Origin of the sequence: Maribacter algarum (ex Zhang et al. 2020) (assembly GCF_005885635.1) — a bacterium.
Classification (GTDB): domain Bacteria; phylum Bacteroidota; class Bacteroidia; order Flavobacteriales; family Flavobacteriaceae; genus Maribacter_C; species Maribacter_C algarum.
Map to the genome: position 1 here is coordinate 980,413 of NZ_VATY01000002.1, position 115,343 is coordinate 1,095,755.

Below are 115,343 nucleotides of genomic sequence, written 5' to 3' on the forward strand. Positions count from 1 at the left end.
CTCCTGCATGTCCCATTGTTCTTCCAGCGGGTGCAGTTTCACCGGCAATGAAACCAACTACAGGCTTCTTGCTTCCACTCGCCTTATACCATTTTGCTGCATCTGCTTCTAATTGTCCACCTATTTCACCTATCATAACCACACATTCGGTCTCTGGGTCGTTAATCAATAGTTCAACAGCTTCTTTCGTTGTAGTTCCAATTATAGGATCTCCACCAATACCAATGGCAGTGGTAATACCTAATCCTTGACGAACTACTTGGTCAGCTGCCTCATAGGTAAGAGTACCTGATTTTGACACGATACCTACGTTCCCTTTTTTGAAAACAAATCCAGGCATAATGCCTACTTTAGCCTCTCCTGGAGTAATAACTCCTGGGCAATTAGGACCAACCAATCGGCAGTTTCTATCCTTAATATAATTTGAGGCTTTTACCATATCAGCTACGGGTATGCCTTCTGTAATAGTTATAATAACTTTTATTCCAGCATCTGCAGCTTCCATAATCGCGTCAGCAGCAAAAGCCGGTGGAACAAAAATAATAGTAGTATCAGCATCTACATTTTCAACAGCTTCCTCAACTGTGTTAAAAACAGGTTTCCCTAAATGCTCTTGACCACCTTTTCCTGGAGTGACGCCACCTACTACCTGGGTACCGTATTCAATCATTTGCTCGGCATGAAAAGTTCCTTCACTACCTGTAAAACCCTGAACTATTATTTTCGAATCCTTATTAACTAAAACGCTCATGTATAAATCGGTTTATTTTTTGCTGCAAAAATATAGGTTTGCTAACGAAAAGGAAAGCAATACCTTGCATATTATTTTATTCTTCTAATTTCTTTAAAATGGAGGGAATCTTTTTGACATAAGCCAGTTGTTTCAATTTTTCCCTAGATTCCTCAATCGGAGTTCCAAAATAGCTTTTACCGCCAGCTACCGACTTGGTAACGCCTGTCTGCCCCATAATTACGGCACCCTTGCCTATGGTAATGCCGGAATTGGTCCCCACTTGTCCCCAAATGGTAACTTCATCTTCAATAACAACACATCCAGCAATTCCCGTTTGGGAAGCTATTAAACATTTTTCTCCAATCATGGTATCATGGCCAACATGCACTTGGTTGTCAAGTTTGCTTCCTTTTTTGATGGTTGTGTCCCCTGTTACACCTTTGTCTATAGTACATAGCGCGCCAATCTCTACATTGTCTTCTAGCACTACTCGACCTCCCGAAATCAATTTATCAAATCCCTCTGGCCGATTCTTGTAATAAAAAGCGTCTGAACCTAAAACACAGCCCGCCTGTAGAATGACATTATTGCCTATAACGCAATTATCATATATGGATACATTGGAATGAATCAAACAATTATCACCTACACTAACATTATTTCCAATGAAAACATTCGGCTGAATAATCGTGTTCTTGCCAATTTTAGCAGAATCGGCAATCGAATTATTTGCCTTTTCAAATGGTTTGAAAAATTTGGTGAGTTTATTAAAATCCCTAAAAGGGTCATTTGAAATCAATAAGGCTTTTCCTTTTGGACAGTTAACTTCTTTATTGATGAGTACCACAGATGCATCACAATTCAAAGCTTTATCATAGTACTTCGGATGGTCGACAAAAACAATCTCACCTTTTTTAACGACATGGATTTCATTCATCCCTAAAACAGAGAAATCATCATCTCCAACGTATTTAGAGTCAATGATTTCTGAAATCTGTTTTAAAGTATAAGTTATAGGGAATCTCACTTAGTGAAAATATTTCTGATTATTCCTTTACACGTTCCATATACGTGCCTTTTTCGGTATCTACTTTAATTTTATCGCCTTCATTTATGAAGAGTGGCACATTTACTTCCGCCCCTGTTTCAACTTTCGCTGGTTTAGTTGCATTGGTGGCCGTATTTCCTTTTACACCTGGCTCCGTGTAGGTGATTTCTAAAATGACACTCGCCGGCATGTCTACCGATAAGGGCATACTATCTTCTGTATTGAACATTATCTTGACCACTTCACCTTCTTTCAGAAGACCTGGAGCATCTAAACTACTTTCTTCAAGGGTAATCTGATTATAATCATCTGTATTCATGAAGTGATAGGTCTCACCTTCAGCATACAAATACTGATACGAGCGGGTTTCTACCCGTACATCCTCAATTTTATGTCCTGCAGAAAAAGTATTATCAATAACCTTTCCTGTGGTTACACTTTTTAGTTTTGTTCTAACAAATGCAGGGCCTTTCCCCGGTTTTACATGTAAAAACTCTATAATTTTAAAAATATCATTGTTGTACCGAATGCACAATCCTTTTCTTATATCTGATGTAGACGCCATTTTATATGTGATCTAAGGTTGTTATTAATTGTTACTAAAGTAGCCTTTCATAATTCCGCGCTGAGAATCTCTAATAAATTGCAAAATTTCATCTCTTTCTGGGGTTGCCTCCATTTCTGCTTCGATGATTTGTACGGCCTGGCTGTTGTTATAATTCTTCTGGTAAAGAATACGATAGATATTCTGTATCTCCCGAATTTTTTCTGATTCAAATCCTCTTCTACGCAACCCTACGGAGTTGATTCCAACGTAGGATAGTGGTTCTCGAGCCGCTTTCACGAATGGAGGAACATCTTTTCGTACCAAAGAACCTCCGGTAACAAATGCATGTTGACCAACGGATACAAATTGATGCACCGCAACCAATCCCGCAAGAATGACATTATCTCCAATGGTTACGTGACCTGCAAGGGTCGAGTTATTGGAAAAAATGCAATTGTTGCCGACTAAACAATCATGAGCTACATGACAATAGGCCATGATAAGACAATTCTTGCCAATCACGGTTTTATTTCTATCCGAAGTACCTTTATGAATTGTAGCGCATTCACGAATGGTTGTTCCATTACCTATGGTTACGGTAGTATCCTCGCCATCGTATTTTAAATCTTGTGGAGGGGCAGAAATTACGGCTCCTGGAAAAATATTACAGTTTTTACCGATTCTTGCACCTTCCATAATAGTGACATTCGAACCAATCCAAGTACCATCACCGATGGTAACATTATTATGTATTGTGGTGAATGGCTCTACTACTACGTTTTTGGCAATCTTAGCGCCAGGGTGAATGTAAGCTAGGGGTTGATTCATTTTAGTTTCCTTTTACTTTAGCAATTTGAGCCATAATTTCTGCTTCGGAAACCAATCTTCCATTCGCATAAGCTTTCGCATGCATTTGACAAATACCTCGACGAATCGGCGACATTAAATCCAATTTAAATATTAGAGTATCTCCAGGAACCACCTGTTGCTTGTATCGAACATTATCAATTTTAAGCAAATACGTCAAATAATTTTCTGGATCAGGAACCGTACTCAACACCAAAATACCACCCGTTTGCGCCATGGCTTCCAATTGTAAAACACCAGGCATAACCGGTGCCCCAGGAAAGTGCCCAACGAAAAAGGGTTCGTTCATGGTCACGTTTTTCATGCCGATTACATGTGACTCGGATAACTCAAGTATTTTGTCAACCAACAAAAATGGCGGTCTATGGGGCAACATTTCCATTATTTGCGTGACATCCATCAATGGGGGTTTATGCAAATCCACCAAAGGAACATTGTTTCGTTTCTCTGTCTTTATGATTTTCGAAAGCTTTTTTGCAAATTGTGTGTTTACAAAATGTCCCGGTTTATTTGCAATTACTTTCCCTCGAATTCTTGTTCCCGCTAAAGCTAAATCACCAATAACATCTAATAATTTATGCCTCGCGGCCTCATTGGGTTGATGAAGGGTTAGGTTATCGAGTATTCCATTCGGTTTTACAGAAAGCTTTTCCTTGTCAAAAGCTTTCTCCAGCTTTTTCATGGTATCTGGCGATATTTCTTTATCCACATAAACAATAGCATTGTTTAAATCACCCCCTTTGATAAGGCCATGCTCTAAAAGCGCTTCCAGTTCATGTAAAAAACTGAAGGTACGGGCATCGGCAATCTCTGTTTTGAATTCAGATAGATTTTCCAAAGTGGCATTTTGCGTGCCTAGAACTTTAGTTCCGAAGTCAACCATGGTTGTTACCTGATATGTATCAGAAGGGATAACGGTAATCTCACTCCCAGTAGAATCGTCCTTATATGATATCACATCTTTGACCACATATTCTTGGCGATCCGCATCTTGCTCCTGCACCCCAACAATTTCAAGGGCCTCAACGAAATATTTGGAGGAACCATCCATAATTGGTGGTTCTGGTGCATCAAGTTCAATTAGGATATTGTCTATTTCCATTCCGACCAAAGCCGCCAAAACATGCTCTGAGGTTTGAATTTTAACGCCATGCTTTTCTAGGTTTGTACCGCGTTGAGTATTTACAACGTAGTTTGCATCGGCTTCTATGATTGGTTCACCTTCCAAATCCACTCTTTTAAAAGCGTAACCGTGATTCTCTGGAGCGGGAACGAATTTCATAGTTACATTTTCTCCAGTATGTAGTCCAACTCCCTTTAGAATAACCTCTTTGGCAATTGTTCTTTGTTTGTTACTTGTCGTTATCACCGTCATTTACTTTTTTATCCAGTTCATTAATTTGGTTTACAATTTTGGGGAAATTCTTAAAGTGAACGTATGACTTATTAAAGTCCCCATAATTCCATGCGGGGGTACCTTGTAATATTTCACCATCTTTTACACTTCGACTTATACCTGATTGAGCTTGTATACGAACATCATCACCAATGGTAATATGGCCAACAATGCCTACCTGACCTCCAATCATGCAGCGTTTTCCAATTTTGGTTGACCCTGCAACACCGGTTTGCGCAGCAATTACAGTATGCTCACCAATCTCAACATTATGAGCAATTTGTATTTGATTGTCAAGCTTGACTCCTCTTCTTAAAATAGTCGAACCCATGGTAGCCCTATCAATAGTAGTACCTGCGCCGACATCCACATCATCCTCTAAAATCACATTGCCAGTTTGGGGAATCTTACTGAACGTACCATTCTTACTTGGGGCGAATCCAAAACCATCCGAACCGATAATGGCACCACTTTGTATGACACAGTTTTTACCGATTATGGTTTCTGAATAGACCTTTGCTCCCGCAAAAACAATAACATTATCATCTAGCGTAACGTTGTCACCAACATATGCGTTTGGATATATCTTCACATTTTTTCCCATCTTCACATTCTCACCAACATAAGAAAAAGCTCCTAAGTATAAACCCTCTTCATAGGAAGCACTTTCTGAAATATAAACGGGATTCTCTATACCCGTTTTCGTATTCTTAACTTGATTGTAGTATTCCAACAATTTGGAAAATGATTCATAAGCGTCCTCGACTTTAATCAAGGTAGTCGCCAAATTCTGCTCAGGGGTAAAATCTTTGTTTACAATGGTAATCGAAGCTTTTGTAGTGTAGATATAGGGCGTGTATTTCGGATTCGATAAGAAAGTCAACGAACCCTTCTCGCCTTCCTCGATTTTGGCTAGTTTATGAACGGCTATCTCAGGATTTCCTTCTACTTCTCCCTCTAATATACCCGCAATCTGACTTGCTGTAAAAACCATGAACACAAAAGTAAGAAAAATAGTTAGAGGCTGTTTGGATTTTTATTATCGGAATATTTGGGGAAACACATATAGTACTTGGTAACCGTTTTAGAGAGCGTCTTTAAGTTAAGGTGATCAGATGCCTTGGCCACGTCGGTAACCTTACCATTCTTTCGTAAGATATTGATATTCTGCTTATCAGAGTTGTAAGCGCGATTTTCAATATTACCTTTAAACACAAAATACCCCGCTTCTTCATCGGACAATTTGTATTCTAATTTTATTCGGTTCAAATGTTTCTCAAATAGGTCTTCTGAAATTGGTTTGTTCTTCAATTTAATTTTAAGTAGTTGCCTATTGATAACCATTTGACAAAGTTTAGAAAGCACAAAATCGTCATGGTCTTGCCACAGCTTTATAGCAGAAAGAATATCGACATCATCCAATTTTGAAAATTTATCCAAAACGGCAACCTCGAAATTCGCCTCTCCGATTTTATGGGTCATGAAAAATAGCAAAGCCTCACTGCAGCTCACTTGAACGCCTTTTTTCAAGAGTTGCTTAGCTCTTTTTAGTATTCGAATCAGTAACTGTTCTGCTACTATACCTGCTTTGTGCAAGTATACCTGCCAATACATAAAGCGTCGGGCCATAAGGAACTTTTCGACGGAGTATGTCCCCTTCTCCTCTACCATTAACTCTCCATCAACAACGGTTAGCATGGTGAGCAAACGCTCAGAGTTGATATTTCCTTCCGCTACTCCGGTATAAAAACTATCTCGCTTGAGATAATCCATTCGGTCCATGTCCAATTGACTAGAAACCAATTGATTCAAAAATTTCTTGTGATGTCTTCCTTCGAAAATTTCAATGGCGAGCGTTAAACTTCCGTTAAACCTTCGATTGAGTTCCTGCATAAATAACAAGGAAATATGTTCATGGTGAACGCCTTCTACAATACTATTTTCCATGGCATGGGAAAACGGACCATGCCCGATATCGTGCAATAAAATTGCGCACAGTAAACCCTCCTCCTCTTCTTTCGAAATTTCAACATCCTTAAAACGAAGTACTTGTATGGCCTGCTGCATTAAATACATACTGCCCAAGGCATGGTGAAATCTGGTATGGTGTGCTCCGGGATAAACCAAATAGGAAAGTCCCATTTGCGAGATTCTCCGCAACCTTTGAAAATACGGATGGGCGATAAGGTCAAAAATCAGCGTATTGGGAATTCGAATAAATCCGTAAATTGGATCATTGAAAATTTTAAGCTTGTTCGATTCTGTCAAAATAAATTGATTAACGAATCAAAGTTATACAAATGAAACGATATCTTGGCATGCTTCATGAGGTCTTAGACATATCGAAATTGATGCAATTTTAAACTTGAAATACCAATTCTACTAAATGAATAAAATAACAATTCTCTGGGCGGACGATGAGATTGATCTTTTAAAGCCACATATTCTTTTTTTAGAAGGAAAAAACTATAATGTAATTACCTGCAAAAGTGGACAGGAGGCTCTTGAAGCAATGGCGGAGTCTCAGGTGGACATCGTTTTCTTAGATGAAAATATGCCGGGTATTTCAGGACTTGAGACCTTGAATGAAATCAAGGTACTGAACTCTTCGCTTCCGGTTGTTATGATTACGAAAAGTGAGGAAGAATTTATTATGGAAGAAGCCATAGGCTCAAAGATTGCCGACTATTTAATTAAACCAGTAAATCCGAATCAAATACTTTTATCGTTAAAAAAGAACTTAGACCATTCCCGTCTCGTTTCTGAAAAAACAACTTCAAATTACCAGCAAGAGTTCCGCAAGATTGCCATGGATTTATCGATGGTCAATAGTTATGAGGAATGGATTGAACTCTACAAAAAGTTGATTTATTGGGAAATGCGTCTTGAAGATATTGAGGACACGGGAATGTTTGAAATATTAGAATCTCAAAAAGTAGAAGCCAACAATCAATTCGGAAAGTTCGTAGAAAACAATTACCAAGACTGGTTCTCTGACCCTACTGGTCCAGTCATGTCGCATACACTTTTCAAGGAATGGATCCAGCCTGAAATTAAAAACACTCCTACCCTTTTAGTGGTTGTCGATAATCTTCGCTATGACCAGTGGTATGCTTTTGAGGAAACTGTGAATTCATTTTACAAGAAGACCAAAGAAGAATCGTATTTGAGTATACTCCCCACAGCAACACAATATGCGCGAAATGCCATATTCTCAGGGTTGACACCTTTGGATATGGAAAAAAAACATCCGGAATGGTGGAAGAATGATACAGATGAAGGTGGAAAAAATTTGTACGAGGACAAATTCCTTGGTGCCCAGATTAGTCGCTTGGGATTGGATATAAAATGGGAATATCATAAAATAACCAGTCTTAAAGGTGGGAAACATTTATCGCAAAACTTTAGATCTCAAAAGGATAATGACCTGACGGTAATCGTGTATAACTTTGTAGATATGCTATCACACTCCAAAACCGAAATGGAGGTAATAAAGGAGTTGGCGTCAAACGATAAAGCCTATCGTTCACTTACCCAAAGTTGGTTTAAGAATTCCCCTTTATTGGAAATTATTCAACAAGCCCAAGACATGGATATGAAGTTAATTATTACTACGGATCACGGTACCATTAATGTGAAGCAGCCTTCAAAGTTAATAGGTGATAAAGACACCAGTCTTAACCTCCGTTATAAAACGGGCAGAAGCCTTACCTATGAGGAGAAAGATGTATTGGCCGCCCAGGACCCAAGAAGTATTCATTTGCCCAGTATAAATATGAGTAGTTCGTTTGTGTTCGCTAAAAACGATTTGTTTTTTGCCTATCCAAATAATTACAATCACTATGTTAGTTACTATCGGAATACTTACCAACACGGTGGAGTCTCACTAGAAGAGATGATTATTCCTTTTGTGGTTCTGACACCTAGATAAAGTCAATAAAAAGTTGTAAAAATGAAATTCGGATTATTTTATTTTCTCAGTATCCTTCCATTCATTTCTTTGGCGCAACAAGAAGTGCTGGAGGTTAGAGGTAGCGTTATTGAAATTGGCATTTTGGTGGATGGTCTGAACGACTCAAAATATGCCAATGCAGATGGCTCGCCTTATTTGAATTCGGAATTTATTCCTGCGAAAGTAAATGATATCAAAAAAACTCAGTTTATTCGATATAATGTTGTAGATCAGATTTTTGAGGTTCAAATCAAAACAAACAAGGTCGTAATGCTCGACTTAAAAAACGATTTTAGCATTCAACTTTTGGACGGCTCCGATAAAAAGTATCGTACGGCTATGTATTCTATTGACGGCAAAAGAATTAAGTCCTTTTTTGAAGTTGTCAAGAAAAGTGAAAACTTCATACTGTATAAACAAGAGCGAAAAAAGTATCTCAAGGCCCAAAAAGCGGAAGGGTATCAAGATAAGTTACCCGAACGATTTGTTGACGAAGCCCCAACATTTTATATTTCAAATTTTAAATCTGATTCACCTACTCTTTTGGAACTTCCAAATAAAAAGAAAAAGTTTGTTGCTTTTTTTGAACAACAAAGAAAGGCGGTTGAAAAATTTATGAAACAGGAAAAACTAGGAATTAAAGAGCCTAATGACTTAGTACGTATCATGGATTTTGTTTTCTCCATAACCCAATAACCTGAATACTTCAATAGATAAATGCCAATTACCTATCAACAAAATCAAATCACGGAAATAGCAAAAAAAGTACTTAGAGCTGCTCCGTCAAAAACCCTCTGCTTTTATGGCGAAATGGGCGCCGGCAAAACAACTTTAATCAAAACCTTAGTAAATGAACTCGGTGGAGCAGATGAAGCCAGTAGTCCCACTTTTGGTATTGTAAATGAATATCATACAAACGAAGGAGCTATCTTAGGGTACCATTTCGATTTTTATCGTCTTGAGGACGAAACAGAGGCTCTTGACTTGGGTTTTGAAGATTATCTAAATCAAGATGTTTGGATTTTTATCGAATGGCCCGAAAAAATCAAATCTTTTTTACCTGAAGATGCCTTTGATATTCATATTGAAATAAAAGATTTTGAAACGCGAGAAATTTCATTTTAAATCTTCTTTTCATCATTCGATTGAACACTGCAATTAAGACCCTATTCTTTCCATTTTAATTTTTATCAAAAGTCTTACCGGTTTTCGTATCGTTTTTTGTCAAATTTTATTGTGCAGATAATTTTAAAACAGCAAAATATTCGACGAAATACCAAAAAATAACGGTCAACAACATGATTTTAACATTTTTTGTTAAATTAATTAACAGGTATTACCTACATTTGTTGTGATAATTAGTCCTATTCTAACTAAAACTTAATGAAAATGAAAGCAAAAAGATTTATTTTTGGCCTTTTGGCATGTGTAACTTTATTAGCTGTTTCTTGTGAACCAAACAACACCGCAGAAGAAGATGATTTGTATGAAGTTGGCCTTGACAAAACGAAGTTTAATAAGAAAATTTAAACTTTAAATACTGTATTTAATCGAGGGACAATGCATATTGTCCCTTTTTTAATACTTTTTTACAAGTTCTGTCGTTACCGAACTACATCCCGTTGAAATAAATGATTGATAAAAGCAGAAACAAAAAGGCAAAAAGGAAGATATGGATTGAATCCACCTTAGTTTTTTTTGTAGCTATTTCTCCATTTATTTATAAAATCTATGATTACCTACCAGAAAATCCGGAAGCAACTATTTCTTTTCTGGGAATGACAATTGACAACAATGGATTTCCTGATGTATCTTTCTATGTGTGGTTTTTATTAAGCAAATTTATTCCCTTATATCTATTGATATTCTGGTTCTTGACCTCAAAAAATTGGTGGTATCATATTATTTTGATACCCATAGCGATGTATGCTTTTCAATTGTTTGAAGTAATATTTGATGCTGATGATAATATAGACACAGAAAATATTTGGTGGCTTCTCCCTATATGCATGGTAGTAATTCCCTTTGTTTATTTTATTAGAATAAAACTTTATGATAGATACGTTCATGGAATTGACCTTGAAGCAATGGAGGCCGAATTGCATTCTCTAAAACAGAAGAGATTAAAGCAACAAAATGCAGAAGTTAAAAAAACAGACCTTCCAAAAGTAGAATATCGTTCCCTTTCCGAATGGTTAAATGAGGAATTATCAACTCAGAAACTTGCGCAACGTTTTAAAAAAATAAAGAAAGGGCTAAAGGCTATAGCCTTTTTTAAATTTTAGATTATCTACATCCTAAATTTAAGTTTCACTTAAAAATTGTAATTTTGATTTAGGCGGTCTTTCCGCCGTGCACAATTACGACCCATGAGCCAACCCTCCTCTCCTTTTAGCAAGCAACAATTACTACCACAAGAAGAAACCCTTGAAATTTTAAAACAAAAGGGGGAACTTTTTATTGGTGTTCCGAAGGAGAATCAATATCAAGAACAACGGGTTTGTTTGACTCCCGATGCAGTAAACGCGATAACGGCCAACGGGCATCGCGTTCTGGTGGAATCAGGAGCCGGAGAAGGCGCTTTTTACTCCGACTTAGAATATACTGAAGCGGGTGCGGAAGTAACAAAAGATATAAAAAAGGTTTTTGGTTGTCCATTGATTTTAAAAGTGGAACCTCCTACCCTTGCCGAAATAGGGATGATTAATCCGCAAGCTGTGGTTATTTCTGCTTTGCAAATTAAAACGGCTACAAAAAAATACTTCGAGGCTTTGGCCAAGAAAAGAATTACGGGTGTTGCCTTTGAATATATACGTGACGAGGATGGCAAGTACCCCGTAGTACGCTCCTTAAGTGAGATTGCCGGGATATCGTCTGTACTTATTGCTTCTGAAATTTTAGCAGCGACCAATGACGGCAACGGACTCATGTTCGGGAATATCAGTGGTGTTCCTCCCATCGAAGTAGTGATTATTGGTGCGGGAACAGTTGGTGAATTTGCAGCGCGTTCTGCCTTAGGGCTCGGAGCGAATATTCGCTTATTTGACAACTCCATCACCAAACTAAGAAACATTCAAACGAGCTTGAAGCAAACAGTTTACACGTCTACAATTCAACCGAAGAACCTCAAAAAGGCATTACGACGATGTGATGTCGCTATTGGTGCAACTCGTGGCAAAGACCGTTCGCCTGTAGTTGTTTCAAGCGGTATGGTAGAGACCATGAAGAAAGGTGCTGTGATTATTGATGTAAGTATCGATATGGGCGGTTGTTTTGAAACCAGTGAAATCACAACGCATGAAAAACCGACTACTGAAAAATTTGGTGTGATTCATTATGCAGTGCCGAACATTCCCTCAAGATACCCCAAAACAGCAACCATATCATTGAGCAATATTTTCACACCTTATCTCCTAAAATTAGGTGAAGACGGCGGACTCGAAAATTCACTCCGTTTTGACAAAGGACTCCGAAACGGACTGTATATGTATCATGGAATTCTTACCAGCAAATCTGTAGGCGAATGGTTCGACCTTCAGTATAGTGATATCAACTTCCTTATCTTTTAATCAAGTTTTATGTTCATCAAGCGCTTAGGCTATTTTATGGTGGGACTTTCCATCGGAATTGTATTTCTTACTTTTTTTCTTAAAAAGAAATCAGATGAAACAGGAGTTTCATTCTGCTATTTTCCGAATTGCAGGGTACTCAAAGATTTACGCTCAAAACCCATTGCCTATTCAGACCGAATTTCAGAAATGTTGAAAAATCAAGAACTGGATACCCTCGTTATCAATACTTTTTTTACGGAAGGAGAAATTAATTTTAGCAGTAGTGATACCAAATCGAAGCCCTGTAAAACCTATCTTATCGAAGGAGAGATAGATTTGGAACTCGTAACCATGGAAGTCAAAAATTGCCCGAATAAAGTAACCGTAATCGGTCTTCGTTAAATCTTACGCCTCTTCTTTTCTTTTTTCAACAAGCCCAGTTCTCTGGTGGTTTGTCCGGCTACGGAGGTATTCTCTTCTGCTCTTCGGATGAGATAGGGCATCACATCACGCACAGGTCCGAAAGGTAAGTACTTGGCAACATTGTATCCTTTGTTCGCTAGATTGAAAGAGATGTGGTCACTCATTCCAAAGAGTTGTCCGAACCATACTCTTGTATCCCCATTTTCAATGGATGCATTTTTCATGAGTTCCATTAAACGGTATGAACTCTCCTCGTTGTGCGTGCCTGCAAAAAGAGAAATCACATCCAAATCCTCTAACATATACTGAACAGCAGCATCAAAGTTTTCATCTGTAGCTTTTTTCGAAGCGCAAATCGGAGTTGGATATCCTAATTCTTCCGCACGTTCATTTTCCTTTTCCATATAGGCCCCACGAACTACTTTCATTCCAATTTTGAATCCGTTAGCCTTTGCTTTCTGATGTAACTGTTTAAGATAATCCAATCTATCCCAACGGTACATCTGTAAGGTATTGAAAACAATGGCTTTTTTCTTGTTGTACTTTCGCATCAAATCTTCAACAACTTGGTCAGCAGCGTCTTGCATCCAACTTTCTTCACCATCGATAAGCAAGGATACATTGAGGTCGTATGCCTTTTTACAAGCCTTATCAAATCGATTGATGACTCTTTGCCATTCTTGAGACTCAGCTTCTGTAAGTTCTTTTCCTTCGCCTACTTTTTGATACAAGGCGAAGCGACCAAAACCAGTAGGCTTAAAAACGGCAAAGGGAATTGCATCTTTCTCTTTCACAAAATCAAGAATCTTTAAAATCGTTTCTAAAGCACTATCAAAGGGATCGTCTCCCTCCTGTCCTTCCACAGAATAATCAAGCACAGAACAAACACCTTTTTCATACATTTTATCTACTACAGGCAGACAGTCCTCTTCATTGACTCCACCACAAAAGTGATCAAACACAGTAGCGCGAATAAGCCCTTCAACAGGTAGTTTCGCTTTAATCGCAAAATTAGTCATCGCGGTTCCTATTCGAACCAAAGGTTCATTTGCAATCATTTTAAATAGAAAATAGGCTCTTTCTAATTCAGAGTCCGTTTTAAGTGCGAAAGCGGTTGAAGTATCCTCAAAAATTCTATCCATATTTTACGATTCTATTGCTCTTCAAATATAAATACCCGAATTGTATTCTTTGGAAAAAAAATAAGGTTTATTTTGCACCTGAGATTTCCACCTACATGGAATTGAAATTAAAATTTATTTGATTTGGAATCGATTGTAAGCTCTTCATACGCAGTACATTTTAATAAAAAGGCGTACCGTGCCCTAAATGACCATTTGTCCGCAAGCTCGTATTCATCTTTGTTTATTATTGTTGATGAAAACACCTATGAAGAATGTCTTCCGGATTTCATGAATGCTATAGAAGGAGACCTACACTTCGAAGTCTTGGAAATTGAATCCGGTGAAATCAATAAAAATATTACTACCTGTACCCATCTTTGGGAGACCCTTTCTTCACTTGATGCGGACCGCAAAAGCCTTATTATAAATTTAGGTGGAGGAGTAGTGACCGATTTAGGGGGGTTCGTAGCTTCAACTTTTAAGAGGGGTGTTGATTTTATCAACGTCCCAACTACTCTACTCGCCATGGTTGATGCCTCAGTTGGCGGAAAAACCGGAGTAGATTTAGGTCCTTTGAAAAATCAAATCGGAGTTATTAATCAACCCGAAATGGTTTTGGTCATTCCGAGCTTTTTAAAAACCCTAGAAGAAAGACAATTACAAAGTGGATTCGCTGAGATGCTAAAACACGGACTCATTAGAAATGCAAAATACTGGGAAACTTTAAAACAGTTATCAACATTCAGCGACATAGATACTAAGGTTTATGATTCTGTTGTTATAAAGAATGAAGTTGTACTGAGAGACCCAACAGAACAAAACATACGGAAAATCCTGAACTTTGGTCATACCCTAGGCCATGCCGTAGAATCCTACTTTTTAAAAAGTGAAAACCATGAAACCCTATTGCATGGTGAAGCCATTGCCGTTGGAATGATTCTAGAAGGTTATTTATCCTATAAAATCACGGGGCTTCCGGAGGCAGAATTGGTGGACATCAAATCCACATTTTTAAGTCGTTATAAAAAAGTAAGTTTTTCGAATGATGATATTATAGGAATATTGAATTTATTGAAATTTGACAAGAAAAATTCCCATGGTAACATCAATTTTGTCTTGCTCAACAGGATCGGCTCACCGATAATCGACCAACAAATTCCCCCAAATTTGTATGTTGAAGCTTTTGCATACTACAAAGATTAAGCGCTACATATACTATAAAGTAGCATTTGACAACTCTTTAGAAAATTCAAGGAAAAAAAAACATAGTTTAGGTAATGTAAAAGGATTCAATCTCTGTTCCATATTATAATTGAGATTGTTTCTAAACCCAAAAACCAAAACCTACGACTATGATACGCAAACTTGTGGATTATAAAAAGCTGGACCATGAATTGGCGGCTTTGTTAATCGAAACCTATCCTTACGGTTACGGAGATGAAGACATCATCACATTTAAAAATGCTCATGGAGAAATTATCGAAGCCGTTGAAATTCAAACGGCAGATACGCTCTACCTTGTAAAAATCAGCAAGAGTTTGGCCAACTTCATTTCAAACTTTGAAGACAACATTGAAAAAGGACTTGAGTCTAAACCCGAACCTATATTGGAAGAGGTTGATGCCCAAGAAGCTGAAATGGAATTTAAATCAGACCAAGAGGCTGAGGAAGAACGCGAAACCGAGTAAATTACAAGTACCGCTCTCGTATAATATCCCTATGGTGTCTTTGATGTCCACAGGTGATACAACCAATAGCGCCTACGCTCATTGCCGAGTTGCTTGCAGTACCTATTCTTTTCAGGGCAACTTCATCAAAAGATTTGAACAAGCTAAGAGTAGAAGCGCGTACCGCTTGGTACTCCTCTATCATCGCTTCAATAGACTTGTTGTTCGCATTGGATTCTGGAACGAAATCATCTTGCTCAAAACCCTGTAAAGGTGTTTTATCATTTCGCGAGAATCGCAGTGCTCGATATTGGAAAATTCTTTCCGTATCGATTATATGTTGTAGGGCTTCCAAAACCGTCCATTTTCCAGGAGCATAGGCATAGGTCAACTTCTCCTCAGGAATACTAGCCATAAAATTTGGAAAGTTTTTTAATTGCTTTTCCAGAGTTGGCAGTAAATCTGAATCTCCCAGTTTATCAATATAGGTTCTGTAATATGGATTATATTCTCCTTCTTTTAATTCGGATGGTTTCATTTGTTTTTTTTAGTGCCATAAAAATAAAAAATCCCAAGCGATAGTAGCTTGGGATTTTAATATTTATTCGTTTTTAACAAATCCTAAAGATCATTAAAAATCTTGTGCATCAATCTTTTCTTGTCGTTAATGCTTTCCTCTAGGGAAATCATAGTTTCAGTTCTGCTGATACCTTCAATATCATCAACGGCAAAAATTATATTCTTTGCATGATTGGTGTCTTTCGCACGAATTTTACAAAATATATTAAACTTACCTGTAGTAATATGAGCCACCGTGACATTCGGAATCTGCTCCAAACGCTCCATAACAAATTTGGTTTGGTGCGTTTTCTCCAAAAAGATTCCCACATAAGCGATAAATGCGTAACCTAGCTTTACATAATCCAAGGTCAAGGAAGATCCCTTTATAATTCCCGCTTCTTCCATCTTTTTTACACGCACATGAACCGTACCTGCGGAGATTAAAAGTTTTTTTGCTATATCAGTAAATGGAGTTCTAGTGTTGTCAATCAACATATCTAGAATCTGGTGGTCAATTTCGTCTAGTTTTACTTTTGCCATTGTATTCAAATTTTGAGCAAAAATAAAAAATTAAGAAATAAAATTCAGTAAAAGCTTTATTTTTTTAACAAAAATGTAATAAAATATTAATATTAGAAGAAAATATTCAATTTTTAAGACTGGAGCACATTCCAAAAACTTTGTTTTTTAAGAGCTGAAAAATCATTTTCATTCGCACAGTCATAGGTGCTATGACCAAAATATCCCTCGGTGCATCCGGCCTTTTGGATTCTTGCCTGAAAGATTATTTTTTGCTCTTCAAGGACTTCAGCATATAGAATAGCTATGTCTTTGGTATACGACGAATCAATGATATGCGCATTTTTTATGATAACATCGAAGAAAAGTTTCTTGTTCTCCGGAATTGCAAAATAGTCCTGCTGAGGATAGGAATTTATTTCATTTTCACCAATGCATAGCAGTGCTTTTAGCAGCGCATAAAAAATATACTCACGTGTTTTTTCGCGCTCATAGTCCTCAGGAAAATGGCCTGCCTCAAAAAGAACGGTTGGAGTATTCAGCATTTGGAACGTATCACCTACACAATTCGCATTGAAGCCGTCGTCATACCGCCCAATTTGACCCGGAATCAATTCTTGCAGTTCTGTATTCATAGCGGCAATCAACTGCATGCTTATGGCTCGGGAATTGGAAATGGTTCGTTCAGCATCATGTGACGGAGCCAAAAAAGAAATCGTCGCAGGGTTTGAACTATTCCCAACATTAAAAATGGTACGCTGGTCGTGCATGTTGAAACAAAAGTCTGGCTGATAGCTCTCGTAGACATCTCGCAATACTTTGCTTTCGGGCTGACTTCTTTCCTGCGCATCCCTATTCAAATCCACCTCATTTGCGTTGACCCTTGTATAGGCCTCCGCCCCATCAGGATTTAAAATCGGTATTATTTTCAGGGTGCAGTTTTTTAATATACTTACTGCAAGTGGATTATCTGATTGGAGTAATTTAAGTAAATCTAGAATAGCTTTGGTGGTAGTAGATTCATTGCCGTGCATCTGAGACCACATCAAAACTTTCTGTGTTCCAGTACCCATAGTGACGGCTCTAATCAGTCTTTGTTCAACGGAATAACCAACGATTTCGACTTTAAAATCAGAATTCAAAGTTTCGAGAAAATCCCCCACCTGTTCATTAACGACATATCTACCCTTAAAGGTGGTTTCCTTAAACTTTGAATATGTAGCGTGATTCATTAGCATACCAAGGTGTAAATATACCGACAAATTAAAAAATATTAACCATTACTAATCTTCATATGTATTCCAGCTAACAAACTGATTATTCCTATGGCATCTCAAGCTTAATTTAGTACTTTGTAGTCCATATGAAAAAAGGACTTTACACGATAATCATTTCGTTTTTAGCACTCTCTTGTTATCGACCAGAACGTAACTGTCAGGATTACAAAACAGGAACTTTCAGTTTTGATTACGTACTTAACGGAGAGGAAAAGGTTGGGAAGTTTACCAGGGACGAATTGTACAGTGTAGAATATTACGACAACAAGATTGATAGTGCTACAGTGAAATGGTTGAACGATTGCGAGTTCGTATTACAGGATGTGAAATCAAAAGCCTCTGTGCATATGAAGATATTGTCTACAACCGATAATTCTTATACATTTGAATACAGCCTTGTTGGAGAAGCAAAAAAGATTCAAGGCACAGCCACAAGAACTAAATAACACTAACACCAATACACCATGTTTGAAATTTTCGCAAGTCCGGATGCCTGGGTAGCCCTTTTGACACTTACTTTTTTAGAAATTGTTTTAGGAATTGACAATATTATCTTCATTTCAATTGCTGCAGGAAAACTTGAACCTAGCCAACGAAAGAAAGCAACCAATATTGGACTAGTACTCGCCATGGTGATGCGTATCGTTTTGCTTTTCGGAATTACTTGGCTCGTAGCTGCTAAAAAACCTTTCTGGGTATTTGATATGGGCTGGATTTCTGGTGGGGTCAGTTGGCAATCGCTTATACTATTTGCTGGAGGACTATTCTTATTGTACAAAAGCACGCGGGAAATTCATGAGAAAGTTGAAGACCGTGGTCATGATGAACGCGAGGTAACAAAAGCTAGGGGGAATACCTTAACAAAGGCCATTTTACAAATAACCGTTATCAATATTGTATTCTCTTTCGATTCTATACTTACGGCGATAGGTATGACCAATGGCATCTCCCCTAACCCAAATGATGCATTGATATTGATGATTGTTGCAGTTGTGATTTCTGTAATTATCATGATGTTGTTTGCCAACCCTGTCGGGGAATTTGTAAACAAGCACCCATCTATTCAGATTTTGGGACTTTCCTTTTTAATCCTCATCGGATTTATGCTGGTCGCAGAAGCAGCTCATTTAGGTCATGTCGTGGCCTTCGGTCAAGAAGTCGGCACCGTACCGAAAGGATATTTGTACTTCGCTATCGCCTTCTCTTTACTCGTTGAATTCTTTAATATGCGGATGGAGAAGAATAGAAAGGCTAAAGTTTAGATTTTGCCTTATCGAGAATTTGTAAAATTCACTTTTAGCTAATTATATAAATAGAATAAACGCACTAGTATGTTTATTTTATTGTTGTAGCACATTTAAGAAAACTAATGGCAATAAACCAATTTCTAACATTTGTACTTCCAAGAAAGCCGATTGAAGAAAAATATGGCGGAATACCTAAGCAGCTCGAAATTAAACACGCTGAATGGGAGAAGTATTGGGAAAACTATGATATGGAATTGAATGACGAACCAGAACCTGAATTTGAAGATGCGATTTCAACAAAATGGTGGAAAGGAATTGAAATTAATATTGTGGAATTGAGAAAAGATATTGACAAAATAATCACTCGTGCGGAATGGAATGGCGGAACGAGCTGGAAAACGGAAAAAGCAGAATTTGACCACGATTTGAGCATAGATTTTAACGACACAGAAAATTACATTGAGGATTTTCGATTTCGGACTGACTTGACCGACTCAACTCTGACTTTTATAAAATCAATATTGGATTTATGCAACAGAAAAGATTGGATTTTAATGGACGATAAAGGAAATTTGTGTGAGCCGATAATTCAAAATTTAGCAGAATTAATTAAAGATTCAGATGCGGATAGATTTTTGAGAAATCCGACTGAATTTTTTGAGAATATAAAATAAAAAAAACGTGCTACAACAATGGCTATAATTAATACGGGGTTTGGTGTTTAATCCAAAGTTTAGTGTGTTTTTATAAAGTCCGCCAAATCTTTTGATTTGGCTTTAAAAAATGAAAAATTAAAACAAAATAAAAAAATTTGGCTAAGTGCTAGTTCGAAAGTTACCGCTCTCCTACTCTCGTACTAATCATAGCCGAGCCGTTACCCACAAGCTTAAAAAAAATGAATAAAAAACTTAAGTTAGGACTGTTAGTGTTTTTCATCGGACTTGTCGGAGTATTTTCATCTCTGGCAATGGAAGTTCCATTACCGGAAGAAATGGAAAAAATGATTTCAGAAGTATTTACGCCCTTACAATTTAAATTACTGAGTCTAATAAATCCCATCATTTTATTGATTGTAACGGTCTTGATTGGAACGTTACTTTATGACAAAGTGAGCTTAAAATTACCCGTACTTGAAAATCTAATAGATAAAAACAAAAAAGCGTTAACATCAGGAATACTAAAGTTCGGAATAATCGGTGGAGTTATAAGTGGAATCTTGATAACTATAACAGCGGTTCTTTTTAATCCAATTCTTCCGACTGAATTTTTGGAAATAGGAGAAAATTTCAAACCCCCTTTGATTACAAGATTTCTATACGGAGGGCTGACCGAGGAAATTTTAATTAGGTTCGGAATTATGACCTTTTTTGTGTGGCTACTGTTCAAAATCTCAGGAAAATTAAATGCAACAGTTTATTGGATTGGAATTTTGGTATCTGCAATTATTTTTGGATTTGGCCATCTTCCGTTTGTTTATGCAATGATTGACACGCCGACAACGGAATTGTTATTCTATATAATTTTGGGTAATGCAGTCGGCGGAATCGTTTTTGGTTGGCTTTATTGGAAAAAAGGTCTTGAAACCGCTATGATTGGTCATATTTTCGCGCATATCATAATGTTGACGGGAGAGAATATACTGAACATTTAGTACGGAAAAAGCCTGTGGGTAACAATGGCTATAATTAATACGGGTTTTAGGCTTTAAGCCAAGGACTGTGTACATTTAGAGTGTCCGCAAAATCTTTGGGATTTTGCTTTAAACAAGGAAAAGAAAAAACAAAACAAAAAGATTTCGCTATGTGCGTGGCGGAAAGCAAACGCTAGTTTGCTCCCGTACTGTTCATAGCTAAACCGTAAGCAGTAATTAAAAAGAACCTAAATGATTAAGAATGAACCCATAATTGGTGTGTCTGACGTAGAGAAAAGTTCGGTGTGGTATCAAAAATTACTTGATTGTAATAGTAGTCACGAAGGCTCGACATTTGAAATGCTGGCGGACAATAATGGAGAAGTTTTTCTGTGTTTGCATAAATGGGGAGAACACGAACACCCTACTCTTTCGAGTCCTCAAATTCAACCAGGAAATGGGCTAATCTTGTATTTAAGAGTTGAAGATTTAAATAAAGTTTGGAATAATGCGCAGGAGTTGAATTTCGAAATTGAAGAATCACGCCATATGAATCCAAATTCAGGAAAGGAACAGTTTTGTCTCAAAGATTTAGATGGATATTATTTGATGGTAACGGAATAAAACTACCGCGAACAATAGCTAAAATTTATTGCTCGCGCCCGGAAGATTCGGGGCTAAACGGAAATCACTCCCGAAGAGCTATCCCTGGCGTCAGACATGCTTAAGTTTGGCAACCAAAAGTTTTAGGCAGCCAACGTATCATACCTACGAATATTTGAAAACCCGAAATTGAGGTCATGGAATACGATTTTTATATAGAAAAATTCCAAAAATCTGCCAATCAGCTCAACAAGAATTTAATCGCTGAAAAACAGCTTGTTCTTACTGTTGGAACTTTGTTGAACTCAGTTGTATTTAAATTGTACAAAAAGCGATGGACAAGTGACAAAGCTGACCCATTAAATGCAAAAACTAGAATATTCTTTTCAATATGGGTAAGCGAAAGCACAATAAAACAAGGCAAAATTTTCTATAATATTCATGCCTTTAAACTTCGAGAATTAAAAGGTTATTCAATTGCTAGTAGAGAATTTGCAAATAAATTTAGAAAAGAATTCAAAAATCATCAAGATGAATGGGAGAACGTGAGTGTAAAATTCGGACCTCTAACCTTGATGGAAGGTTGGCATGAACTGGATGATGACAGTATTGAAAACACCGTTGTAAATCTGGCAAATAACTTTATTAAAATTGAATATATAATTGATAAAATTTTAAAGACATTTGAAAACCAGAATCAATAAAAAACGAAAACCTAGCAAAACCAAAAGTAATGTTGATTCCGATTTTATTGCGTTTCAAGCACAATTGGAATCTTATCTTTATCGTCTTTCTGCAAATAAAGAAGATGCGAAGGACTTAGTTCAGGAAACATATATCAGAGTCAAACAAAAATTTGACACTTTTAAGGGTAATTCAACTTTTAAAACTTGGTGTTTTTCTATTGCCACGAATTTAGCTAGAGACAATCAACGCGTAAAAAATAGATGGAAACTAGAAGTGCAAGATGATTGCAAAAACGCATCACTTTCGATTCCTAAACATCAACAAAAAATCATTTCGGCCTTCGAGAATCAGGCCGAACAGCAATTTGAAATTGCAGAACATATTAATTACTGCTTTACCTGTATTGCCAAAAACTTGAATTTAGAAGAGCAAATTGCTGTAATTCTAAAAGAATTCTACCAGTTCGGTAGAGCAGAAATTGCCGAAATTTTAGGAAAGACCGAAGGTGTAATCAAACATCTATTATTTAATGGAAGAAAAGAACTTCAAATTAAATATGAACAAAGATGTGCTTTAATCAACAAAAAAGGCGTTTGCTATCAATGTGCAGAGCTCAATGATTTCTTACAAGTCAAACCAAATTCGCAGGAAAAAATCAAAAAACTAAAACTGAAAGAAAGGAATAATTCGGAAACCAATCTTGATTTTAGATTTAATCTAATTAACCAAATAAACCCGCTAAATAGCAAAGCCTCTGAATTAGAGGATACCATACTCCAAATACTTAGAGAAGTAATTGACGATAAATAATTTCGACCGTTTTCGTTTGCTGATTCGTCTAAAGACTAAACAGCTATATGAAAGGTGTTATTATTTTAATCTTAACGAGTATGAGCATGAATTTATCTGCACAAAATCCAAAATGGTTAGACAGAAAGGAATACCCATTCGAAAGTAATTATTTTCAACTTCCTATTGGCAAAATGCACTATTTGGATGAAGGACAAGGAGAAAACATAGTTATGGTTCACGGAAACCCTGGATGGTCTTTCGAGTTTCGGAATATTGTAAAAGAATTATCCAAAAGTCATAGGTGTATTGTACCCGATCATATTGGTTTCGGACTTTCTGATAAACCATATGATTGGGAATATTTACCAGAAAATCATGCAAAAAATTTTGAATTACTGATGGATAGTCTAAATCTAGATAATATCCTTCTTGTTGTAAATGATTGGGGCGGACCGATTGGATTGTCTTATGCTTTAAAGCATCCAGAAAAAATAAAAAAACTTGTCATAATGAATACTTGGTTATGGTCTGTTGAGAATGACCCATATTATAAGAAATTCAGTAGTTTTATGGGTGGAGGAATGGGGCGGTTTTTGATTAAGAATTTCAATTTTTTTGGGAAATCAGTTGTAAAACAAGCTGTGGGAGATAAAAAAAAATTGACAAAGCACATACACAAACATTACTACAAGCATTTAGAATCAAAAAAAGACCGTAAAGGCTGCTACACCTTCCCAAAGGAAATTATTGGTTCTAGTAAGTGGCTGGATAGTCTGTGGCTACAGCGAGAAAAAATCTATGCCATTCCAACCACGATAATATGGGGAATGAAAGATATTGCATTTAGGGAACAAGAATTAAATCAGTGGATTGCAAATTCGCAAAACCCTACCATAATTAAATTACCGGAAATTGGACATTTTCCACAAGAAGAAGCACCAAAAATTATTATTAATGAATTGAAACGCATCCATTAATCTATAAATTGAAACTTAAAATCCAGTAGTGAAAGTTCTAATAATATATTGCCACCCAAGTAGAAAATCTTACACATACGAAATTCTTGAACAGCTAAAATCTAGCCTTGAAAGAAACAAATTGGAGTATGAGGTTTCTGATTTATATGACATGGGGTTTGAACCTGATATGAATGAAAAGGAATATGAAAGAGAAGGTTTTGGAAATACAGAATTACCCGTACCACAAGATGTTTATGCTGAGCATCAAAAAATTAATAAAGCGGATTGTCTAATCTTTGTTTATCCTGTTTGGTGGAGCGATTGCCCGGCAAAATTGAAAGGTTGGTTCGATAGGGTATATGCGGTTGGTTATGCCTATGATTCCTCCAAAGAAAAGGAAATAGGGCAAATGAAAATTATAAAATATGGTCTGGTAATTTGCACCGCAGGTTATCCTAATTCGTATTTAGAGCAAATTGGTATTGCAGAAAGTATGAGAAAAGTGATGGTTGAAGACAGACTAGGAGGGAGATTTCGAAAAAAGGATATGGTATTATTAGGTGGGACTTTGGATAAAAGCCGAGTTAGATCGAAGCATTCCAAGATAGTTGAATCAATTGGAGAAAAAATAAAGAAAATAGTATCTTAATAAAATATACTAGGGTCAAGTCAATAGTTGTTTACCTTGAATTATTTCTAGCATAAAGCTGCGAAATAAGATAGATGGTCTTTTGAATAAAATTAATATATGTTAAACGAAACCAACAAAATCGATGCAACATTTTTACTATTCTTCGCACTAATCACTATGGTCTCTTATTCATGTGAAAACAAAAAAAAGGTGGAAGTTGAAAATGAAGAAAGTGCCCATATGACTACAATTCATCAAGATGAAAAAGAATCCAAAGCTAAACTTATGGATTTACTTGAATCTCTGGAAAATAAAAATTTAAATCAATTGACAAATATCATGTCCGCCTCAGATGAGATGAGCTTAATATTCACAGATGGTACTATTCTGTCAGGTGTTGATTCGTTTATTGAATTTCACCGTAACTGGTTCTTGGATACCAATTGGACAATGACACATGAACTAGTAGATTTTAACTGCTACGGAAACTATTCAACTTCAACCGTCAAAGCCTATTATAAAGAACAACAAAGGAATGGGAAGCCCTATCACCATTACATGATAGTATCTTATGTATTGCGAAAAGCGCACGATGGAGAATGGATGATTATCAAAGATCAGTCGACCACCTTTGACAAAACATTGAATTAAAAACTATTTATAAATATCTATTTTAAACGAACGGGGAAATCTAATATTATGAATACGATAAAAAGAGTAATGACAAATATCTGTTCCGATAATTTAGCAAAAAGTCGGGATTTTTATACCAAATTGTTTGACTTCAAAGTGGATTATGATAGTGATTGGTTTGTTCATCTAATTTCCAAAGACCAAGAATTGGAATTGGGAATAATTGCCCGAACAAATGGTATCGTACCTAAACATTTTCAAAACAACCCACAAGGATTTTATATCACGTTCGTTGTTGATAATGCCGACGAAATATTCAAAATAGCGAAATTGGAGAAATTAGAAATTATAAGCGAACCGAACGACACTTTTTACGGACAAAGACGTTTACTGCTCCAAGACCCAAATGGAACTTTGGTTGATGTATCTTCCCCAATTAAGGGTTTTGAATTTTAAAAGAAAAAGCCCGCACTTGACAGAAAGTACGATAGGGTTGGGTGTCCACAATAACTATTAGAATTCAGACAAACACAACAACCAACCTATCCCAACTGTTAATTTGGCCGACTAAACGCAACCTCAGGGTTCTCAGCTTTTTGCTTTTTAAACAATCGCTGTTGCTGCTTCACGGTCATAGTGCTCCCATCATGGCTCCAGCCGGGAGGTCCAAAAACATACATAAACTTATGCCAAAGCTTGGGTGACTTTTTCATATCGTTCCAAATGTCTTTGTACTCATGAGTTAGTATGACCAATGGATTATACGATTCTGGAGCATGGATTACACCGAATTTCACATCAATATCATCATCGAGTTCTTTCCATGTTCCAAAAATCTTATCGAAGAAGTTTAAAAAACCACCATGGTTTTTATCTAGGTATTCCACGTTTTGAGAATGGTGAACCTGGTGCATGGTATGTGTATTGAATATTTTTTCAATCCATCCCATTTTTGGAACGTATTTGGAATGCAGCTGAAACTGCCAAAACGATTCAATCGCCAGAGCAAAAATCACGACCTCTACAGGAAAACCAATAGCAGGCATCCACATATAAAAGAAAGGTTTGTACAAAAGTGTAAACCAACCATTACGAATTGCGGTTCCTAAATTAAAATGGTCCGAGGAATGATGCACAATATGCGCGGCCCAAAGTACTCGAATCTCATGATTTGCCCGGTGAAACCAATAGTAGGTAAAATCATCTGCTAGTTGGCACAGAAGAAAAATATACCATTCATAGCCAAAAGTCTTGTATCCCATGATATTCATTCTTTGCCCAGTAACTGCGTCAACTGGATTAAAGAGTTCAAAGGTAAAGTTGAAAACTACAATAAGTACAGTGACCTTAACTAATGGTCCTAAGATAGCAGAACCAATTCCCATGGCACCACTTGCCATTAAATCTTTCCATACATACAAATCCTCGTCTCCGTGCGTGTGACTGTAGGTAATCTCTAATAAAATAAACGCAATAAAGGCAGGTACGCCGTAAATGAGGGGGTTTGTTAAATCCATTCAATCAAATAATTTGGCTAAATATAAGTATTAAAATAGGTGAATCAAGAACTTGTTTAGGTTTTTAGTATATAGTAGCATAAGAATCGTCTATTTCCTAAACAGACTGCTTAATCGTCTTTCTTTTGTAGGAGTTTATTCTGTTCTTCTAGTAACTTTTCAATTTTAGAAAGCAGCTCTATGTTTTTTGGGGTTTCTACCTTTTCATTGTCCACATCTTCGGCTTGATTTCTAAAGCGATTCATTCCCTTAACGACTAGAAAAATGGTGAAAGCAACAATTAGAAAATCAATCAATACATTAAACAAATCACCATAGCCGACTGCTACTTCTTCAATACCTTCGGCAGCTTCTCGCAAAACATATTTTTTATTGCCAAAATTAACGCCACCAGTCAATAAGCTTAGCGGAGGCATAATTACTTTTTTTACCAGGGTATTCACAACGGCATTGAAAGATGCACCGATTATTATTCCGATGGCCATATCTACCATATTCCCTTTGATGGCGAAATTCTTAAACTCTGTAAAAAAGTTTTTCATTCTTAAAACAGGGTTGTTTGTCCTTCATCATCATCTTCGTCCTTACGTTTCTCTTTTAAACTATTTTTGGGTTTTTGAGTACGTAATTTTTCAGTTTTCGTCGGGTCATCAGCTCCTTCTTGAGTCCCCACATTTTCTTCATCCACAACCTCAATCTCGGTAGTAGCTAAAGGTTCTGGTTTATAATACGGAAGCGGCTCCATCGCATTAATTTCCAGAACTTTGTCTTTTGTCAGTTGGTTGCCCATTGCAGAGATTCCCTTCACGGAAATGAACTGCTCTAAATCAAGTTCTAAATTATCCTGACGATCCTTACCACGCTGCTTTGCAAAAGTTACTTCAGCCCTGGGGCGATAATCGGTAAAAACTTTCTCTAAATATGATTTTGGATGATCACTTATAATCGATTCTACCTTATCAGGATTGTCAATCAAGAAACGTTTTACATAAAATAACTCCTTCTCCCCTTCCCAATAGATTGCTGAAAGTGGCTTTTCAGGTTCCCATTTTTCTAGAACAATCATATCATCTGAGAAGCGCAAAGTCAACTCTGGTATAACTGTTTTGATGACACCTTTTTGATTTACAATAAGCAATCTATCTTCACTTGTAAATTCCCCTAAGAAATCGCCGCGGTCATCAATATTAAGGCGCTGCACCGTATCATCAAACCAAAGTTTTCTGGGTTTCAACGTAGAAAGCCCCTTTTCTTTTAGTTCAATACGCTTTACAGAATACTTGGTTACCAAGTTCCCTTTTGAACCACGTCCTTTAATCAATAAATCTGAAAAATCTAGGTCCCATTTTAGCTTTTTGATGCTCCCGACTTGTCGTAATAAAACGGTAATTACTTCAGCCTCTCCATTGGGATTTGCAGAGAAATAAAGAACATCGGTTCCTGCTTTTCCAGTTCCTAAAGGATATAATTTATCCCTGGTAATACTGGTAACATTAAAACGCTTGATATAACTCGGACCACCTTTGCCATCCTTATATATCATATTATACGTTGTGCGTTTGTCTTTCTTCTTGAAGACAGCCACATGAATTATATTTTTAGCAACAAAGGTTTTAGAATCTACTTTCGTAACCATCATGTCACCACCTTTGGTAAATACGATAACATCATCAATATCAGCACAATCCGTTACATATTCGTCCCTACGAAGTGATGTCCCTACAAAACCTTCTTCACGGTTGACATAGAGTTTTGTGTTTCGAATAACCACTTTAGTAGCCTCAATATCATCGAAAATTCGAATCTCTGATTTGCGTTCGCGTCCTTTTCCATATGTGGTTTTCAAACGCTTGAAATAGTCAATCGCAAAATCGATAATATTAGCCAAGTTGTTTTTTACCTCTGCAATCTTTTCCTCAAGATTGTCAAGATGCTGCTGCGCTTTATCTAAATCAAACTTCGATATTTTTTTGATTTTGATTTCCGTCAGACGAAGTATGTCTTCTTCGGTTACCGGTCTTTTCAGATGTTTCACATGCGGCTTCAAACCTTTATCGATAGCCTTAATAACACCTTCCCAAGTTTCCTCCTCTTCGATATCGCGATAGATACGATTCTCAATAAAGATTCTCTCTAGGGATGCTGCATGCCATTGGGCTTCTAACTCACCCAATTGAATTTCTAGTTCTTGACGGAGCAATTCTACTGTTGCATCCGTAGAACGCTTTAACATTTCTACTACTCCGATAAAGAGCGGTTTGTTATCCTCAATGATGCATCCGAGCGGAGAAATTGAAGTTTCACAATTGGTAAATGCATAAAGGGCATCAATGGTTTTATCTGGGGATATTCCCGAAGGGAGATGCACCAAAATTTCAACATCTGCAGCGGTATTATCCTCAATTTTCTTAACCTTAATCTTTCCCTTGTCGTTTGCTTTTAGGATGGAATCAATTAAACTAGAAGTATTTGTTCCGTATGGTATCTCACTGATTATCAGCGTGTTTTTATTTAATGGAGCGATTTTAGCCCGAACACGGATTTTCCCTCCGCGCATGCCATCATTGTAATTGGTAACATCTATAATTCCCGAAGTAGGAAAGTCTGGAAAAAGTTTAAAACGCTTTCCTTGTAAATGCTTGATGGAAGCATCAATCAGTTCATTAAAATTGTGCGGAAGAACCTTGGTTGACAATCCAACAGCAATACCCTCAGCCCCTTGTGCCAATAACAACGGAAACATCACCGGAAGATTTACCGGCTCTTTTTTTCGCCCATCATACGATTGCTGCCATTCCGTTATTTTGGGACTAAAAACGACATCCAAAGCAAATTTAGAAAGTCGGGCTTCGATATATCTTGAAGCCGCTGCTCGATCTCCAGTTAGAATATTTCCCCAGTTACCTTGAGTATCTATCAATAAGTCTTTTTGACCCATTTGTACCATGGCATCAGCAATACTCGCGTCACCATGGGGGTGATACTGCATCGTATGCCCCACAACATTGGCTACTTTATTGTAACGCCCATCATCAAGCTCTTTGAGGGCATGCATAATTCGACGCTGTACAGGTTTGAATCCGTCTTCGATAGCAGGTACAGCACGTTCTAAGATTACGTAAGAGGCATAATCTAGAAACCACTCTTTGTACATACCCGTGACCTTGGTCAAAGCATCATCTCCATCATCTTCGATGCTTTCCATGTCATCTGACAATTCCCCTTCAGGAGTAACTGTGCCTTCTATAGATTGGCTTTCGCCCTGCTCTTCTGCAGTGCCTTCGTCAGGTGAGCCCTCTTCATTTGGGGGCAAACCCTCCTCTCCGGCGGGTAAGTTCAAATCTTCATCATTCTCTTCCATAAAGGATACTTTCCTTTTTTTTGGTTTTTACTTGGTTTGGCCCGCCAGTAGGCGGATAAATTATTCTTGGATTTCTTCTACTAAATCAATCTCAACTTTAAGATTTTCAATAATGAACTTCTGTCGGTCTGGTGTATTCTTGCCCATATAGAAGCTCAATAATTCTTCAATGGACATTGCTTTATCAAGCATCACAGGTTCTAGGCGAATGTCATCCCCAATAAAATGTACAAATTCATCAGGCGAAATTTCACCCAATCCCTTAAATCGTGTTATTTCAGGTTTTCCTGTAAGCTTCTCAATAGCATTTCTTCGTTCCTCATCACTGTAGCAATAAATCGTTTCTTTTTTATTACGCACGCGGAACAAAGGTGTTTGCAAAATATAGAGGTGATTTTCCTTTATCAACTCTGGAAAGAATTGCAAAAAGAAGGTAATCAATAAAAGGCGAATGTGCATACCGTCCACATCGGCATCCGTGGCAATTACGATATTGTTGTACCGTAAATCTTGCATCGACTCTTCAATGTTCAAAGCAGCCTGTAAAAGATTGAATTCCTCATTCTCGTAGACTATCTTTTTCGACAATCCATAAGAATTCAAGGGCTTCCCCTTTAAACTAAAAACCGCCTGCGTATTTACATCGCGGGACTTCGTAATTGAACCCGAAGCAGAATCTCCCTCAGTAATGAAAAGGGTGCTTTCAAGGTTTCTATCTTTTTTGGTATCCCCTAAATGGATACGACAATCCCGCAATTTTTTATTGTGCAGGTTTGCTTTTTTAGCACGGTCCTTGGCAAGTTTTCGAATTCCCGAAAGTTCTTTTCGTTCACGTTCTGCCTGTAAAATTTTACGCTGTAAAGCTTCCCTCGCATCTGGATTTTTGTGTAAGTAATTATCGAGATACTTTCCAACAAAATCATTGATGTACGTACGTACCGTAGGAAGTCCACCGCCCATATCAGTAGAACCTAACTTCGTCTTTGTTTGACTTTCAAAGACAGGCTCCATAACTTTAATAGCAATCGCCGAAATAATTGACTTCCGTATATCAGAAGGGTCATAGTTCTTTCCGTAAAACTCACGAATTGTCTTGACCAAGGCTTCTCTAAAAGCGGTTTGGTGTGTTCCACCCTGCGTGGTATTTTGTCCGTTTACAAAAGAGTGGTATTCTTCGCTGTACTGGGTTTTACTATGTGTAATGGCGATTTCAATGTCATCCCCTTTTAAATGGATGACTGGATATAGAAAGTCTTCTGTGTTATTATTATCCTCTAATAAATCTTTTAATCCATTTTCAGAATGGTACTTTTCACCGTTAAAGTCAATCGTTAAACCGGGATTCAAATACACATAGTTTTTGAGCATACGCTCTACATACTCTGCACGGAACTTGTACTTTTTGAAAATAGCCTCATCGGGTCGAAAAGTAACTCGAGTACCTTTTCGCTGTGAGGATTCTTCGGGTCCTTCCTCCTTAATTAAATTCCCTTGGCTGAACTCTGCCGTCTTGATTTTATTATCGCGAGATGATTGAACTTCAAAAAAACTAGATAATGCGTTTACCGCTTTCGTACCGACCCCGTTTAATCCTACGGACTTCTTAAAGGCTCGCGAATCATACTTACCACCGGTGTTCATTTTAGAAACAACATCCACTACTTTTCCCAAAGGAATACCACGGCCATAATCACGGACTTTTACCAGACCATCTTTGATTCGAATCTCGATGGTTTTACCGGCACCCATTACAAATTCATCGATGCAATTGTCGAGAACTTCTTTGAGCAAAATATAAACACCGTCATCGGCAGAAGAACCGTCACCCAATTTTCCAATATACATACCAGGGCGCATACGAATATGCTCCTTCCAGTCTAACGAACGGATGTTATCTTCGGTATATTGGGTGTCTTTAGCCATATTTAGGGGTTTAATCTGCAGCGTGGCTAATATAAGACTAGTTCAAAAAAAATGAAACCCCTATGTTATAAAGTAATTAACAAAGAAAATGACACTTTGTTGATATAATTCGCTAGCGGGCACAAGTACCACAACTAAAATTCTAAATTCCAAAGTGAATACTAAAATTTTAGTATTTGGAATTTACAAGTAATGCGAATTTATACATTAAACCTAAAGTGCATCACATCACCATCTTTAACGATATATTCTTTACCCTCAACACGCATTTTACCCGCTTCTTTTACTTTGATCTCACTACCTAAACTAACATAGTCCTCATAGGCGATAACTTCTGCGCGTATAAAACCCTTTTCAAAATCAGTGTGAATGACACCAGCAGCTTGAGGAGCAGTAGCACCCACAGGAATAGTCCAAGCACGGACTTCTTTTTCTCCAGCAGTAAAATACGTTTCAAGATTTAACAATTTGTAAGCACCACGAATCAATTTTGCCGAGCCAGGTTCAGAAAGGCCTAAGTCTTCTAGGAACATTTGGCGTTCGTCGTAGGTTTCCAATTCTGTTATATCAGCTTCGGTACCTACTGCCAAAACAACAACTTCTGCATTTTCATTAGCTACTGCGGCTTTAACTTTGTCCACATAATCATTTCCTGAAACAGCTGCGCCTTCATCCACATTACAAACATACATTACGGGTTTATCGGTAATGAACTGTAACGGGTTTACATACTCAGCCCTATCCTCTTTTGAAAGTTCAACAGCACGAACTGAAGTTCCTGCCTCTAATCCGGTTTTAATCGCAAGTAAAACGGCCTCTTCTTTTTGGGCTTCTTTATTTCCTGTTTTTGCAGCGCGTTTTACTTTGTCTAATTTCTTTTCTACAGTCTCCAAGTCTTTCAACTGCAGTTCCATATCAATGGTTTCTTTATCCCGAATCGGGTCTACAGAACCATCCACATGAACAATATTATCATTATCAAAACATCTTAGCACATGAAGTATGGCATCCGTTTCACGAATATTTCCTAAGAATTGATTCCCTAGACCTTCGCCTTTACTTGCTCCTTTTACCAAACCCGCAATATCGACAATCTCTACAGTTGCAGGAATTACCTTTTCAGGATTTACCAATTCCTCTAACTTTTCCAAACGTGTATCGGGAACGTTTACTACACCGATATTGGGCTCAATTGTACAAAAGGGAAAGTTTGCGCTTTGCGCCTTTGCATTTGACAGACAATTAAAAAGGGTGGATTTTCCAACATTGGGCAATCCTACGATACCTGCTTTCATTTTTCTAGACTTTAGATACTAGACGTTAGACGCTAGACTTGATAATTCGGGCGCAAAGATAGTTTTTACAAATGGAATTCTTAAAGCAAAAGATCAAACAAAATTCTCTTTGAGTGACTATCTTTAAACGCATCATAGATTTCAAGATACAATGGACAAAAAAATAACGCTACAAGGAATTCTCTTTGACGACAAATCATCTTATTTACGAGGTCCTGCCCTAGCTCCGCCTTTAATCCGCAAAGCATATCACAGCGACTCTGCCAACTACTTTGCAGAAAATGGAATGGAAATACTTCCCGAAGTTTGGGATGATCGAGGAGATTTCGAAATTCAAGAATATTTTGAGATTGAAAAGATTACTTCAACAAATTTAGCTCCTGAAATGCCTCTAATAAGCTTGGGAGGAGATCATTCCATTACTTATCAACTTCTTAAAGCACACTATAAGAAATACGGAGCGGTCGATATATTGCACATTGATGCCCATGCAGATTTGTATGATGATTTTGAAGGAGACAAATATTCACATGCTTGTCCGTTTGCACGTATTATGGAAGATGGTTTAGCCAATAGATTGGTCCAGATTGGCATCCGAACACTATCAAAACATCAAGAGGAACAAGCCCATAAATTCGGAGTTGAAATTATTCAAATGAAAGATTTTGATAGCAATCAACTGCCAAGGTTCAAAAATCCAATTTATTTGTCTTTAGATATCGACGGTCTCGACCCAGCATTTGCTCCAGGTGTTTCCCATCATGAACCGGGAGGATTAAGTACAAGAGAAGTACTTCATATTATTCAGAATATCGATGTCCCTATTCTTGGCGCTGATATCGTTGAGTACAATCCGACAAGGGATATAAACAATGTCACGGCAATGGTAAGTGCAAAGTTTTTAAAGGAGATTGCTGCTAAGATATTGGAAGGTTAACACGATTGTACTTTCTTTAAACGCAAAGCCCGCAAGGGTTTACGCGAGGTTCGCAAAGAAATTTAAGCTCCTTGCGATTAAACATGTTGTTCCTTTTTGAAAACAAAAAACCCAAGCCAAAGCTCAGGTTTTTATTCATTTTTTTTACTTACAACTATCGTCTATAGACCAAAAACTATCCATCAGGGTGCATAAAAGCCTGTTTGCCTAAAAGCACTTCTTCGCTCTCTACCCTATCCTCATCAGGTACACAGCAATCTACCGGGCAGACGGCTGCACATTGTGGCTCCTCGTGAAAACCCATACACTCGGTACACTTGTCCGGAGAAATATAGTAGATTTCATCACTTATTGGTTCTTGAACTTCGTCCGCATTTACTGCTTTTCCGTCAGGTAGAACTACGTCTCCGTTTAATGAAGTTCCGTCACTATAACGCCATTCATCAGCTCCTTCGTAAATCGCAGTATTTGGGCATTCAGGCTCGCAAGCACCGCAATTGATACATTCATCCGTTATTATAATTGCCATAATTTTCTCTTTAAGCTGAACTAGTTTCAGTATCCGTCTCGTTTATCTACATCTAATCTGACAACTCGAAATCAATTCAGTATCACTATTTTTGCGCAAAGGTAATCCCTAACACAATTTTGAACAAATATATGAACGACCAACGGAAAACATTTATTGCTTTCGTTAAACTTGGCACATTTTTTCGAGAATTTTGCAATGGTAATATCTCAGGCAGTGAATGGCATAAAACCTTTACCGAAGTAATCGCTCTTGCAAAACATCACAACGGTTGGTTTACTGAAGAAAATATTCATTATGCACTAATGGGATGGGGCGAACTACTGACGGATGAAAAGCTATCCGCATGGCTTTCAAACTATTCCGTTGAAGTCAATAAGTCTAAAACAGTCGCTATTATTATGGCCGGCAACATTCCTTTAGTTGGCTTTCACGATTTCTTATCCGTTCTTATAACAGGAAATGCGGTCCTAGCCAAATTATCCAGTAATGATAAAACGCTGTTTCCACTTATTGCCAAATATCTAATGGAGATTGAACCTTCGTTAAAAGGCAAAATTACATTTACAGAAGAAAAGCTTGAAAATTTTGATGCCGTAATCGCCACCGGAAGCAATAACACAGCCCGATACTTTGAACATTATTTTTCAAAAGGTCCAAATATTATACGCAGAAATCGAAATTCTATCGCTGTTCTTACAGGCAATGAAACTCCTCAAGAACTCGCTGCATTAGGCGAAGATATTTTCAGGTATTACGGACTAGGTTGCAGAAGCGTCTCTAAACTATTTGTCCCTCAAGAATATGATTTTGATGTGTTTTTCGAAGCTATTTATGAATTCAACCCTATTATTCAACAAGCCAAATACGCGAACAATTACGACTATAATAAAGCAGTGTATTTGATGAGTGATTTCAAAATTCTTGAAAATGGCTTCCTAATGTTAAAGGAAGATTCTAGTTATTCCTCCCCTATTGCATCTGTTTTTTATGAGACCTATAATTCATCCGAAGAACTAAAGCGTAAACTGAATATTGAAGCCGAAAAGATACAATGTATAGTAGCCAAAGGTTTTGTAGAAGGTGAAATTTCATTTGGACAAACGCAAAGACCTGAATTGAAGGATTACGCAGATGGAATTGACACTGTTGACTTCCTGTTAAAAACATCACAGATTTAATGGTATTTGTATGGTAATCATTCTCTAGATTTTTAAGACCTTTAACTGCTTAATTCAAACTCGTTTCTAGACCTAAAAACACATTCATGAAAAAACATAATTTTAGTGCAGGACCCTGTATTCTACCTCAAGAAGTTTTAAAGAAAGCATCTGAATCTGTAGTGGATTTCAATGGTTTGGGGTTATCATTAGTTGAAATTTCGCATCGAAGTAAAGAGTTTGTCGAGGTTATGGAAACCGCACGCGCTCTTGCTTTGGAACTTTTAGGTCTAGAGGGAAAAGGCTATAAAGCCTTGTTCTTGCAAGGTGGGGCTAGCATGGAATTTTTAATGATTGCTTATAATTTGTTGGAAACCAAAGCCGGTTATTTGAATACCGGTACTTGGAGCGACAAATCAATCAAAGAGGCTAAACTTTTTGGTGAGGTAATTGAAGTGGGTTCTTCTAAGGATGAAAACTTTAAATACATTCCAAAAGGATATGCCATCCCATCAGGATTGGATTATTTACACCTCACTTCTAACAATACCATTTTTGGAACACAAATGAAGAAGTTCCCTACAGCAGATGCTCCTTTGGTTTGTGACATGAGTTCAGATATCTTTTCAAGACAAATGGATTTCACTCAATTCGATTTGATTTATGCAGGTGCTCAGAAGAACATGGGACCCGCGGGAACAACCTTAGTCGTAGTTAAGGAAGATATTTTAGGTAAAGTTTCGCGTCAAATACCATCAATGCTTGACTATAAGGTTCACATTGGAAAGGATAGTATGTTTAATACCCCAGCGGTTTTTCCTGTATATGTTTCGATGTTGACCATGCAATGGTTGAAAGATATGGGCGGTATAGCGGCTATGGAGGAAATTAATGAAAAGAAATCAAGATTGCTGTATTCTGAAATTGATTTGAGTCCGGTTTTTCAAGGCTATGCCAACAAAGAAGACCGTTCGCACATGAATGCTACATTTAATATTACTGATGAAAAACTAAAAGAAGAATTTGATTCCATGTTAAAAGAAGCCGGTATTAATGGACTCAATGGTCACCGTTCTGTAGGCGGCTATCGGGCATCAATGTATAACGCCCTTTCTTTGGAAAGTGTGGGTGTGTTAGTTGATGTTATGAGTGAAATGGAAAGAAAAGGGTAATCATGAGAATATTAGCAAACGACGGTGTATCACAATCAGGAATTGACACATTACAAAAAGCAGGTTTTGAAGTTCTAACTACAACAGTTGCTCAAGAACAGCTTGTTAACTTCATTAATGAAAATGAAATCGTTGGACTATTGGTTCGAAGTGCAACTAAGGTGCGAACTGATATAATTGACGGCTGCCCAAGCTTAAAATTGATAGGTAGAGGTGGTGTCGGTATGGACAATATTGATGTAGCCTATGCCAAGGAAAAAGGCTTACATGTCATTAATACGCCAGCCGCGTCATCAGAATCCGTAGCAGAATTGGTATTTGCACATTTATATGGTGGTGTACGTTTTTTATATGATGCCAACCGTAATATGCCATTAGACGGCGACAGTAAGTTTAAAGATTTGAAGAAGGCCTATGCTAAAGGCACTGAGCTTAGAGGAAAAACCTTGGGTGTCATTGGTTTTGGTAGAATTGGACAAGCAACGGCAAAAATAGCCTTAGGAGTGGGAATGAAAGTCATTTATTCTGACCCTTATATGGATGCTACTTCGGTAAGTCTTACTTTTTTTGATGGACAATCTGTTTCTTTTGATTTTAAAAGTATCTCAAAGGAGGAATTATTAAAAGAAGCTGATTTTGTGACTGTTCATGTTCCAGCCCAAAAAGAATATGTTATCGGAAAGTCGGAAATAAGTTTAATGAAAGATGGAGCCGGAATTATCAATGCTGCAAGAGGTGGAGTTATTGATGAGGTGGCCTTGGTGAAAGCTTTAGACAATAAAAAGTTGTCCTTTGCAGGGTTAGATGTTTTTGAATCCGAGCCAACTCCAGAGATTAAGATATTGATGAATCCATATATTTCGTTAACGCCACATATAGGAGCGGCAACCGGTGAAGCGCAAGATAGAATTGGCACAGAACTTGCTATTCAGATAATTGAATTGCTAAAATAATTTTAGCAGGTACATTTAAGGAGTATTGATGCTTTATTTGTACATTACACTTTCAATATTAAAACACTAATTAAAATGTCAGGATTACTTGATTTACTTAACAGCCCTATGGGCAAACAACTAATAAGTGGTGTGGCCGGTCAAACTGGTCAACCAGAAAATAAAACAGGAGATGTATTAAGCATGGCAATGCCATTACTTTTGGGTGCTATGAAGAAGAATGTATCAACACCTCAAGGGGCTCAGGGATTAATGAGTGCGTTATCAGGAAAACATAACGGTGGGATCCTTGATGATCTTGGAGGCCTTTTCGGTGGCGGTGTTGACGAAGCCGTGACAAATGATGGTGCTGGTATTTTAGGTCACCTTTTTGGAGGAAAACAAGGGAATGTTGAAAATGCCCTGAGTCAAAAATCAGGTATGGATGCTGGCGCAATTGCTAATATTCTTAAAATAGCCGCACCAATCGTAATGGGCTTTGTGGGTAAACAAACTGCGCAAAGCAATGTTAGTGATGCCAATGGTATGAATAGCTTATTAGGAAGTATGCTAGGTGGGCAACCACAGCAAAATCAGAGTTTAATCACCACATTACTTGATGCAGATGGCGACGGTAGTATCTTAGATGATGTAGCTGGAATGGTGATGGGTGGTGGCCAAAAGAAAGGTGGTCTTGGTGGACTTCTTGGAGGATTATTTGGAAAGTAACATTCTTGAAAACATATTTAACAAAACCGCTCACTTCAAGAAGAGCGGTTTTTTTGTACCTTAAACCTATGAAAAAGATTATATCAATTCTCTCTATTCTAGCCATTATTATTTGTGTTGCTAGTTGTGGAAGCGCTAAAGAAACAGTAGATATTCCTGATATTACTGATGCAGAAAAGGAAGCTTTCAGTCAAACCGAAGGCGACACCATTAATATTTCAAGCGATGAGACGGAATACGAAATCATTATTATAGAACCTGGGTTCAATATTTGGCTACAAAGTATCGCTAGACCTGAAGGGTATTATTCACAATCCTTTTTAGAAACGCGGAATCAAATTATGGTAACAAACTGGAATCAAAGGGTTTTACAACCATCTAGATTTAGTCCGAATTTATATGAAATGCAAATTGACTATCAGCAAAACATAGATTATGGTTACGAAGTAAATTATAAACTCTACAATTACTTCATTTATTTTCAAAGAAAATACAGGCAAAGACTAGGCCCTTTTTCCGCTAGAATATAAAGTAGTATGTATATTTGCTCTCTAAAAATTGATTCATGCTGAAGTTCAAAGAACGCTGGCAAATACAAGAAAATTGGCAGCTAATATTCCCCTTTTTAGGAATCGTTGGAATTCTTTATAGCTCCTTCAAATTTGCCAAAATCATGACCAAAGACACTAATTTTTTCTTAAATATCAGTGTTGCGTTGGTATTGTCATATTTGATAGTAAAACTCTGTCTTTTTATTTTTAAAAAACTAGAAAATAAATGGATAGTGAATTATCGGTGGGAAATGATCCGCATCTTCATCGTATTTGCCATTACTGGAAGTTCAAGTGTCGTTGTGGGAAGACCCATTGTTAAGTTATTGGGTATCAACAAGGAAAACTTGAATGTTTTTGTTTATTGGACCCTGTTTGTTATTGTAAGTCTCATTTTCTATCAAATTCTATTGGTGCTATTCGGATGGATTTTCGGGCAATTTCAGTTTTTCTGGAATTTCGAAAAGAAAATGCTAAGTCGTTTTGGATTGGGATTCATTTTTAAAGAAGATAAATAATTAGACTTTCCTTAACTATCTTCATCCATAAATTCTTTACTTTTATCGCGTGAAAGTTTTTTTGAAACAATTTTGCACTAATATCTTAGCAATTCTTTTGGTAGTGGCAATCTTCGCCCCTACTGCGATTAAGACAGCACATGCACTTTTTGAACATCAAGAGCTGTTTTGTTTTGACAAGAGTACTACCCACGTTCATGAAGTGGAATTTGATTGCGACTTTCAGAAATTCAAACTCTCTCCACAGCATTATCCGGTTTTTGTAAATGTTCAAGAATTCTTGGCTCCTTTTACAAAAGAAAGGGATAAGAATCACTATACTTTTCTGAGCCAATATCAAAGACTATCTTTTGCTCTTCGGGGTCCTCCCCTTACTTCCTAATTCTCAGAAGCCGTAAATACTTTTAATTTTATTCGAACAAGACACGATGAAGAAATTTGCGTTTATGCTATTTCTTTTAAGTACTGCTGGTAATGGATTCGCTCAAAATTGTGAATCCATACTTCTAGGGCAAGTTGTTGATTTTCATGACAATACTCCTTTAGAAGGTGCCACCATACTAATAACAGGAACACCATTAACAACCATAACCAAATCTGATGGAAAATTCAGATTTGAAGGGATTTGTGATGGAGTTTTAGAATTGGAAATCTTTCATCCGGATTGCAAATCACAGTTCATAACCATTACTATGAAGGGTGATACCTTTAAAAAAGTAAGTTTAGAACACCATTTAGAGGAACTACAAGAAGTAAAAGTAGTTGGTGATTTAGTTAAAAAGGAGACGAATTCCGCTTCAGAGCAAACTTTAAACCTCAATACGATTGAACGTTTTAGCGGGAAAAGTATTGGTGATGCGCTTCGAGAAATCGCAGGTGTATCTTCATTAAATACAGGTTCGAATATCGTTAAGCCCAGTATTCATGGTTTGAATGGTAGTCGTGTGCTTATTTTGAACGACGGTGTTCGCATGCAAGATATGGAATGGGGTGAAGAACATGCGCCCAATATGGATATCAACGGGTCGGGTTCAATTTCTGTTATAAAAGGTGCGGCAGCATTACAATACGGAGGCGATGCCATTGGTGGAGTTATCGTAGTGTCACCTCAGAAGATAATTAAAAAAGATTCGCTTTTTGGTAAAAGCTTGTTGAACGCAATGACCAATGGTCGAGGTGGAAACATTAGTTCTGAATTGAGCAAAACCTATGAAAGTGGATGGTTTGCCAATGGTCAAGCTTCCTTCAAAAGATTGGGGGATCGCGAAGCTCCAGATTATGTGTTGTCTAATACGGGAGTAAAGGAAATAGGCATCAAACTTAATGTTGGAAAACAGTTGTTTGATTGGGGTTGGAAGGCGAACTATAGTTTCTTCGATGCAGAATTAGCTATTCTACGTGCCTCTCATATCGGAAATGTAGATGATTTAATTCGAAGTATTAACGGAGGTCAGCCTGAGGTAATCGACCCATTTACCTATGACATTGACGCACCACGGCAAGAAGTCACACATCACATTGCAAGCTTAAATGTGTATAAAAGATTTCAAGGCTTGGGAAAATGGAATGTTCAGTACGATTTTCAAAACAATCGAAGGTTTGAATATGATATTCGTGTAGGCGATGACCGAAACACCGCTGCCATTGATTTGGAGCTTACCACGCACACTTTCGCAACAGATTTTAAATGGGATGCAAGTTCCAAGCGTACACTTACTATGGGGTTATTGGCACGTTTTCAAAATAATTTTGCCAATCCCGCAACGGGAGTACGCCGTTTGATTCCTGATTATGAAAAGTTCGATTTTGGAGGATTTTTAATTGCCGATTTCTATTTGAATGAAAACTTTACTCTGGATGCAGGGGTGAGATATGATTTCAACAGGGTTGATGCTCAAAAATTCTATCTGGAATCCCGTTGGGTGGAGCGCGGGTACGAAACTGAGTTTGAAAGTTTGATAGTAGATGATTTGGGAACGCAATTACTGACGAATCCGAAGTTTGATTACCACAATTTCTCAGGCACCGTTGGGTTTCAATATGAACCTAATAACAGCAGTAATTTTCGACTGAATTATGCTTTGGCACAACGTGCACCTAATCCTTCGGAACTATTTAGTGATGGTTTACATCATTCTGCAGCCCGAATAGAATTGGGCGATTTACGTATTTCAAGTGAGACTTCGCATAAGGTCTCGCTATCGCAAAGCAAAGATTTTGATAGTTGGGGGTATTCTGTCGAGCCATATGTGAATTTCATTTCAGATTTTATCCTTTTGGAGCCAACGGGAGTTGAATTCACTATCAGAGGTGCTTTTCCTGTATGGACATATCGTCAAACAGATACAAGGCTTATCGGAGTAGATTTTACCGCGTATACGGAGTTTCATACCAATTGGAAAACCAATCACAGTTTTTCTTTGGTAAAAGGAAAAGATATTTCTAAAGATCAAGCTTTGATTCAAATTCCACCAGTAAGCTTCGGAAACACATTGACCTATATGAAACCTGAATGGAATGGTTTTGAAATTAGACTTGAAAGTAGATATGCCTTTCGACAAAACGAATTCCCACCCAATATCACTATTTTTTCGCCAGGGCTACAGGAGGAAGTTTTGTTGGAAATAAATACTCCTCCGGAGGCTTATCATCTCTTAAACTTGGATGCTCAAATGGCATTTTCAGTTTTTGGAAACGGCAAACTTACCACGTCGGTAAGTGCTGAAAACCTTTTAAATACAAATTATAGAAATTACTTAAATAGACAACGTTACTTCGCCGACGATTTGGGAAGAAACATAAGTCTACAATTAAAACTAAATTATTAACTATTAAAAATTATACAAATGAAAAATTATAAAAACACGATGCAGAAATCAATTTTAGTTTTATTCGTCTTAATCAGTTCAAGTCTTTTTGTTGGATGTTCAGACGATGACGACCCGCCAGCACCAGTAAATGAAGAAGAAGTAATCACGACTATGAATGTTACGCTTACAGCAGCAGGTGCAACGGCGATTACCTTACAATCTCAAGATTTGGATGGTGATGGACCAAATGCGCCTACAATTTCAGTTTCTGGTGATTTGACAGCAAGTACAACCTATGCAGGAACCATAGAACTCTTGAATGAGACAGAATCTCCTGCTGAAGATATCACTGAAGAAGTAGAAGCAGAGGCTGATGAACACCAATTCATTTTCGGTCCCTCAGGTTCCATAGCGAGTATCGCATACACAGACGAAGACGGTAATGGAAATCCAGTCGGAATTAACTTTACACTAACTACTGGTGATGCTGGAACTGGTTCATTGCAGATTACGTTACGACATGAACCAACCAAACCTAACGATGGAACCTTAGCAGGCGCAGGTGGTGAAACGGATATTGCGCAGACCTTTAACCTGACTGTTGTTCAATAGGAAAATAAGAATAGATTGTATCAATTACGCCTTTGGTCTTGGTTTTCCGAGACCAAAGGTTAATTGCTTAAAGAAACTTTTAGGCATTTCTTCATCCCCGGCAAAGCCCAATTCAATTTTCCCTCCATTTTCAGGAATGTAGTTTGTTTTGAATATATAATCCCAGAGACTAAGGCTGATTCCGAAATTAACTCCCCTACTCCTATCCTCTGGAAGAGTATAGGCATGATGATACAAATGCATCACGGGATTGTTTAAAATATATTTCAAAGGGCCCCACGTGAGTTTAATATTGGCATGATTAAAATGACCAATGGCTATAGCGGTAAAATGAACAATATAGGCTTGCTCAGGTTCAAAGCCTCCTAAAATCATTACCCCGAAAGTCTTTAAAGGTTTGTAGAGAATATTTTCCATCCAGTGGTAGCGCAAATGGGCTGCAAAACCCATTTCCTTCACGGAATGGTGCACTTTATGAAACTTCCACAAGAACTCGTATCGATGCAAAAGCGTATGAGTAAACCACTGTACAAAATCCAAAACAATAAAGAAAATAACCAATTGCAACCATGACGGCCATGTGGTAATATCAATTAATGCTAAAGACTTTGAGGTTATTCCCAAATCAGCGAATGCCATACCTAGCAATTTATACACACCACTTATTACAATTGCAAAAATGAAGAAGTTGAAGAACATGTAAAAAGCGTCCAACCAAAAGTCTTTTCGAAAAATAGATTGTTCCTTTCGCCATGGAAACAATATTTCAAAACCCCAAACGACTAGGGAAATTAGAATTAATCCCCAGAAATAATTAGAATTCCACGGAACCTCAAATAAGATAGACTTCCATGTCCAACTTACAGTCCCTAAAAATGAATTTGCAAAGGCATCTATATATTTTTCCATAGCTTTTAGATTGTCATAGTCTTATTTTAGAACTATTGTAACACTATCTTTTTCAATAGGTAATTCATCATAATAACTCCATTCTGACCAAGAACCGTCATAATTTTTCACATTGGCATACCCTAATAACTCGGTCAGTACGAAAGTCGTATGAGCAGAACGAACTCCAGTATGACAGTAAACAACAATAGGTTTATCTTTAGTAACTCCTATTTGCGCATATACTTTTTCAATTGCCTCTGGAGATTTAAACTTTCTATTACTACTATTTATGGCTTCCGTCCAGTCGATATTGAAACTATTTGGGATTCTACCGCCTCGCTTTGCTCCTGCTTTCAGTCGTTTCCCACTAAACTCATCCGCTGTTCTAGCATCAATCAAAACTATATTTTCATTATCTAACTGAGCTTGAAGACTATCTTTTTGTATTAGATAATCATTTGACAACGCATCGGAAAATGTGAAATTTGATGGGGTTATCTTCGGAAGATTATTGGATATTAAACCTTGATTCTTCTTCCAATCGGTCCAACCTCCATTCAATAATTTTACAGTATTAAAATTATAGGTTTTTAACACCCACCACAAGCGCGCGGCATCACATAAACCTTTATCATCATAGATAATAATGATATCATTAGGTTGAATACCCATGCTTGAAAGTAGTTTTTCCATGACTATTTTTGAGGCCGCCATGCCTTTATATGGATAACTTGTGTCTTCGATATCGGACCTCCAGATATTTAACGCATTGGGAATATGTCCAGCTTTGTATTCTTCCGGTTTTCGAAAATCTATAATTTTTAAAGCATCCTCATTTTGAGCCCTTTTCAACTCTTTAACATCAATTAGATGTTCAATACTATAATAATTAGAAGCTTCTTCAGAAGTGACGAGCGCTTTCGTTTCTACACTTTCTCGACAAGAAAAAAGTGCAAGGAATATTAGAAGTATCTCGCTAATCCTCCAATTCATACCATTGGATATCGGTTAATGCAGAACGTCTTCCCTTTGCAATCACCGGATAATTCGTAACCAAATAATCAACAATAATAGCTTCGTTGCCCCCTAAATCCCATAGATTCTGAGTTTCCTGCATCCAACGTATTGTAGCAATCCATCGTTCTTTGGACATTCTGTTTTGTAGTACGAGTTCTGAGGAATGGCAATTGGTACAATTATTAACCGTTTCCATCAATCCCTCAGCCTCTACAAAACCTGTTCGCACGTGAATTCCATTTTCAATCTTATCAAAATCATCATCTTGAGGTATAGCAACATACTCCGATTCTGTTTCTGCAGATTTGGAATCATTATTAAACAAATTCGGATTTTTAATGTAGGTAATCAAACCTATTGCGATAATGCAAAAAGCTATTAAAAAGGCAAACAGGCTTCTATAAACTGCTTTTATCTGTTCTGGTAAATTGGTATTCTCATCCATCACTTAAACTACTTTTACGGCTATGCGGTGACAAGCGTTATTCAAATACCCTTTTGGATTCCAACCCGGAAGCAACATCGGCTGTGCTCGACCTTGGGCATCCGTAGCTCTTGCCCAAACTTCATAATAGCCTTTTTTTGGAAAAGAAATGCTTGAAGCAAAATGCTGCCAAGCCAAGCGATTCGCTGGTTTTTCTAAGGAACAATTTTGCCATGTAGCACCAAAATCAATAGAAAACTCCATTTTAGAAACTTCTAATTCTCCAGCCCAAGCATGACCACGAATTTTTAATTTTTTTCCTTCGGCTATTTTAGCACCCGTTTTTGGATAGGTAATCAAAGATTTTACAGGCATTGATTCAATAATACACATATCTTCATCTTTCACCTTTTCACCAGGTGCAACGGGGTTGCAAGGGACACGATAGGCTGTACCAGTCATTTTCGTGCCGTCATGTACTTTATTTCGAATGCTGATTCGGTTAATCCATTTGCCGGAAACGGAAGCAGGCCATCCGCCAGCGACCAGTCTTAGCGGATACCCATTGGCTAGGGGAATATCTTCACCATTCATCTCAAAGGCCAACAAAGTTTCGTCTTGTAAAGCCTTAGCCATCGGAGCCCCACGTGAAATTGGCTCTTTTTCTGGGTCTCTACTGAGATGGGAATCAGCAGCGTGATATCCGATGTAAACCGCATCACTTTTAATACCCGCATCCTCTAAAACATCTCGTAAGCGAACGCCTGTCCAAACGGCACTTGAAACCGCACCAATCGTCCATTGGTTCCCTTTTGCTGGTGGGTCAAATTCACTTCGACCGTTTCCGCCACATTCCAATGTTAGTTGATAACTGTAGCGCTTAAACTTTGATTTTAATTCGGACAAGGAATAGGTTTTCTCCTCTTGTACGGACTCACCATCAATAGTCAAGTTCCATTTATCGATATCTATATTCTCAGGAATTAGTCCATTATTTCGAATAAACATGAATTTAGCCGGCGTTATTTTATCATCAAGTAGATGTGCCTGCGCTTCCATATTCCATGGTTTACTATTGAGAACCACCATTTGCGGATCTTTGCCAAACATCTTAAACGGATCGGGATCTTGAAGTGCCAATGGTGTGTATCCTTTAGGCATAGAAGCACCAAGAACAATTTCAGTTCCTAGAAGTGCAGTCATTGATGCCAAAGCAGTTTTTTCTATAAAGAAGCGTCTTTTCATATTTCTAAATATCCGGTTGGTTAACTAAAATTACAATCAAATACGAACCATGTCCGTAACTAATGTTACAATACCTGAAAAATACAATTTTTACATTTGAATTATGAGGACTAAACTATTTAAACTGTTTTTGGTATGTGTTATATGTGCCTCAATTGTGACAGCTATAGTTTTGGCTATTGACTATTTAAACTAAAAAATTATGAAGAAAAACATGGGCGGTGCAGACCGCATTATCCGTTTTATTGTAGCCACTGTAGTTGGCGTTTTATTTTACATGAATATTATTGAAGGAACACTAGCTTACGTATTACTAGCGTTGGCAGGGATATTCGTATTGACAAGCTTCATTAGCTTCTGTCCTTTATACGCATTGGTAGGATTAAATACCTGTAAGGTAAAAGACTAAGAAATTATTCAACGTCGATTATCGTCTCCTTTTTGGCGCCTTTAAATACATAGGTGTATAACCACATGATTGTAAACATGGGAATGATATCCAGCCCTGGAACAATTTCTTCTATGAAGGTAACTGCACCTGCTGCTTGACCAGCTTTGCCCTTGTACATCCGTGTCATGAGCCATGCGGCAATAGGAGCCCAGATAATATCTGAAAAATCACCAATAAATGGAATCGCAAAAGAGAGCATTCCAATACCATCAAAAAGTAGCCCTAGAAAAAGATTTTTAAATTTGGAGTCTTTAGTATTTGACATAGTTAAAAATAAGAATTCATTTTAAACAGAATCAATTCTAATGCCAAAAAAATAAATTCTAAAATTACTTGTATTTTACTTCCTGATTGTCTTATTCTTTGGAACTTCTTACCAAAGTATTGACTGATTTATATCGCACTTCACCGGTATCGCTAGAAGTTGTGATTAATGTATTAAATTCAATATTCGATAAATCAACAATGGCTCTATCGCCAGCTGAAACAACAAGGCTTTGTAATCTTGAGAATTTTTCATCCATTGTTATAACTCCACCATTTGATAAAGCCAACACCTGTAAGGATGGAGTATAAATAGTGATTTCGATAGTCTCGTAATTAAGGTTTGAGGTTTTAGATCTGATCTTCAAATTGCCGTTTTCCACTTCCCAGTATATAAAGGAAGATGTGTCGGGGGCACTTGAAATTGCAATTTTATGGGTCTTATTCTTAACAATATGAATCTTCGCTCCAATATTACTTTCAATGGATTCAAAGTTTTTTAATGTTTCAGCATTTTGTGAAAATGAGTATAAAGTGCTTAGTAAAATAACCAAATAGAAAAGAGTTTTCATAATTCTAGATTTTAATTATGAACTAAAGACACTAAATAGTTGAAAAGGTTACACCGCGCAATGTTAAAAATGAATGTGGAAATTTATTTAAGCTAAATCTGAGCTGATCAACTTCAAAAATTCATTGCGCGTTTCAATTTTCTCGAACTGACCACGGAAACCTGAAGTTGTAGTTACTGAGTTTTGCTTCTGAACACCGCGCATCATCATACACATGTGTGAAGCCTCAATAACAACGGCAACACCCTTCGGTTTTAGGGTATCATTTATACATTCCAAGATATCATGTGTTAAGCGCTCCTGCACTTGCAAGCGTCTTGCAAAAACATCAACGATTCTAGGAATTTTACTCAATCCGACAATATGTCCATTGGGAATATAGGCAATATGCGCTTTCCCAAAAAAAGGAAGCATATGATGTTCGCACAACGAATACAATTCAATACCCTTTACGATAACCATATCATCATAATCTTCTTTGAACATAGCACCTTTTAGAATCTCGGCAGCATCTTGTTGATAACCCTGAGTCAGAAACAACATGGCCTTTGCAGCACGCTCTGGAGTTTTTACCAAACCTTCACGTTCGACATCCTCACCTATCTCATCAATGATTGAGGAATAGCGTTCTTTGACTTCGTCTGTTATTTCTAAATTGTATTCTTCTAAATTTTGGTATGGAGACATCTAATCTATTTTGTTTATTCTTTTTCTACAATCTCTAAACAAATTTACGCATAATTCTCTTGTTAAAATAAAATTAAGATTTAATTAGCATTCTTAAGATACTTCTGAAATTCAACACACATGTAGTATACCTAAATCAAAAAACTATCTTCCTATTTGCAAAATCAATAGACTACCCTATTTTGCTATGTCCACCCTAATGTTTACTTTCATCCTTGGAAAAACAGAAGCATGATTAAAGCCTCGAATATTGAGAAATTTTATGGTCAACTCCAAGTTTTAAAGGGAGTTGACTTACATATAAAAAAGGGAGAAGTAGTGTCGATTGTGGGAGCCTCAGGCGCCGGAAAAACCACGCTCCTTCAAATTCTCGGAACTTTGGATGTGCCTTCCAACAAGGCCCATGGTAAATTGGTTATCAATGGCATTGAAGTAACTAATCTTTCTGATAAAGAGTTGGCCAAATTTCGAAATGAACATATCGGATTCATATTTCAATTCCACCAACTGCTTCCAGAGTTTACCGCTTTGGAGAATGTTTGTATTCCTGCATATATTAAAAAAACACCTCCTAGGGCAGCAGAGGAAAAAGCCAAGGAATTACTTGATTTTCTAGGACTTTCCCATCGATACAATCACAAGCCTAATGAATTATCTGGAGGTGAACAGCAGCGAGTCGCCGTTGCTCGAGCTTTAGTGAACAGTCCATCTATCATATTTGCAGATGAGCCAAGTGGGAACCTAGATTCTGAAAGTGCTGATACTCTACATAAGTTATTTTTTGAACTACGTGATAAATTCGGGCAAACCTTTGTTATCGTGACGCATAATGAACAATTAGCGGATTTGGCCGACCGAAAATTGGTCATGGTGGATGGCTTGATTACTTCTCAAGAAAAAACGGTGGCCAATATTTAGAAATCTAATTATGCTGCAAGAGCTCTGGAGTTTTTTGAAGAATCCTTTTTTTGAAGAAGACGAAAATACGAGTGATACGTATCGTCTCAAGGTTCTATTGAAGTTATTGGTGATTGCCTTGATATCAAGTATTGTATTTGCTGGAATCACGGAACTTATAGCAGAATTCCTTAATCCTGAATTAGGAAAGCATGCCATTGAGGAGGCATTAGAAAATTATTCTCCATGGTTCCTGCTTTTTGGAGCTGTAGTCCTGGCTCCTTTATTTGAAGAATTCTTTTTCAGAGGACCTATGGTATTTTTTAGAGATAAAAGCTATTTCAAATACATTTTTTATGTACTTACCCTAATCTTCGGCTTTATTCACATTTCAAATTTTGAAATAACCAAGACTACGCTTTTGCTCTCTCCAATATTGGTTGCACCACAGATTAGTGCTGGATTCTTTTTAGGCTTCATTCGCGTTCGCTTCGGTTTAATATGGGCCATGGTACTACATTCGCTCTACAACCTTATTTTAATCGGACCATTAGTCGTATTTCAACTTCTCGATATTCCTATAGAATGACCAAAAGCGAACTCAAAGAATTTCTGGATGCCAAAGTGATACAATACAATCATCCTAAGTTTTTGGAAAGCGACCCCATTCAAATTCCACATCGATTTTCTAAAAAAGAAGACGTTGAAATTAGTGCTTTTCTAACTGCAACGATTGCATGGGGAAATCGAAAAAGTATCATTAACAACGCAAATCGTATGATGGAGCTATTAGACAATTCTCCTCATGATTTTGTTCTGAATCATAAGGAAACAGACTTAGATAAACTTGCAGGGTTTGTCCATCGAACTTTTAATGATATTGACTTTATTTATTTCATCAGAAGTTTAAAAAACATTTATCAAAATCACAAAGGTTTGGAAAGTGTGTTTGCGCAGAATGTCAACTCAGACTCCATGCAACCTGCCATATCGGGATTTAAAAAGACCTTCTTTGAGCTTTCTCATCAAACCAGAACGACCAAACATGTCAGTGACCCTTTAAAAGGTTCGGCTGCAAAACGCATCAACATGTTTTTACGTTGGATGGTTCGCGACAATTCCACAGGTGTTGATTTCGGATTATGGAATAGAATTAGTCCTTCGCTCCTATCTTGTCCCTTAGATGTTCATTCTGGAAATGTTGCGAGAAAACTCAAATTGCTCAAACGGAAGCAAAATGATGCAAAAGCACTAGCCGAATTAGACAAAAGTCTTCGAAAGCTAGACCCCAATGACCCTGTTAAATATGATTTCGCCCTATTTGGATTGGGGGTTTTTGAAAAGTTTTAATGAATTTGATTCTTACAGGGAATCTAAAACTTCTTGTGGTAATAACACTTTATCAATAACATGAATGAAGCCATTGAGTACTTCTAAATCTTCATATATCAATTTTGACTGTTTAGCTGTTTTATCTATAACAAAAATATCGGTTTCCAATAGGATGCCTAGTTCATCGCCTTGAAAAGTATTTAAAACTTGTCCATTACGAAAATCTTCGGATTTAAGAGTCTGATTTTCAACACAGTGGTATGAAAGAATAATTTTTACGATTTCCAAACCTTGCTCACTATTATTGAACTCCTGAATTTTATCATAACCGATTTCGTTGAATAAATCTACAAAGGCTTGATCCGATGGAAAAAAGAAAGTGAATTCCTTTTCCGAGAGTACCTCCAAATTCATACGATCTTGTACCAAACGAAAAAACTCCAACGCCGTATTAAGTTCACCTGCATTTTCCATAACACGTTCAAAGGCCAAGGAAACTGAGTTAGCAACTTGGTTGACCAAAGATTCAGGTATCAATACACGGTCTATCACATGAACAATTCCGTTTTGAGCAGGGATATCTGTTGTTAGAAATTCTGAACTCAACGTTGTGGCATCAATTAAAACATATTCGTCTTCATTTTCGTCAATTGAAATAGAGTTTTCATCAGAAAGCGTGACCAAAGGTCCAATCCTAAAGTCTTTGGATTCTAATGTACCAGGAACTACATGATATAATAATATATCACGCAGCAAGTCTATCTCTTCCTCAGTGTTGAAATCATCAAGACTCTCAAATTCAATTCCAAGAGCCGAAAGCAATCCTGTCAAAGTGTTGTTTGAAGGCGCAAAGATGGTAAAAGGTCCGTCTTCCCCCAAAGTATCCAATAGACCTGTAAGTACTAAAGCTTTTTTCAAAAATGCAAATTCTTCATTTTCCTCAATGAGCTCCTTTATAGTTTTTTCAACCGTATTTGGAGGATTCAAGGTATTCAAGAATTCAAAAACATCTTGTGGAATCAAAATCTTGTCTATTATATGTAGCGTTCCATCGGTCGCTTTTTTATCTAGCACAAAAGGTATGGCATCAATTTCGGAAGCGTCGCTGATTACGAAAGTATCTCCAGTGTGAATAAACTCGATTGTATTTCCCTCATACAATGTTTGCATTTCACCAGTAACGAAATCGGTTGAAGATAAATTTCCCTCCACCATATGATAAGTCAAAATGCGTGTAAGGATTTCTTGTTCCAACAAGCTATCGAAATCTTCAAAACTATTATAGTCGTCTCCCAATAGTTCAAAAAGCTCCATGACAGCTGTGTTGGTTGGAGCAAATAATGTGATTGGATATTTGGAATCCAGGGTGGTTGGTAAATCAGTTGCCAATAGTGCCTCCGTTAAAAGCGATAGTTGATTCGTGCTGGCTATAAGTTCAGCTAGAGATAAATTTTCCTCTACGTCTTCATTTAGCTCTAGACTGTCTTTAATGGCATCATAGGTTATATTTTCGTTTTTTTTACAAGAAACTAACAAAATTGATAACAGGATTAAACAGATGTTAAGCTTTAAAAAACTCTTTTTCATTTGGTGGGTTTTAAATATTCGCATTCTCGTTGCTTGTCGCTAGTAATTCATTTATTTTTTAATACCACACCTAAAGAAAGACATGACTAAAACAATCTCTTATTTATCAACATTTACCATCAGAGAAGTATGCTCTTGTTTGGGAGAGAACTCTTTATCTGTAAGTGTTTTCATAAAGGCAATCAAGGCTTTGGATTCCCTTTCGCTCAAGTGGAGGGAGTCCGATGGTAGCGTTTGATACGGTACATCTAATCCCATGCCTTGTCCTCCTCCAACATTATAAAAGGTTATCACTTCATCTAATGTTTCATAGACCCCGTTGTGCATATAGGGTGAGGTAAGCTCTATGTTTCGGACGGTGGAAGTTTTGAAAAAATTTCGTTTTTCCTCAACTTCGTAAGGATCGTATTGGCCAGGATCCTGATCCAATATCGGGTGTTCAAAACTGGCATTCTTAGGAACACCCAAGTTTTCAAATTCAGTTTCCATGTATTTTGGGGGTACCGTACCATTGAATGTTGGAGGAAAATGACATGTAGCGCAGGCAGCTTTTCCCATAAAGAGATTAAAGCCTAACACCTCTTTTTCCGTTAGTGTTTCTTCAAGACCTTTCATATTCCTATCAAACTTTGAGTCAAAAGGAGCAAGACTTCTGATATAAGTGGCAATGGCATGACGCGCATTGAGATTTGAGATTTTTCCTTCGTACAAGGAATCGAATTGCTTCACATAATCAGCATTTGACTTAATTCGCTCTTCCATAGTATTCAAGTCAAGATGGAATTCGTTTTCATCATTGACTACATTTACAATTTGGTCTTCAAGCCCAGTAGCACGACCATCATAAAACATCGATTTTTGATAAACCGCATAGGCCAAAGTAGGTGTATTACGCTGAAGCTCTTCATTGTTGATTCCCCTTGCTTTTTTGAGTCCGTCAGTAAAGACTTTTTCTTTGTGATGACAAGTTGCACAGCTAATTGTACCGCTACTTGAAAGCGATTTGTCATTAAATAAGGTTTGACCAAGTTCAACTCTTTCATCCGTAATCTCGGGCGAGTGGGGAGCCGAAAAAAGCTTCATATTGAAGAAGTCTTTATCAAACAGATTGTTAGAAGTCGGGTTCAAGGCTCTTGAAGTATTCAGTATTACGCCCCAATCTTCCGCCGTTTTATTAATCAAATCAAGTTGTCTGTTGGTATGGTTTTTTATAAAGGAAAAGCGGTCAAAATTGTCAAAGTCACCGTCTTTCAAATTAGCTGTGGTAGCTTCTATTTCTGCAAGCCATGACAGGTATAAAGCTTTAGAGGTAAAACCGGGTTCGTAAATACTAAGGATTTCACGGATGGTTTCATAATTGTAGATGGCCTCCTGTAATGAGTTGGCTAGCATTGGTGAGTCAAAACCGGTGATTCCTTTGGTTGCAATATTGACTATCGCATCACGTATCATTTTTAAATGATGTCTATCACGTTGTTGTATGAGGATATGATTCTTTCGTATGTACGGAATTCGTACCTTTAAGTATTCGGCAACAAAATGCATCTCCTTATTTTCAAAACCTTCTTCAGCATATAACAACTCTTCAAGAACTTGATAACTTTTTGGTTTGAGTACCTTGATATCTTGGTAATCATCTATTTCAACCTTCAATAGGTTGGGCGCGTTCATAGATAAATAATTTTCATAATCATAGGCCATAAGCATAGGCTCGGCTTTTTTATACCATTTACGACTCCGTAAAAAATTGATTTTGTTTTCGTCCAGTACGTTTATGGTATCCACTTTTTGAATGTAGTATGCCGCACTATCTAAAGTTTTGAAATAGTGATTTCTGATGGAGCTGTTGAATACCGATGCTGCATTTGTAGTGGTGGAAAGCGCTAGTTTCTTTTCTTCTTTCTTGCAGGACAATAGGATAAGAAGAACTAGAATTAAGTTAAATGTATTCTTTAAATTCATTTCAAAGAAGTATTAAATAGCCAATAAAAGGTTCCCCGAAGCTAGAGAACCCTCTATTGGTTTAAAATTTATATAAACAGACTATTATCTTGGAAGACCTGTAATCTTGAACAAGAATGAACCTTCTAATCGGGCCTGGTCCTCAGAAATTGCAGTGGGATCTACAAATTTTAATCCGTCTGCCCTTACGGCGGTTTCAGGGGTCGTACTAAAGTTCCACCCATGAACTTGGGCACCACCAAGAAAAGTAGGTTCAGAAGCTCCAATGATGTCAGTTACATCAATGACACCGGTGATTTCCCAATTTCTGTCAGTAACCCCGTAGCCAAGTGCTGCAGCACCTTGCTGATTACACTCCATAACCTCTTTAACCTCTCCAGTATTCAAATTGTACTGCCACATTTTTGCAAAACCGGAAATTTTAGGATTCAGGTCGGCGTACCCATTCGGATCTTCTTGAATGTAAGCGTAGTTCTCTGTGACCAAAATGTTATCAGGTGAGTGCATTCCATCCGCTTTACCACCTTTCAAATCACCGTCCATAACAACCTCTATTTTAGCATCTCCTATTGGTTCATCAGGATTCAAAATTAATTTGTAAACACGACCAAATGTAGTGCCTCTACTAGCTAAGTCGGGATTATCAGAACGATATCTACCCGTTGCATTGAAATAAACCTCCCTATTAGCTTCCGCCGAGCCTCTTCTCCAATCGATATCCTCAATTCTTTGGAAACCAATGGCCAATGAGTCAATACCTTCCTGATTCAACTCGGAAATTGTTCTTTCTGAAACTTCAACCCATTCTACATCGTAGCTAGTTCCTTCAGCCATTCCCATTTCAAAAAGTTGTCCGCCTTCACCAATACCAGTCTCAACTGGGTTCTTGCCTCTTAATACATAAAGACTTCCACCATTCAAATCACCACGTGAACCGACGTACATGGCAAAATGTGATTCCGGATATTTATTGTTGCTATCGTCATCACCCATAAAAACCACAGTTCGTCCTGGGAATGCATCTTTACCTATAACTACGGCATTCTCTGTTGACCACTCGCCAAGTGCCGGTAGTCTTTCAGCTTCAATCCTATCTTCCGTTGGGCGGAATGGATTTACTTTGTAAACACCTTTGGCATTGCCTCCCCATTCGCCGCCAGAGAGATATAAAGGTCCGAAACCGTGTTCTTCAACGGTCACAGAAGAGCCAGAACACTGTGCGGTAAATGCAGTTGCGGTGGAATTCACTATATAATCACCTTCTAACGGTTGTAATTTAGAATTCATTTGAATTCGCGCAATAGAATAGTCAGATTCAAGATTATTAATGAAAGCATACGTGTCGTCTCCATTGGGATAAAGTGCAGCTCCATCCATAAATGACCCGTAAACGAAAGTGGAATCTGAGGGTAGAATGTCAGCTGATGTTAGTACCATAGACAGATCCGCACTTCCAGCGAATTCCCCTTTCAAGGTAAATACCCCGTCAGGAACTACCGAGCTCGTCAGAGGTTCCATTTCTTTTTTTGGTTCATCGCTACCATTACCACCACCATCACCAATAAAATCATCAATTCGGTCGCAAGAAAATGCTGTTGCAACAACCCCAGCACATACTAGCCATTTTTCAAGTGTTCTCATTTTGTTAACTGTTTTTAGGTTTTAAAATTTCTTTAACAAAACTAGAGACCGAATGTTCGAGTGGTATTACCTAGATGTATTCCTTTTTTTAAATTCTATTGAATTTTAGGTTAAGGGGGTAACAAAAAATTAAAATTCTGGTGGGCTTTAGATTACGGTAAGAAAACGTTTATTTAAAAGGCTAAAGCAAACTCAAAAAGCTAACCAACTAAAACAGAGATGGATGTATATATTTTTAATAGACAATGTGGTCTTTTTCTAAAATAAGAATCCGTGTTAAGAAATTGTAGACTTAACATAAGATGCAGTGGATGGGTAGTTTTATGCCTATAGCATAGGAATAATTAGGCAAAACTACCTAAGACTTAACAATCCCCATAGTACCTAAATCCAGAGGAACAGTTTTACCTCCTTCACGGATGGATTGATAAATAGCCTCACAAATAATCATATCCCGCTTGCCCATTTCTCCAGGAGCTACATTGGTGCTTCCGGTTTTGATATGTTTTGCAAAATCATCCATCTGGAGCATTTGTTGGCTTTTATGCGGGAATTTGATTTCCTTACCTTCAGATGTTCTTCCAGCCAAAGGCCCATAATTGTGACAAGGATTTAATTCTGCCCATCCCTTTCGAAAACTCACAAACAAACGATTTGCATTGGCGTTATGGCTCGTAAATAGATTACCCACTACCCCATTCGGAAATTGCATTTGGGCCGTAATGGTCTCATCGGTATCCTTGAAATACTCAGGCATGGTACTGAATTCTTGAGCAGCGACCGAAATTGGGTTCATTCCTGTTCCGTAGATATTGCTTTGAATGGAATAGACTCCCATATTCAAAAGTGCCCCACCACCGGAAAGTGATTTGTTCAAGCGCCACTGATCAGGATTCCCTCTTGAAACATATGCAGCATCAGAAGAAACGTAATGCACATCGCCGAAGGTTTTTTTGCGTACCAATCGTTTGATTTCATTTGTATAAGGGTCAGATTGCATACGATAACCCACACTTAATTTAACACCGGCAGTATTACAAGCCTCAATAATAGCATCGCACTCTAAGACACTTACGGCCATAGGTTTCTCGCAGATTACATGCTTCCCTGCCTTGGCCGAACGAATACAAAATTCTGCATGCATACTATTCGGCAGTACAACATAGACAATATCAATGGCATCATTCTTTGCTATTTCATCAAAATTCTCGTAGTTATATACATTCGCTTTCGGAATGTTATATTGGGACATCCATTGCTTTTCCTTGGCCGGAGTACCCGTAACGATACCTGCCAAATAACAGTGTTCAGTATTCACGAGGCCAGGTGCTAATTGTCCGGCACTATAACTCCCCAAACCAACTAAGGCTATCCCTAGTTTCTTTTCCTGTTGCCCAGCTCCCATTCCACAAGCCAGAGGCATACCTGCCAACAGTGTAGTTGCCGCCATTCCCTGGGTTAGTTTTTTATTGAAAGTCCTTCTGCTGATAGTTGACATAATTGGTATTCTTTAGAATTCCTTTTAAAACTACGAAAAATCGGCATTTTAAAACATTATTTTAAGTAAGGATGAATAGCATATATCTAGTTTCCATTATACCCTGCATATCAAGTTGCGTTCAAACTTCCTTTTGTCTACATTTATCCAGACTAATTCCAATAAAAACATGAAAAAATTCACGCTCTTTTTAGGTATCTCCATTCTCACTTTTCAATTTACAATTTCCCAAGAAAGGAAACTTCCTGTCGACACAGTCGTGACTACACAGCATAGTGTCACCATTAATGGCACAGCCATCAACTATACCGCCAAAACTGGCACACAACCAGTTTGGGATGAAATGGGAAAACCTGTTGCAGCATTGCATTATACCTATTATACCAGAAACAATGTGAAAGACCGTGCCTCTCGACCGCTTTTGATTTCGTTCAATGGTGGACCAGGTTCAGGGTCAGTATGGATGCACCTAGCCTAAGCCGGACCACGCATACTGAAAATTGACGATGAGGGATATCCGGTACAACCTTACGGCGTGAAGCAAAATCCATATTCCGTTTTAGATGTGACGGATATCGTTTACGTAAATCCTGCGAATACAGGATATAGCCGTACGATTCCTGAATCAGGAAAAGAAGTAGATCGCGAAAAATTCTTCGGTATAAATGCGGATATTAAATATCTAGCCGAATGGTTAAACACCTTTGTTACCAGAAATAATCGTTGGCGTTCACCCAAATACATTGTTGGCGAAAGTTACGGAGGTACCCGTGTTATGGGACTCTCCCTAGCCTTACAAAATCAACAATGGATGTATCTCAACGGCGTTATCATGGTTTCTCCTGCGGATTACAAATTATACAATACTGGAGGTGCTGTTGAAAACGCTATAAGTTTACCTTATTATACTGCAGCAGCTTGGCATCACAAAGCATTGCCATCTGAATTGCAGAACAAGGATTTATTGGAGATTCTCCCAGAATCTGAGAATTATGCTGTAAATACCTTGATTCCGGCTTTGGCGAAGGGAGGATTTATAGGGAAAACTGAAAAGAATGCCGTAGCAGAAAAAATGGCTTATTATTCCGGACTATCCAAAGAGGAAATTCTGGATCAAAATTTGGTCGTTCCAGTCCAGTATTTCTGGAAAAACCTGCTGAAAGAGCGCGGCAATACTATCGGAAGGCTTGATTCCAGGTATTTAGGCATTGATAGACAATTGGCAGGTATTCAACCGGACTACAGTGCAGAATTAACCTCTTGGCTACATAGTTTTACCCCTGCTATCAATTATTATTTACAGGAAGAACTCAAGTTTAAGACTGATATCAAATACAATATGTTCGGCCCTGTTCGTCCATGGAATAATGATGATGATAATACACGTGATAATCTGCGCCAGGCAATGGCACAAAACCCCTATTTAAATGTTCTCGTGCAATCCGGTTATTATGATGGTGCAACAACCTACTTTCAGGCAAAATACACCATGTGGCAAACAGACCCGAGCGGAAAGATGAAAGAACGTTTTGATTTTAAGGGCTATCGTTCAGGGCATATGATGTATTTGCGAAGGGAAGATCTTCAGAATGCAAATAATGATATTCGTGATTTTATAAAACGGACTATGAGCAATGGGAAGAGTGCTAAATATTAAGCCTTAATTTTAATCTTAAATCAAATCATTCATGGATAATTTCATGATTGCCATTCTCGTAATTTTGGCAAGTTCTTTTATAGGTCGTAGAATTAATCAAAAAGCTTCTGAAAAATTGAATGATGACCAGAAGGCCCGATTGGTTACCCTTTTTTCAAGAAGTGGTATATATAGCTTCATAATTTTGATACTAATCTTAGGCCTATTTTTTTCAAACATTAAGTTTAAATGGGTAGACCAAGGTTCAGCCAGTTTAGTTTTCATGGTTTTTATTACGACTTTTTTATTGGGAAATGCGTACAGAACGTACAAGAAATTAAAAGAAGCCAATTTCCCTGAATCCTATGTAAAGCAAAATTTACTTTCCAATGCTGTAAGGTTTTTGGGGTTGATTCTTTTCTTTGTAATCTTGAATTGGTTCTAATACCATTTCAAAGTTTTTGGTTGTTCGATATAACTGGTATGTTGACCTTTTTGTAACAAAAGTTTATTTTTTATTACCCATAATTAAAAGATGAAGTTATGGGATACGCAGGACAACCGATGTTAGTAGTAAAAGCCAACAGAGCTTTACTAAGAAAACGAAGCACCTTTAAAGAGGTAAAAGACATGTATTTAGACTCTACGGATAAGACCGAGTTGGAGTTTAAAGAGATATCTCCTGAAAAATTGGCCCAAATCAAAGTTGATATTCGAAGAAAAGCGAAAGAAGATGCTTGGAAAGACGCTGGCATACATCTTTTGTGTACGATGGTGGTACTCTACGGACTGTATTGGATATTTTATATTTAGAATATGAGCTCAGCAGGAACCATAGCAGCCGCAATTACGAGTTTAAAGGAGAATAGGGCTCTTCTTAAAAAAAGAAAACTCAAAGATTTAAAAACCTTGCTTTACGAGACATCAGGTAAAACCGAGTTGGAATTCAAGCAAGTATCAGCAGAAGAGTTGTTCCGCATTAAAATGGAAATTCGGACAAAAGCAAAACGAGCTGCGAAAGTTGAAATCGGAATTTACATTGGGTGTACCATTGTTACTTTGAGCTTCTTTTATTGGTTGTTATATTTATAATAAATATGGGTTACGGACAGGATGCAATCAATGTAATTAAGAATAATCGGTCTCTATTGAAGCGCAAAAAATTCAAAGAAACAAAAAATCTCTTTATCGAAACCTCAGGTAAAACTGAATTGGAGTTTAAAGAAGTTTCTAAAGAAGACTTGAAGACTATTAAGTTAAAAATAAGAAAACAGGCCAAAAAACGAGCGCTGATTGAAATAGTAATATATGGTAGTTTAGCTATTATTCTGTTGGGATTGTTTGCCTATTTTGCCTTTCTAGTGGTTAGCTCCTAAAAAGTTATCTTAGAGCTATGAAAGTCAAGGTTGCCGTAGTTCAAGAGAGTCCAGTTTTCTTTGATAAGGAGAAGACTTTACAAAAGCTAGAATCCTTAGTGAAGACATATGCTAATGAAGGCTGTGATTTATTAGTTTTTCCAGAGTCTTTTATTCCGGGTTATCCTAGAGGGTTTGACTTTGGGGCAAAAATTGGAAGTCGGTCTGATTCAGGTAGGGAGCTTTACGCCGATTATACGGCCAATAGCATTGACCTCGAAAGTGATGACCGAACTCGTTTGGAAAAGCTTTCCAAAGAACAAAACATTTATTTGGTCGTCGGGGTCACGGAAAAGCAAAATACCAATGGGAGTCTTTACTGCTCCATGCTCTACATCTCCCCTACGCAAGGACTACTAGGCGTACACCGCAAAATAAAACCTACAGGTACAGAGCGTCTTATTTGGGCTGAGGCTTCAGGAGAATCACTAGTTAGTTTTCAAACGACAATTGGTAAACTTGGTGGACTCATATGCTGGGAAAACTATATGCCCATGGCACGTATGAGCATGTATCAAAAAGGAGTGGAAATCTATATTGCTCCCACTGCTGATTCCCGAGAAGAATGGACAGCTACCATGAAACACATCGCACTAGAAGGTCGCTGTTTTGTTTTAGGATGTAATCAGTATTACACCAAATCAATGTATCCGGAGAAATACAGTCATAGCGTAAAAGATGAACCTGACACTATTTGCCCTGGTGGAAGTATTATTGTTTCGCCATTGGGAAAAGTAATTGCTGGTCCGTTGTTTAATAAACCAGGGGTTTTAGTCACAGAACTAGACTTGGAAGATGTAGCCAAAAGTAAACTGGACTTTGATGTTATCGGACATTATGCGCGAAATGATATTTTTGAATTGAAAGTCAATGGGCAACCTCCAATCAAAAGGGAGTCCTTAGAATAAAAAGTTTAAACGCAAGGTTCGCTAAGAAAGCGCAAAGGACGCAAAGCCACCTCAATTTCTTTGTTAACCTTGCTTAAAACCTTGCGCTCTTTGCGTTTTAGCATTCCGAATGAAATATCACCTTAAATACTTTACCCGTTTGTAACAAAAAAAGAAAACCAACTACCAATATGTAAAGCTGAATCTAAAATTCTTAAATGAGTACTTCCCTGATAACAACACTTTCCGAAAAAGATTTAATCGAACTAAGGTCCGCCAAAAAGAAGATGGAAGAAATCGGTTGGGCAATGAAAGGTCTGAATCGTATTGGAGGTGTATTGGAAACAGGAATTGACAAACTCCCTCAAAAACAACAAAAATGGTTACAGCAGTTGGCTCATAAAGTGTTGCATACGGTTGTGAAGGCAAACTTAAAGACCATGAAAAAAGGAAAAACAAAAGCTGCTCCTTCAAATAGGACCTATAAAGCTTTGGTAACTTCTTCGGGTATTGTTGGAGGCGCCTTTGGTGCGACGGCTTTCGCAGTTGACTTGACCGTAGCTACTAAATTCATGATGCGCTCCATTATGGATATTGCACGAAGCGAAGGAGAGGATTTGAGTTCATATGACACCCAGTTGGCTTGTTTGCAAGTTCTTGCTTTAGGCGGTAAGTCCAAACATGATGACAATTTGGATACCGGATACTACGCTACACGGGTAGCCCTAAGTTCCGCAGTAAAAAATGCCACTTCATATGCGTCTAAACATGGCATGGGGGCAGTGTTACAAGGAAGTAACAATACGCTCATGAAACTTATTGGAGCTATAGCTTCCCGATTCAGCATTCAGGTTTCAGAGAAGTTTGTTGCCCAGGCAATACCTGTAATTGGAGCTGCAGGTGGAGGTTCCGTCAATTTGGCCTTTATCAATCATTTTCAGAACATGGCGAAAGCCCATTTTACAATCCGAAGACTTGAACGTAAATATGGAGAGGCAATGATAAAGGGTGCCTATGAAGGTCTTGAAATTAACGGTTGAAATACTATCCTATTACATCATTCCGTCAATATGCATACGTAATTCGTCATTAGAAAAAATCACTTCAATCTTCTGACATCGGATTTCTAACTATTTTCCCTACATTTAGAGTTCATCCAAAATATTCCTATGAAAAAGAGCTACTACATTTTAGTTTTATTGCCATTACTTGTTTTTTCAATTTCTACCAACGCTCAGGATTTTTTATACGGAGATCCCTTGCCGGATGCTCCGGAATTATCGGCTCGTGGTGAATATTCGGTCGGAGTAGGAACCTATGACATGTTAAATCCGGATCAGGTGGATATTCTAAACTCCAAGGATGGCAATGACCCCTTGTATGACCGACCACTCACTGTAGAAATCTGGTACCCATCTGCCTTACCCGTAAATGTTAAGGCGACGACTACCTATAATGAGGTAATGGGTACACGTGGAGATACGCTTCGCCCCTTAGTTCCATTTACTTTTAAGGGTCGCGCCGTAAGAGACGCCGTTCCACTTAAAAAAGAAGGTGGTTTTCCCTTGGTTATTGTTTCCCATGGTTATGTGGGCTCTAGATATTTGATGACTTACCTTACAGAGAATTTAGCTTCCAAAGGGTACATAGTTGCCGCGATTGACCATACCGATTCTACCTTTAAGGATGCCAATGCTTTTCAAAGCACCTTATTGAATCGAGCGCTGGATATTCGTTTCGTACTGAATCAAATGGAATCACTTGGTAGTAGTAAAAGCAAGGATTTACTGAAAGGGCTAATTGATGCGGATAACACGGCTATTATAGGATATTCCATGGGGGGATTTGGTGTACTTAATGTTGCTGGGGCGGGATACAGTGATGCTTTCGCAGGATTTACAGTCGGAATGACCGGAGGAAGCAAGGCCATAGGCATACATTCGGCTAGTAATCCGGAATACCAAAAAATGGTCGACCCGCGAATCAAAGCTGTGGTTGCATTTGCCCCTTGGGGAATGGAACGAGGCGTTTGGGATGCTGAAGGATTAAAAGGACTAAAAACACCAACCTTGTTTATCGCCGGAAGCGAAGATGACATCTCTGGTTATGAGAAAGGAATCAAAGCAATTTACCAAGGTGCAGTGAATGCCGATAGATATCTTTTAACTTATATGGGTGCAAGACACAATGTTGCTCCCAATCCCCCACCGGCCGAATCACTTCAGCCCGGCTTGCATATTGATGAATATTATCGCTACGCTGATTCCACTTGGGACCAGCGAAAAATCAACAATGTAAACCAACATTTTGTAACCGCTTTTATCGGTACGCACTTAAAGCAAAAAGACTTCAAAAAGTATTTAGACGTTCAGTCCGATTCGAATGAGAAAAACTGGGCGGGTTTCAAGCCAAGATCATCAACAGGAATGGAGTTATTGCATTCCGCGCCAACAGAATAATTTAGCAATCCAGAAACTAGGAATCCGATTAACTGACATGCAGCCGAAGTCTTTCATTAAAATCTTAACTATCATTCATGGGTCATTATGCATAGGCTTGGCCGTTTTTGGTGCTTTTGCATTCTTCCAAAATGGGAGTTTTGCAGTTAGTACCGATACAAATGATGTATTTATCTATATCGTACCCATTATCGCAATGGCAGGTTATTTCGGAAGCAAGTTCGTTTATCAAAATCTGATTCGTAAGCTTCCCAAAGAGGAGCTCTTATTAACCAAATTACAACGCTATCAATTGGCGTCAATCGTAAAATATGCGCTTATTGAAGCTCCTGCGTTCTTAGCGCTTTTTGCTTATTATTACAGCGGAAATGCCATGCATTTGATAATAGCAATTTGCTTAATCGTCTATTTGTTTTTTCAGCGACCAACGTTGGAGAAATTAAAAAGTGAACTCCCACTGAACTTGGAAGAAGAGAAAGAATTTGATACTTTAAAGCGGTAAAAGAAAAGATTCCTTCCTTTGCAGGAATAATAATAAAACTCTATTCATGAAAAAAATAAAAATTCTTCTTATGACTGGTATACTAGCGACCTTAGGATGTACTACCACTAAAGCACAGCAACATCAAGATTGGCCAAATCTAGCGCAATTTCAAGAAGCAAATGCCACATTGGAGGATCCAGCTGAAAACGAAGACCGTGTTGTTTTTATGGGGAATTCAATTACCATAGGCTGGATTAATTCCCGTCCCGAGTTCTTTGAAGGAAAGCCTTGGATTAACAGAGGAATTAGTGGTCAGACCACGCCTCAAATGTTAATACGTTTTCGTCAAGACGTAGTCACCCTAAAACCAAAAGTAGTTGTGCTACTAGCTGGTACAAATGATATAGCAGGTAATACCGGCCCATCTACGCTAGAGATGATTATCGACAATATCAAAGGAATGGCAGAAATAGCCCATGCCAATGGTATTAAAGTAGTGTTATCCTCTACGCTTCCGGCATATGATTATCCGTGGAAACCAGGTTTGGAACCGGCGCCGAAAATTATCTCGTTAAATAAAATGATTAAGGCCTATTGTGACGCGACGGGACATGTATATCTCGATTATTTCTCGGCAATGGTTGATGATCGCGGTGGACTTCCAAAAAAATATGCGGCCGATGAGGTCCATCCAACAAAAGAAGGCTATGCGGTAATGGAACCTTTGGTTGAGGCGGCCATCGCAAAGGCCTTGACCCAATAATAAATTAAAAAAGCTACTCTTTTTCTTTTTATCTTCGAATTGAAAAAGAAAATTGAATGCTCCAAGATACCCTCGATACAGCATACGACACGATTATTATAGGTTCTGGTGCAGGCGGACTTGCAGCAGCTATATGTTTATCAAGAGCGGGGCAAAAAGTCCTTGTGCTTGAACAACATGATGTGCCTGGAGGTTGGTGCCACAGCTTCTACTTAAACGGACATCGATTTACACCCGGAGTACATTATGTGGGGCTATGTGGAGAAGGTGAAGCTACAAATAACTTGTATCGCGGTTTGGGAATCGCCAATGATTTAGCATTTTTCAGGATGAATCCCGATGCATATGAGCATGTACATATAGGGGAACATCGCTTTGATTTTCCAGCGGACCCTGAACTATTGGTATCTCGCTTATGTGAACGTTTTCCGAAGGAAGAAAAAAGAATCAAAAAGTACCTTGGCCTTATTCGGAAAGTGAGTGAAGAACTATACTCTCTCCCCTATTTCAAGGGCTTTTGGCAGAAACTTACTATTCCCTATAAAACGCGACATTTTGGTAAATATGGACTGTTCAATCTTCGTCGTGTTATTAATTGGCATATTAAAGACCCCTTACTTAAAAATATACTGAACATTCAATGCGGCGACCACGGGGTGCAACCGCGAAAAGCAGCATTCATTCTACATTCTGCTTTGATGTTTCATTACTTTTATGGGGGATATTATCCCGCTGGTGGGGGCGGCGCCCTTATTAAAGCTATGACCAATGCGATTAAAAAATACAAGGGAGAGGTTTGGACGAGCAAAGGCGTGAGACGTATTCTTCTAGAAGGGACCGAGCAGAAAAAAGCTGTGGGCGTAGAATTGGAAAATGGGCAACAGCTATTTGCCAATCAAATCATTTCGAATGCAGATGTGGGCATCACCTATAATGATTTAATCGGGAAAGAACATCTCAGCGCAAAACTGCAAAAGAAACTAGAAAAGACGATTTACAGTTGTACGTCCCTAATGCTGTTTTTGACGGTAGATATGGATGTCGTGGCCGCAGGTTTGGATTCAGGAAATATCTGGATGATGCCTGATAAGGACCAAGATGAGTACTACGATAAGGCAATGGGTTCCGACTTAACTTCTGACAAACCATTTGAAGGTATGTTCATCAGCTGTACAACTCTAAAAGACCCGATAAGTTTTGATGGAAAACACCATACCCTTGAGGTGATTACTTTTATCGGTTACGAAGCTTTTAAAAAATACGAAGATGAGGATGCGCAACGTTCTCCGGAATATCTGGCCTTTAAAGAACACTTAACACAGAAAATGCTGAAAGGTTTGGAAAAAGCTGTCCCTGGCATAAGCAATCATATTGTACACCAAGAATTAGGTACACCAATCACCAATGAATATTATATCAACACCACAGAAGGGAATGTCTACGGAACCGAAAAGAGTTTAAAACATATTGGTCCATTTGCATTTAAGGCAAAGAGCGAAATCGAAAATTTATACCTCTGCGGAGCCAGTATACTTTCTCATGGGGTTGCTGGGGCAAGTCATTCAGGCGTAGACACCGCAGCACAAATTTTAGGCTGCCACCCCGATGAATTAAAGAAGCCTCAAGAAGACCAGTTTTTACAAGTTTATGAAGCAGAAGACCCCTCTGATTACCCAGATTGGATGTTGAAAAAAATGGAGGTAAAGAAGGCGCGATTGGTTTCCAAGGCAAATAGCCTTCTTTAACTAAATAAATTAAGTCCGGTCAGAATCAGAATCATCATCAACTCCTTCCTCAGTTATTGGCACGCAAAAAGAACCGCCATTGCCATCAGCTTGTTCAAAAAATCCTTCATCACAACTTCCTTGTCGAAAATCACTATCGCAACCTAGAAACAGAATTGCCAAAATAATTGGGAGTATACTTTTTCGTATCATCGGTAACCTATATTTAAAAGTTGAAGATAGTAATAAAATGGAATTTTTTATCCAACCGTATTCACCAAAGTCCCAATCCCCTCAATAGTAATTCGGGTCTCATCCCCCACCTGTAATGTAAATTCATCAGGGGGAATAATTCCCGTTCCAGTCATTAGAAAACAACCCTGCGAGAAGTTACATTCCCGAAACAAATAATCTACTAAATCTTGATGTTTACGCTTCATGGTGCTGATAGATACTTGTCCAGAGAAAACAGTTTTTTCATCGCGTAGAATATCCAAAGAAATCATAGTTCCGGAATCTATTGGACTGTCAGAAACATAAATACAAGGGCCTAAAGCTGCACAACCCTCATATGTTTTGGCTTGTGGCAAGTACAAAGGGTTCTCCCCTTCTATGCTGCGAGAACTCATATCATTGCCGATGGTGTAGCCTTCAATAGTACCCTCCGAACTTACCAAAAGGGTTAGTTCGGGTTCGGGAACATTCCAACCTGAATCTTTCCGAATACGAACTGTACCATTATGAGGTACCGCTCTTTGGGCGGTCGCCTTAAAAAACAGTTCAGGACGGTCAGCATCGTACACCCTATCATAGAAAGTACCACCACCAGCATCTTTCGATTCTTCCATACGGGCTTCTTTGCTTCGCATATACGTCACTCCTGATGCCCAAATTTCTTGCGTACCCATAGGAATCTCCACAGCATTCAAATTCACATCATCAACCTCTGTCAATCCCACCAAGTCATTCAATACCGACCGATACAAATCGGTGCGATTAAGAAAAGCATCCCAATTATCAACATCCAAAGTGAAATACTGGTTTTCGTTTTCAATTACTGCTCCGGCCTTTATTTTGTAGATTCTCATTGAATTACATTCTGTTGGTTTCTAAAAATATTATTCAAATTCTTTTTCAAGAATTGCTTGCATCACTTCCGAGTCTTTGTCTAGGTCATTATAATTTTTCCGCTCGCGGAGCAGCTCTATTTTCATTTTTACAATAATATCCGCATACTTGCTTTCCGCAATGGCATTGTGCAATTCTTTTGGGTCTTCCAGTAAATCGAAAAATTCCCAAGCTGGTTCTGTAGTCTCTTTATTTGTTCCCTTTTTATTTAATGGTTGTCCGTAAAAAAAGGCCAACTTATATCGATCATTGCGAATTCCAAAATGAGCTGGTCGTTCTGGGTGGTGTAACCAATACCGATAGTACATTTGCTTACGCCATGTTTCGGGCGTATTGCCTTTTAAATTTTCACGAAAACTTTCTCCCTGCATATAATTAGGTCTTTCAATACCTGCATAATCGACAAGAAGTGCTGGGAAATCAATATTGAGTATAATATCATCAATTCGTTTTCCTTCCTTAATTTCCTTTGGATATCTAATTACAAAAGGCATTCGAAGGGATTCTTCATATATCATGCGCTTATCAAAAAAACCATGTTCACCAAGAAAATAGCCTTGGTCCGCTGTATATACTACAATGGTATTGTCGGCAATTCCCTCAGTCTCTAAATAATCCAACAGCTTACCTATATTATCATCGATGGCTGCGCCACATCGCATAAAATCCTTGACTAATTTCTGATGGATTTTCTTTCGTTTTTGAATACTATCCAAACCATCAAGAGGATATGGCAGTCCAGGATAGGTCGTCCACCAATTCTCAGGATCCTTTGTGGCATTGTCCCAACGTTTACCAAGCTTCTCCAGCTTTTGGCCAATAAAAGTGCGCCCCGTAGTCTCTGGACTAAAGTCAAATAGAGATTCTGGAGCTGGTACTTCCATATCAACATACAAATCCTTAAACCGTTCAGGATAATCAAAAGGTTCATGAGTTGCCTTGAAATTACAGAACATTAAAAAAGGTTTTGAGGTATCACGTTGCTTTAGGTGTTCGATGGTTAAGTCGGTAATGACATCCGTAGAAAACCCTTTGTACTCTTTTCCTTTGGATGCGTCATAGCCATCCCCCCAACCTTCTTTACTCTTTAAAATCGGATTCCAATAGCGACCTTGCCCCGGCAGTACATTGAAATAATCAAAACCCTCAGGTTGCCCAACCAAGTGCCATTTACCAATAATCGCGGTTTGATATCCATTTTCACCAAAAGTCTTCGCAATGTTCGGATGCCCCTTTGGCAAAGGTTCACTCAAGGTAAACACTTGATTAATATGACTATACTGACCTGTAAGTATACTTCCGCGACTAGGCGTGCAAATACTGTTCGTACAAAAGGCATTGTTTAAAACGGTGCCTTCTTTTACGAGTCGTTTAATGTTTTTATTTTGTACATAGTCGGTCAACGGTCCACCGTAAATACCCCACGCCTGGGAAGTATGGTCATCAGATAGGATAAATAAGATGTTAGGTTTTTCATCGCTATCCGTTGTCTGAGCTGTTGATAGAAAGGGGGGAAGAACTCCTATGAAAAGTAAAATTGTAGCTAGTCGGTTAAATAGTTTCATTTCTTAGGATGGTTGGCGAAACAAGATACTAAAGAAATCAATGGAAATGAAGGATCTAAATTCATTAACTTAACACCATAAAATGTAAACCTATGAAAACCATCCTTCCACTTATCGCGCTCCTTTTAGTATGCTCTTGTAAAACCACAAAACCAACTGCAAAGGATGATGTAGCAGTCATACGTTCAATTCTTGACAAACAGCAAAAAGCTTGGTCTGAAAATGATTTGGAGGGATTTATGTCGGGTTATTGGCAATCGGAAGAACTCACCTATTTCAGTAGAGGAAAAATTAGCAAGGGATGGCAAACGACATTAGCTAATTATAAAAGGAATTACCCGACTACTAAAGAAACGGGTACACTTAATTTTGAAATTGCCAACATTACCCAAATCAATGAGGATGCCTATTGGGTTATGGGAAGTTATTTTCTAACTCGGGAAGCTGGAAATGCCAACGGTACTTTTATGATTGTGTTTAAAAGAATCAATGGGGAATGGAAGATTATTGGGGATTCTTCTTGTTAACCTAGAATTTTCTTTGTGGATTGAAAGCATCAATATCCATTGAGGTTTTCTTGCTATCGATAATTTCAGAAACCAATTTACCCGTTGCAGGGCCCAAACTCCAACCCATCATTGCATGACCAGTGGCAAAAGTCAGGTTCTTGATTTTATTAGAACGTCCAATATACGGAAGCCCATCTGGGGTAACCGGACGCATACCAGATTTTGCTTGGGATTTCTCCTCAGTGGTTATTTCAAGTTCTGGATAGTATTTTTGAGCGCCCACAGCTATTGCTTCGACGCGCTCTTTCCGAATTGTATCATTTATCCCTGAAAACTCCATGGTCCCGGCAAAACGAGTAAATCCGTTCATAGGGGTTACCGCCATACTGGACTCCATCAATACGGCGGGCATACTGATACCTAAAGGTCTTTTCACATTGATACGATATCCCTTTCCAGCTTGTAGAGAGAGTTTAATATTCAACTTTTTGGATAAAATTCCAGTCCAAGAACCCGCTGCTAAAACAATTTCGTCAGCTGAAATGCTTCCTTTGGATGTTTTGATACCCTTGATTTGCGAATTACTTAAGGACAAATCCAAAACTTCTTCATTGGTTCGAATTTTAACTCCGACATTTTTCAAATACTGAAGCATTTTGGGCATTATTTCTGTCGGAGTGGTATGTCCGTCGCACTCATAATGAACCGCACCCTTGGCATCTATTTTGATATTAGGTTCGATTTCAGAAAGTTGTGATTTGTTGAGTTCATTTACTTCCAACCCTAAAAAACTTGCTTTTCGGGCAACCTCCATTTCATGTTCATAGGAAGCTTGGGTTTTATAAATCATCAACAATCCTTTGCGCTCTAACTGAAAATCACCTAAATCTCCGGAGGCTCTAATTCCTTCAAATAAATCCCTACTTAAAAGGTTTACATCTTTGATAACCGGAATTGCTTTTTCAACCTTGGCCTTTGTTGATGACTTTTTAAAATACCAGGACCATTTGAAAAAATCCACATCCCAACGCGGTTTCATATAGAATGGACTCGCTGAATTAAACATCCATTTGAGTCCCTGAGTAATTTTGCCGGGAGAAGCCATGGGAATAATATGGCTAGGAGTCAAATATCCTGCATTAACAAAGGAAGCCCCCGAAGTTATATCCGATTTATCAATAACGGTTACCTGATGTCCCTCCTTTTGAAGGAAATAGGCAGAGCTCAATCCGACTATTCCACCGCCAATGATTACTATGTTTTTACCCATTTTAATTCGAACAAATTTTGAAAGATGCTGAAATATATTCAGCAAAAGTCAAATTACCTGAAACCCATGTGCATAAGGGTCATCATCATCAATACTTATAGTATTATGTCCATATATTTTTGCCCAGCCTTGAATACTGGGTATAATGGCCGTCATTCCATTCAGGGTTGTCTCCTTCTCTACTCGACCAATAAATGTAGACCCAATAAAGCTTTCATGCACAAACGCTTCCCCAACTTTTAATTTTCCTTTCGCATACCATTGTGCCATTCGCGCGGATGTTCCTGTACCACAGGGTGAGCGGTCGATAGCTTTGTCTCCGTAAAAAACAGCATTTCTGGCACTTGCTTCCGAAGAAATGGTCTTACCAGTCCATAGTATGTGACTCACATCACGAATCGTCGCATCCTCCAGATGGACAAATCTATCTGGATATTTCAAATTTATTTTCTTTCGGATTTCTTGACTGTACAGAATCAGTTTACTTGCTGTAAAATCTTGAATGCCAGGAAAGTTTTTTTGAGGATCTACAATGGCATAGAAATTCCCTCCATAGGAAACATCAAATATCAACTCTCCCAATTCTTCACAATCAACTGTTAGTTCAGAAGCTACCAAATAGGCCTTCACATTTGTCAATTTTACCCAATCAACTTTGCTACCTGATTGCTGATAATCTATATGCACTAAACCAGCAGGAGTTTCCATACGGACTTTGCCCAGTGTTTTAGGGTGAATCAATCCTTCCTCAATTCCTATAGTAATAGCACCAATAGTACCGTGCCCGCACATTGGTAAGCAACCGCTAGTTTCTATAAACAGAATACCAAAATCATTTTCAGGATTAGCTGGTGGATAGAAAATACTTCCACTCATCATATCATGCCCGCGGGGTTCGAACATAAGTCCTTTTCGAATCCAATCGTATTCTTTGAGAAAGTGCTGTCTTTTTTCGCTCATCGAAGCGCCCTGTAATTCGGGACCACCTTCTTTGACTACACGTACGGGATTCCCGCAGGTATGACCATCTATACAGGTAAATATGCTTTGCCCCATAAAGTAAAATTAGATAGCATCAAAAGTCTGATTCTCATTAACAGATCTAGAAATTCCTAACGGATTTGCATTCTTCAATTCATTAGGCAATAGATCATTTGGCCAATTTTGAAAACTAAAGGGTCGTACCCACCTTTTAATGGACTGTGTACCGACTGCCGTAAAGCGACTATCGGTAGATGCGGGATATGGGCCACCATGTTGCATAGATGGACAAACTTCAACTCCCGTAGGAACTCCATTAAAAATAATACGCCCTACCCTATTTTGAAGTGTAGCAATTACATGAGGGTATTTTGTAATTTCATTATCATCAGAAATGATAGTTCCTGTTAACTGTCCTTCCAAATTTGAAATAATATTTTGTAGTTCTGCCGCATCTTCACATTGCACAACCATTGAAAACGGACCAAAAACCTCATGATGCAATTTTATGTTTTCTAAAAAGGTATGTCCCTCTACAGTTACAATAGTCTGTTTGGCATGGTTTACACTTACTTCGGAACCATATTCAGCGGCCACTACTAATCCCGATTGGTCAATCGCAGATTTCTTGTTCTTTTCGTATGTCCCAATAATATTTGGATGAAGCATACATGAAGGTTCTATTTTTATAATTTCTTCCGATAAGGTATTGATAAAGTTTGTGAGGCTTTCTCCTTTAATTCCCAGCAGTAAGCCTGGTTTGGTACAGAACTGTCCGGAACCCGCTGTAATAGAACCTGCATACATCTTTGCCAATTCTGGGGTTCTATTCAAAAGAGCTCCCGGAAGCATAATAACTGGATTTATACTTCCCATTTCCGCAAAAACAGGAATGGGCTCCTCACGTTGTGCCGCCAAATCGAATAGTGCTCTTCCTCCTCTGATACTTCCTGTAAATCCAACTGCTTTCACCATAGGATGTTTTACAAGTTGCACTCCGACCTCGATACCACTACTATTTAAATTCGAAAATACGCCATTAGGCATACCTGTGACTTTGGCCGCTTTGATAATTGCAGATGCGACCAGTTCACTCGTACCTGCATGCATGGGGTGTGATTTAACGATTACTGGACATCCTGCCGCCAAAGCTGCCGCGGTATCACCACCCGCCGTTGAAAAAGCCAATGGAAAATTACTGGCACCAAAAACAACAACAGGTCCTAATGGAACCAGCATTTTACGTAAATCAACCTTGGGCGTAGGCTCCCTATCTGGTATGGCCGTGTCAATTGTCGCATCTACCCAAGAACCTTCTTCTACTAGTGTCGCAAAAGCTCTCAATTGGCCAACTGTTCTTCCACGCTCGCCTTTTGCCCTTCCTTCGGGTAATCCAGATTCGGAGCAATAGGTTTTAATCAAAGTATCATCTAAAGCAAGTATACCATCAGCAATGGCATTTAAAAACGTAGCTTTTTCCTTTCCTGATTTTTGGTTGTATGTGATGTAGGCATCCGAAGCTAGGAATACAGCCTCATTGATTTCTTCAGTACTTGCCTCGATGAATTCGTTCTCGTTTTCAATATTCAAGAGGGGATTAAACGTTCTATAGGTTTTGGTCCCGCTCCCTGTTAATCTGTTACCAACATAGTTTTTTCCTGTAATCATTTTTCTTGAATTCTTTTTAAATGTGCTTCTACGTCCACAGGTTTGTGAACCACTTTTTGTGATACCGGATACTTCTCCAATAATTCCTTAGGTCGGATAGGTCTCTTTTCAAAATTTCCTCCACAATTCGGACAAACTTTGAGCAATATATCTTCAACACAGGTTGTACAAAAAGTACATTCAAATGTACAAATCATAGCATCATCAGAATCAAACGGCAATGATTTATTGCAATTTTCACAACTGGGTCTAATTTCAAGCATTTTTTAAAATGATTTATAGTCAGGTAAAATAGGCCGTGTTTTGAGTCCTTCTTCGATGACTTTTAATACTCTTTTCCGCTCGTCACCTGAGAGATTTAGCCTTGGTTTTCTAACCGTTTCAGTACCTATACCGGTGGCTACTTCGGCTAATTTAATGTTCTGTACTAATTGCGGACTAATATCCAATTCCAATAAAGGTAAGAACCAGCGGTATATTTCAGTTGCTTCTTTTGGGCGACCAGCCTTTGCCAATTCATAAATGGCAACCGTCTCCTCAGGAAATGCACACACCAAGCCAGCGACCCAACCATCGGCACCCATAAAAAGACTCTCAAGCGCCAATGGGTCAACACCGGTTAAAATACTTAAGCGCTCTCCAAAACGGTTTCGCAACCTACCAATATTAATAATATCCCTCGTAGATTCCTTTACAGCTGTAATATTGTCAAGTTCAAGCAACTCTTCAAACATATCAACGGTAACTTCAATTTTATAATCAACCGGATTATTGTAAATCATAATTGGAAGATCCGTACTAGAAGCAATATCTTTAAAATACTGTACTGTTTCAATATCCGTTGATTTGTAGCGCATCGGCGGCAAAATCATTAAGGCATCGGCCCCATTCTCGTGAGCATCCGAAGCCGCGGCTATGGCAACTTTTGTTGCTTGTTCAGCAATAGTCATAACAACGGGTATCTTTCCTTCACTCAATTGAACAGTTTCCCTGATCAGGACATTTTTTTCCTCTGCCAATAGTGTACTAGCTTCTCCTAACGAGCCCCCAAGCACAATACCGTGCACTCCAGCATCTATTTGAGCTCTTATATTTTTGGCGAACATAATTAGATCAAGGGTGTCATCCTCGTTAAATTTCGTGGTAACTGCCGGCATGACACCTTTCCATTCTACTTTCATTGTATTGCGTTTATAATTTCGAACAAAAATAATTTGAAAAAACCATGAATGGTTACTTTCATTTTATCCAAAAATGAGATTATATTATCTAAATATTGAATATTTTTAAATATTATAGCATAAAATATGCCCATATCTGAACTCTATGAAAGTACAACCATTTCAAATTGTTAAACCCTTAAATGAAAACCTGATCATTCAAGTTGATGGAGTAAAAGGATTTTACAACAAACTACATCAGCACAATGAAATACAACTTAGTCAGATTGTAAAGGGATTTGGTAAATTAGTCATTGGTGATAGTGTACATCAGTTTCAAAGCGGGGATATTTTCGCTATTGGTTCGAACTGTCCTCATCTTTTTAAAACGGAGGAGAAACAGGGTCATGTTCAAATGATTTCACTATTCTTTACCCCGGATACTTTTGGAAAAGAGTTTTTTACTATTCCCGACCTTTCAGAAATTAAACCATTTTTTGATTTGGTACGAGAGGGGTTCCAGGTATTATCAAAAAAGCATGACATCGGTGAGATATTTCTTGATATTCCGAAGGTCTCTAAAACTACCAGAGTTGTTTTATTCATTGAATTGTTGCAGCACTTAGTGAATGCCGAAAAGAGTTCGTTGACAAGCTTTACCTACCCAAAAGAAATAGGGAATCTAGCAGGAAATAGAATGCAAATAGTTTTTGATTATGTACTGCACCATTTCCATGAACAAGTAAAGTTGGACGAGGTTTCAAGTCTTGTTCATATGACACCGAATGCCTTTTGTAAGTTCTTTAAGCAACGTACGGACAAAACCTTTTTTCAATTTTTGATAGAATTACGGATAGAACATTCAAGTCAACTTTTAAGAAATCAAACTGACTTATCAATCGCGGAAATATCAGAGCGTTCTGGTTTCAAGTCAATATCGAACTTCAATCGAAAATTTAAGGCTTCGAAAGGTGTGGTTCCTTCGCAATACAAAAAAGCCATTTTAAATCTAAGAAACCAGTAAGATTACTCTGCTGATACTCCGAACTTGTAGGTACAATTTGAAGTGTAGACTTCTCCTGGCTCTAAAAGTGTACTTGGGAAATCCGGTTTATTTGGAGAATCCGGAAAATGTTGGGTTTCTAGACAAAAAGAACCTCTAAAGACATAGGGTTTACCACTTTTTCCAATAGTTGTGCCGTCCATGAAGTTTCCTCCGTAGAATTGAACTCCAGGTTCATCTGTGAATACTTCCATGGTTCTTCCACTAATTGGCTCCAAAACTTTTGCGCAAAGGACAAGTCCATCATCATTTTTTGGAGTATCATTTAAAACGAAATTATGGTCATACCCATTTCCCATTTTGAGTTGTTCGAAATCCTCTTCTAAATCTACACCAATTGTCTTTGGTTTAGTAAAATCGAAAGGAGTATCCGCAACTTTGTCAATTTCACCAGTGGGAATAAGTCCGTCATCCACTGGTGTGTAGCCATCCGCATTAATCATCAAAACGTGGTCATTTATATCACCATTGCCTTCTCCCTTCAAATTAAAAAAGGAATGATGCGTCAGGTTTACCACTGTAGGCTTATCAGTTGTAGCTTGATATTTGATTTTCAATTCATTATCATCAGTTAAAGCATATGAAACTTTAATATCCAAATTACCCGGATAACCCTCTTCCATATCTGGGGAAGTTCTTGAAAAATCGATACTATTTGAAGTTGCATTGTCGACCTTCCAAACAACACTCTCAAAGCCTTTATCGCCTCCATGTAAATGGTTCCCATTATTGTTTTTTGCTAAGGAATAGGTGTTTTCACCAATACTAAAACTTCCATTGGCAATACGGTTTCCATAGCGCCCCACAATTGATCCAAAAAATGACCTTGGGCTATTCAGATATTCATCAAGCGTAGCGTATCCAAGAACTACATCCTCAAATTTTCCATTCTTATCTGGAACATGTAAGGAAATTACCCGCTGCCCGTAATTAGTGAAAGTCACTTCCAATCCATTTTTATTGGTCAGCACATATAATTTAACCGAGTCCCCTTCTACAATTCCTTCAAAATCTTTTGGTGAAATTTTGGTTTTTAAAGCTACTGTTGTTGAGGTTACTACCTCGTCCTTTTTTTCTTCCTTACAAGCTATTAGGCATAGTAGAAGAGAAAGTGAGAATACTATAGTTTTCTTCATGTTTAAGGTCCTTAATCTGAATTAAATCATCTATAGCCAAGTTAATGAAAAAAGTGTTACTTGATTAAGTATCTTGGTTCCTTAAGTTTTCACTATTTTTGGAGGATTTCTAACTCAAGAAAACTCTCAAATGAAAAGAATTCTTCTCTGCAGCTTTGCATTTGCAATATCCTGCAATACGTCCCAAAAAACAGTAACAGAAACAACTCAAGTGCAAGCTGTGGTCGTTAGTCCTACGACCTATGCGGAAACTATTACCGAGGCTGAATTAAAAGAACACCTGTACATTTATGCCTCTGATGAATATGAAGGTCGCGAAACAGGCACACCTGGTCAGAAAAAGGCTATCGCATATCTTCAGGCGCAGTATCAAAAAATGGGAATTCCTGCTGTCAAATCTGATGGAGATTACTTTCAGAAGGTCCCTTTGGAAATAAGTAAAGTGCCGTCTGGAAAAGTAATCTTAAATGGAACCGAGTATACGGTAGGCGAGCATATTGTTTCTTTTTCTCAGGCAGTTGATACTAATGAAGCTATTGTTTATGGTGCATTTGGTATCGAAGATGGTGATTATTCTGACTACTCCAGTATTGATGTTACTGATAAATATGTTTTGGTGAAAGCTGGGGAACCTTTGAATGAAGATGGAACTTATATGCTATCTGGAACAAGTTCAAAATCTTTATGGAGCAACATTTCAGAATCTTTAAGCAAAAGAATAAAATTGGCCAAAGATAAGGGCGCAAAAGGAATTCTATATTTTGACCAAGTGAACTACCCAAGATTTAAAAGTAGGTTTGATTATATGAAGAGCGCCGATAGTGGCAACATGAGTTTATCGGAAAGTCAAAATGATGCATTTGCAAGTTTCTTTATTGACTCTGAATTTGCAAAATCCCTATACCCTGAAATCGAAACCCATAATAATCCAAAAGCAGTAGAGACTAAATTGGATTTTAAAGTTGAGAGTACTAATAATGAAGTGAGTTCCGAAAACGTGGTGGCAATTCTGAAAGGTTCTGAAAAACCGGAAGAATATGTAGTTATTTCATCTCACCTAGACCATATAGGGGTCAATGCCGATGGGGAAATTAATAATGGAGCAGATGATGACGGCTCAGGCACAGTAGCCCTTCTGGAAATTGCTCAGGCTTTCAAAAAATCTGCGGACGAAGGTAACGGTCCTAAACGTTCTATTGTATTCTTACACGTTACAGGTGAAGAAAAAGGTCTTCTGGGGTCTCAGTACTATACTGATGTGGAACCTTTACTACCTTTGGCAAATACGGTTGCCAATTTGAACATCGATATGATTGGACGAATCGATCCCAAACGTGAGGGAGATAGAAACTATATCTATTTAATAGGCTCTGACAAGCTGAGTACTGATTTACATGAGCTTTCTGAAGAAGTCAATTCGAAGTATATGAATATAGAATTGGACTATACCTATAATGATGAGAATGACCCAAATCGTTTTTATTATAGGAGCGACCATTACAACTTTGCAAAAAACAATATTCCGATTATTTTTTATTTCAACGGAACCCACGATGACTATCACAGACCAACGGATACGCCCGATAAAATAAACTATGATTTACTTCAGAATAGAACACAATTGGTCTTCCACACCGCTTGGGAAGTCGCAAATAGAGAGCAGCGTGTTATCGTCGACAAGGCTGGTAAATAGGAATATTTTGAATTTAGTTTTGAAAGCCCTGCGAAATACGGGGCTTTTTTACTTTTAAAAACCGGCCTGAATTATGGTATCAAAAAAAACCATATCGATATCGATAAGGCTTGTATTTATGGGTGGAAGACCGGGTTCACCTCGACTCCGTTTGGCACAGGCTTCTCACCCTACTCCTGAGAGTGTAAAAAACAAAGTCCCCACATTTTACTGCGAGGACTTTTACCTATTTCAGGGTGGAAGACCGGGTTCGAACCGGCGACTTCTGGTACCACAAACCAGCGCTCTAACCAGCTGAGCTACAACCACCATTTGTAAGCGATTGCAAAGGTAATTTTTTTTAATTGATCTTTCAAAAGAAACCTTCTAAAAAGAATTATTATAAGCTGAAGCTTCCGAAGTCCCAATTTAAATTAGCGTTTTAGAGGTTTTTACATCTTCCACAAGAAAAATAAACTGACGTTTACTCCAAATATGTATGCGCCGAAAAAACTATGCAAAATACATGATATCACGGTCTTACATCTTATTTAAACCATTTCACAACATAAATTATTCGTCCTTAGTGCTATAGTTTACTTTTATGTTTCCGACTTAACCTAGTTTGAATGAATTTGACCAAAATCAACTCTTTGTCTTCGAACAACTCTGCGAAAATATTTTTTGTTTTCATATTGGGGGCTTTTTTGTGTTCAAATATTTCTAATGGTCAACAAAATGTCAGGGACAGTATAGTTGAGTTACTTCAAAAAAACAAATCAAATAAAGGGTTGACTGAAAAGGATTCTGTTCAAGTTGACCTTTTGAATAAACTTGGTCAAAATCTTCGGTTTTATAAAGCAGACAGTCTACTAAGAGTTGCTGAACAAGCTCTTAACCATAGCAAGACCATCAATTATACTAGGGGCCATATAGTAGCTTTAGGTAATATTGGAGATTATTATTCGGATAAAGGCAACCATGAAAAAGCTATTCAGAACTACAAAGCAGCTTTGGAAATCGCTAATGAAACAAAGAAAACCGATCTTATACTCGGGGCTCAGAATCAGTTAGCAAATCAGTTCACTTTCCACAGAGACTATGCTCAAGCACTTGAGGAATATTTAACCGGAATTGAAATAGCAACAGATGCGGATAACAAACACATGCTTGCCGTGCTTAACGAAAATATCGCGCTTCTATATGCAGATCAACGGGATTACGAACAGGCTCTCGTATATTTTAAAATTGTAAAAAAACTAAACGAGGAGATTGGCGATGAAGTTTTAACTGCCTTTACTACCAGTAATATGGCAGATACCTATGCAGATATGGGTAATCTTGAGTATGCCATGTACCACATAACTACCAGTATAGCAGTTTTCGAAAAACACGAATTAATGGACTGGCTTGCATTTGGATACGAGGTCAAGGGTAAAACCTATCTCAAACAAGGCAAATACAAATGGGCCATATTTTGGTATAATCAAAGCCAATCGCTACATACCAAAAGTGTTGAAGATGAAAGGAGCGAAATTAGCCTATTAAATGGAATAGCCGAAGCTAACATTGGATTAAAAAAAGATAGTATCTCTGAAAAATATGCTTTGTCAGCATTGGAAATTTCATCAAGACTCAATGAAAATAATGGAGTTCAGAAGAGCGCTGAAATTCTGTATAGGGTAAGTAAAAAAAGAGGGGATTATATTAATGCCTTGAGTTATCATGAACTCTTTCAAAGACTTTCAGACACTATTGCCAAGAATGGTAGTGAGAAAAATCTTTTAATGTTAAAAACCAAAATGAATCATGAGCAACAAAAGAAAAGCCTTATTGAAGCAAATGAGAAGGCCTTAGCAAAGCAAAAAAACTATGTTTATGCTTCTCTTGCTTTCTTATTGATTCTTGCAGTGATTACCTTGTTGGTCAGAAGAAATGAGAAGATTCAAAAAAATCTCAATAAAGAATTGCATACCAAGAAAGCGGATCTTGAAAAGAATGAAATAGAACTCAGGGCCATCAATGAAACAAAGGATAAGATGTTTTCAATTATTGGCCATGACTTACGAGGACCTATTGGCGCTTTTCAAGGTTTACTGCAACTCCTAAAGAATGGGGAAATCAATCAAACTGAATTTTTACAATTTGTTCCAAAACTTAGAACTGATATTGATAATATTTCTTTCACACTAAATAACTTACTTTCATGGGGGCAAACTCAAATGAATGGTACCATTACCCAACCCACGGTAGTTTCCTTAGAAAATTTGGTAAAGGATAATGTTAATCTATTGTCCGAAATAGCTGGGAACAAGTCTATTAAGATGATAAGTCAATTAGGGGAAAATACTTTGGCCTGGTCCGACGCCGACCAAATTGACATTGTCATTCGTAATTTAATGAGTAATGCTTTGAAGTTTACTCCTAAGAATGGAATGGTAACTATTGATGCTAAAGAAAAGAGCAATCATTGGGAAGTATCCGTACGGGATACTGGTGTTGGTATTGACGAAGAAACCAGAGATAGGATTTTCGCTAAAAATTCAAATGTAACTACCTACGGTACAGAAAATGAAAAAGGTACCGGACTCGGATTATCATTATGTAAAGAAATGGTGGAAAATAACAATGGTACTATTTGGGTTGAAAGTGTTTTGCGAAAAGGCACATGTTTTTACTTCACTGTCCCTAAGGCTAAAAAAACATTTCAACAAGCTAGCTAGATAAGGTCATCCAACCCTTTTACCGCAGGATATCGTTCTGTATTAAAACCTTCGGCATACTCCGTATTTATATATCTTCCCAAGTCTCTTGCTCGATACGTCACACTATCAATAAAGTTTTTACTGCTAATCGGTGTTTCAGGCTCATCGCTTTTTGGATCAAAAAACTGGGAACTATAGGCCAGGATTGATTCCACCTTTTTATCAATAAAACCGGTTACATCAACAACAAAATCTGGTTCCAAGTTTTTCCATTGAATATAATGGTATACTCTTTTTGGCCGCCATGCTTGTTGTAAAGCTCCATCTAATTTGGTTTCGAATTTTATCAATCCACTCAGAAAACAAGACTCACTAACTAATTTACTTCCCTTCGGATGATCTATATGTCGGTCGTCAATCGCATTGCAAAGCACAATCTCTGGACGATATTTTCGTATCATCTTAATAACCTCGGTTTGATGGACTTTATCGTTTACAAAAAATCCATCTGCAAAGGCAAGGTTCTCTCGGGCTGAAAGTCCTAAAATTTCTGCGGAATGCGCTGCTTCCCTGTCCCTAATTTCGGCCGAACCTCTAGTACCTAGTTCTCCTCTTGTTAAGTCTACAACTCCAACTTTTTTTCCCAGGGAAATTTCCTTAGCTATAGTTGCTCCTGCTCCTAATTCAACATCGTCTGGGTGAGCACCAAAAGCCAATATATCTAATTTCATATGTGTTTTTCTTTGGATGGTTTACTTGGATTTTTCTATTCAGACTAGTGAGTCGTAACTGACTCAGTCGACCTTACTTTATGCAGCGCTTGTTCAATATCGGCAATTAGGTCTTCAGGTTCTTCAATACCAACCGAAAAGCGAATCAATCCGTCTTTGATACCTTGTTCTGCTCTTGTTTCTGCGCTCATCAACGCATGGGAAGTCTCAGCAGGTGAGATAAGTGTACTTTCAACTCCCGCTAAACTCATTGAGGATTTTATTAATTGTAAGGATTTTCTAAACTTTTGGGCATCGAACACTTCTTTCAATTCAAAGGAAAGCATACCTCCAAAACCATTCATTTGAGATTTTGCTAATTCATGTTCAGGATGCGAAGGTAACCCAGGATAATATACAGATTCAATATCTTCGTTGTTATATAAGTATTCTGCCATTCGTTGTGCATTCGTATTTTGCGCCTTCACCCGTAGCCCCATTGTTTTTATACTGCGTTCTAAGAGCCAAACCGTATAATCGCTTAGACTTCCTCCAAAATTCTTTGCTAATTGAAATATACGTTCAATATGCTCCTGTTTAGCCGCTACTGCACCTGCACAGATATCGGAATGTCCACCCATATATTTTGTTGCACTGTGGATGACCACATCAATTCCGAAATCAATGGGGTTCTGATTTACGGGACTGGCAAAAGTATTATCAATCATCGAAACGATTCCGTTTGTCTTGGAAAGTTTCCCAATGGCTTCCAAATCTGTTATAGTCAATAAAGGATTCGATGGAGTTTCAATATAAATAACTTTGGTATTATCTTGAATCTTTGCTTCAAAATCCTCAGGTTTCCATCCTTCAGTAAAAGAATATGATATTCCATATTTATCAAATACCTCAGTTACCAAATTGTATGTACCTCCGTATAAGGTCTGTTGCAGAACGATATGATCTCCAGCACGAAGGAAAGCCATTAAAGCTGTACTTACAGCAGCCATTCCACTTCCAAATATCAATGCGGACTCCGCATGCTCTAAAGCTGCGATTTTTTTGGCAAGCCCCTCTTGATTTGGTGTGTTGAAATATCTTGGATATCGTTTCACATCAACATCTTCAAACGCATAGGAACTGCTCATATACAAAGGAGAAATGGCACCTTTGAACTTCTCATCAACTATCTCTCCCACATGAGTACAAATAGTATTTAGCCCTTTTTTCGTCTTGCCCATCGTTATCAATTTATTGTGATAAAGTTACTAAAATCGATTAGACTTGAACCTTTTTCCAATTTCCTTTTTTAAACCAAATTATGGATACAATGGCCAAGAGAACCTCGGCGGCTGTAATGGCAATAAAAACCCCCATGGCACCAAGTTCAAAAGTAATGGCTGCCAAATAGGCAAAAGGCAATTGAAACATCCAGAAGGCAACCAGGTTTATCTTAGTTGGAGTACCAGTATCCCCTGCTCCATTGAAAGCTTGAGTAACCACCATTCCGTAAGCATAGAAAATATATCCTATGGCGATAATTTGAAGACAAAGTCCTCCATTTTCAATTACTACGGGATTATCATTAAACCATCCTACAAGGTCATGCGAAAAAAAAAGGTAAATGATTGAAACAATTCCCATGAAATAGGCATTGTACTTTCCGGTCTTCCAAACGGAAGTTTCCGCTCGGTCTGGTTTTTTGGCGCCGAGGTTCTGTCCTACCAAGGTTGCGGCTGCATTACTCATTCCCCAAGAAGGCATTAGGGTAAAGAGCATAATTCTAATCGCAATCGTATACCCCGCAAGTACCTCGCTGCCAAATTCAGCCATCATTCGCATTAGAAAAACCCAGCTAGAAGTTCCAATTAGAAACTGGGCTATTCCCCCTAAAGAAACCTTGATTAAGTTCATCATTACTTTAATGCGAATAACGATATCTTTAAACTTAATTTGAATGGTACTCCATCCGAAGAACAAAATTGCCAACTGGAAAAGAACAGCACTACCCCTACCAATGTTTGTAGCAATAGCAGCTCCCATTACCCCGTACTCAGGGACAGGTCCCCATCCGAAGATAAAAATCGGGTCAAGAATAATGTTTAATCCATTAGACAAAACTAAGGTCCACATAGCCACAGAAGCATTTCCTGCCCCACGGAAAATCGCGTTGATCAAGAATAGCAAGAGAATGGTGATATTACCTCCAATCAAGAGTTGTGTGTAACCATAGCCTTCAGCGATAAGTTCGGGTTCAGCACCCATCAACGCTAGTATCTCTTTCGCGAATAAAAAGCCTAAAACCCCAACAATAATAGAAACCACAACGCCAAGCGCAATGGCTTGTACAGCGGCTTCCTTTGCTCCCTGAACATCTTTTTCGCCAATTCTACGGGCAACTACTGCGGTTGCCGCCATACTTAGACCAATGGCTACTGCATAAACTAAAGTAATAATGGATTCAGTTAGGCCGATTGTAGCAACAGCATTCACGCTTACTTGTGAGACATAGGCTATATCGACAATGGCGAATATAGATTCCATCATCATTTCTAAAATCATGGGAATGGAAAGCATGAATATCGCTTTGCGAATGCTTCCAGTAGTAAACTCGTTTTCCTTGCCCGTTATGGCTTGGATAAAATATTGGTATAACTTTTTAAGTGTAAGTGTATTGGATTGTGTCATTATGAAAAGAATTATGTGAGAAAAAGAGTAGGAATAGTGTCAAACCGTACGACAAAAGGACGGTTACTTTTGGGGCGAGAGCCCTATGACATCTATAAAAAACATAATTCTTATAACTTCATGATGGTGTAAAGATGCAGAAATTATTTTAAACATGAAGTTCTTAGACAATAATTTAACAATACTACTATCCCTTATATAAGGTTGGGGTACTAAATTCGAAGTAGGTTGAAAGTCAAAATCACTCCTTTAAATGTTTTATATCTTTAGCGCTCCACTTAACTAAGTATCGAACAACGAATGCAACCTTTTCTTCTTATGAGCAATCGGAATTTTGTTAAAACCAACAAATCGCTGTGTATTTTAATTTTGTTTTTAAGCATTTTTTTTAGTGTTCAAAGTCAAAGTTTGGCTCCTCTTTCCATCCAGGATACCGTAGGCATACCAGAAACAAACTGGAATAATTTCAAATATGATTTTGCGAGTATTTTTGGTGGTGTAGGGTATTCATATACAAGACCATTACACTGGAAAGGCAAACAATGGGGCACATTCGGTGCCATTGTAGGGGGAACAACCTTGTTATATCTTTTTGACAAGGAAACTTCCCAATTTGCCATTCGACAGAAAGAGGGCATTCCCCTGTTTGTTCGAGATTATGGGAATGAATTTGGCAGTCCACAGTATAATTATATGTTTACCGGAGGATTTTATGTCGTGGGGTTGTTAAGTAAAAATGAAAAATTGCGACGTACGGGTGTCTTATTGATATCCTCCGCTACCTCAGCAGGATTGTTACAGCAATTGGCCAAATCCGTTGTAGGGCGAGCACGCCCAGAAAGTGGAAAAACAAAGGACACCTTTGACCCTTTTACAGCGGACAAAAAATTTCATTCCTTTCCGTCAGGTCATGCAATACTAGCTTTTACAAACGCCTATGCCATTGCGAAGCAATTTAGAAACCCCTGGATCAAAGCAGGAATCTACACAGTAGGATTAGTACCAGGTATTTCAAGATTATGGGATGGAAAACATTGGCTTACAGATGTTGCTTTGGGCATAGCAATCAGTATTTTTACAGTTGAATCCATCGATAGATATCTCGATTATCGGTATAATGAAAAATACAATCAAAAAACTAAAAAAGTAAGCTGGAACCTGAATTTTGCTCCAAGTAGACTTGGAATAACCGCGAGGTTTTAATGATATAATCCTTATGGGAATTGCTTCCGATTTTATGAATTGAAATATGCTGGAGGAACTGTTTAGAATCGATGAAGAGCTTTTCTTACACCTCAATGGCATGGGGACGCCCTTATGGGATGGTTTTTGGTTATATATCTCTAGAACTCTAAGTCTAATTACGATACCCTTGCTCATAATGGTAATTTTCCTTTCCTACCGATTCTTTGGATGGAGGAAGACAGCACTTATTATTGGTTTGGCGATTTTATTACTTGGTTGTACCGAGCTATTGTCTATTCTTTTTAAAAATAATATCGCTAGGTTAAGACCATGCTACCATTACGAGATTAGTAAGGTAATGAGAGTTGTAAAGAGTTATTGTGGTGGCCAGTATGGATACTTCTCGGCTCATGCCGCGAATTCATGTGCATTTGCCTGCTTTTTCGGAATACTTCTCGGAAAAAAAACTAAATCTTTTGTTCTTTTTATAGGTTTATGGGCACTTTTAGTAAGCTATAGCAGAATCTATATCGGAGTGCATTTCCCTTTAGATGTAATCACAGGAATTTTCTTTGGTATCGGTTTCGGATACGTATTTGGCAATCTCCTTCCGAAGCTGGATAAGTACATCGAATAAGAAGATGGACAATTGCTATGCTTTGGAATAGTTGGCCTTGTAGCGCCAGAAGCTAATTCCGCCCAAGATCAAAATACCAAGTACAATATATTTCACATAATCAGGAGTTACAGCCGCAGCTCCGCTTTGACCATAACTGTGAAGACCTACTAAATAATAATTCACCCCGAAATAGGTCATCATAATACTTAGATATCCTAAAACACTCAAGAAGTTAAAGGTCCATCTGCCGCGTAAGCCTGGCACCAATCGTGTATGAATAACAAAGGCATACACCATAATGGATATTAAAGCCCATGTTTCCTTGGGGTCCCAACCCCAATATCGACCCCAGCTTTCATTGGCCCATTGCCCCCCCAAGAAATTACCAATGGTCAGCATAATTAGTCCAACGGTCATTGACAACTCGTTGATGATGGTCAATTCTTTCAAATTGAGCTCCATTCGTTTTTTGTTCTTTTTAGTTGTTAGAATCATTAAGAGCATGCTAACCACACCCAAAATCATTGCTACGGTTAATGGGCCATAACTACCCACGATTACAGAGGTGTGAATCATCAACCAATAGCTATCTAAAACTGGGACCAAATTACCTATGGCCGGATCCACCCAATTTTGATGTGCAAAGAAAAGCAACATAGATCCTACAAAAGAAGCCGCAGCAAGTGTCATTGTACTCTTTTTTGAGAACAACATTCCCATGCCTATGGTTGCCCATGACACAAAAAGAATACTTTCATATGCATCACTCCAAGGTGCATGACCTGAAATATACCAACGTAAAATCAAACCTGCTGTATGCCAAAGAAAAAGTATTATAATCGTTCCTTTTAATACGTAAGAAGCGGCCTTCCAGATTTCGCGTTCTTTAAAAATTTGGAAGATTAAAACAAAAAATAGTAATACACCAACAAGGGCATACAGTTGATAAAGCAAATTGAAAATTCCCAATTTGTTATAAATTACCTCCGTATTGATTTTATTTTCAGAAGGCAACACTTCACTACCATGGTTTTGTTGGTTCTTTTTAAATGCTTCCAAAAGCTTATCCGCTTGAGCGTATTCACCTGTATTAATTGCTTTTCTAAGAGACATCAGATAATACGGTACTGCATTTTTAATGAAATTACCATAAAGAGAATCGGAAACCTGGTACTGACCTCCACGATATTCCACTGCGGAAATCCATTTATTGTTCTCATCATCCAACAAAGGGAAAATTTTGATAATCTTGCCTCCTAATGCTTGATCTAAAAGACTCAAACGGATATTAGCATCTTTTAAATCCTGTTGGAACTTATTTGGGGCAAGTGCCGTAGTGGCATCGTCTAAAAATTGAGATAATTTGTATTCCCCTTTCTCATTAAAAAAATCAGTAGCTTTTATAAACTCTTGCCCTTTGGGAATCCCTAGTACATTGCGAATACTATCATTCTTTCCTTTTTTATCTACAGCAATAAATTCTGCATTATACCATGCGGGTGGATTGAGCATCATTGAGAGAAAAACTTGGTCGGAATTCATATTCCCGAACTTGTCATTTAAACTTAACTTTCGCAGTAATTCTGAGGAAAAGGTATTTATGGGCTTCATCCGACCGCCCTCATCTTGTATTATCAGCTTGCCGAAGGCTTCGGCATGTTCTTTTGAAACAATCGTAGTTTGTAATATAGAATCTATTTGCGACTGTGTTGGGAGTCCATTATTATGATCATGACCATCATCTGCAGTATGGTCTTGAGCAGTTGTTGAAACAAAGCAACCTAATAGCAGTACAATGGTTAGTGCTGCTTTTTTAGCTTTTAATTTGTTTAATGCTTGCGTTAAGTCTTTAAATCTGGTTTTTCCAAAGAACATAATTCCCATTAAACCAATATAGAGAAGGAAGTATCCCAAATAGGTAATCCATGTTCCCCATTGGTCATGATTGACAGAAAGCACGGTGCCTTTTTCATCAGGATGAAAACTGGATTGAAAAAATCGATATCCCTTATGGTCTAGAATATTATTCATAAAAATGTCATAGTCAAAAGGACGTTCATCTTCTAAAGTGACTTTACTCATAAAAGAAGCATAGCCCTTTTCAGTACCTGGGTATTTCTCCGCAATAAAATCATTGAGTTTAATACTAAAGGGCAATTCGTAAACCTTAGAACCATATGAAAGAGAGAAATCTAATCCCCCAACGGAGAACTTATCGGAAAAATTCGAGGTCCCCTTGCCACCCAAAAGTTTCTTTTGAACCGTTTCACCATTAGATGAAACTTCAACCACCAATGCCGAAAGACTTTGTTCAGTGATTTCTTCCTTTGGAATTTCGACTACACCATACGAACCTTTTACCAATGGTTCAGGAATCACAAACTGCATTCCGGCCATATTGTAAAGTGAACGAAGCTGAAACTCCTGTAAACTGTCTTTGGCGACCTGGCCTTGAAATTGGTCCGCCATTCTCATAAAGTTTCCTTCAAAAGGAGATTTTATTTGATAGGTAGAATCTGTCGTAAATAGATTTATTGCACCATCTGTCGGTTTGTTCAAAGCAAAAAGCACGTTGTGTACATTGTTTACTTTATTGTTCTCTAAATAATGCTCTTCGCGCTGACCACTACCCGCTTCTACTATCTTTAGAAATTCTTTTCCGTTTTCATCGACAATCAATCCTTCTTTAGCTCCCGCTATAAAATCAACATAGGATACTGTAAAGTTTTGTCCATTATAATCTGAATTCCATGGCAAATTAGATTTCAAGGCTTCAGGGGTAACGATTAAGTCGTCCTCCAGAACTTTTCTTTTGGGTTGCCCATCAATCTCCCCGTCAACAAAAGCTGTCAAAAAGGTTTTATCTGAATAAAAAACCTTCTCTGAGCTTCCTTCGCGTATGGGCATCATACCTTCAAAGCTGATATATCTTGTTACAAAGGCTCCAATAATGATGAGAATCCAGGAAAGGTGCAAAGTAAGTACAGGCCATTTTTCCCATCGGAACAATCGATAACGGAACATATTGCCGAGGAAGTTGATAACAAAAAAGACCATTATAGCCTCAAACCACCAGGCATTGTAAATCCAAATTCGAGCGGTTTCTGTGCTGTATTTACTTTCAACGAAAGTCCCGATTCCCATGGCGACACCAAAAACTATAAATAAGACAGCCATTAAACGGGTGGAAAAGAAAAATTTCTTAAGCAATTCTGTCATCAGAGGACGTATTGGTTTTCAGGATGCAAAAATACCAACTTTTTATGGTTTTTGTAGTTATACGGGAGCTTTAAAAGTTAAACAACTTTGTTAATCATTTGATAAAATATCAATAGGTCTTTAAGCGTTTAAAAAGTAAGTTTTAAGAATTCTAGAGACTATTAGTTAACCACTTAGCAATCAACACATCGTATTAACCCAAAAAATTCTTTTAAGATGAACAGAAAAACCTTTATCAAAAAAGCTGCAGGAACGGTTTTAGTGGCTGTTCCCGCCTATTCTTTAATTGGATGCTCTAACGATGATAGCACCGATGTAGCTCCTATCGAAGACCCAACTGCTACGGATTGTCTAGCTAACGGTGCAAACGCCACCGCCATTTCAAGCAATCACGGTCATACATTGACTGTATCAAAGGCTGATATAGATGCAGGTACGGAAAAATCGTACTCAATTCAAGGTTCTTCAGGCCATAACCATACTATCGTGGTTACGGCTGCAAATTTCACCACATTGAAAAGTTCGAAAACAATACAGATAGAATCATCGCGGGACAGTAGCCATAGACATGATGTTACCGTTTCTTGTGCTTAATTCTTTGTTTTAAGAATTTTCTGGGCGCGCTTTAAATAGATTTATATGAAAGAATGTACCCATACTGCGCGCCCTATTTTTGGCAGTAGCTGCCTTTTCACCTTTGAATAATTGGTCCACCGTTTCAAACCAGAGGTTTAACCATACTCCAAAGTGGTGTTCATCAATAGAATATCCTGCTCCCGCGTCAACAATTTGATGTTTGAGCAATGGGTTTCCCTTGAATTTTCGGATGAAAAATAAATTGGTCTCCCAGAAATCAGTTAATCGATCCAAGTGTTTGGGCCAATCATCAATATGGTTTTCAAAAATTGGTCCTAAAAGTTCATTTGACCTCACCTTAGTATAAAATGTTTCTACCAAATCAAAGACATCTTCTCTATCTGTAATTTCCTTTTTCATAGCTTATGGTTATGTAGATTAAGCGGTTATGAGCAACAAAATATTTACCAAAATGCTTAGTATTAAAAATCTAAAAACAATACTTGATCTTAATTGTGCTAAAACTGAAGCATTATACATCATAGTCACTGCAATACACAATGCCAATTGTGGCAATAAATAAGGGCTTTTACCCATTAAAATGTATAATGCAGCTATAGAGCCCAAACAACTCTGCAAAACAATTGATAAAGGTATCATTAGCATATATGAGGATTGAAAACTGCTTAATAGGTTGTTGTAAACATTCATAGCTTTGTACTTTTAGAATTTAAAGACAAAGCTATTGTACAAGGCTACTTTGAATTTATGATTTGAATCATACCCGTTTATGATATTAGAAGATTTGTTATTAGAATATGGAGCTCAGCGAATAGTTCTCAATAAGAGTGAAGTTCTTTTTAATGAAGATGGACGTGCTGACTTCTATTATCAAATAAGTTCTGGAGAAGTGAAAATGTATAATATCACGGAGGAGGGGAAAGAATTTGTTCAAGGTATTTTTGGTGATGGGAAAAGCTTCGGTGAGCCTCCATTATTGGGAGGTTTTAATTATCCCGCAGGAGCTATTGCCACTAAGCTAACTACACTCTTAAGAATTACAAAAGAACAGTTTATTGCTCTTCTAAGAGAGAACCCCGATATTCATTTAGCTTTTACAGGCCTACTCTGCAATAGACTTGCCTATAAAGCTATTATTGGGAAGGAAGTATCCATACACCCACCGAAACATCGTATTTTGACTATTCTCAACTATTTGAAGGGTAAAAGTGGCGCTAAAGAATTTGCAGTCGATTTAACCAGACAGCAGATTGCGGAACTCACGGGTTTAAGAGTTGAGACGGTTATTCGAAGTATAAAAAAGTTAGAGGCTCAAAAAATACTTCGCCTAGAAAACCACAAGATTATCATCTAATTCCTAATTTCGTAGTATGATTAAAGTCACTCTTGTTGGCACGGGCACTGTTTCTCAACATCTGCAACAGGTATTTTCAAAAACAGAAAACGTTGGAGTGATTAAGGTGATATCAAGTCGTGGAGATTCTTTGTCAAAAGCACTAAAAATGTCATCTAAGCATGACAAAGGTGAGCCTGAACTAGAACAACCTGATATTTATATCGTTGCTGTAACTGATGATGCCATAGAAACTGTATCAAAAAAGCTCGTGAATTCAAAAAAAATTATTGTTCATACTTCGGGAAGTGTCTCAATAGACGCACTGCCAAAAGGGGTTAGAAAAGGTGTTTTTTATCCATTGCAATCCTTTTCCCCAGGAAGAAAAGTAGATTTCAAAACAATTCCCATATGCATTGAGGCAGAAAAAAAAGAGAATTTGGAGTTGCTACAAAAATTAGGCGAGTCTATTTCAGAATCTGTTTATGAAGTTTCTTCCGAACAACGAAAATCACTTCATTTAGCAGCTGTTTTCGTTAATAACTTCACCAACCATATCTACCAAATAGGAAAGGAAATTTGCAAAGAAAATGCAGTTCCTTTCGATATTCTTAAACCGCTTATTGCCGAAACAGCTCAAAAATTGGATGCCCTCTCCCCCCTTGAAGCACAGACAGGTCCGGCAAAACGTAAGGATATGATGACTATTGAAAAACATTTGGAGCAATTAAATAACAAGACACATAAAGAGGTCTACCAGATACTAACCAAATCAATCAAAGAAACGTATGGAGAAAAGCTATAAAGAAGACTTAAAGAACATCACCACTTTTGTTTTTGATGTAGACGGAGTTTTCACGGATGGAACACTACTAATTACCTCCGAAGGTGAGATGCTACGCAAAATGAGCGTCAAAGATGGTTACGCCCTTAAAACAGCATTGCAAAAAGGATATAATATCTGTATCATCACAGGCGGCACTAACGAGGGAGTACGATTACGATTAGCTGGATTGGGAGTTACCGATATTTACTTAGGCGCGCATCATAAAGAAAAACCTCTAAATGAATATTTATCTAAACGGGGAATAGCCCCAGCAAACGTACTTTATATGGGAGATGATATGCCTGACATTCCACCGATGAAAATAGTTGGTCTACCTACTTGCCCGCAAGATGCGATTCCAGAAGTAAAGGAAGTGGCCAAGTATGTATCGCACAGAAATGGCGGAGACGCTTGTGTTCGGGATGTTATTGAGCAGGTGCTGAAGGTCCGAGGTGATTGGCATAGCAACTACAGTGCTTCAAATGATTAAAAATAGACGGCAGACAAAGAATAAAAATGCTTCAAAACATATTATCCGATTATAAAATCATCCTGGCTTCTAATTCACCGAGAAGACAGCAGTTTTTCAAGGAATTACACTTAGATTTTAAGGTGCGGTTGAAAACCGTTGAAGAAATATATCCTCCAGAATTACAAGGGAGTGAAATCTCCAATTATTTAGCAAGGCTAAAAGCATCTGCTTTTAAAGGCAGTCTACAATCTAATGAAATACTGGTCACCTCTGATACGGTAGTTTGGCACAATGAGGCATCTTTAGCAAAACCATCTGATGAAAATGAGGCTTTTCAAATGCTACGAACCTTATCCGGTAATTGGCATGAAGTGATTACTTCGGTTTCTTTTACCACATCCAAAGAGCAGAAAACAGTACATCATATCACTAAAGTAAGGCTTGCAGAACTAACAGATGATGAAATTTGGTTTTATATCAATACTTTCAAACCTTTTGATAAAGCAGGGGCATATGGCATTCAAGAATGGATTGGCCACATTGCTATTGAAGAAATACAAGGCTCATATACCAATGTAGTTGGACTACCAACGCATTTGGTCTACAAAACCTTAATAGAGATGGTGAGCTAGTTGGTTTTGAGTAACTTTATAAAAAGAAAAAGCATTATGAAAACATTAATTAAATCAGGACTCAGTCTTTTTGTCGCTATTGCTTTGGTCACGTTTACACAATCATGCAAAGAACAGAACGTTGAGCAGAAAAATGATTTGGCAATGAATACAGAGGTTGAGACAGAAGTCGTGAAAAGACCTCTATCAGATGAGTTCAAGCAATATTGGTACGCTGGAGAAGCAGAAATTACATCGTATAAACTTGAACAAGCCCGGTATGGGGAAATTCGTGAAGGAAATTCCGTATTGATATATGTGACGGAACCTTTCCACAACCAAAAACAGGTCAAAGCAGATGATAATAACTCCGATAATATTCCAGTTTTAAAGCTAAATAGCACGAAGAACTACCTAACAGGCATCTATCCCTACTCAATTATGAGTAGTAGTTTTTATCCGGTTCATGACCATAGTCATGCGATAAAGGTTTCCTTTTCCTCACAGGAATGGTGCGGGCAAGTTTACGCACAGTTAAATAACAGAGCTGATTTCGAAATTATATCACATTCATATTTTGAATCTGAAAGTGATAGTAAGTATAATATAGATAAAACCGTACTCGAAAATGAGCTTTGGAACAAGATTCGAATCAATCCTGAAGGTTTACCGAAAGGCAATCTTAAAATTATTCCTTCATTGGAGTATATTAGATTGACTCATAAAGAGTTAAAGCCTTATGACGCAATTGTTAGTTCAATCAAAAAAGATGGAATAACTTCATACATAATTGAGTACAAAGAATTAAATCGCACTCTTGCAATCAACTTCACATCTTCCTTTCCTTACAGCATTGAAAGTTGGTCGGATAGTTATAAAGATGGGTATGGCCCTAAGGCAAAAATGCTTACTTCAACTGGCACAAAGTTAAAGACCATTAAGAGTCCCTATTGGCGAAAAAACAGCAACAAATTTCTACCTTTACGCGATAGTTTAGGGCTTTAATTTATGGAAGATTTTTTTATTGAGAATCAAAAGCAGCTAATTTGGACTTTCTCCATCATCCTTGTTCTTTTGGTATTCCGTTTTATTGGAAGTAAGACGGTTCGACGTATTGGCCGTCTAAGCGGTATCGCAGAAGCCCGAACCCTACTAATTACGAAATATGTATATGCCATTCTCAACTTTTTAGGCATTGGTGCATTAATCTTTATCTGGGGTGTTAATTTTCAAGATTTAGGCCTATTGTTTTCTTCTGTTTTTGCGGTAATTGGTGTTGCCCTTTTTGCACAATGGTCAATTTTAAGTAACGTTACTTCAGGAGTCATACTGTTCTTTTCATTTCCATTTAAAATAGGTGACCACATACGAATTTTGGATAAAGAAATTCTTGATGAGCAAAACGAGAATGAAAATATCTTTATCATTGAAGATATCAAAGCTTTCCATGTGCATTTGAGAAGACATAGTGGAGAATTAATTACATATCCAAATAACATGATGCTTCAAAAAGCTATTGTCCTTATTGAAACCCCTATTAAAGCTGACGATGGCCCAGATTCCGTCTGATTTGTTAAAGAAGTTCTAAAATAACATTTCATCGCTCTTTATCTGTTTATCTTTGAGAGCCAACTTACAATCATAATGATGCGTCAATACCTAGTAGTAGTTGTTTCCCTCCTATTTTCTTTACAAATCGTTTTTGCTCAAGCACCCAAAAAAGGGACTTCAGCTGAAATATATCATTCCATTCAAAAACTCAATTTCTTAGGAAAAGCCCTTTATGTGGCTGCACATCCTGATGATGAGAATACGCGGTTAATATCTTATTTATCGAACAATGTAAAGGCAAAAACTGCCTATTTATCACTAACACGCGGCGATGGAGGACAAAACTTAATTGGTCCTGAATTAAGGGAATTACTTGGTGTTTTGCGTACACAAGAGCTTTTGGCGGCAAGAAGAGTTGATGGGGGACAGCAATTTTTTAGTCGAGCGAATGACTTTGGATATTCAAAGCATCCAAACGAAACCCTAAAAATCTGGAATAAGGAAGAAGTTCTAGGTGATGTGGTTCAGATTATCCGAACATTCAAACCCGATGTTATTATCAATCGTTTCGATCACCGATCACCTGGTTCAACACATGGTCATCATACTTCATCTGCTATGCTAAGTTTTGAGGCTTTTGATTTAGTTAACAACCCACAAGCATATCCTGAACAACTTTCCACAATTGAAGTCTGGCAACCGAAACGACTATTTTTCAATACCTCTTGGTGGTTTTACGGGAGTAGGGAAAAGTTTGAAAAAGCGGATAAATCCAAATTAATGAATATGGACGTAGGCGTCTTCTACCCTACTTTAGGTGTATCCAATAACGAAATAGCTTCTTGGGCAAGCAGCCAACATTTATGTCAAGGTTTTGGAAGAATTACATCTAGAGGAAGTGAAAATGAATATATCGAATTTTTAAAAGGTGATTTTCCAAAGGATAAATCAAACATCTTTGATGGCATCAATACCACTTGGTCGCGAGTTGCGGGTGGAGCGGCCATCGGGACTATTCTTACTGAGGTAGAAACGGACTTTGATTTTACAAACCCCTCGAAACACCTTCCTCAACTATTGGAAGCACATAAACTTATAAGTTCGTTAAGCGATGTGCATTGGAAAACCATCAAACTTGGAGAGATAGAGGCTATTATTCAATCCGTCACTGGGCTTTATCTAGAGGCCTCTGCGGATGCGGCAATAGCCAATCCTGGTAATGCTGTCAAAATAAATGTTGATGTCTTAAATCGCAGTAACGCTAATATTACTTTAAAATTAATAGGAATTTCTGGGCTTGATGAAGGTCTTGAACCGCTTATTATTTTAGAAAACAACAAAAAACACAACTTTGAGTTCAATCTCGAGATTCCTGAAGCCACTAATTTCACAAGTCCGTATTGGCTTAATGAAAAAGGTAGCTTGGGTATGTATAAAGTGGAAAACAAAAGTTTAATTGGCAAACCCGAAACTCCAAGAGCTTTCCACGCGAATTTTGTCTTAGACTTTGACGGCTATGAAATTACATTTCAAAAACCTGTAGTATACAAATACGCGCGAAACGATAAAGGGGAATTGTACCGTCCGTTTGAAGTACTTCCTGAAGCCACTGCACGTTTCGATGACAAGGTCGTGATTTTTGCAGATGGAAAACCCAAGCAAATAGCAATTACCGTAAAGGCACATAAGAACAATGTAAATGGAGATGTGCAATTTTGCTATTCCAAAGGATGGACCGTTGACCAAGAAATTAAACCCTTTGAAATTGCCAAGAAAGGTGATGAACAAATTATACAATTTACACTTACTCCCCCAGCTAATGAAGATGAGAGTTATATTTCTCCAATTATAAAAATAGATGGGAATCAAATCACTAAAGAGTTAGTAACAATAGCCTACGACCACGTGCCAACGCAATCGGTTTTGCTTCCCGCAGAAGCGAAAGTAGTTCGTTTAGACATTCAACGTTTAGGCGAAAACATCGGTTATATTATGGGTGCTGGCGACGATGTGCCAACTAGCTTGAAGCAAATTGGGTATAATGTCGTTACCGTTGACCCCAACTCTATACAAGCCGGCAGTCTAGATAAATTTGATGCGATAGTCGTTGGAATTCGTGGGTATAATGTGGTTAAAGAATTGCAGTTCAAACAACGTTTTATATTAGATTATGTGAAGGATGGTGGAAACCTTATCGTGCAATATAACACTTCGGGCAGATGGGACAAGCAGTTTAATAATATCGCGCCATTTGATTTAAAATTATCAAGAGACAGGGTAACTGATGAGAATTCTGAAGTAAAAATCCTGGCTAAAGACCATGCCCTAGTCAATTTCCCCAACGTAATAGAGGAGAAAGATTTTGAGGGATGGGTGCAAGAAAGAGGCCTTTATTTTCCAAACGAATGGAGCAATGATTTTACACCTATCCTATCAATGAAAGATAACGGCGAATCTGCTAAAAAGGGAAGCCTTTTAGTTGCTCCCTACGGAAAAGGAAATTACATCTATACTGGACTAAGCTTTTTTAGAGAGTTGCCCTCAGGAGTTTCAGGAGCCTATAAACTCTTTGCAAATATGTTGTCTATCGGAAAGGAAAAGGTAGAGAAAAAACCAGCAGTTAAAGGATAAATATGCACGATAAATTCATTTGGAAAAAAGAATACACACTGGTGCTCATCTTGAATGTGCTCTACATTTTAATCTTCTCCTATCTAATGACTTCTTTTACTTGATATGGAGACAGTAGACTGGATTGTACTTGCCGGAACCCTTTTATTCATTGTAATTTACGGTGTTTGGAAAACCAAAGGAAGCAATAGTGTTGAAGACTACGTGGGTGGTGGAAGAGATTCCAAATGGTGGACAATTGGGTTATCGGTAATGGCAACTCAAGCCAGTGCAATTACCTTTCTATCAACACCTGGACAAGCTTTCCATGATGGTATGGGTTTCGTGCAGTTTTATTTTGGATTGCCCCTGGCGATGATTATTATCTGTTTGGTATTTGTACCCATATATCATAAGCTTAAAGTATACACGGCATATGAGTTTTTGGAAGATAGATTTGACTTAAAAACGCGTTCTCTTGCGGCCATTTTATTTTTAATTCAAAGAGGGTTAGCCGCTGGCATTACCATTTTTGCTCCTTCTATAATATTGTCCGCAATACTTGGATGGGATTTGCGCACTTTAAACGTTATTATTGGATTGCTTGTTATTATTTACACGGTTTCAGGAGGAACAAAAGCTGTAAGCGTAACCCAAAAACAACAGATGTTAATCATAATGACGGGTATGTTTATCGCTTTTTTCTTTATTCTGGGATACTTACCTGAAGACATTACTTTCAGCAAGGCATTAAAAATTGCCGGAGCAAGTGATAAACTAGATATTCTAGATTTTAGTTTTGACACCAAAAGCAGGTACACTTTTTGGAGTGGAATAACAGGTGGTCTTTTCTTAGCGCTGGCCTACTTTGGCACTGATCAAAGTCAGGTGCAACGTTATTTATCCGGTAAATCTATTCGAGAAAGCCAATTGGGACTAATTTTTAATGGAATATTAAAAATTCCAATGCAGTTCTTTATCCTTCTTGTTGGGGTTATGGTATTTGTCTTCTACCAATACAACGCAGCTCCATTAAATTTTAATCCCGCAGCAACCAAAACAGTTATGGAGTCAGATTTGGCGAAGGACTACGCACTTCTACAAGAAGAACAACTAGCTTTGGAAGTTGAAAAAAAGATGGCGCAAAATCAATTTTCCGCTGCCCTAGAATTGAAAGAGTATAACGCCATAGATGAAGCCAAACAGCATATTATTGAAATTAATAAAAGAGACAGTGTAAACCGAGTCGCTGCAAAGAGTTTAATAAAACAAGCAGATGAAGGTGCTGAAACAAATGATAAGGACTACGTATTCATTCATTTCATACTTAACAATTTACCAAAGGGACTCATAGGTCTACTTTTAGCAGTTATTCTATCTGCCGCGATGTCTTCAACTGCATCTGAACTAAATGCTTTAGGCACAATTACAGCATTAGATTTATACAAAAGAAATAAAAAGGGAACAGCTTCTGACAAACACTATGTTAATGCCTCCAAATTCTTTACTCTTATCTGGGGGATTATAGCAATTTTAATTGCAAATGTCGCTAACCTTTTTGACAACTTAATTCAACTTGTAAACATTATTGGTTCACTTTTTTATGGAAATGTTCTTGGCATTTTCCTTTTGGCCTTTTTCGTGAAATTTGTAAAAGGAAATGCCGTTTTTATTGCCGCAATTATTACACAGGCGATAGTTATTATAGGGTTTTATCAAGATTGGATGTCTTACCTATGGCTAAATGCTTTCGGCTGTGCAATTGTAATGACAATCGCGATAATTCTTGAAAGTTTTGATAGACAAGTGAAAGGTGGTACAATTCAATAATAATTCTCAATAGCAACGATTTCAATAAAAATACCTGACATATCCACCAATATATCCAGCACATAAATAACAATTAACTGTAATGTTTTAACAAACATTTAAGAATTTTCTATATTTACATCTATGTCAAACAGGCATTTAAAAATTATTGGATGCTTTGGAATGGTACTGTATGGATAAAAAATACACCATAAAAGATATCGCAGAACTAGCCGGAGTCTCGAAAGGAACAGTAGATAGGGTTTTGCATAGGCGTGGTAAAGTATCTCCAAAGGCCCTGGCCCGAGTAGAAAAAATCCTAAAGGAGATAGACTACCAACCTAACCCAATAGCAAGGAATCTAAAAAATAATAAAGTCTATCGTATATGTGTTCTAATGCCAGACCCAAAGGAAGATGCATATTGGTCTCCAGCAGTACAGGGTATTAAAGAAGCAGCCCGAGAATTTAAGCCATTTGGTGTATTGGTAAATACGTATTACTACTATACTTCGGAAAAAATATCTTTTATCGAGAAATCGAAGGAAGCATTAAACTCATCACCTGATGTGCTCTTGATGGCCCCAGTATTTCAAAAAGAAGCCCTAGAAATATTTAAACATTGTCAAGAGGCCGGAGTTTCCGTTGCTTTATTTAACAACTTAATAGAGGAGTTCAGTACGCAAAGTTTTGTTGGTCAAGATTTGACCCAAACCGGTCGGGTAGCTGCTGGTTTGATTCATAAGTTAGTAGATAATTCTTCGACTATTGCAATTCTTCATATCGATGAAGAAAAGCATATGAGTCTAAAAGAGAATGGTTTTAAGGCATTCTTTGAGGGCAGAAGTTTTACCCCTGAAATTAAAACTTTCAGTTTGCAAACATCGAATTATGAAGCCTTCAAAAAGCAAAGTATTGATCTCGTCAAAAACACGAACACTATTTCTTCGGTATTTGTCACAAATTCTAAGGCATATGTTTTCTTAAAGGCTATAAGTGGTATTAATAAAAATTTGACTATTGTAGGCTATGATTTATTACCCGAAAACATCAAATATTTAGAAAAAGGGCATATTGATTTCTTAATCCACCAAAAACCAAAGCGACAAGCCTATCTAGGAGTTGGTTACCTGGCGGAAAATTTCTTATTTGGAAAGCCAATACCAGAGGAAAACTTACTCCCAATTGACATTATCACCCCAGAAAATGTCATGTATTACCTCGATTAGATAAATACTCATTTTACTTGAAAGTTAACCCACCTTAGACTGCGGTTGCAAATAAATTTTAAAACTACAACGTTTTCGGCACAAACTATGTGTTCGTACACATTTTTACTTCAACATGTATATTTCTTAAAAAAATAGTTTAAATTCATAGAATATTAACTCAATGTTAAAACTAACAACATTATCAAAAAACAAAATTATGACTAAAAAACTGCTCTTATTTTTTGTGCTGGTTTTAGGGATTTACCCACTATTAGCTCAAACAAAGTCCGTATCCGGTAACGTTACCGATGCATCTGATGGTTCTCCCTTGCCGGGGGTTAACGTCCTTGTGCAAGGAACTACCAATGGTACACAAACTGATTTTGATGGAAATTACACTATTAATGTCGCTGAAGGTGGCGTTTTAGTATTTTCATACATTGGTACGGCAACTCAAACCGTAACTGTTGGGTCTTCAAATACCATCGATGTTGCTATGCAGGAGGATGCAAGTCAACTTGATGAGGTTGTTGTAACAGCCTTAGGTGTAAAAAGACAGAAAAAGTCATTGACCTATGCAACGCAGGGTGTTGATCCAAAAGGCATAGACGAAGCACGACCACAACAAAACTTGGTGAACAGTTTATCAGGTAAAGTTGCCGGTCTTTCAATTCAAACTTCAGGTAATGGGGTAAGTGGAGCTTCAAAAGTGGTTTTACGGGGTAATCGTTCTATTGCCGGTAGTAGTCAAGTACTTTATATAGTTGATGGGGTACCTTTAGGTGGTGATATTTCTGATATAAGCCCTGATGACGTTGCTTCGATAAACGTTTTAAAAGGAGCGAATGCCGCTGCACTATATGGTGCAAGAGCAAACAACGGTGCGATAATCATTACTACAAAGTCGGGTACATCCGATAGAATGACCGTTGATATTAGTTCAACTATTACTTCTCAAACTGGAAATATTCTTTTTGACTACCAAAATGAATTCGGACAAGGTAGTGGCGGAGTTTACAATGCTGCTTCTACAGGTTCATGGGGGCCGGCTTTAAATGGGAGTCAAGTTGATGCCTGGTTCCCTGGTAATTCTGCAGGACCATATTCATTCAGTCCTCAACCAGACAATGTGAACGATTTTATGCAAACAGGATTTAATTTAGCCAATAACCTTTCCATTCGTTCTGGTAATGAAAAAATGCAAACATTTTTCGGGTATACGCATGAGCTTAGAAATGGTATTGTTCCTGACAATGATTTGAAGAGGCACAATGTTAGTTTAAAGATTGACAACAATCTAATTGAAGATAAATTGGTTCTTAGTACAAAGGTAAATTATATACGAAGTGATTTAAATAACCTTGTAGATACCGGTGAGTCTTTTAGCAATCCATGGAGACATGCTTATCGTTTACCAAGGAATATCAGAACGGAAGATGCTGAATTTTATGCCTATACGGACAATGCTGGTAATACGCGTCAGAATTATTGGAAACCAGGAGACAATGGTGGTGCAAACCCTTACTGGACAATCAATAAGAACTTAAAGGAGATAATTGACAATAGGATTATCGGTTATATGTCTTTGAAATATAATTTTGCAGACAACCTTAGCCTCCTAGTTAGAACAGCTGTTGATCAAAGCAGCCAGTCAAGAGAAGACAGATTACATAACGACTCTTATATAATTGCTGATAATGGTAATTATGTTACTAGAAATGCAAGTCGTTTAGAATGGAATACCGATTTTCTTTTGAGCTATAATAAGGATATCAATGAAAATCTTGCTTTCAACTTGAATGTAGGTGGTAATAACCGTCAGGCCAATAGCAAGTTTGTTCGAACAAATGCAGGTGGCTTAAATGCTGCAAACATTTTTGCAATAAGCAACGCACAAAATCTTACGGCAAGCCAAGACCTTAGTAGAAGAGAAGTAAATTCTTTATATGCTTTTGGTCAAGTGGCTATGAAAGATGCGATTTTTCTTGATCTAACCTATCGTAGTGATTGGAGTTCAACCCTTCCTGCCGCAAATAGGAGATTTGATTATTATTCGGCTGGACTGAGTGCTGTCGTTTCAGATTTAGTTACCATGCCGGACTTTTTCTCTTTCTTGAAATTAAGAGGTTCCTATGCGGAGGTAGGCAATGATACCTCCCCATTTAACTTAACTCAAGTTGCTGATTTAAGAGCTGGGGGTTTTATTCAGTTAGGAACGCAACTTCCAAATCCTGATTTAAGACCTGAACGAACAAAGTCTTTGGAATTTGGTTTTGATGCACGTTTCTTAGACAGCAGATTAGGTCTTGATTTTACCTACTATAAAACAAATAGTATTGACCAACTATTTGGTCAACAAGTTCCGCAAGGTTCTGGTGTTTCTACTAAATTTATTAATGGTGCAGACATTCAAAATAATGGTGTTGAAATTATTTTGACAGGTACCCCGGTCAACACACCAGACTTTAGTTGGAATATTACCTTCAACTATGCCAAAAACAACAGTGAGGTTTTATCCTTGGCTGAAGGTCTAGAAACGTTAAGCTTTGGAGGTGATTTCTTTAGGAGATTTGAATTGAATGTTGGTGATGAATGGGGGAACGTTTATTCTAGAGGTTTTGCCAGGGATGCACAAGGCAGAGTTTTGGTTGCCGCTGATGGTACTCCAGAAGTTACTTCAGGTCAAGATGTTCTCGTAGCTAACTTCAATCCAGATTGGTTGGGCGGTATGAGCAATAACTTCACTTACAAGAATTGGAATTTCGGATTCTTAATCGATATCCGACAGGGAGGTCAGGTAGGTTCATTTACCAATGCAATCTTAGCCTCAGATGGCGCACTTCAAAAAACAGTTGCAGGTCGTGACGGGAGTTTGGTTTTTGGAACGAATGTTTTTCCGGAGTTAGAAGTTGTCCAAGAAGATGGAAGTGCCAATAACATTCAGGTCAACGCAGAGCAGTTCTGGGCCAAAGTAGGAGGAAGAAACTCCCCTGTTGGTGAAGCCTTCGTAGAAGATGCATCCAACATTAGAATGCGCGAGATGACCTTAGGATATAGTATCCCTCAATCCGTTTTAGGCGACGGCCCTTTTAGAACTGCTAAAATTTCTTTTGTAGGTAGAAACTTGTTCTTTATTTCAAATAAAGCCACAATAGACCCAGAAGTAATTACAAGCTCTGGTTCAGCAATTGGTTCAAATAATGACAGATCAGTAACGAGCTCTGACGGGTTTGAATCATTCGCTCCTCCAAACACTAGAAGTTTAGGGTTAAACATTAAATTCGGGTTCTAAAAAAATTGTAACTTTAAAGAAAAAATTATGAAAAAAGTATTAATGAAAATGGGGCTCGGAATTGTCCTGGTAGTTGCCTTTCTAGGCTGTACCGAAAATTTCGATGAATTGAATACTGACCCTCTGGCACTTGATATTGGTGCCCTAGAAGAAAGTCAGGTATTACAGGGGCAAGCTTTTGCGCAAGCGCAATATGTGTCTGTAAATGGTCTACACTGGAGATTTCAAATCTCACAGAACTTATTCTCCGATATTTGGACTCAGTATTATGCAACAACAGCTGCAGGTTTCGACTCTGACCGTTATGTTCAGGTAGGTCGTTGGGCCGATTTGGCTTGGGGTTCTTTTTACGGTCAAGCGGCACCACAGATAAAATTGGTTGAAGATTTATCCGAAGCTAATGGTAATCAAATTGGAAATGCGATGGCAAAAATCACAAGAGTACATGCCTATCACAGAATAACTGATTATTGGGGTCCGGTACCCTACTCTGCATTTGGTAATGGTGAATTGTCAGTACCTTACGATAACCAAGCAGATATGTATGCTGATTTCTTTACCACACTTGATGAGGCTGTTTCCCAATTAGGTGGTGGTGGATCTTCCTATGGTGGCAGTGACCGAATATTTGGTGGTGATGCTGCCAAATGGGCAACTTTCGCAAATAGTTTACGACTACGTTTGGCGATGCGAATCAGATATGTAGACCCGAGTAGAGCGCAATCAGAGGCCGAAAAGGCCGTTGCAGCTGGGGTAATGACCGATAATTCTCAAAACGCAAATGTCGCTGTCGATGATGTGAATAGAAATCCGCTAGAAACGATTACGGATTGGGGTGAATTCAGAATGAGTGCTACCATGGAAAGTATCTTAGAAGGTTATGGAGATCCTCGTATGCCTGAATATTTCGCTCCGGCAGCGGATGGTGATTCTGATGGAGACGGAAGTCCTTATGAGGGTTTACTTAACGGACAGACTAAAGTAGATTTGGAAACCAGTAAAAATGCTGGTCACTCAGATGTAGCCACTAAATTTATTGATGTTGCAAGAGGTGGAAGTAATCCTCCAATCGAATTGATGAATGCTGCTGAAATGTTCTTTTTAAGAGCAGAGGGTGCGTTGCAAGGATGGTCAATGGGCGGAACGGCTCAGAGTTTATATGAAGACGGTATAAGAGCGTCAATGACTCAGAAAACCGGTGCAGATGGAGGGTCAATTGATGCCTACATTGCTAGTACTGGTGTTCCTGTTGCTTTCGAACCTGGTGCAATGCCTGTTACTGATGTTCCTGTTGCATTTTCCGCAGATCCTGAGGAGCAATTTGAGCAAATAATAACTCAAAAATGGTTAGCCATCTTTCCAAATGGATGGGAAGCATGGGCAGAATTAAGAAGAACTGGATATCCAAAGCAGTATGCTAGAGTTCAATCTGAAAACCCAGATGTCGCAGCCGATGAAATCATGAGAAGAATGGTTTACGTCCAAAGTGAGTTCGATACTAACGGTGAAGCAGTTCAAGCTGCGATTTCAGGACCCGAGTTAGGTGGTGCAGATAAAAACAATACGAAGTTGTGGTGGGATAAAAGATAATCCAAACACCTTAAATTTTATTAAAGCACCAATACTTTCTTATTGGTGCTTTTTTAGTATTTCATAAATTGAGGTATTCTTTAAATCAACAATTCTAAACCAAGTCCATGCGGTTACGCGTATCTTTCTTACTTTGTGTTATTGTGCTGCAATTTTCGTGTAACAACGACGATAAAAGCAAAATGTTCACACTACTTCCTTCCAGTAAAACCAACATCAAATTTAAAAACATCATCAAGGAAACCAAACAATTCAATGTACTAGAATATGGATATTTATACAATGGTGGCGGAGTTTCAATTGGCGATTTAAATAATGATGGACTCCCTGATATTTACTTCACCGGAAATATGGTGGGTAGCCGATTGTACCTGAACAAAGGGGATTTTGAATTTGATGAAATTGCCGAAAAAGCTGGTGTTTTTGCCTCTGGATTATGGAATACCGGTACCACCATGGCTGATGTAAATGCCGATGGTTTATTAGATATCTATGTCTGCAGATCAGCAGCGAAAGACCCAGAAAAAAGAAAAAACTTGCTCTTCATCAATAATGGAGACTTGACCTTTTCAGAAAAAGGATCCGATTATGGAATTGACGATTCTGGCTATTCCACGCAAGCCACTTTTTTCGATTATGATAAAGATGGAGATTTAGATTTGTATGTCCTCAACCACTCTACACAAGAGTATGCAGGTTTCGGGCAAATTACAGCATCACTTAAGAATAAAAAGAATTTAGCCTATTCGGACAAACTCTATAAAAATGACAATGGAAACTACATTGATGTGAGTGATTCCGCAGGACTCATTTCAAACGTGCTTGGTTTTGGCCTTGGCGTAGCTGTTTCTGATTTAAATGGAGACGGATGGCCAGACATTTATGTTTCAAATGACTATAACGAACAAGATTACCTATATATTAATAATAAGAATGGCTCCTTTTCAGAAAGCCTCGAAAAGTATATAGGACACACCTCCTTATTTTCTATGGGTTCTGACATTGCTGACATTAACAATGACGGCTTTTCAGATATCATGACATTAGATATGCTTCCTGAGGGGAACTATCGTCAAAAAATGGTTTCTGGTCCGGATAACTATGATAAGTATCAAAAACTGGTGAGCTCTGGTTTTTATAACCAGACAATGAGAAATATGTTACAGCTCAATAATCAGGGAGAATCTTTTTCCGAAATTGGACAATTCTCCGGAATTTCAAATACAGACTGGAGTTGGGCCTCGTTATTTGCAGATTTTGACAACGATGGTTATAAAGATCTGTTCATCACAAATGGCTACAAGCGTGACTATACCAATATGGACTTCATAAATTATGCGGTACAGGCAAAACTGGAAGAGAACAAAACTGGTAATCAAACGGCCATCATGGAACTTTTAAATGAAATTCCATCAACTGTTGAAGAAAATTACACATACAAGAACAACGGTGACCTAACATTTACCAAAAAAAACACAGATTGGGGATTAAATCAAAAATCACTTTCAAATGGCGCCGCCTATGCCGATCTGGATAATGATGGAGATTTGGATTTAGTAGTGAATAATATCGAACAAGAGACCTTTGTTTATCGCAATAATAGTGAATCCTTTTCCTGGCAGAATTACTTGAAAATAAAATTAAGAGGAGAAAAGGGAAATACGTTTGGTATTGGAACCAAGGTTTCGTTGGCTGTTGGAGATAAAATCATAACTCAAGAAATGATGCCCACCAGAGGATACCAATCATCTGTTGATTATACCTTAACATTTGGCATAGGCGAAGATTCTATAAGCAGTCTTACCGTGGTTTGGCCAGATTTTAAAGAACAAACTATTCAAAATGTCGGGGCAAATCAAACTTTGATTTTAAATCAGAAAGAAGCGCATCAACTTCAGAAGGAAATACCTAATTATGTCGAGTCTTATTTCATAGATGTTTCAAAAGACACTTTAATTCCAATCGCTCATCGCGAAAACAACTTTGTAGATTTTAAAATTGAACAGTTCCTACCCCATAAGCTATCCACCCAAGGACCAAAAATAGCCAAAGGTGATATAAATAATGATGGTTTAGAAGATATCTACATTGGTGGTGCTAAAGGAAATATAGCACAGTTATTAGTGCAATCTAAGGATGAGGAATTCAAACCTTCAAATTCACCCCTTTTAGAACAAGACAAGGACTCTGAAGATATAGATGCTCTGTTTTTTGATGCCGATAATGACAAAGACCTTGATTTGTACGTTGTGAGTGGGGGAAATGAGTTTTCAATGGACTCTTCAGAATTACAAGATCGGCTGTACATCAATATGGGAAATGGTCGGTTCGAAAAGAAGGAAAGTTCCCTCCCACCAATGATTTCAAGTGGTTCATGTGTTGCATCTGGAGATTATGATTCAGATGGGGATTTAGATCTTTTTATTGGTGGAAGGCTAGTTCCTGGAAAGTATCCGACAGCTCCCAGGAGTTATGTACTACAAAATGATGGGAAAGGTAATTTTAAAGATGTGACAACGTCCGTCGGTAGCAAGTTAGAAAATATTGGAATGATTACAGATGCCCTATGGACCGACTTTACAAATGATGGTAATGCTGATTTACTTATAGTGGGCGAATTCCTTGGAATACGGGCTTTTGAAAACACCAATGGAAAATTAACAGAACTCCCAGATTCTTCTGGACTAAACAATTCCAAAGGTTGGTGGAATACTATAAAGCAAGGTGACTTTGATAATGACGGAGATTTGGATTATATCGCAGGTAACTTCGGTTTGAATTCTCAGTTAAAGGCAACCGTGAAAGAACCTGTGCAACTATATGTGAAGGATTTTGACAATAACGGTTCTCTCGACCCGATACTCTGCTCCTATATTATGGGTGGAAGTTATCCTGTTTTTTCCAAAGATGACCTTATCGGACAATTGCCTCAGTTAAAAAGAAAATATGTAAACTATTCAGACTATGCAAATCAAAAGATATCTGACATTTTCACATCTGAAGAGTTGTCAGAGGCAGATGTTCTAGAAGCTCAGACTTTCGCAACGAGCTACATTGAGAATTTGGGTAATGGTCAATTTAGTACTCGACCCCTACCCGCTCAGGCTCAATTTTCACCCATTTATGGTATTCTACTTCAAGATTTTAATTCAGATGGGAATCTAGATGTTCTTATGGCAGGAAATTTCTTTGGAACAAGAGTAAAGTATGGTAGGTACGATGCAAACAAAGGCATATTACTTCTAGGAGATGGAAAGGGAAAATTTACGCCCATCAATAACAAAGAAAGTGGACTCAATATAGATGGTCAAGTAAGAGACATCTCGGTTCTACAGCGCCAAGATGGTTCACATCTAATACTATTCGCGAGAAATAATGATTTTGTAAAGACGTATTTATTCAAACCAAAAAACTGACCCATGTGTAATAAAACCATTTTATGTATGCTTGTTGGCTGCCTATTGCTTCCATTCATTGAGCTACAAGCACAATCCGTGACCATAAAAGAAGAATTGGTTTCTTTACCAACCTATGATTTCGGCAAAGGAAATCCAGTTCCCATATTGGCAGAAAATCCGAAAATCTTTCCCTATTTCAAGTTTGAGGAGTACCAACATAATTCTAAAAGCAAGAATTGGAAGGTTGTTACCCTCGAAAATGAATATATCAAAGTTATGGTCCTGCCAGAAATTGGGGGCAAAGTTTGGGGTGCTATAGAAAAGAGTACAGGTGAAGAGTTTCTCTATAAAAATGAAGTTATAAAATTCCGAAATATAGCCATGCGCGGGCCTTGGACCTCTGGAGGAATTGAGTTCAACTTTGGTATTATTGGTCATCATCCATCCACAGCTACCCCAGTAGATTATTTAACGAGAACTAATCCTGACGGTAGTGTAAGTTGTATCGTAGGTAACCTTGATCTGCCCTCAAACACACGTTGGACGGTTGAAGTGCGGCTCGAAAAAGACAAAGCCTATTTTGAAACCAATGCCTCTTGGTATAACGCTTCTCCCCTAACTGAGTCATACTACAATTGGATGACGGCAGCAGCAGTGGCTACAAATGATTTAGAGTTCTTTATTCCCGGAAATGCCTATGTAGAACATAACGGAGATGCACACCCTTGGCCTATTGATGAGCAAGGTAGAAATCTTGCCATGTATAAGGAAAACGACTTCGGCCCGGCAAAATCCTATCATGTTGTTGGTGAATACAATGATTTTTTTGGAGGATATTACCACGACCGTAAATTCGGTTTTGGGCAATGGGCACCTTATGAAGAAATGCCAGGTCAAAAGTTATGGCTTTGGGCCTTATCACGTTCAGGTGGAATTTGGGAGGATTTATTGACCGATACTGACGGACAGTACATAGAATTTCAGGCAGGTCGCCTTTTTGACCAATATTTCCCCGGGGCGACAAATCCGATAAGCCAGGTGGGCTTTGACCCTTACATGATGGACAAATGGAGTGAAATTTGGTTTCCTATCAAGGAAATTGGAGGTATGGAAGATGCTTCAGAACATGGAGTCCTTAATGTAGAAATGGAAAATGGTGAACTATCGGTAGGCATCAATGCACTTCAAAAATTAGATGCTGAGTTACAAATCATAATCAATGGAAAAATAGCAATTGAAAAATTAGCTTTACAGCCTATGGAGGTTTTTAGTACCAAACATCCTGCAAATAAAGAGGATAGAATAGAAGTATATGTAGATGGAACAGAATTAGCCTACTCCAATGACCCTGAAAAAAATCATATCAAACGACCCTTTTATCCGGATAAAAATTTAAAGGTTTCTAAATCCGAAGAACTACTTTTTGCCGGAACAGAAGCCCTTGAGTACCGCGAATTTGACCTAGCGCATGAAAAGCTTAAGGAATTGGTAAAACTAGACCCATCACATCAAGCCGGTTTGGTAAAATTAGCAGAATTGGAATTCCGAAGAACCAATTATGATAAAGCTCTAGAACATATAGATACAGTTTTGCGGATGGATACGTACCAATCTGGGGCAAATTATATGGCAGCTATAACCTATCGTGTTAAAAATGATATCATAAATGCGCTAGAATCTTTCGGCTGGGCAGCACGGGACATCAAGTATCGGTCTGTGGCTTATGCGCAGATGGCTGAGATATATTTGAAAGAGAAGAATTACAAGCGTGCACAGATATATGCTAATAAAGCACTGGATTTTAATACCTATAATATTAATGCAAGGGAAGTATTACTATTAACTCATAGAAACTCAAAAGACAATGAAGGTTTTGATAAAGAACTTCGGGCAGTCTTAGAAATGGACCCTATGAACCATTTTGTAAAGTTCCAGGCTGACAAAAAATTTTTCAAAACGAATATTCAAAATGAATTCAAAGCGGAAACCGCTTTAAGACTAGCTTTAAGATTTATAGATTTGGGTTTAAAAAAAGATGCTTTATCAGTCTTGTCCATTGGACCTACAAGTCCTAAAAACCAATTGTGGAAGTCTTACTTACTGCAAAACTCAGAAACCAAGGAAAGTTTAGGTATTCTAAACAAAATGTCCGAGGAACCCGTAGATTTTGTATTCCCCTATCGAAGAGAAACCATTCCTGTACTAAAATGGGCAGTCAACCAGAATAAGAATTGGAAGTTCAAATATTATTTGGCTCTAAACTATATAGCAGTAGGCCGAAAAGAAGACGGGAAGAATGTTCTAAATAAACTCGGCACTACTCCAAATTCAGATATCTTTTATCGCTTTAGAGCAAAAATGAATTCTAAGACAAGTTTCGAAGACAACGCTAAGGACTATGATAAGGCATTAACCTTAAACTCCAAGGACTGGAAAGTCTGGGAGGAAAGTATTCAGTTTTACCTTAAAAATGATAAGTTTGAACTGGCACATGGTTTGTCTAAAAAAGCGTATCGAACTTTTAAAGACAATTACAACATTGGTTTGGCCCATGCAAAATCATTACTTAATAAAGGCCAGTTCTCAAAAGTACTCGATGTTCTGGAATCTATTCAAGTACTACCCTATGAACATGCAAGTGAAAGCAGAAGTATCTATGAAAGGGCCCACTTGGGAGTTGCTTTGGAGGCTATGAAAAGTAAAAAATATGACCAGGTGATATCTACATTACAAAAATCAAAGGAGTGGCCTGAAAACATTGGGGTCGGCAAGCCGTATACCCCTGATGAAAGAGCCTTAGATTTTTTGTTAGCAAAAGCTTATTCCAGTACTGGCAACTCTCAAAAAAGCAAGGAATTACTAGAGGCAGTTGTGGCTTACACCTTGTCACATTCAGAAAAAAATTCTTTAAATAATCTCTTTGGATTATTAGCAAACCAAAAAGACAAGAAACTACTAAGTCAATTAAAATCAAAAGTATCTGGAAACAATAAGAGTCAGTTAGCTTTAGACTTTTTTGAAGGAAACAAAAAAAGTCTAGAGCAATCGAAATTGCAAAACTTAGTTGCAGAAGATGTTTGGGAATTAGCGGAGTGGGCTACCAAAAACAAATAGGCAGATTAATCGCAAAAACAAACCCTCAGTTTTATAAGCTGAGGGTTCTTAATTTTACATATTCAGTTCACTTACATTGCTCCCCATTCCTTTAGAGAATCAGTATTCATTTTAACGTAGTCATCATTACCAGCTTCTTTGGCTGCTGCTAAAGATTTTTTAGCAGTCGCTATAGCTCCCTTTTTGTCACCTGCTTTTGCCTGAATAAGAGACTGTTGACGCAGTTGCCAGAAAGCTGGCTTTTCGGTCATGGACATAGATTTGTCCATCCACTCTTTGGCTTTGTTTATATCCTTGCCTTCGCTTGAATAGTATGTTGCAGCTGCATAATAATCACCTGCAGTTGGTCCGCCTAAGGCTCTCGAAATGTTCTTCTCAACGGCTGCATCAGTTGGTACTTCAAAGTTAACTGCTACATACGTATCTGACCACATCATACCAAGATTAGCTGAGTTTGAAGTAAGGTCATCAATGGTTATTGTGAAAGTTTCGATTACAACTCCTTCGGGCATTTTAATAGCAGGAACACTTGCCTTCGCAACTACTTTGCTATCATCCCAATCTCTAGGTGTTCCTCCACCTTGTGTATCAGTGTAGAAAAATACGTCCCAAGTAGTAGCACCTGGTTTTGTAAAAACCGAGTAAGTACCCGCCTTTACATCTTGACCTCCAATTTTTACATCTTCACTGAAGGTAACAAGAGTATATCCATTAGCACCTGTACGCCATAATTTGTCATAAGGAACTAAATCCCCAAAAATTGTTCTTCCTCGCATGGATGGTCTTGAATATTCCACGGTAACATCAGTAAGACCTACAGTCTGCATCAATTTAGATGATGGACTAGGTGCCGGGGTATTGATTTGGGCTTCCAAAGTAAATGAAGCCAAGGCAACAAATAAAAATAGTGTAAATTTTTTCATTTTGAAATTTTTAAAGTCATTCTCGCAACGGCGAGAATTTGGTTTTTTGTGTATGACAAATCTATACATAAACCATAGTCAGTATTGTTAAGAAAGTCTTAAATAAAATAGATGTGTACTTAGTCTTTGTAGAATGGAATGGACTTCTTACTATCTGAAAAATAGAAGGTTAGATAATATATTCCGTTTTGTAAAGTAGATAAATCCACACGATTATCTTCGATGTCACTACCTAATATATATTGTACTTCACGTCCTAGAGGGTCAAAAATGGATCGTTTAATTATAGGGGCTTCAATTCCGGATTTGTATTCCAAAAAATCAAACAACCTGCTCTTATACAGGATAATTTCATCATTCCCCAATTCAGGTTCTAAATCTGGATTAGGCTCAGGTTCAGGTTCGGGCTCAGGCTCGGGTTCAGGTTCAGGTTCCATTACTTCCGTCACATCAAACTTAAACAAGGTTGACTCCAACGTAATTGATGGAGTTGTTCGGGAAAAGAATTCCGAAGAAAAAAAGTAGGTATCTGCGTCTGAATAGGTTATCGCTTCAACTTGCGCTAAGCCAATGTTCAAAGTAGTTTTGACAACTTCATCGGAAAAGATGGAGGTATTAGTTGATAATATTTCAAAACTAGCAGTAAAAGGGCCTAGTGTAGCGGAGTATCCAATAAGAAAAAGCACGTTTGAAAATGGATTGTAAGTAGCACCTGTTACCAAACCTTCAATGGCATAACTATCTACTTTTGTAGCAATATGTTGTCCAGGAGTTTTGGGAATGGCATAAGCATCGGTACCGTTACTCTTCCATTGTTTGGTTAATACAATTAATTGGTCATTCCATACGAAAAAGGCTTCGGCATCCCAATCGCTATTACCAGTATCGCCAAAGTCGGTTTGATCCTCATAACTGAAGCTAATCACTTCTGCAGATACTGAATCAGATTCGTCATAGTCTTGTTTATTTATCCGATATATTGACAAATCGGTTCTTGTGCCTAGATTATTTCCAAAATCTCCAATATAGATATATTGTTCATCTTGAGCTAAGTCTTCCCAATCTGTATTTATTGCGTTCGTTATTGTAACAATTCTGGTAATTTGGTAGGATACGGTATCTATTTCAAAAAGTTGAGAAGTGTTTCCCGAATCGTTATGGGTAACTAATTTTCCATTATGGAAAATCAAACCTGAGGTTTCAGAAACTTCACTTGGCAAAATACTAAGGACTTCCGCATTTTCTTGAGAAAATAGGAAAGGACTCCATAAGATAAGGATAGAAAGAAAAAATCTAAATTTCATTGCCCAGGTTCTAGAGGAAAAGTACAAAATTGTTGCTTTAACTTATAAAATATAAGACCAACGGTATACTTTTAACTAACGCTGACTACATGCCTAAAGTATTTTAAATTCAACCCATTATTGTTTGTTTAACAATTTTTATTTTTAGTTGAACAAAAAGATCATATCTTTGGTCAAAATAAGTCTATGAAGCTATATCAATTGCATTCAAAACAGGTAATTCCTATCTCGCAACAAGAAGCTTGGGACTTTCTTTCAAGTCCTGCCAATTTAAAAGTAATTACACCTGACCATATGGGTTTCAATATACTAGCAGGCGGAGATAGACCTATGTTCGCCGGACAAATCATACAATACAAAGTCTCTCCATTTCCTGGCTATTCTACCAAGTGGGTTACAGAAATCACACACGTAAAAGAAGGTGAATATTTCGTAGACGAGCAGCGTTTCGGCCCATATGCACTTTGGCATCACAAGCATTTTATAAAACCGATTGAAGGTGGTGTTGAAATGGAAGACATTATTGACTATAAAATCCCCTTTGGGATATTAGGGCAATTGGCCCATCCCATAGTTGTAAAGAAACAACTCAAGCAAATTTTTAAATATAGAGAACAAAAACTACATGAACTCTTTGGAAAAATTGAAGGTATTCCCAATGAACTCCATTTAAATTCGATATGAAATGAAAAACAT

110 protein-coding genes, 1 tRNA gene and 1 pseudogene (2 of these 112 only partly in view) are annotated in these 115,343 nt (G+C 37.9%); 67 read left to right on the forward strand and 45 right to left on the reverse strand.

The features are described 5' to 3' along the window. The 7 genes from sucD to FEE95_RS13230 form a co-directional block, all read right to left on the reverse strand. Nucleotides 1-751, reverse strand: partial view of a succinate--CoA ligase subunit alpha gene (gene sucD, locus FEE95_RS13200; RefSeq protein WP_138658453.1) — the 5' portion only. The gene continues 122 nt to the left of window position 1, outside the view; only the first 751 of its 873 coding nucleotides appear in the window; the start codon lies at nt 749-751; the stop codon falls past the left edge of the window. Nucleotides 752-827: 76 nt separating this feature from the next. Then, the gene (locus tag FEE95_RS13205; protein WP_138658454.1) at nt 828-1,760 is read right to left on the reverse strand and encodes a UDP-3-O-(3-hydroxymyristoyl)glucosamine N-acyltransferase; all 933 of its coding nucleotides are present in this window, start codon (nt 1,758-1,760) and stop codon (nt 828-830) included. Nucleotides 1,761-1,779: 19 nt separating this feature from the next. Beyond that, nucleotides 1,780-2,346, reverse strand: a complete 567-nt coding sequence (efp, locus tag FEE95_RS13210) for an elongation factor P (protein ID WP_138658455.1) — start codon at nt 2,344-2,346, stop codon at nt 1,780-1,782. Nucleotides 2,347-2,370: 24 nt separating this feature from the next. Beyond that, complete coding sequence (lpxA, locus tag FEE95_RS13215) at nt 2,371-3,156, reverse strand: acyl-ACP--UDP-N-acetylglucosamine O-acyltransferase (RefSeq protein WP_138658456.1); 786 nt, start codon at nt 3,154-3,156, stop codon at nt 2,371-2,373. A gap of 1 nt (nt 3,157) precedes the next feature. Continuing rightward, complete coding sequence (locus FEE95_RS13220; RefSeq protein ID WP_138658457.1) at nt 3,158-4,570, reverse strand: bifunctional UDP-3-O-[3-hydroxymyristoyl] N-acetylglucosamine deacetylase/3-hydroxyacyl-ACP dehydratase; 1,413 nt, start codon at nt 4,568-4,570, stop codon at nt 3,158-3,160. Beyond that, nucleotides 4,548-5,585, reverse strand: a complete 1,038-nt coding sequence (gene lpxD / locus FEE95_RS13225; RefSeq protein WP_138658458.1) for a UDP-3-O-(3-hydroxymyristoyl)glucosamine N-acyltransferase — start codon at nt 5,583-5,585, stop codon at nt 4,548-4,550. The genes FEE95_RS13220 and lpxD overlap by 23 nt, the downstream gene beginning before the upstream one ends. A gap of 23 nt (nt 5,586-5,608) precedes the next feature. Beyond that, nucleotides 5,609-6,859 carry an HD domain-containing protein gene (locus tag FEE95_RS13230; RefSeq protein ID WP_138658459.1) on the reverse strand — a complete coding sequence of 417 codons (1,251 nt, stop codon included), beginning with the start codon at nt 6,857-6,859 and terminating at the stop codon, nt 5,609-5,611. Between the two features lie 118 nt (nt 6,860-6,977). Between FEE95_RS13230 and porX the strand changes: the two genes are divergently transcribed. From porX to FEE95_RS13260, 7 genes are all read left to right on the forward strand, one after another. After that, the gene (porX, locus tag FEE95_RS13235; protein ID WP_138658460.1) at nt 6,978-8,522 is read left to right on the forward strand and encodes a T9SS response regulator signal transducer PorX; all 1,545 of its coding nucleotides are present in this window, start codon (nt 6,978-6,980) and stop codon (nt 8,520-8,522) included. 21 nt (nt 8,523-8,543) lie between these two features. Next, the gene (locus tag FEE95_RS13240) at nt 8,544-9,239 is read left to right on the forward strand and encodes a hypothetical protein (protein WP_138658461.1); all 696 of its coding nucleotides are present in this window, start codon (nt 8,544-8,546) and stop codon (nt 9,237-9,239) included. A 21-nt stretch (nt 9,240-9,260) separates the two neighbouring features. Then, nucleotides 9,261-9,668 (forward strand): tRNA (adenosine(37)-N6)-threonylcarbamoyltransferase complex ATPase subunit type 1 TsaE, encoded by a 408-nt coding sequence (tsaE, locus tag FEE95_RS13245; RefSeq protein WP_138658462.1) that lies wholly within the window; start codon nt 9,261-9,263, stop codon nt 9,666-9,668. Between the two features lie 264 nt (nt 9,669-9,932). Continuing rightward, nucleotides 9,933-10,073 (forward strand): hypothetical protein, encoded by a 141-nt coding sequence (locus tag FEE95_RS22150; RefSeq protein WP_171037044.1) that lies wholly within the window; start codon nt 9,933-9,935, stop codon nt 10,071-10,073. A gap of 101 nt (nt 10,074-10,174) precedes the next feature. After that, entirely contained in the window at nt 10,175-10,828 is a 654-nt protein-coding gene (locus tag FEE95_RS13250) for a hypothetical protein (RefSeq protein ID WP_138658463.1), read from the forward strand. A gap of 84 nt (nt 10,829-10,912) precedes the next feature. Continuing rightward, nucleotides 10,913-12,112, forward strand: coding sequence for an alanine dehydrogenase (locus FEE95_RS13255; protein ID WP_138658464.1), 1,200 nt, complete (start codon nt 10,913-10,915; stop codon nt 12,110-12,112). Nucleotides 12,113-12,121: 9 nt separating this feature from the next. Further along, nucleotides 12,122-12,496 carry a DUF4258 domain-containing protein gene (locus FEE95_RS13260; protein WP_138658465.1) on the forward strand — a complete coding sequence of 125 codons (375 nt, stop codon included), beginning with the start codon at nt 12,122-12,124 and terminating at the stop codon, nt 12,494-12,496. Here the strand turns inward: FEE95_RS13260 and FEE95_RS13265 are convergent. Beyond that, the gene (locus tag FEE95_RS13265; RefSeq protein ID WP_138658466.1) at nt 12,493-13,659 is read right to left on the reverse strand and encodes a proline dehydrogenase family protein; all 1,167 of its coding nucleotides are present in this window, start codon (nt 13,657-13,659) and stop codon (nt 12,493-12,495) included. The two genes, FEE95_RS13260 and FEE95_RS13265, sit on opposite strands and share 4 nt — an antisense overlap. 123 nt (nt 13,660-13,782) lie before the next feature. Between FEE95_RS13265 and aroB the strand changes: the two genes are divergently transcribed. Beyond that, on the forward strand, nt 13,783-14,844 hold the full coding sequence (gene aroB / locus FEE95_RS13270; protein WP_138658467.1) for a 3-dehydroquinate synthase: 1,062 nt from the start codon (nt 13,783-13,785) through the stop codon (nt 14,842-14,844). A 149-nt stretch (nt 14,845-14,993) separates the two neighbouring features. Next, nucleotides 14,994-15,329, forward strand: coding sequence for a hypothetical protein (locus FEE95_RS13275; protein WP_138658468.1), 336 nt, complete (start codon nt 14,994-14,996; stop codon nt 15,327-15,329). Between the two features lies 1 nt (nt 15,330). Here the strand turns inward: FEE95_RS13275 and FEE95_RS13280 are convergent, their stop codons facing one another. The 3 genes from FEE95_RS13280 to FEE95_RS13290 form a co-directional block, all read right to left on the reverse strand. Further along, nucleotides 15,331-15,846, reverse strand: coding sequence for a DinB family protein (locus FEE95_RS13280; RefSeq protein ID WP_138658469.1), 516 nt, complete (start codon nt 15,844-15,846; stop codon nt 15,331-15,333). 83 nt (nt 15,847-15,929) lie between these two features. Further along, nucleotides 15,930-16,409, reverse strand: a complete 480-nt coding sequence (locus FEE95_RS13285) for an Lrp/AsnC family transcriptional regulator (RefSeq protein ID WP_138658470.1) — start codon at nt 16,407-16,409, stop codon at nt 15,930-15,932. A gap of 113 nt (nt 16,410-16,522) precedes the next feature. Beyond that, nucleotides 16,523-17,620 carry a M14 family metallopeptidase gene (locus FEE95_RS13290; RefSeq protein ID WP_238474573.1) on the reverse strand — a complete coding sequence of 366 codons (1,098 nt, stop codon included), beginning with the start codon at nt 17,618-17,620 and terminating at the stop codon, nt 16,523-16,525. Nucleotides 17,621-17,751: 131 nt separating this feature from the next. Between FEE95_RS13290 and FEE95_RS13295 the strand changes: the two genes are divergently transcribed. The 11 genes from FEE95_RS13295 to FEE95_RS13345 all read left to right on the forward strand — a co-directional run bounded on the left by FEE95_RS13295 (nt 17,752) and on the right by FEE95_RS13345 (nt 25,303). Next, on the forward strand, nt 17,752-18,111 hold the full coding sequence (locus tag FEE95_RS13295) for a hypothetical protein (protein WP_138658472.1): 360 nt from the start codon (nt 17,752-17,754) through the stop codon (nt 18,109-18,111). An 18-nt stretch (nt 18,112-18,129) separates the two neighbouring features. Next, entirely contained in the window at nt 18,130-18,927 is a 798-nt protein-coding gene (locus FEE95_RS13300) for a TerC family protein (protein WP_138658473.1), read from the forward strand. Between the two features lie 107 nt (nt 18,928-19,034). Further along, nucleotides 19,035-19,586 carry a hypothetical protein gene (locus tag FEE95_RS13305; RefSeq protein WP_138658474.1) on the forward strand — a complete coding sequence of 184 codons (552 nt, stop codon included), beginning with the start codon at nt 19,035-19,037 and terminating at the stop codon, nt 19,584-19,586. Between the two features lie 221 nt (nt 19,587-19,807). Beyond that, the gene (locus FEE95_RS13310) at nt 19,808-20,563 is read left to right on the forward strand and encodes a CPBP family intramembrane glutamic endopeptidase (RefSeq protein WP_138658475.1); all 756 of its coding nucleotides are present in this window, start codon (nt 19,808-19,810) and stop codon (nt 20,561-20,563) included. A gap of 231 nt (nt 20,564-20,794) precedes the next feature. Next, on the forward strand, nt 20,795-21,166 hold the full coding sequence (locus FEE95_RS13315; protein ID WP_138658476.1) for a VOC family protein: 372 nt from the start codon (nt 20,795-20,797) through the stop codon (nt 21,164-21,166). A 176-nt stretch (nt 21,167-21,342) separates the two neighbouring features. Further along, nucleotides 21,343-21,849 (forward strand): hypothetical protein, encoded by a 507-nt coding sequence (locus FEE95_RS13320; protein WP_138658477.1) that lies wholly within the window; start codon nt 21,343-21,345, stop codon nt 21,847-21,849. After that, nucleotides 21,830-22,642 (forward strand): RNA polymerase sigma factor, encoded by an 813-nt coding sequence (locus FEE95_RS13325; protein ID WP_138658478.1) that lies wholly within the window; start codon nt 21,830-21,832, stop codon nt 22,640-22,642. The genes FEE95_RS13320 and FEE95_RS13325 overlap by 20 nt, the downstream gene beginning before the upstream one ends. Before the next feature lie 80 nt (nt 22,643-22,722). Further along, nucleotides 22,723-23,601 (forward strand): alpha/beta fold hydrolase, encoded by an 879-nt coding sequence (locus FEE95_RS13330; RefSeq protein WP_212748435.1) that lies wholly within the window; start codon nt 22,723-22,725, stop codon nt 23,599-23,601. A 28-nt stretch (nt 23,602-23,629) separates the two neighbouring features. Beyond that, entirely contained in the window at nt 23,630-24,232 is a 603-nt protein-coding gene (locus FEE95_RS13335; protein ID WP_138658479.1) for an NAD(P)H-dependent oxidoreductase, read from the forward strand. A 99-nt stretch (nt 24,233-24,331) separates the two neighbouring features. Beyond that, nucleotides 24,332-24,865, forward strand: a complete 534-nt coding sequence (locus tag FEE95_RS13340; protein ID WP_138658480.1) for a YybH family protein — start codon at nt 24,332-24,334, stop codon at nt 24,863-24,865. A gap of 48 nt (nt 24,866-24,913) precedes the next feature. Beyond that, nucleotides 24,914-25,303, forward strand: coding sequence for a VOC family protein (locus FEE95_RS13345; protein ID WP_138658481.1), 390 nt, complete (start codon nt 24,914-24,916; stop codon nt 25,301-25,303). Between the two features lie 98 nt (nt 25,304-25,401). On the opposite strand, the gene FEE95_RS13350 is transcribed toward FEE95_RS13345, so the two are convergent. The 5 genes from FEE95_RS13350 to ychF all read right to left on the reverse strand — a co-directional run bounded on the left by FEE95_RS13350 (nt 25,402) and on the right by ychF (nt 32,943). After that, nucleotides 25,402-26,364: a sterol desaturase family protein gene (locus FEE95_RS13350; protein ID WP_138658482.1), complete on the reverse strand. Its 963-nt coding sequence runs from the start codon at nt 26,362-26,364 to the stop codon at nt 25,402-25,404. Nucleotides 26,365-26,474: 110 nt separating this feature from the next. After that, a complete protein-coding gene (gene mscL, locus FEE95_RS13355; RefSeq protein WP_138658483.1) occupies nt 26,475-26,906 on the reverse strand; it encodes a large-conductance mechanosensitive channel protein MscL in 432 nt (143 codons plus the stop codon). Nucleotides 26,907-26,908: 2 nt separating this feature from the next. After that, nucleotides 26,909-29,569 carry a DNA gyrase/topoisomerase IV subunit A gene (locus FEE95_RS13360; protein WP_138658608.1) on the reverse strand — a complete coding sequence of 887 codons (2,661 nt, stop codon included), beginning with the start codon at nt 29,567-29,569 and terminating at the stop codon, nt 26,909-26,911. Between the two features lie 216 nt (nt 29,570-29,785). Next, nucleotides 29,786-31,648, reverse strand: coding sequence for a DNA topoisomerase IV subunit B (locus FEE95_RS13365; RefSeq protein ID WP_138658484.1), 1,863 nt, complete (start codon nt 31,646-31,648; stop codon nt 29,786-29,788). Between the two features lie 200 nt (nt 31,649-31,848). Then, nucleotides 31,849-32,943 (reverse strand): redox-regulated ATPase YchF, encoded by a 1,095-nt coding sequence (gene ychF / locus FEE95_RS13370; RefSeq protein WP_138658485.1) that lies wholly within the window; start codon nt 32,941-32,943, stop codon nt 31,849-31,851. A 151-nt stretch (nt 32,944-33,094) separates the two neighbouring features. Between ychF and speB the strand changes: the two genes are divergently transcribed. After that, nucleotides 33,095-33,880, forward strand: a complete 786-nt coding sequence (speB, locus tag FEE95_RS13375) for an agmatinase (protein WP_138658486.1) — start codon at nt 33,095-33,097, stop codon at nt 33,878-33,880. A 175-nt stretch (nt 33,881-34,055) separates the two neighbouring features. Here the strand turns inward: speB and FEE95_RS13380 are convergent, their stop codons facing one another. Then, nucleotides 34,056-34,409 (reverse strand): 4Fe-4S dicluster domain-containing protein, encoded by a 354-nt coding sequence (locus tag FEE95_RS13380; protein ID WP_138658487.1) that lies wholly within the window; start codon nt 34,407-34,409, stop codon nt 34,056-34,058. A 131-nt stretch (nt 34,410-34,540) separates the two neighbouring features. Here FEE95_RS13380 and FEE95_RS13385 point away from each other — a divergent pair, with 131 nt between their 5' ends. From FEE95_RS13385 to FEE95_RS13425, 9 genes are all read left to right on the forward strand, one after another. Then, entirely contained in the window at nt 34,541-35,590 is a 1,050-nt protein-coding gene (locus FEE95_RS13385; RefSeq protein ID WP_138658488.1) for an acyl-CoA reductase, read from the forward strand. Between the two features lie 86 nt (nt 35,591-35,676). Then, on the forward strand, nt 35,677-36,741 hold the full coding sequence (gene serC / locus FEE95_RS13390) for a 3-phosphoserine/phosphohydroxythreonine transaminase (protein WP_138658489.1): 1,065 nt from the start codon (nt 35,677-35,679) through the stop codon (nt 36,739-36,741). Nucleotides 36,742-36,743: 2 nt separating this feature from the next. Beyond that, a complete protein-coding gene (locus FEE95_RS13395; RefSeq protein WP_138658490.1) occupies nt 36,744-37,694 on the forward strand; it encodes a D-2-hydroxyacid dehydrogenase in 951 nt (316 codons plus the stop codon). Between the two features lie 75 nt (nt 37,695-37,769). After that, nucleotides 37,770-38,402, forward strand: coding sequence for a DUF937 domain-containing protein (locus tag FEE95_RS13400; protein ID WP_138658491.1), 633 nt, complete (start codon nt 37,770-37,772; stop codon nt 38,400-38,402). A 68-nt stretch (nt 38,403-38,470) separates the two neighbouring features. Further along, complete coding sequence (locus FEE95_RS13405; RefSeq protein WP_138658492.1) at nt 38,471-38,932, forward strand: DUF6146 family protein; 462 nt, start codon at nt 38,471-38,473, stop codon at nt 38,930-38,932. A gap of 35 nt (nt 38,933-38,967) precedes the next feature. After that, on the forward strand, nt 38,968-39,471 hold the full coding sequence (locus tag FEE95_RS13410; RefSeq protein WP_138658493.1) for a DUF6787 family protein: 504 nt from the start codon (nt 38,968-38,970) through the stop codon (nt 39,469-39,471). 103 nt (nt 39,472-39,574) lie between these two features. Beyond that, nucleotides 39,575-39,853 carry a hypothetical protein gene (locus FEE95_RS13415; protein ID WP_138658494.1) on the forward strand — a complete coding sequence of 93 codons (279 nt, stop codon included), beginning with the start codon at nt 39,575-39,577 and terminating at the stop codon, nt 39,851-39,853. A gap of 46 nt (nt 39,854-39,899) precedes the next feature. Then, the gene (locus tag FEE95_RS13420; protein WP_138658495.1) at nt 39,900-42,299 is read left to right on the forward strand and encodes a TonB-dependent receptor; all 2,400 of its coding nucleotides are present in this window, start codon (nt 39,900-39,902) and stop codon (nt 42,297-42,299) included. Between the two features lie 18 nt (nt 42,300-42,317). Further along, entirely contained in the window at nt 42,318-42,893 is a 576-nt protein-coding gene (locus FEE95_RS13425) for a type 1 periplasmic binding fold superfamily protein (protein WP_238474574.1), read from the forward strand. 24 nt (nt 42,894-42,917) lie between these two features. On the opposite strand, the gene FEE95_RS13430 is transcribed toward FEE95_RS13425, so the two are convergent. The 4 genes from FEE95_RS13430 to FEE95_RS13445 are packed head-to-tail and all read right to left on the reverse strand — an operon-like array spanning nt 42,918 to nt 46,470. Next, nucleotides 42,918-43,802 (reverse strand): sterol desaturase family protein, encoded by an 885-nt coding sequence (locus FEE95_RS13430; protein WP_138658496.1) that lies wholly within the window; start codon nt 43,800-43,802, stop codon nt 42,918-42,920. A 21-nt stretch (nt 43,803-43,823) separates the two neighbouring features. Further along, entirely contained in the window at nt 43,824-44,777 is a 954-nt protein-coding gene (locus tag FEE95_RS13435; RefSeq protein WP_138658497.1) for a sulfurtransferase, read from the reverse strand. Continuing rightward, entirely contained in the window at nt 44,761-45,246 is a 486-nt protein-coding gene (locus tag FEE95_RS13440) for a monoheme cytochrome C (RefSeq protein WP_138658498.1), read from the reverse strand. Before FEE95_RS13440 ends, FEE95_RS13435 begins: the two co-directional genes overlap by 17 nt. Nucleotides 45,247-45,249: 3 nt before the next feature. Further along, on the reverse strand, nt 45,250-46,470 hold the full coding sequence (locus FEE95_RS13445) for a sulfite oxidase (protein ID WP_138658499.1): 1,221 nt from the start codon (nt 46,468-46,470) through the stop codon (nt 45,250-45,252). Between the two features lie 202 nt (nt 46,471-46,672). Between FEE95_RS13445 and FEE95_RS13450 the strand changes: the two genes are divergently transcribed. After that, a complete protein-coding gene (locus tag FEE95_RS13450) occupies nt 46,673-46,879 on the forward strand; it encodes a YgaP family membrane protein (protein WP_138658500.1) in 207 nt (68 codons plus the stop codon). Nucleotides 46,880-46,883: 4 nt separating this feature from the next. Here FEE95_RS13450 and FEE95_RS13455 read toward each other — a convergent pair whose 3' ends face one another. The 3 genes from FEE95_RS13455 to folE form a co-directional block, all read right to left on the reverse strand. Continuing rightward, nucleotides 46,884-47,186 carry a hypothetical protein gene (locus FEE95_RS13455; RefSeq protein ID WP_138658501.1) on the reverse strand — a complete coding sequence of 101 codons (303 nt, stop codon included), beginning with the start codon at nt 47,184-47,186 and terminating at the stop codon, nt 46,884-46,886. A 91-nt stretch (nt 47,187-47,277) separates the two neighbouring features. Continuing rightward, nucleotides 47,278-47,757 (reverse strand): GIN domain-containing protein, encoded by a 480-nt coding sequence (locus FEE95_RS13460; RefSeq protein ID WP_138658502.1) that lies wholly within the window; start codon nt 47,755-47,757, stop codon nt 47,278-47,280. A gap of 87 nt (nt 47,758-47,844) precedes the next feature. Next, complete coding sequence (folE, locus tag FEE95_RS13465; protein WP_138658503.1) at nt 47,845-48,444, reverse strand: GTP cyclohydrolase I FolE; 600 nt, start codon at nt 48,442-48,444, stop codon at nt 47,845-47,847. Nucleotides 48,445-48,675: 231 nt separating this feature from the next. Between folE and FEE95_RS13470 the strand changes: the two genes are divergently transcribed. Genes FEE95_RS13470 through FEE95_RS13480 form a run of 3 tightly spaced genes read left to right on the forward strand, consistent with a single transcriptional unit; the run spans nt 48,676 to nt 50,691 of the window. Beyond that, nucleotides 48,676-49,362, forward strand: coding sequence for an ABC transporter ATP-binding protein (locus FEE95_RS13470; protein ID WP_138658504.1), 687 nt, complete (start codon nt 48,676-48,678; stop codon nt 49,360-49,362). Between the two features lie 10 nt (nt 49,363-49,372). Next, complete coding sequence (locus tag FEE95_RS13475; RefSeq protein ID WP_138658505.1) at nt 49,373-49,930, forward strand: CPBP family intramembrane glutamic endopeptidase; 558 nt, start codon at nt 49,373-49,375, stop codon at nt 49,928-49,930. Next, nucleotides 49,927-50,691 (forward strand): TIGR02757 family protein, encoded by a 765-nt coding sequence (locus FEE95_RS13480; protein ID WP_138658506.1) that lies wholly within the window; start codon nt 49,927-49,929, stop codon nt 50,689-50,691. Before FEE95_RS13475 ends, FEE95_RS13480 begins: the two co-directional genes overlap by 4 nt. 12 nt (nt 50,692-50,703) lie before the next feature. Here FEE95_RS13480 and FEE95_RS13485 read toward each other — a convergent pair whose 3' ends face one another. The 4 genes from FEE95_RS13485 to FEE95_RS13500 form a co-directional block, all read right to left on the reverse strand. After that, nucleotides 50,704-52,260, reverse strand: coding sequence for a fasciclin domain-containing protein (locus FEE95_RS13485; RefSeq protein ID WP_171037045.1), 1,557 nt, complete (start codon nt 52,258-52,260; stop codon nt 50,704-50,706). Nucleotides 52,261-52,359: 99 nt separating this feature from the next. Beyond that, nucleotides 52,360-54,222 carry a cytochrome-c peroxidase gene (locus FEE95_RS13490; RefSeq protein WP_138658508.1) on the reverse strand — a complete coding sequence of 621 codons (1,863 nt, stop codon included), beginning with the start codon at nt 54,220-54,222 and terminating at the stop codon, nt 52,360-52,362. A gap of 84 nt (nt 54,223-54,306) precedes the next feature. Then, a complete protein-coding gene (locus FEE95_RS13495) occupies nt 54,307-55,863 on the reverse strand; it encodes a PhoX family protein (protein ID WP_138658509.1) in 1,557 nt (518 codons plus the stop codon). 358 nt (nt 55,864-56,221) lie between these two features. Next, nucleotides 56,222-57,361 carry a Gfo/Idh/MocA family protein gene (locus tag FEE95_RS13500; protein WP_138658510.1) on the reverse strand — a complete coding sequence of 380 codons (1,140 nt, stop codon included), beginning with the start codon at nt 57,359-57,361 and terminating at the stop codon, nt 56,222-56,224. A gap of 169 nt (nt 57,362-57,530) precedes the next feature. Between FEE95_RS13500 and FEE95_RS13505 the strand changes: the two are divergent. From FEE95_RS13505 to FEE95_RS13555, 11 genes and pseudogenes are all read left to right on the forward strand, one after another. Then, nucleotides 57,531-59,018, forward strand: a pseudogene (locus FEE95_RS13505) (S10 family peptidase). 31 nt (nt 59,019-59,049) lie between these two features. Further along, complete coding sequence (locus tag FEE95_RS13510; protein WP_138658511.1) at nt 59,050-59,442, forward strand: hypothetical protein; 393 nt, start codon at nt 59,050-59,052, stop codon at nt 59,440-59,442. 98 nt (nt 59,443-59,540) lie between these two features. Next, nucleotides 59,541-59,810, forward strand: a complete 270-nt coding sequence (locus FEE95_RS13515; RefSeq protein ID WP_138658512.1) for a hypothetical protein — start codon at nt 59,541-59,543, stop codon at nt 59,808-59,810. Between the two features lie 3 nt (nt 59,811-59,813). Continuing rightward, nucleotides 59,814-60,089, forward strand: a complete 276-nt coding sequence (locus FEE95_RS13520; RefSeq protein WP_138658513.1) for a hypothetical protein — start codon at nt 59,814-59,816, stop codon at nt 60,087-60,089. 5 nt (nt 60,090-60,094) lie between these two features. After that, nucleotides 60,095-60,373 carry a hypothetical protein gene (locus tag FEE95_RS13525; protein ID WP_138658514.1) on the forward strand — a complete coding sequence of 93 codons (279 nt, stop codon included), beginning with the start codon at nt 60,095-60,097 and terminating at the stop codon, nt 60,371-60,373. A gap of 17 nt (nt 60,374-60,390) precedes the next feature. Then, nucleotides 60,391-61,320: a carbon-nitrogen hydrolase family protein gene (locus FEE95_RS13530; protein WP_138658515.1), complete on the forward strand. Its 930-nt coding sequence runs from the start codon at nt 60,391-60,393 to the stop codon at nt 61,318-61,320. Nucleotides 61,321-61,517: 197 nt separating this feature from the next. Next, nucleotides 61,518-62,339 carry an EcsC family protein gene (locus FEE95_RS13535; RefSeq protein WP_138658516.1) on the forward strand — a complete coding sequence of 274 codons (822 nt, stop codon included), beginning with the start codon at nt 61,518-61,520 and terminating at the stop codon, nt 62,337-62,339. Between the two features lie 129 nt (nt 62,340-62,468). Next, on the forward strand, nt 62,469-63,758 hold the full coding sequence (locus FEE95_RS13540) for an alpha/beta hydrolase family protein (protein WP_138658517.1): 1,290 nt from the start codon (nt 62,469-62,471) through the stop codon (nt 63,756-63,758). A 37-nt stretch (nt 63,759-63,795) separates the two neighbouring features. Then, complete coding sequence (locus FEE95_RS13545; protein ID WP_138658518.1) at nt 63,796-64,260, forward strand: hypothetical protein; 465 nt, start codon at nt 63,796-63,798, stop codon at nt 64,258-64,260. A 46-nt stretch (nt 64,261-64,306) separates the two neighbouring features. Then, nucleotides 64,307-65,005, forward strand: coding sequence for an SGNH/GDSL hydrolase family protein (locus FEE95_RS13550; RefSeq protein ID WP_138658519.1), 699 nt, complete (start codon nt 64,307-64,309; stop codon nt 65,003-65,005). Between the two features lie 56 nt (nt 65,006-65,061). Next, nucleotides 65,062-66,750, forward strand: coding sequence for a phytoene desaturase family protein (locus FEE95_RS13555; protein WP_138658520.1), 1,689 nt, complete (start codon nt 65,062-65,064; stop codon nt 66,748-66,750). A gap of 9 nt (nt 66,751-66,759) precedes the next feature. Here the strand turns inward: FEE95_RS13555 and FEE95_RS13560 are convergent, their stop codons facing one another. The 3 genes from FEE95_RS13560 to FEE95_RS13570 are packed head-to-tail and all read right to left on the reverse strand — an operon-like array spanning nt 66,760 to nt 69,422. Continuing rightward, a complete protein-coding gene (locus FEE95_RS13560) occupies nt 66,760-66,942 on the reverse strand; it encodes a hypothetical protein (RefSeq protein ID WP_138658521.1) in 183 nt (60 codons plus the stop codon). A gap of 47 nt (nt 66,943-66,989) precedes the next feature. Further along, complete coding sequence (locus FEE95_RS13565; RefSeq protein ID WP_138658522.1) at nt 66,990-67,817, reverse strand: fumarylacetoacetate hydrolase family protein; 828 nt, start codon at nt 67,815-67,817, stop codon at nt 66,990-66,992. Nucleotides 67,818-67,847: 30 nt separating this feature from the next. Continuing rightward, nucleotides 67,848-69,422: a sulfatase family protein gene (locus FEE95_RS13570; RefSeq protein WP_138658523.1), complete on the reverse strand. Its 1,575-nt coding sequence runs from the start codon at nt 69,420-69,422 to the stop codon at nt 67,848-67,850. Nucleotides 69,423-69,514: 92 nt separating this feature from the next. Between FEE95_RS13570 and FEE95_RS13575 the strand changes: the two genes are divergently transcribed. Next, nucleotides 69,515-69,949 carry a YybH family protein gene (locus tag FEE95_RS13575; RefSeq protein WP_138658524.1) on the forward strand — a complete coding sequence of 145 codons (435 nt, stop codon included), beginning with the start codon at nt 69,515-69,517 and terminating at the stop codon, nt 69,947-69,949. 1 nt (nt 69,950) lies between these two features. Here the strand turns inward: FEE95_RS13575 and FEE95_RS13580 are convergent, their stop codons facing one another. From FEE95_RS13580 to FEE95_RS13600, 5 genes are read right to left on the reverse strand one after another with little or no spacing between them, the layout of a single operon-like run. After that, nucleotides 69,951-71,201, reverse strand: a complete 1,251-nt coding sequence (locus FEE95_RS13580) for an NAD(P)/FAD-dependent oxidoreductase (RefSeq protein WP_138658525.1) — start codon at nt 71,199-71,201, stop codon at nt 69,951-69,953. Nucleotides 71,202-71,249: 48 nt separating this feature from the next. Further along, entirely contained in the window at nt 71,250-72,257 is a 1,008-nt protein-coding gene (locus FEE95_RS13585) for a 4-hydroxyproline epimerase (RefSeq protein WP_138658526.1), read from the reverse strand. Nucleotides 72,258-72,266: 9 nt separating this feature from the next. Then, nucleotides 72,267-73,850 (reverse strand): aldehyde dehydrogenase (NADP(+)), encoded by a 1,584-nt coding sequence (locus FEE95_RS13590; protein ID WP_138658527.1) that lies wholly within the window; start codon nt 73,848-73,850, stop codon nt 72,267-72,269. Continuing rightward, on the reverse strand, nt 73,847-74,113 hold the full coding sequence (locus FEE95_RS13595; RefSeq protein ID WP_138658528.1) for a DUF1272 domain-containing protein: 267 nt from the start codon (nt 74,111-74,113) through the stop codon (nt 73,847-73,849). Before FEE95_RS13595 ends, FEE95_RS13590 begins: the two co-directional genes overlap by 4 nt. A 3-nt stretch (nt 74,114-74,116) precedes the next feature. After that, nucleotides 74,117-75,031 carry a dihydrodipicolinate synthase family protein gene (locus tag FEE95_RS13600; RefSeq protein ID WP_138658529.1) on the reverse strand — a complete coding sequence of 305 codons (915 nt, stop codon included), beginning with the start codon at nt 75,029-75,031 and terminating at the stop codon, nt 74,117-74,119. 145 nt (nt 75,032-75,176) lie between these two features. On the opposite strand from FEE95_RS13600, the gene FEE95_RS13605 reads away from it, so the two are divergent. Next, nucleotides 75,177-76,034, forward strand: coding sequence for a helix-turn-helix domain-containing protein (locus FEE95_RS13605; protein ID WP_138658530.1), 858 nt, complete (start codon nt 75,177-75,179; stop codon nt 76,032-76,034). A 2-nt stretch (nt 76,035-76,036) separates the two neighbouring features. Here the strand turns inward: FEE95_RS13605 and FEE95_RS13610 are convergent, their stop codons facing one another. Continuing rightward, complete coding sequence (locus FEE95_RS13610; protein ID WP_138658531.1) at nt 76,037-77,209, reverse strand: aldose epimerase family protein; 1,173 nt, start codon at nt 77,207-77,209, stop codon at nt 76,037-76,039. Between the two features lie 130 nt (nt 77,210-77,339). On the opposite strand from FEE95_RS13610, the gene FEE95_RS13615 reads away from it, so the two are divergent. Next, on the forward strand, nt 77,340-78,902 hold the full coding sequence (locus FEE95_RS13615) for a M28 family peptidase (protein ID WP_138658532.1): 1,563 nt from the start codon (nt 77,340-77,342) through the stop codon (nt 78,900-78,902). Between the two features lie 234 nt (nt 78,903-79,136). On the opposite strand, the gene FEE95_RS13620 is transcribed toward FEE95_RS13615, so the two are convergent. Beyond that, nucleotides 79,137-79,212: transfer RNA gene (locus FEE95_RS13620), tRNA-His, on the reverse strand. A 298-nt stretch (nt 79,213-79,510) separates the two neighbouring features. On the opposite strand from FEE95_RS13620, the gene FEE95_RS13625 reads away from it, so the two are divergent. Continuing rightward, a complete protein-coding gene (locus tag FEE95_RS13625; protein WP_138658533.1) occupies nt 79,511-81,604 on the forward strand; it encodes a tetratricopeptide repeat-containing sensor histidine kinase in 2,094 nt (697 codons plus the stop codon). On the opposite strand, the gene bshB1 is transcribed toward FEE95_RS13625, so the two are convergent. From bshB1 to FEE95_RS13640, 3 genes are read right to left on the reverse strand one after another with little or no spacing between them, the layout of a single operon-like run. Further along, nucleotides 81,601-82,317 (reverse strand): bacillithiol biosynthesis deacetylase BshB1, encoded by a 717-nt coding sequence (gene bshB1, locus FEE95_RS13630; RefSeq protein WP_138658534.1) that lies wholly within the window; start codon nt 82,315-82,317, stop codon nt 81,601-81,603. The genes FEE95_RS13625 and bshB1 overlap by 4 nt on opposite strands. Before the next feature lie 44 nt (nt 82,318-82,361). Beyond that, nucleotides 82,362-83,537 carry a trans-sulfuration enzyme family protein gene (locus FEE95_RS13635; protein ID WP_138658535.1) on the reverse strand — a complete coding sequence of 392 codons (1,176 nt, stop codon included), beginning with the start codon at nt 83,535-83,537 and terminating at the stop codon, nt 82,362-82,364. Nucleotides 83,538-83,574: 37 nt separating this feature from the next. After that, complete coding sequence (locus FEE95_RS13640) at nt 83,575-84,984, reverse strand: MATE family efflux transporter (RefSeq protein WP_138658536.1); 1,410 nt, start codon at nt 84,982-84,984, stop codon at nt 83,575-83,577. A gap of 408 nt (nt 84,985-85,392) precedes the next feature. Between FEE95_RS13640 and FEE95_RS13645 the strand changes: the two genes are divergently transcribed. Together FEE95_RS13645 and FEE95_RS13650 are read left to right on the forward strand one after the other, a co-directional pair. Beyond that, entirely contained in the window at nt 85,393-86,187 is a 795-nt protein-coding gene (locus tag FEE95_RS13645; RefSeq protein WP_238474575.1) for a phosphatase PAP2 family protein, read from the forward strand. 46 nt (nt 86,188-86,233) lie between these two features. Then, complete coding sequence (locus FEE95_RS13650; RefSeq protein WP_138658538.1) at nt 86,234-86,806, forward strand: phosphatase PAP2 family protein; 573 nt, start codon at nt 86,234-86,236, stop codon at nt 86,804-86,806. Nucleotides 86,807-86,821: 15 nt separating this feature from the next. Here FEE95_RS13650 and FEE95_RS13655 read toward each other — a convergent pair whose 3' ends face one another. Next, complete coding sequence (locus tag FEE95_RS13655) at nt 86,822-90,007, reverse strand: cytochrome c biogenesis protein CcsA (protein WP_138658539.1); 3,186 nt, start codon at nt 90,005-90,007, stop codon at nt 86,822-86,824. 216 nt (nt 90,008-90,223) lie between these two features. Here FEE95_RS13655 and FEE95_RS13660 point away from each other — a divergent pair, with 216 nt between their 5' ends. Then, the gene (locus tag FEE95_RS13660; RefSeq protein ID WP_138658540.1) at nt 90,224-90,601 is read left to right on the forward strand and encodes a hypothetical protein; all 378 of its coding nucleotides are present in this window, start codon (nt 90,224-90,226) and stop codon (nt 90,599-90,601) included. Nucleotides 90,602-90,610: 9 nt separating this feature from the next. Here FEE95_RS13660 and FEE95_RS13665 read toward each other — a convergent pair whose 3' ends face one another. After that, a complete protein-coding gene (locus FEE95_RS13665) occupies nt 90,611-91,003 on the reverse strand; it encodes a group III truncated hemoglobin (protein WP_138658541.1) in 393 nt (130 codons plus the stop codon). Nucleotides 91,004-91,373: 370 nt separating this feature from the next. Between FEE95_RS13665 and FEE95_RS13670 the strand changes: the two genes are divergently transcribed. The 13 genes from FEE95_RS13670 (at nt 91,374) to FEE95_RS13730 (ending at nt 112,420) form a co-directional block, all read left to right on the forward strand. Beyond that, nucleotides 91,374-91,958: a Crp/Fnr family transcriptional regulator gene (locus FEE95_RS13670; protein WP_138658542.1), complete on the forward strand. Its 585-nt coding sequence runs from the start codon at nt 91,374-91,376 to the stop codon at nt 91,956-91,958. Between the two features lie 16 nt (nt 91,959-91,974). Continuing rightward, nucleotides 91,975-92,742, forward strand: coding sequence for a Rossmann-like and DUF2520 domain-containing protein (locus FEE95_RS13675; RefSeq protein WP_138658543.1), 768 nt, complete (start codon nt 91,975-91,977; stop codon nt 92,740-92,742). Then, entirely contained in the window at nt 92,726-93,253 is a 528-nt protein-coding gene (locus FEE95_RS13680) for a KdsC family phosphatase (RefSeq protein ID WP_138658544.1), read from the forward strand. Before FEE95_RS13675 ends, FEE95_RS13680 begins: the two co-directional genes overlap by 17 nt. A gap of 26 nt (nt 93,254-93,279) precedes the next feature. Continuing rightward, nucleotides 93,280-93,867, forward strand: coding sequence for a Maf-like protein (locus FEE95_RS13685; protein WP_138658545.1), 588 nt, complete (start codon nt 93,280-93,282; stop codon nt 93,865-93,867). A gap of 36 nt (nt 93,868-93,903) precedes the next feature. After that, nucleotides 93,904-94,851 (forward strand): septum formation inhibitor Maf, encoded by a 948-nt coding sequence (locus tag FEE95_RS13690; RefSeq protein ID WP_138658546.1) that lies wholly within the window; start codon nt 93,904-93,906, stop codon nt 94,849-94,851. 3 nt (nt 94,852-94,854) lie between these two features. Then, nucleotides 94,855-95,415, forward strand: coding sequence for a mechanosensitive ion channel domain-containing protein (locus FEE95_RS13695; RefSeq protein WP_138658547.1), 561 nt, complete (start codon nt 94,855-94,857; stop codon nt 95,413-95,415). A gap of 78 nt (nt 95,416-95,493) precedes the next feature. After that, nucleotides 95,494-98,028 (forward strand): PIG-L family deacetylase, encoded by a 2,535-nt coding sequence (locus tag FEE95_RS13700; protein ID WP_138658610.1) that lies wholly within the window; start codon nt 95,494-95,496, stop codon nt 98,026-98,028. Nucleotides 98,029-98,133: 105 nt separating this feature from the next. Next, the gene (locus FEE95_RS13705) at nt 98,134-99,837 is read left to right on the forward strand and encodes a sodium:solute symporter family protein (protein WP_138658548.1); all 1,704 of its coding nucleotides are present in this window, start codon (nt 98,134-98,136) and stop codon (nt 99,835-99,837) included. A 172-nt stretch (nt 99,838-100,009) separates the two neighbouring features. After that, nucleotides 100,010-101,044, forward strand: coding sequence for a LacI family DNA-binding transcriptional regulator (locus FEE95_RS13710; protein WP_138658549.1), 1,035 nt, complete (start codon nt 100,010-100,012; stop codon nt 101,042-101,044). A gap of 199 nt (nt 101,045-101,243) precedes the next feature. After that, complete coding sequence (locus FEE95_RS13715) at nt 101,244-104,318, forward strand: SusC/RagA family TonB-linked outer membrane protein (protein WP_138658550.1); 3,075 nt, start codon at nt 101,244-101,246, stop codon at nt 104,316-104,318. A 27-nt stretch (nt 104,319-104,345) separates the two neighbouring features. After that, a complete protein-coding gene (locus FEE95_RS13720; RefSeq protein ID WP_138658551.1) occupies nt 104,346-105,908 on the forward strand; it encodes a SusD/RagB family nutrient-binding outer membrane lipoprotein in 1,563 nt (520 codons plus the stop codon). Nucleotides 105,909-106,090: 182 nt separating this feature from the next. Beyond that, on the forward strand, nt 106,091-109,324 hold the full coding sequence (locus FEE95_RS13725; protein ID WP_212748436.1) for a VCBS repeat-containing protein: 3,234 nt from the start codon (nt 106,091-106,093) through the stop codon (nt 109,322-109,324). A gap of 3 nt (nt 109,325-109,327) precedes the next feature. Next, nucleotides 109,328-112,420: a DUF5107 domain-containing protein gene (locus FEE95_RS13730; RefSeq protein WP_138658553.1), complete on the forward strand. Its 3,093-nt coding sequence runs from the start codon at nt 109,328-109,330 to the stop codon at nt 112,418-112,420. A gap of 71 nt (nt 112,421-112,491) precedes the next feature. On the opposite strand, the gene FEE95_RS13735 is transcribed toward FEE95_RS13730, so the two are convergent. Beyond that, nucleotides 112,492-113,343, reverse strand: coding sequence for a DUF2911 domain-containing protein (locus FEE95_RS13735; RefSeq protein WP_138658554.1), 852 nt, complete (start codon nt 113,341-113,343; stop codon nt 112,492-112,494). Nucleotides 113,344-113,462: 119 nt separating this feature from the next. Then, the gene (locus tag FEE95_RS22155) at nt 113,463-114,647 is read right to left on the reverse strand and encodes a T9SS C-terminal target domain-containing protein (RefSeq protein ID WP_171037016.1); all 1,185 of its coding nucleotides are present in this window, start codon (nt 114,645-114,647) and stop codon (nt 113,463-113,465) included. 186 nt (nt 114,648-114,833) lie between these two features. Between FEE95_RS22155 and FEE95_RS13745 the strand changes: the two genes are divergently transcribed. Then, entirely contained in the window at nt 114,834-115,331 is a 498-nt protein-coding gene (locus tag FEE95_RS13745; protein WP_138658555.1) for an SRPBCC family protein, read from the forward strand. Between the two features lies 1 nt (nt 115,332). Beyond that, on the forward strand, nt 115,333-115,343 hold the 5' portion of the coding sequence (locus FEE95_RS13750; protein ID WP_138658556.1) for an SDR family NAD(P)-dependent oxidoreductase. Its footprint extends 679 nt past the window's final position; 11 of the gene's 690 nt are visible here — the first part of the coding sequence; it begins with the start codon at nt 115,333-115,335; its stop codon lies beyond the right edge, outside the window.

Excerpts from the sequence above, each read along its gene's own strand:
- FEE95_RS13280 (WP_138658469.1), bottom strand. The coding sequence starts at position 15,846 with ATGAAACCATCCGAATTAAAAGAAGGAGAATATAATCCATATTACAGA.
- FEE95_RS13440 (WP_138658498.1), bottom strand. The coding sequence starts at position 45,246 with ATGGATGAGAATACCAATTTACCAGAACAGATAAAAGCAGTTTATAGA.
- FEE95_RS13450 (WP_138658500.1), top strand. The coding sequence starts at position 46,673 with ATGAAGAAAAACATGGGCGGTGCAGACCGCATTATCCGTTTTATTGTA.
- FEE95_RS13690 (WP_138658546.1), top strand. The coding sequence starts at position 93,904 with ATGAAAACATTAATTAAATCAGGACTCAGTCTTTTTGTCGCTATTGCT.
- FEE95_RS13665 (WP_138658541.1), bottom strand. The coding sequence starts at position 91,003 with ATGAAAAAGGAAATTACAGATAGAGAAGATGTCTTTGATTTGGTAGAA.
- FEE95_RS13410 (WP_138658493.1), top strand. The coding sequence starts at position 38,968 with ATGCTGAAGTTCAAAGAACGCTGGCAAATACAAGAAAATTGGCAGCTA.
- FEE95_RS13470 (WP_138658504.1), top strand. The coding sequence starts at position 48,676 with ATGATTAAAGCCTCGAATATTGAGAAATTTTATGGTCAACTCCAAGTT.
- FEE95_RS13380 (WP_138658487.1), bottom strand. The coding sequence starts at position 34,409 with ATGGCAATTATAATAACGGATGAATGTATCAATTGCGGTGCTTGCGAG.
- FEE95_RS13705 (WP_138658548.1), top strand. The coding sequence starts at position 98,134 with ATGGAGACAGTAGACTGGATTGTACTTGCCGGAACCCTTTTATTCATT.
- FEE95_RS13385 (WP_138658488.1), top strand. The coding sequence starts at position 34,541 with ATGAACGACCAACGGAAAACATTTATTGCTTTCGTTAAACTTGGCACA.
- FEE95_RS13720 (WP_138658551.1), top strand. The coding sequence starts at position 104,346 with ATGAAAAAAGTATTAATGAAAATGGGGCTCGGAATTGTCCTGGTAGTT.
- FEE95_RS13365 (WP_138658484.1), bottom strand. The coding sequence starts at position 31,648 with ATGGCTAAAGACACCCAATATACCGAAGATAACATCCGTTCGTTAGAC.
- folE (WP_138658503.1), bottom strand. The coding sequence starts at position 48,444 with ATGTCTCCATACCAAAATTTAGAAGAATACAATTTAGAAATAACAGAC.
- FEE95_RS13275 (WP_138658468.1), top strand. The coding sequence starts at position 14,994 with ATGATACGCAAACTTGTGGATTATAAAAAGCTGGACCATGAATTGGCG.
- FEE95_RS13710 (WP_138658549.1), top strand. The coding sequence starts at position 100,010 with ATGGATAAAAAATACACCATAAAAGATATCGCAGAACTAGCCGGAGTC.
- FEE95_RS13590 (WP_138658527.1), bottom strand. The coding sequence starts at position 73,850 with ATGATTACAGGAAAAAACTATGTTGGTAACAGATTAACAGGGAGCGGG.
- FEE95_RS13675 (WP_138658543.1), top strand. The coding sequence starts at position 91,975 with ATGATTAAAGTCACTCTTGTTGGCACGGGCACTGTTTCTCAACATCTG.
- FEE95_RS13605 (WP_138658530.1), top strand. The coding sequence starts at position 75,177 with ATGAAAGTACAACCATTTCAAATTGTTAAACCCTTAAATGAAAACCTG.
- FEE95_RS13715 (WP_138658550.1), top strand. The coding sequence starts at position 101,244 with ATGACTAAAAAACTGCTCTTATTTTTTGTGCTGGTTTTAGGGATTTAC.
- FEE95_RS13615 (WP_138658532.1), top strand. The coding sequence starts at position 77,340 with ATGAAAAGAATTCTTCTCTGCAGCTTTGCATTTGCAATATCCTGCAAT.
- FEE95_RS13685 (WP_138658545.1), top strand. The coding sequence starts at position 93,280 with ATGCTTCAAAACATATTATCCGATTATAAAATCATCCTGGCTTCTAAT.
- FEE95_RS13680 (WP_138658544.1), top strand. The coding sequence starts at position 92,726 with ATGGAGAAAAGCTATAAAGAAGACTTAAAGAACATCACCACTTTTGTT.
- FEE95_RS13285 (WP_138658470.1), bottom strand. The coding sequence starts at position 16,409 with ATGGCAAAAGTAAAACTAGACGAAATTGACCACCAGATTCTAGATATG.
- FEE95_RS13600 (WP_138658529.1), bottom strand. The coding sequence starts at position 75,031 with ATGAAAGTAGAATGGAAAGGTGTCATGCCGGCAGTTACCACGAAATTT.
- FEE95_RS13480 (WP_138658506.1), top strand. The coding sequence starts at position 49,927 with ATGACCAAAAGCGAACTCAAAGAATTTCTGGATGCCAAAGTGATACAA.
- mscL (WP_138658483.1), bottom strand. The coding sequence starts at position 26,906 with ATGAAAAACTTTTTTACAGAGTTTAAGAATTTCGCCATCAAAGGGAAT.
- FEE95_RS13580 (WP_138658525.1), bottom strand. The coding sequence starts at position 71,201 with ATGGGTAAAAACATAGTAATCATTGGCGGTGGAATAGTCGGATTGAGC.
- FEE95_RS13345 (WP_138658481.1), top strand. The coding sequence starts at position 24,914 with ATGAATACGATAAAAAGAGTAATGACAAATATCTGTTCCGATAATTTA.
- FEE95_RS13435 (WP_138658497.1), bottom strand. The coding sequence starts at position 44,777 with ATGAATTGGAGGATTAGCGAGATACTTCTAATATTCCTTGCACTTTTT.
- FEE95_RS13485 (WP_171037045.1), bottom strand. The coding sequence starts at position 52,260 with ATGAAAAAGAGTTTTTTAAAGCTTAACATCTGTTTAATCCTGTTATCA.
- porX (WP_138658460.1), top strand. The coding sequence starts at position 6,978 with ATGAATAAAATAACAATTCTCTGGGCGGACGATGAGATTGATCTTTTA.
- FEE95_RS13535 (WP_138658516.1), top strand. The coding sequence starts at position 61,518 with ATGAGTACTTCCCTGATAACAACACTTTCCGAAAAAGATTTAATCGAA.
- lpxD (WP_138658458.1), bottom strand. The coding sequence starts at position 5,585 with ATGGTTTTTACAGCAAGTCAGATTGCGGGTATATTAGAGGGAGAAGTA.
- FEE95_RS13395 (WP_138658490.1), top strand. The coding sequence starts at position 36,744 with ATGAGAATATTAGCAAACGACGGTGTATCACAATCAGGAATTGACACA.
- FEE95_RS13510 (WP_138658511.1), top strand. The coding sequence starts at position 59,050 with ATGGATAATTTCATGATTGCCATTCTCGTAATTTTGGCAAGTTCTTTT.
- speB (WP_138658486.1), top strand. The coding sequence starts at position 33,095 with ATGGACAAAAAAATAACGCTACAAGGAATTCTCTTTGACGACAAATCA.
- FEE95_RS13530 (WP_138658515.1), top strand. The coding sequence starts at position 60,391 with ATGAAAGTCAAGGTTGCCGTAGTTCAAGAGAGTCCAGTTTTCTTTGAT.
- FEE95_RS13570 (WP_138658523.1), bottom strand. The coding sequence starts at position 69,422 with ATGAAACTATTTAACCGACTAGCTACAATTTTACTTTTCATAGGAGTT.
- FEE95_RS13650 (WP_138658538.1), top strand. The coding sequence starts at position 86,234 with ATGCTGGAGGAACTGTTTAGAATCGATGAAGAGCTTTTCTTACACCTC.
- FEE95_RS13585 (WP_138658526.1), bottom strand. The coding sequence starts at position 72,257 with ATGGGGCAAAGCATATTTACCTGTATAGATGGTCATACCTGCGGGAAT.
- FEE95_RS13565 (WP_138658522.1), bottom strand. The coding sequence starts at position 67,817 with ATGAGAATCTACAAAATAAAGGCCGGAGCAGTAATTGAAAACGAAAAC.
- efp (WP_138658455.1), bottom strand. The coding sequence starts at position 2,346 with ATGGCGTCTACATCAGATATAAGAAAAGGATTGTGCATTCGGTACAAC.
- FEE95_RS22150 (WP_171037044.1), top strand. The coding sequence starts at position 9,933 with ATGAAAGCAAAAAGATTTATTTTTGGCCTTTTGGCATGTGTAACTTTA.
- FEE95_RS13695 (WP_138658547.1), top strand. The coding sequence starts at position 94,855 with ATGGAAGATTTTTTTATTGAGAATCAAAAGCAGCTAATTTGGACTTTC.
- FEE95_RS13430 (WP_138658496.1), bottom strand. The coding sequence starts at position 43,802 with ATGGAAAAATATATAGATGCCTTTGCAAATTCATTTTTAGGGACTGTA.
- FEE95_RS13550 (WP_138658519.1), top strand. The coding sequence starts at position 64,307 with ATGAAAAAAATAAAAATTCTTCTTATGACTGGTATACTAGCGACCTTA.
- FEE95_RS13260 (WP_138658465.1), top strand. The coding sequence starts at position 12,122 with ATGTTCATCAAGCGCTTAGGCTATTTTATGGTGGGACTTTCCATCGGA.
- FEE95_RS13670 (WP_138658542.1), top strand. The coding sequence starts at position 91,374 with ATGATATTAGAAGATTTGTTATTAGAATATGGAGCTCAGCGAATAGTT.
- FEE95_RS13445 (WP_138658499.1), bottom strand. The coding sequence starts at position 46,470 with ATGAAAAGACGCTTCTTTATAGAAAAAACTGCTTTGGCATCAATGACT.
- FEE95_RS13495 (WP_138658509.1), bottom strand. The coding sequence starts at position 55,863 with ATGAGAACACTTGAAAAATGGCTAGTATGTGCTGGGGTTGTTGCAACA.
- FEE95_RS13290 (WP_238474573.1), bottom strand. The coding sequence starts at position 17,620 with ATGAATCACGCTACATATTCAAAGTTTAAGGAAACCACCTTTAAGGGT.
- ychF (WP_138658485.1), bottom strand. The coding sequence starts at position 32,943 with ATGAAAGCAGGTATCGTAGGATTGCCCAATGTTGGAAAATCCACCCTT.
- FEE95_RS13330 (WP_212748435.1), top strand. The coding sequence starts at position 22,723 with ATGAGCATGAATTTATCTGCACAAAATCCAAAATGGTTAGACAGAAAG.
- FEE95_RS13635 (WP_138658535.1), bottom strand. The coding sequence starts at position 83,537 with ATGGGCAAGACGAAAAAAGGGCTAAATACTATTTGTACTCATGTGGGA.
- FEE95_RS13500 (WP_138658510.1), bottom strand. The coding sequence starts at position 57,361 with ATGTCAACTATCAGCAGAAGGACTTTCAATAAAAAACTAACCCAGGGA.
- FEE95_RS13575 (WP_138658524.1), top strand. The coding sequence starts at position 69,515 with ATGAAAACCATCCTTCCACTTATCGCGCTCCTTTTAGTATGCTCTTGT.
- FEE95_RS13735 (WP_138658554.1), bottom strand. The coding sequence starts at position 113,343 with ATGAAAAAATTTACACTATTTTTATTTGTTGCCTTGGCTTCATTTACT.
- FEE95_RS13655 (WP_138658539.1), bottom strand. The coding sequence starts at position 90,007 with ATGACAGAATTGCTTAAGAAATTTTTCTTTTCCACCCGTTTAATGGCT.
- FEE95_RS13295 (WP_138658472.1), top strand. The coding sequence starts at position 17,752 with ATGAAAAAAGGACTTTACACGATAATCATTTCGTTTTTAGCACTCTCT.
- FEE95_RS13320 (WP_138658477.1), top strand. The coding sequence starts at position 21,343 with ATGGAATACGATTTTTATATAGAAAAATTCCAAAAATCTGCCAATCAG.
- FEE95_RS13745 (WP_138658555.1), top strand. The coding sequence starts at position 114,834 with ATGAAGCTATATCAATTGCATTCAAAACAGGTAATTCCTATCTCGCAA.
- FEE95_RS13545 (WP_138658518.1), top strand. The coding sequence starts at position 63,796 with ATGCAGCCGAAGTCTTTCATTAAAATCTTAACTATCATTCATGGGTCA.
- FEE95_RS13250 (WP_138658463.1), top strand. The coding sequence starts at position 10,175 with ATGATTGATAAAAGCAGAAACAAAAAGGCAAAAAGGAAGATATGGATT.
- FEE95_RS13220 (WP_138658457.1), bottom strand. The coding sequence starts at position 4,570 with ATGACGGTGATAACGACAAGTAACAAACAAAGAACAATTGCCAAAGAG.
- FEE95_RS13525 (WP_138658514.1), top strand. The coding sequence starts at position 60,095 with ATGGGTTACGGACAGGATGCAATCAATGTAATTAAGAATAATCGGTCT.
- FEE95_RS13660 (WP_138658540.1), top strand. The coding sequence starts at position 90,224 with ATGAACAGAAAAACCTTTATCAAAAAAGCTGCAGGAACGGTTTTAGTG.
- FEE95_RS13305 (WP_138658474.1), top strand. The coding sequence starts at position 19,035 with ATGGCAATAAACCAATTTCTAACATTTGTACTTCCAAGAAAGCCGATT.
- tsaE (WP_138658462.1), top strand. The coding sequence starts at position 9,261 with ATGCCAATTACCTATCAACAAAATCAAATCACGGAAATAGCAAAAAAA.
- FEE95_RS13610 (WP_138658531.1), bottom strand. The coding sequence starts at position 77,209 with ATGAAGAAAACTATAGTATTCTCACTTTCTCTTCTACTATGCCTAATA.
- FEE95_RS22155 (WP_171037016.1), bottom strand. The coding sequence starts at position 114,647 with ATGAAATTTAGATTTTTTCTTTCTATCCTTATCTTATGGAGTCCTTTC.
- FEE95_RS13640 (WP_138658536.1), bottom strand. The coding sequence starts at position 84,984 with ATGACACAATCCAATACACTTACACTTAAAAAGTTATACCAATATTTT.
- FEE95_RS13350 (WP_138658482.1), bottom strand. The coding sequence starts at position 26,364 with ATGGATTTAACAAACCCCCTCATTTACGGCGTACCTGCCTTTATTGCG.
- bshB1 (WP_138658534.1), bottom strand. The coding sequence starts at position 82,317 with ATGAAATTAGATATATTGGCTTTTGGTGCTCACCCAGACGATGTTGAA.
- serC (WP_138658489.1), top strand. The coding sequence starts at position 35,677 with ATGAAAAAACATAATTTTAGTGCAGGACCCTGTATTCTACCTCAAGAA.
- FEE95_RS13595 (WP_138658528.1), bottom strand. The coding sequence starts at position 74,113 with ATGCTTGAAATTAGACCCAGTTGTGAAAATTGCAATAAATCATTGCCG.
- FEE95_RS13560 (WP_138658521.1), bottom strand. The coding sequence starts at position 66,942 with ATGATACGAAAAAGTATACTCCCAATTATTTTGGCAATTCTGTTTCTA.
- FEE95_RS13625 (WP_138658533.1), top strand. The coding sequence starts at position 79,511 with ATGAATTTGACCAAAATCAACTCTTTGTCTTCGAACAACTCTGCGAAA.
- FEE95_RS13730 (WP_138658553.1), top strand. The coding sequence starts at position 109,328 with ATGTGTAATAAAACCATTTTATGTATGCTTGTTGGCTGCCTATTGCTT.
- FEE95_RS13515 (WP_138658512.1), top strand. The coding sequence starts at position 59,541 with ATGGGATACGCAGGACAACCGATGTTAGTAGTAAAAGCCAACAGAGCT.
- FEE95_RS13360 (WP_138658608.1), bottom strand. The coding sequence starts at position 29,569 with ATGGAAAGCATCGAAGATGATGGAGATGATGCTTTGACCAAGGTCACG.
- FEE95_RS13475 (WP_138658505.1), top strand. The coding sequence starts at position 49,373 with ATGCTGCAAGAGCTCTGGAGTTTTTTGAAGAATCCTTTTTTTGAAGAA.
- FEE95_RS13400 (WP_138658491.1), top strand. The coding sequence starts at position 37,770 with ATGTCAGGATTACTTGATTTACTTAACAGCCCTATGGGCAAACAACTA.
- FEE95_RS13255 (WP_138658464.1), top strand. The coding sequence starts at position 10,913 with ATGAGCCAACCCTCCTCTCCTTTTAGCAAGCAACAATTACTACCACAA.
- FEE95_RS13310 (WP_138658475.1), top strand. The coding sequence starts at position 19,808 with ATGAATAAAAAACTTAAGTTAGGACTGTTAGTGTTTTTCATCGGACTT.
- FEE95_RS13420 (WP_138658495.1), top strand. The coding sequence starts at position 39,900 with ATGAAGAAATTTGCGTTTATGCTATTTCTTTTAAGTACTGCTGGTAAT.
- FEE95_RS13700 (WP_138658610.1), top strand. The coding sequence starts at position 95,494 with ATGCGTCAATACCTAGTAGTAGTTGTTTCCCTCCTATTTTCTTTACAA.
- FEE95_RS13455 (WP_138658501.1), bottom strand. The coding sequence starts at position 47,186 with ATGTCAAATACTAAAGACTCCAAATTTAAAAATCTTTTTCTAGGGCTA.
- FEE95_RS13315 (WP_138658476.1), top strand. The coding sequence starts at position 20,795 with ATGATTAAGAATGAACCCATAATTGGTGTGTCTGACGTAGAGAAAAGT.
- FEE95_RS13460 (WP_138658502.1), bottom strand. The coding sequence starts at position 47,757 with ATGAAAACTCTTTTCTATTTGGTTATTTTACTAAGCACTTTATACTCA.
- lpxA (WP_138658456.1), bottom strand. The coding sequence starts at position 3,156 with ATGAATCAACCCCTAGCTTACATTCACCCTGGCGCTAAGATTGCCAAA.
- FEE95_RS13725 (WP_212748436.1), top strand. The coding sequence starts at position 106,091 with ATGTTCACACTACTTCCTTCCAGTAAAACCAACATCAAATTTAAAAAC.
- FEE95_RS13540 (WP_138658517.1), top strand. The coding sequence starts at position 62,469 with ATGAAAAAGAGCTACTACATTTTAGTTTTATTGCCATTACTTGTTTTT.
- FEE95_RS13300 (WP_138658473.1), top strand. The coding sequence starts at position 18,130 with ATGTTTGAAATTTTCGCAAGTCCGGATGCCTGGGTAGCCCTTTTGACA.
- FEE95_RS13425 (WP_238474574.1), top strand. The coding sequence starts at position 42,318 with ATGAAAAATTATAAAAACACGATGCAGAAATCAATTTTAGTTTTATTC.
- FEE95_RS13405 (WP_138658492.1), top strand. The coding sequence starts at position 38,471 with ATGAAAAAGATTATATCAATTCTCTCTATTCTAGCCATTATTATTTGT.
- FEE95_RS13555 (WP_138658520.1), top strand. The coding sequence starts at position 65,062 with ATGCTCCAAGATACCCTCGATACAGCATACGACACGATTATTATAGGT.
- FEE95_RS13240 (WP_138658461.1), top strand. The coding sequence starts at position 8,544 with ATGAAATTCGGATTATTTTATTTTCTCAGTATCCTTCCATTCATTTCT.
- FEE95_RS13265 (WP_138658466.1), bottom strand. The coding sequence starts at position 13,659 with ATGGATAGAATTTTTGAGGATACTTCAACCGCTTTCGCACTTAAAACG.
- FEE95_RS13490 (WP_138658508.1), bottom strand. The coding sequence starts at position 54,222 with ATGAATTTAAAGAATACATTTAACTTAATTCTAGTTCTTCTTATCCTA.
- FEE95_RS13520 (WP_138658513.1), top strand. The coding sequence starts at position 59,814 with ATGAGCTCAGCAGGAACCATAGCAGCCGCAATTACGAGTTTAAAGGAG.
- FEE95_RS13340 (WP_138658480.1), top strand. The coding sequence starts at position 24,332 with ATGTTAAACGAAACCAACAAAATCGATGCAACATTTTTACTATTCTTC.